The sequence below is a fragment of the Mesorhizobium sp. CA15 genome (genome assembly GCF_020165215.1).
Taxonomy (GTDB): Bacteria; Pseudomonadota; Alphaproteobacteria; order Rhizobiales; family Rhizobiaceae; genus Mesorhizobium.
Genome location: NZ_JAIUHQ010000014.1, coordinates 1 through 111,042, shown reverse-complemented (window position 1 = coordinate 111,042; position 111,042 = coordinate 1). Strand labels below are relative to the sequence as shown.

The 111,042-nt window shown below is 64.7% G+C and carries 115 protein-coding genes and 1 pseudogene; 72 read left to right on the top strand and 44 right to left on the bottom strand.

The annotated features are described in order from the left end of the window. Positions 1 to 160: 160 nt before the first annotated feature. A complete protein-coding gene (locus LB515_RS21195) occupies positions 161 to 964 on the bottom strand; it encodes a DUF1223 domain-containing protein (protein WP_224708858.1) in 804 nt (267 codons plus the stop codon). Between the two features lie 450 nt (positions 965 to 1,414). Continuing rightward, positions 1,415 to 4,105, bottom strand: coding sequence for an aconitate hydratase AcnA (gene acnA / locus LB515_RS21190; protein WP_224708857.1), 2,691 nt, complete (start codon positions 4,103 to 4,105; stop codon positions 1,415 to 1,417). 283 nt (positions 4,106 to 4,388) lie between these two features. Between acnA and ccmA the strand changes: the two genes are divergently transcribed. The 4 genes from ccmA (at position 4,389) to LB515_RS21170 (ending at position 6,704) form a co-directional block, all read left to right on the top strand. Then, the gene (gene ccmA / locus LB515_RS21185; RefSeq protein ID WP_224708856.1) at positions 4,389 to 4,991 is read left to right on the top strand and encodes a heme ABC exporter ATP-binding protein CcmA; all 603 of its coding nucleotides are present in this window, start codon (positions 4,389 to 4,391) and stop codon (positions 4,989 to 4,991) included. Between the two features lie 193 nt (positions 4,992 to 5,184). Next, positions 5,185 to 5,850, top strand: coding sequence for a heme exporter protein CcmB (ccmB, locus tag LB515_RS21180; RefSeq protein WP_224708855.1), 666 nt, complete (start codon positions 5,185 to 5,187; stop codon positions 5,848 to 5,850). A 117-nt stretch (positions 5,851 to 5,967) separates the two neighbouring features. Further along, positions 5,968 to 6,135, top strand: coding sequence for a heme exporter protein CcmD (ccmD, locus tag LB515_RS21175; protein ID WP_140700683.1), 168 nt, complete (start codon positions 5,968 to 5,970; stop codon positions 6,133 to 6,135). Further along, positions 6,132 to 6,704: a DsbE family thiol:disulfide interchange protein gene (locus LB515_RS21170; RefSeq protein ID WP_224638162.1), complete on the top strand. Its 573-nt coding sequence runs from the start codon at positions 6,132 to 6,134 to the stop codon at positions 6,702 to 6,704. The genes ccmD and LB515_RS21170 overlap by 4 nt, the downstream gene beginning before the upstream one ends. 207 nt (positions 6,705 to 6,911) lie before the next feature. Here LB515_RS21170 and LB515_RS21165 read toward each other — a convergent pair whose 3' ends face one another. Beyond that, positions 6,912 to 7,076, bottom strand: a complete 165-nt coding sequence (locus LB515_RS21165) for a hypothetical protein (protein WP_224584863.1) — start codon at positions 7,074 to 7,076, stop codon at positions 6,912 to 6,914. A 294-nt stretch (positions 7,077 to 7,370) separates the two neighbouring features. Between LB515_RS21165 and LB515_RS21160 the strand changes: the two genes are divergently transcribed. Further along, on the top strand, positions 7,371 to 8,291 hold the full coding sequence (locus LB515_RS21160) for an SMP-30/gluconolactonase/LRE family protein (protein WP_095769986.1): 921 nt from the start codon (positions 7,371 to 7,373) through the stop codon (positions 8,289 to 8,291). Between the two features lie 28 nt (positions 8,292 to 8,319). Then, the gene (locus LB515_RS21155; protein ID WP_140634900.1) at positions 8,320 to 8,526 is read left to right on the top strand and encodes a tautomerase family protein; all 207 of its coding nucleotides are present in this window, start codon (positions 8,320 to 8,322) and stop codon (positions 8,524 to 8,526) included. Between the two features lie 197 nt (positions 8,527 to 8,723). On the opposite strand, the gene LB515_RS21150 is transcribed toward LB515_RS21155, so the two are convergent. From LB515_RS21150 to LB515_RS21115, 8 genes are all read right to left on the bottom strand, one after another. After that, complete coding sequence (locus tag LB515_RS21150; protein ID WP_224708854.1) at positions 8,724 to 9,257, bottom strand: NADPH-dependent FMN reductase; 534 nt, start codon at positions 9,255 to 9,257, stop codon at positions 8,724 to 8,726. 37 nt (positions 9,258 to 9,294) lie between these two features. Further along, a complete protein-coding gene (locus LB515_RS21145) occupies positions 9,295 to 9,915 on the bottom strand; it encodes a pyridoxamine 5'-phosphate oxidase family protein (protein ID WP_224708853.1) in 621 nt (206 codons plus the stop codon). An 85-nt stretch (positions 9,916 to 10,000) separates the two neighbouring features. Then, a complete protein-coding gene (locus LB515_RS21140; RefSeq protein ID WP_224708852.1) occupies positions 10,001 to 10,657 on the bottom strand; it encodes a septation protein A in 657 nt (218 codons plus the stop codon). A 62-nt stretch (positions 10,658 to 10,719) separates the two neighbouring features. After that, on the bottom strand, positions 10,720 to 12,486 hold the full coding sequence (ftsY, locus tag LB515_RS21135) for a signal recognition particle-docking protein FtsY (protein WP_224708851.1): 1,767 nt from the start codon (positions 12,484 to 12,486) through the stop codon (positions 10,720 to 10,722). A 14-nt stretch (positions 12,487 to 12,500) separates the two neighbouring features. After that, positions 12,501 to 13,829, bottom strand: coding sequence for a tRNA (N(6)-L-threonylcarbamoyladenosine(37)-C(2))-methylthiotransferase MtaB (mtaB, locus tag LB515_RS21130; RefSeq protein WP_224708850.1), 1,329 nt, complete (start codon positions 13,827 to 13,829; stop codon positions 12,501 to 12,503). After that, entirely contained in the window at positions 13,829 to 14,713 is an 885-nt protein-coding gene (dapF, locus tag LB515_RS21125; protein ID WP_224708849.1) for a diaminopimelate epimerase, read from the bottom strand. The genes mtaB and dapF overlap by 1 nt, the downstream gene beginning before the upstream one ends. Positions 14,714 to 14,885: 172 nt before the next feature. Continuing rightward, positions 14,886 to 15,047, bottom strand: a complete 162-nt coding sequence (locus tag LB515_RS21120; protein WP_031195454.1) for a DUF1328 family protein — start codon at positions 15,045 to 15,047, stop codon at positions 14,886 to 14,888. Positions 15,048 to 15,077: 30 nt separating this feature from the next. Next, positions 15,078 to 16,115, bottom strand: coding sequence for an MBL fold metallo-hydrolase (locus LB515_RS21115; RefSeq protein ID WP_224708848.1), 1,038 nt, complete (start codon positions 16,113 to 16,115; stop codon positions 15,078 to 15,080). Between the two features lie 127 nt (positions 16,116 to 16,242). Here LB515_RS21115 and LB515_RS21110 point away from each other — a divergent pair, with 127 nt between their 5' ends. The 16 genes from LB515_RS21110 (at position 16,243) to lpdA (ending at position 31,649) form a co-directional block, all read left to right on the top strand. Continuing rightward, the gene (locus LB515_RS21110) at positions 16,243 to 16,680 is read left to right on the top strand and encodes a VOC family protein (protein ID WP_224708847.1); all 438 of its coding nucleotides are present in this window, start codon (positions 16,243 to 16,245) and stop codon (positions 16,678 to 16,680) included. 197 nt (positions 16,681 to 16,877) lie between these two features. After that, positions 16,878 to 17,417 (top strand): protease inhibitor Inh/omp19 family protein, encoded by a 540-nt coding sequence (locus tag LB515_RS21105; RefSeq protein WP_140846345.1) that lies wholly within the window; start codon positions 16,878 to 16,880, stop codon positions 17,415 to 17,417. A 73-nt stretch (positions 17,418 to 17,490) separates the two neighbouring features. Next, entirely contained in the window at positions 17,491 to 18,693 is a 1,203-nt protein-coding gene (gene zapE / locus LB515_RS21100; RefSeq protein ID WP_224708846.1) for a cell division protein ZapE, read from the top strand. A gap of 287 nt (positions 18,694 to 18,980) precedes the next feature. Next, positions 18,981 to 19,949 (top strand): malate dehydrogenase, encoded by a 969-nt coding sequence (mdh, locus tag LB515_RS21095; protein WP_095769532.1) that lies wholly within the window; start codon positions 18,981 to 18,983, stop codon positions 19,947 to 19,949. Between the two features lie 27 nt (positions 19,950 to 19,976). Then, positions 19,977 to 21,170: an ADP-forming succinate--CoA ligase subunit beta gene (gene sucC, locus LB515_RS21090; RefSeq protein WP_095769533.1), complete on the top strand. Its 1,194-nt coding sequence runs from the start codon at positions 19,977 to 19,979 to the stop codon at positions 21,168 to 21,170. 4 nt (positions 21,171 to 21,174) lie between these two features. Further along, positions 21,175 to 21,546 (top strand): cupin domain-containing protein, encoded by a 372-nt coding sequence (locus LB515_RS21085; protein ID WP_224532124.1) that lies wholly within the window; start codon positions 21,175 to 21,177, stop codon positions 21,544 to 21,546. A 3-nt stretch (positions 21,547 to 21,549) separates the two neighbouring features. After that, positions 21,550 to 22,047 (top strand): DUF1579 family protein, encoded by a 498-nt coding sequence (locus LB515_RS21080; RefSeq protein ID WP_095769535.1) that lies wholly within the window; start codon positions 21,550 to 21,552, stop codon positions 22,045 to 22,047. Positions 22,048 to 22,124: 77 nt separating this feature from the next. Then, positions 22,125 to 22,421 carry a hypothetical protein gene (locus LB515_RS21075; RefSeq protein WP_224708845.1) on the top strand — a complete coding sequence of 99 codons (297 nt, stop codon included), beginning with the start codon at positions 22,125 to 22,127 and terminating at the stop codon, positions 22,419 to 22,421. Further along, positions 22,348 to 22,764: a PIN domain-containing protein gene (locus LB515_RS21070; protein ID WP_224708844.1), complete on the top strand. Its 417-nt coding sequence runs from the start codon at positions 22,348 to 22,350 to the stop codon at positions 22,762 to 22,764. The genes LB515_RS21075 and LB515_RS21070 overlap by 74 nt, the downstream gene beginning before the upstream one ends. A 27-nt stretch (positions 22,765 to 22,791) precedes the next feature. Beyond that, a complete protein-coding gene (gene sucD, locus LB515_RS21065; protein WP_224708843.1) occupies positions 22,792 to 23,694 on the top strand; it encodes a succinate--CoA ligase subunit alpha in 903 nt (300 codons plus the stop codon). A gap of 143 nt (positions 23,695 to 23,837) precedes the next feature. After that, entirely contained in the window at positions 23,838 to 26,825 is a 2,988-nt protein-coding gene (locus tag LB515_RS21060) for a 2-oxoglutarate dehydrogenase E1 component (protein WP_224708842.1), read from the top strand. 59 nt (positions 26,826 to 26,884) lie between these two features. Further along, positions 26,885 to 28,165: a 2-oxoglutarate dehydrogenase complex dihydrolipoyllysine-residue succinyltransferase gene (odhB, locus tag LB515_RS21055; protein WP_224708841.1), complete on the top strand. Its 1,281-nt coding sequence runs from the start codon at positions 26,885 to 26,887 to the stop codon at positions 28,163 to 28,165. 16 nt (positions 28,166 to 28,181) lie between these two features. Further along, positions 28,182 to 28,955: a DUF4241 domain-containing protein gene (locus LB515_RS21050; RefSeq protein WP_411969162.1), complete on the top strand. Its 774-nt coding sequence runs from the start codon at positions 28,182 to 28,184 to the stop codon at positions 28,953 to 28,955. Continuing rightward, entirely contained in the window at positions 28,955 to 29,467 is a 513-nt protein-coding gene (locus LB515_RS21045) for a hypothetical protein (RefSeq protein WP_224708840.1), read from the top strand. The genes LB515_RS21050 and LB515_RS21045 overlap by 1 nt, the downstream gene beginning before the upstream one ends. Beyond that, the gene (locus LB515_RS21040; RefSeq protein WP_224638149.1) at positions 29,464 to 30,219 is read left to right on the top strand and encodes an SDR family oxidoreductase; all 756 of its coding nucleotides are present in this window, start codon (positions 29,464 to 29,466) and stop codon (positions 30,217 to 30,219) included. The genes LB515_RS21045 and LB515_RS21040 overlap by 4 nt, the downstream gene beginning before the upstream one ends. Positions 30,220 to 30,242: 23 nt before the next feature. After that, positions 30,243 to 31,649 carry a dihydrolipoyl dehydrogenase gene (gene lpdA / locus LB515_RS21035; protein WP_224708839.1) on the top strand — a complete coding sequence of 469 codons (1,407 nt, stop codon included), beginning with the start codon at positions 30,243 to 30,245 and terminating at the stop codon, positions 31,647 to 31,649. Between the two features lie 818 nt (positions 31,650 to 32,467). Here lpdA and LB515_RS21030 read toward each other — a convergent pair. Both LB515_RS21030 and LB515_RS21025 read right to left on the bottom strand, forming a co-directional pair. Beyond that, a complete protein-coding gene (locus tag LB515_RS21030; protein ID WP_224708838.1) occupies positions 32,468 to 33,532 on the bottom strand; it encodes a TraB/GumN family protein in 1,065 nt (354 codons plus the stop codon). A 315-nt stretch (positions 33,533 to 33,847) separates the two neighbouring features. Continuing rightward, on the bottom strand, positions 33,848 to 34,786 hold the full coding sequence (locus LB515_RS21025; protein ID WP_224708837.1) for a tyrosine recombinase XerC: 939 nt from the start codon (positions 34,784 to 34,786) through the stop codon (positions 33,848 to 33,850). Between the two features lie 111 nt (positions 34,787 to 34,897). On the opposite strand from LB515_RS21025, the gene rimM reads away from it, so the two are divergent. Continuing rightward, positions 34,898 to 35,497: a ribosome maturation factor RimM gene (gene rimM / locus LB515_RS21020; protein WP_224708836.1), complete on the top strand. Its 600-nt coding sequence runs from the start codon at positions 34,898 to 34,900 to the stop codon at positions 35,495 to 35,497. Then, on the top strand, positions 35,494 to 36,192 hold the full coding sequence (gene trmD, locus LB515_RS21015; RefSeq protein ID WP_224708835.1) for a tRNA (guanosine(37)-N1)-methyltransferase TrmD: 699 nt from the start codon (positions 35,494 to 35,496) through the stop codon (positions 36,190 to 36,192). Before rimM ends, trmD begins: the two co-directional genes overlap by 4 nt. Here trmD and LB515_RS21010 read toward each other — a convergent pair. After that, on the bottom strand, positions 36,174 to 36,926 hold the full coding sequence (locus LB515_RS21010; RefSeq protein ID WP_224708834.1) for a sulfite exporter TauE/SafE family protein: 753 nt from the start codon (positions 36,924 to 36,926) through the stop codon (positions 36,174 to 36,176). The two genes, trmD and LB515_RS21010, sit on opposite strands and share 19 nt — an antisense overlap. 345 nt (positions 36,927 to 37,271) lie before the next feature. On the opposite strand from LB515_RS21010, the gene rplS reads away from it, so the two are divergent. From rplS to leuC, 6 genes are all read left to right on the top strand, one after another. After that, positions 37,272 to 37,793, top strand: coding sequence for a 50S ribosomal protein L19 (rplS, locus tag LB515_RS21005; protein ID WP_095769549.1), 522 nt, complete (start codon positions 37,272 to 37,274; stop codon positions 37,791 to 37,793). 250 nt (positions 37,794 to 38,043) lie between these two features. Further along, complete coding sequence (locus LB515_RS21000; protein ID WP_224708833.1) at positions 38,044 to 38,841, top strand: transporter substrate-binding domain-containing protein; 798 nt, start codon at positions 38,044 to 38,046, stop codon at positions 38,839 to 38,841. 250 nt (positions 38,842 to 39,091) lie between these two features. After that, positions 39,092 to 39,901: an amino acid ABC transporter permease gene (locus tag LB515_RS20995; RefSeq protein WP_224708832.1), complete on the top strand. Its 810-nt coding sequence runs from the start codon at positions 39,092 to 39,094 to the stop codon at positions 39,899 to 39,901. A gap of 120 nt (positions 39,902 to 40,021) precedes the next feature. Next, positions 40,022 to 40,672 (top strand): class I SAM-dependent DNA methyltransferase, encoded by a 651-nt coding sequence (locus LB515_RS20990; RefSeq protein WP_224708831.1) that lies wholly within the window; start codon positions 40,022 to 40,024, stop codon positions 40,670 to 40,672. 170 nt (positions 40,673 to 40,842) lie between these two features. Beyond that, positions 40,843 to 40,995, top strand: a complete 153-nt coding sequence (locus LB515_RS20985; RefSeq protein ID WP_181174941.1) for a hypothetical protein — start codon at positions 40,843 to 40,845, stop codon at positions 40,993 to 40,995. Between the two features lie 73 nt (positions 40,996 to 41,068). Next, entirely contained in the window at positions 41,069 to 42,478 is a 1,410-nt protein-coding gene (gene leuC, locus LB515_RS20980) for a 3-isopropylmalate dehydratase large subunit (RefSeq protein ID WP_224708830.1), read from the top strand. Positions 42,479 to 42,541: 63 nt separating this feature from the next. On the opposite strand, the gene LB515_RS20975 is transcribed toward leuC, so the two are convergent. Then, on the bottom strand, positions 42,542 to 42,847 hold the full coding sequence (locus LB515_RS20975) for a hypothetical protein (RefSeq protein WP_095769553.1): 306 nt from the start codon (positions 42,845 to 42,847) through the stop codon (positions 42,542 to 42,544). Between the two features lie 160 nt (positions 42,848 to 43,007). Between LB515_RS20975 and LB515_RS20970 the strand changes: the two genes are divergently transcribed. Continuing rightward, a complete protein-coding gene (locus tag LB515_RS20970; protein ID WP_224708829.1) occupies positions 43,008 to 44,204 on the top strand; it encodes a GGDEF domain-containing protein in 1,197 nt (398 codons plus the stop codon). A 312-nt stretch (positions 44,205 to 44,516) separates the two neighbouring features. Here the strand turns inward: LB515_RS20970 and LB515_RS20965 are convergent, their stop codons facing one another. Beyond that, positions 44,517 to 44,864, bottom strand: a complete 348-nt coding sequence (locus LB515_RS20965; protein WP_224708828.1) for a hypothetical protein — start codon at positions 44,862 to 44,864, stop codon at positions 44,517 to 44,519. Positions 44,865 to 45,208: 344 nt separating this feature from the next. On the opposite strand from LB515_RS20965, the gene LB515_RS20960 reads away from it, so the two are divergent. The 8 genes from LB515_RS20960 (at position 45,209) to LB515_RS20925 (ending at position 51,366) form a co-directional block, all read left to right on the top strand. Beyond that, positions 45,209 to 45,760, top strand: coding sequence for a hypothetical protein (locus tag LB515_RS20960; protein ID WP_224708827.1), 552 nt, complete (start codon positions 45,209 to 45,211; stop codon positions 45,758 to 45,760). Positions 45,761 to 46,052: 292 nt separating this feature from the next. Next, positions 46,053 to 46,475, top strand: coding sequence for a succinate dehydrogenase, cytochrome b556 subunit (sdhC, locus tag LB515_RS20955; RefSeq protein ID WP_140846371.1), 423 nt, complete (start codon positions 46,053 to 46,055; stop codon positions 46,473 to 46,475). Further along, complete coding sequence (gene sdhD, locus LB515_RS20950) at positions 46,475 to 46,870, top strand: succinate dehydrogenase, hydrophobic membrane anchor protein (protein WP_224611408.1); 396 nt, start codon at positions 46,475 to 46,477, stop codon at positions 46,868 to 46,870. The genes sdhC and sdhD overlap by 1 nt, the downstream gene beginning before the upstream one ends. Positions 46,871 to 46,874: 4 nt before the next feature. Further along, positions 46,875 to 48,710, top strand: a complete 1,836-nt coding sequence (sdhA, locus tag LB515_RS20945; protein WP_224708826.1) for a succinate dehydrogenase flavoprotein subunit — start codon at positions 46,875 to 46,877, stop codon at positions 48,708 to 48,710. Between the two features lie 2 nt (positions 48,711 to 48,712). Continuing rightward, a complete protein-coding gene (locus tag LB515_RS20940; protein WP_224708825.1) occupies positions 48,713 to 49,147 on the top strand; it encodes a DUF3052 family protein in 435 nt (144 codons plus the stop codon). Next, complete coding sequence (locus LB515_RS20935) at positions 49,147 to 49,926, top strand: succinate dehydrogenase iron-sulfur subunit (protein WP_140634833.1); 780 nt, start codon at positions 49,147 to 49,149, stop codon at positions 49,924 to 49,926. The genes LB515_RS20940 and LB515_RS20935 overlap by 1 nt, the downstream gene beginning before the upstream one ends. A 7-nt stretch (positions 49,927 to 49,933) precedes the next feature. Next, the gene (locus LB515_RS20930; RefSeq protein ID WP_224708824.1) at positions 49,934 to 50,743 is read left to right on the top strand and encodes a DNA polymerase beta superfamily protein; all 810 of its coding nucleotides are present in this window, start codon (positions 49,934 to 49,936) and stop codon (positions 50,741 to 50,743) included. Next, positions 50,740 to 51,366, top strand: a complete 627-nt coding sequence (locus LB515_RS20925) for a YceH family protein (RefSeq protein WP_224708823.1) — start codon at positions 50,740 to 50,742, stop codon at positions 51,364 to 51,366. The genes LB515_RS20930 and LB515_RS20925 overlap by 4 nt, the downstream gene beginning before the upstream one ends. Before the next feature lie 214 nt (positions 51,367 to 51,580). Here the strand turns inward: LB515_RS20925 and LB515_RS20920 are convergent, their stop codons facing one another. Continuing rightward, positions 51,581 to 52,006: an OsmC family protein gene (locus LB515_RS20920; RefSeq protein WP_124998336.1), complete on the bottom strand. Its 426-nt coding sequence runs from the start codon at positions 52,004 to 52,006 to the stop codon at positions 51,581 to 51,583. A 105-nt stretch (positions 52,007 to 52,111) separates the two neighbouring features. On the opposite strand from LB515_RS20920, the gene LB515_RS20915 reads away from it, so the two are divergent. The 3 genes from LB515_RS20915 to LB515_RS20905 all read left to right on the top strand — a co-directional run bounded on the left by LB515_RS20915 (position 52,112) and on the right by LB515_RS20905 (position 53,464). Then, positions 52,112 to 52,438, top strand: coding sequence for a hypothetical protein (locus LB515_RS20915; protein ID WP_224708822.1), 327 nt, complete (start codon positions 52,112 to 52,114; stop codon positions 52,436 to 52,438). Further along, positions 52,435 to 52,791 carry a YciI family protein gene (locus LB515_RS20910; RefSeq protein ID WP_224532150.1) on the top strand — a complete coding sequence of 119 codons (357 nt, stop codon included), beginning with the start codon at positions 52,435 to 52,437 and terminating at the stop codon, positions 52,789 to 52,791. Before LB515_RS20915 ends, LB515_RS20910 begins: the two co-directional genes overlap by 4 nt. Positions 52,792 to 52,933: 142 nt before the next feature. Beyond that, entirely contained in the window at positions 52,934 to 53,464 is a 531-nt protein-coding gene (locus tag LB515_RS20905) for a hypothetical protein (RefSeq protein WP_140700723.1), read from the top strand. 269 nt (positions 53,465 to 53,733) lie between these two features. On the opposite strand, the gene LB515_RS20900 is transcribed toward LB515_RS20905, so the two are convergent. Continuing rightward, positions 53,734 to 55,011, bottom strand: a complete 1,278-nt coding sequence (locus tag LB515_RS20900) for a ubiquinone biosynthesis hydroxylase (RefSeq protein ID WP_224708890.1) — start codon at positions 55,009 to 55,011, stop codon at positions 53,734 to 53,736. Between the two features lie 103 nt (positions 55,012 to 55,114). On the opposite strand from LB515_RS20900, the gene tesB reads away from it, so the two are divergent. The 7 genes from tesB to xth all read left to right on the top strand — a co-directional run bounded on the left by tesB (position 55,115) and on the right by xth (position 63,376). Next, positions 55,115 to 55,978: an acyl-CoA thioesterase II gene (gene tesB / locus LB515_RS20895; RefSeq protein ID WP_095769566.1), complete on the top strand. Its 864-nt coding sequence runs from the start codon at positions 55,115 to 55,117 to the stop codon at positions 55,976 to 55,978. Between the two features lie 247 nt (positions 55,979 to 56,225). Continuing rightward, the gene (locus LB515_RS20890; protein ID WP_006327120.1) at positions 56,226 to 56,564 is read left to right on the top strand and encodes a P-II family nitrogen regulator; all 339 of its coding nucleotides are present in this window, start codon (positions 56,226 to 56,228) and stop codon (positions 56,562 to 56,564) included. A 94-nt stretch (positions 56,565 to 56,658) separates the two neighbouring features. Continuing rightward, the gene (locus LB515_RS20885; protein ID WP_318012067.1) at positions 56,659 to 57,942 is read left to right on the top strand and encodes an ammonium transporter; all 1,284 of its coding nucleotides are present in this window, start codon (positions 56,659 to 56,661) and stop codon (positions 57,940 to 57,942) included. A 264-nt stretch (positions 57,943 to 58,206) separates the two neighbouring features. Continuing rightward, on the top strand, positions 58,207 to 58,485 hold the full coding sequence (locus LB515_RS20880; protein ID WP_140698272.1) for a hypothetical protein: 279 nt from the start codon (positions 58,207 to 58,209) through the stop codon (positions 58,483 to 58,485). A 223-nt stretch (positions 58,486 to 58,708) separates the two neighbouring features. Continuing rightward, complete coding sequence (locus LB515_RS20875) at positions 58,709 to 61,387, top strand: DNA translocase FtsK (protein WP_224708821.1); 2,679 nt, start codon at positions 58,709 to 58,711, stop codon at positions 61,385 to 61,387. 287 nt (positions 61,388 to 61,674) lie between these two features. Continuing rightward, positions 61,675 to 62,343, top strand: coding sequence for an outer-membrane lipoprotein carrier protein LolA (locus tag LB515_RS20870; RefSeq protein WP_140545470.1), 669 nt, complete (start codon positions 61,675 to 61,677; stop codon positions 62,341 to 62,343). 226 nt (positions 62,344 to 62,569) lie between these two features. Then, positions 62,570 to 63,376, top strand: coding sequence for an exodeoxyribonuclease III (gene xth / locus LB515_RS20865; RefSeq protein ID WP_224708820.1), 807 nt, complete (start codon positions 62,570 to 62,572; stop codon positions 63,374 to 63,376). Between the two features lie 275 nt (positions 63,377 to 63,651). Here xth and LB515_RS20860 read toward each other — a convergent pair whose 3' ends face one another. Together LB515_RS20860 and LB515_RS20855 are read right to left on the bottom strand one after the other, a co-directional pair. Further along, positions 63,652 to 64,107, bottom strand: a complete 456-nt coding sequence (locus LB515_RS20860; RefSeq protein ID WP_224601924.1) for a Crp/Fnr family transcriptional regulator — start codon at positions 64,105 to 64,107, stop codon at positions 63,652 to 63,654. A gap of 266 nt (positions 64,108 to 64,373) precedes the next feature. Next, the gene (locus LB515_RS20855) at positions 64,374 to 65,057 is read right to left on the bottom strand and encodes a response regulator transcription factor (RefSeq protein ID WP_095769573.1); all 684 of its coding nucleotides are present in this window, start codon (positions 65,055 to 65,057) and stop codon (positions 64,374 to 64,376) included. A gap of 84 nt (positions 65,058 to 65,141) precedes the next feature. Between LB515_RS20855 and LB515_RS20850 the strand changes: the two genes are divergently transcribed. Beyond that, complete coding sequence (locus LB515_RS20850) at positions 65,142 to 65,738, top strand: L,D-transpeptidase (protein WP_224708819.1); 597 nt, start codon at positions 65,142 to 65,144, stop codon at positions 65,736 to 65,738. A gap of 81 nt (positions 65,739 to 65,819) precedes the next feature. Here LB515_RS20850 and LB515_RS20845 read toward each other — a convergent pair whose 3' ends face one another. Next, positions 65,820 to 66,080: a hypothetical protein gene (locus tag LB515_RS20845; protein ID WP_224708818.1), complete on the bottom strand. Its 261-nt coding sequence runs from the start codon at positions 66,078 to 66,080 to the stop codon at positions 65,820 to 65,822. A 130-nt stretch (positions 66,081 to 66,210) separates the two neighbouring features. Here LB515_RS20845 and gcvA point away from each other — a divergent pair, with 130 nt between their 5' ends. Next, entirely contained in the window at positions 66,211 to 67,131 is a 921-nt protein-coding gene (gcvA, locus tag LB515_RS20840) for a transcriptional regulator GcvA (protein WP_140698256.1), read from the top strand. Positions 67,132 to 67,221: 90 nt separating this feature from the next. Here gcvA and LB515_RS20835 read toward each other — a convergent pair whose 3' ends face one another. The 6 genes and pseudogenes from LB515_RS20835 to tsaD form a co-directional block, all read right to left on the bottom strand. After that, entirely contained in the window at positions 67,222 to 67,647 is a 426-nt protein-coding gene (locus LB515_RS20835; protein ID WP_095769577.1) for a DUF1761 domain-containing protein, read from the bottom strand. Positions 67,648 to 67,698: 51 nt separating this feature from the next. Beyond that, positions 67,699 to 68,396 (bottom strand): annotated as a pseudogene (locus LB515_RS20830) (class I SAM-dependent methyltransferase). Next, positions 68,351 to 68,776, bottom strand: a complete 426-nt coding sequence (locus LB515_RS20825; RefSeq protein ID WP_224634507.1) for an EVE domain-containing protein — start codon at positions 68,774 to 68,776, stop codon at positions 68,351 to 68,353. The pseudogene LB515_RS20830 and the gene LB515_RS20825 overlap by 46 nt, the downstream one beginning before the upstream one ends. A 90-nt stretch (positions 68,777 to 68,866) precedes the next feature. Next, complete coding sequence (locus LB515_RS20820; protein WP_040996441.1) at positions 68,867 to 69,163, bottom strand: YciI-like protein; 297 nt, start codon at positions 69,161 to 69,163, stop codon at positions 68,867 to 68,869. Positions 69,164 to 69,178: 15 nt separating this feature from the next. Beyond that, positions 69,179 to 70,180: an NAD(P)H-dependent glycerol-3-phosphate dehydrogenase gene (locus LB515_RS20815; RefSeq protein WP_224630532.1), complete on the bottom strand. Its 1,002-nt coding sequence runs from the start codon at positions 70,178 to 70,180 to the stop codon at positions 69,179 to 69,181. Further along, positions 70,177 to 71,262 (bottom strand): tRNA (adenosine(37)-N6)-threonylcarbamoyltransferase complex transferase subunit TsaD, encoded by a 1,086-nt coding sequence (tsaD, locus tag LB515_RS20810; protein ID WP_224708889.1) that lies wholly within the window; start codon positions 71,260 to 71,262, stop codon positions 70,177 to 70,179. Before tsaD ends, LB515_RS20815 begins: the two co-directional genes overlap by 4 nt. A gap of 103 nt (positions 71,263 to 71,365) precedes the next feature. Here tsaD and hemC point away from each other — a divergent pair, with 103 nt between their 5' ends. The 6 genes from hemC (at position 71,366) to LB515_RS20780 (ending at position 77,421) form a co-directional block, all read left to right on the top strand. Then, a complete protein-coding gene (gene hemC, locus LB515_RS20805) occupies positions 71,366 to 72,289 on the top strand; it encodes a hydroxymethylbilane synthase (RefSeq protein ID WP_224708817.1) in 924 nt (307 codons plus the stop codon). Position 72,290: 1 nt separating this feature from the next. Next, entirely contained in the window at positions 72,291 to 73,004 is a 714-nt protein-coding gene (locus LB515_RS20800) for a uroporphyrinogen-III synthase (RefSeq protein ID WP_224708816.1), read from the top strand. 100 nt (positions 73,005 to 73,104) lie between these two features. Continuing rightward, complete coding sequence (locus tag LB515_RS20795; protein ID WP_224708815.1) at positions 73,105 to 74,574, top strand: COG4223 family protein; 1,470 nt, start codon at positions 73,105 to 73,107, stop codon at positions 74,572 to 74,574. 9 nt (positions 74,575 to 74,583) lie between these two features. Beyond that, complete coding sequence (locus LB515_RS20790; RefSeq protein ID WP_224708814.1) at positions 74,584 to 76,161, top strand: heme biosynthesis protein HemY; 1,578 nt, start codon at positions 74,584 to 74,586, stop codon at positions 76,159 to 76,161. Positions 76,162 to 76,206: 45 nt separating this feature from the next. Next, positions 76,207 to 76,686, top strand: a complete 480-nt coding sequence (locus tag LB515_RS20785; protein ID WP_224630527.1) for a TerB family tellurite resistance protein — start codon at positions 76,207 to 76,209, stop codon at positions 76,684 to 76,686. A gap of 18 nt (positions 76,687 to 76,704) precedes the next feature. After that, complete coding sequence (locus LB515_RS20780; RefSeq protein ID WP_224708813.1) at positions 76,705 to 77,421, top strand: glutamine amidotransferase; 717 nt, start codon at positions 76,705 to 76,707, stop codon at positions 77,419 to 77,421. A 346-nt stretch (positions 77,422 to 77,767) separates the two neighbouring features. Here the strand turns inward: LB515_RS20780 and LB515_RS20775 are convergent, their stop codons facing one another. Further along, positions 77,768 to 78,190, bottom strand: a complete 423-nt coding sequence (locus LB515_RS20775; protein WP_224708812.1) for a RidA family protein — start codon at positions 78,188 to 78,190, stop codon at positions 77,768 to 77,770. A gap of 137 nt (positions 78,191 to 78,327) precedes the next feature. On the opposite strand from LB515_RS20775, the gene LB515_RS20770 reads away from it, so the two are divergent. Continuing rightward, complete coding sequence (locus tag LB515_RS20770; RefSeq protein ID WP_224708811.1) at positions 78,328 to 79,230, top strand: LysR family transcriptional regulator; 903 nt, start codon at positions 78,328 to 78,330, stop codon at positions 79,228 to 79,230. Between the two features lie 284 nt (positions 79,231 to 79,514). Beyond that, complete coding sequence (locus LB515_RS20765; protein ID WP_224547448.1) at positions 79,515 to 79,745, top strand: hypothetical protein; 231 nt, start codon at positions 79,515 to 79,517, stop codon at positions 79,743 to 79,745. A gap of 86 nt (positions 79,746 to 79,831) precedes the next feature. Here the strand turns inward: LB515_RS20765 and LB515_RS20760 are convergent, their stop codons facing one another. The 7 genes from LB515_RS20760 to LB515_RS20730 all read right to left on the bottom strand — a co-directional run bounded on the left by LB515_RS20760 (position 79,832) and on the right by LB515_RS20730 (position 88,760). Continuing rightward, entirely contained in the window at positions 79,832 to 81,070 is a 1,239-nt protein-coding gene (locus LB515_RS20760; RefSeq protein WP_224708810.1) for an MFS transporter, read from the bottom strand. A gap of 157 nt (positions 81,071 to 81,227) precedes the next feature. Further along, positions 81,228 to 82,328, bottom strand: coding sequence for an aminotransferase class I/II-fold pyridoxal phosphate-dependent enzyme (locus LB515_RS20755; RefSeq protein WP_224708809.1), 1,101 nt, complete (start codon positions 82,326 to 82,328; stop codon positions 81,228 to 81,230). A 178-nt stretch (positions 82,329 to 82,506) separates the two neighbouring features. After that, on the bottom strand, positions 82,507 to 82,968 hold the full coding sequence (locus tag LB515_RS20750) for a MucR family transcriptional regulator (protein ID WP_224630519.1): 462 nt from the start codon (positions 82,966 to 82,968) through the stop codon (positions 82,507 to 82,509). A gap of 205 nt (positions 82,969 to 83,173) precedes the next feature. Beyond that, entirely contained in the window at positions 83,174 to 83,878 is a 705-nt protein-coding gene (locus LB515_RS20745) for an ROK family protein (protein ID WP_224708808.1), read from the bottom strand. Positions 83,879 to 83,894: 16 nt separating this feature from the next. Further along, positions 83,895 to 85,271 carry a glucose-6-phosphate dehydrogenase gene (zwf, locus tag LB515_RS20740; protein ID WP_224708807.1) on the bottom strand — a complete coding sequence of 459 codons (1,377 nt, stop codon included), beginning with the start codon at positions 85,269 to 85,271 and terminating at the stop codon, positions 83,895 to 83,897. A gap of 13 nt (positions 85,272 to 85,284) precedes the next feature. Next, a complete protein-coding gene (gnd, locus tag LB515_RS20735) occupies positions 85,285 to 86,298 on the bottom strand; it encodes a phosphogluconate dehydrogenase (NAD(+)-dependent, decarboxylating) (protein WP_224611056.1) in 1,014 nt (337 codons plus the stop codon). 50 nt (positions 86,299 to 86,348) lie between these two features. Beyond that, the gene (locus tag LB515_RS20730; RefSeq protein ID WP_224708806.1) at positions 86,349 to 88,760 is read right to left on the bottom strand and encodes a glucan 1,4-alpha-glucosidase; all 2,412 of its coding nucleotides are present in this window, start codon (positions 88,758 to 88,760) and stop codon (positions 86,349 to 86,351) included. Positions 88,761 to 88,942: 182 nt separating this feature from the next. On the opposite strand from LB515_RS20730, the gene LB515_RS20725 reads away from it, so the two are divergent. From LB515_RS20725 to LB515_RS20710, 4 genes are read left to right on the top strand one after another with little or no spacing between them, the layout of a single operon-like run. Then, entirely contained in the window at positions 88,943 to 89,959 is a 1,017-nt protein-coding gene (locus LB515_RS20725; RefSeq protein ID WP_095769596.1) for an ABC transporter substrate-binding protein, read from the top strand. A gap of 46 nt (positions 89,960 to 90,005) precedes the next feature. Next, positions 90,006 to 91,469: a sugar ABC transporter ATP-binding protein gene (locus LB515_RS20720; protein WP_224708805.1), complete on the top strand. Its 1,464-nt coding sequence runs from the start codon at positions 90,006 to 90,008 to the stop codon at positions 91,467 to 91,469. A gap of 1 nt (position 91,470) precedes the next feature. Next, positions 91,471 to 92,448 (top strand): ABC transporter permease, encoded by a 978-nt coding sequence (locus tag LB515_RS20715; protein WP_224531917.1) that lies wholly within the window; start codon positions 91,471 to 91,473, stop codon positions 92,446 to 92,448. 3 nt (positions 92,449 to 92,451) lie between these two features. Next, positions 92,452 to 93,399, top strand: a complete 948-nt coding sequence (locus LB515_RS20710) for an ABC transporter permease (RefSeq protein WP_224708804.1) — start codon at positions 92,452 to 92,454, stop codon at positions 93,397 to 93,399. On the opposite strand, the gene ppa is transcribed toward LB515_RS20710, so the two are convergent. From ppa to LB515_RS20685, 5 genes are all read right to left on the bottom strand, one after another. Further along, positions 93,365 to 93,934 carry an inorganic diphosphatase gene (gene ppa / locus LB515_RS20705; RefSeq protein ID WP_224708803.1) on the bottom strand — a complete coding sequence of 190 codons (570 nt, stop codon included), beginning with the start codon at positions 93,932 to 93,934 and terminating at the stop codon, positions 93,365 to 93,367. The two genes, LB515_RS20710 and ppa, sit on opposite strands and share 35 nt — an antisense overlap. A gap of 122 nt (positions 93,935 to 94,056) precedes the next feature. Next, a complete protein-coding gene (locus tag LB515_RS20700) occupies positions 94,057 to 94,566 on the bottom strand; it encodes a GNAT family N-acetyltransferase (RefSeq protein ID WP_040991512.1) in 510 nt (169 codons plus the stop codon). 217 nt (positions 94,567 to 94,783) lie between these two features. Then, positions 94,784 to 95,422 carry a TPM domain-containing protein gene (locus tag LB515_RS20695; protein WP_224708802.1) on the bottom strand — a complete coding sequence of 213 codons (639 nt, stop codon included), beginning with the start codon at positions 95,420 to 95,422 and terminating at the stop codon, positions 94,784 to 94,786. A 6-nt stretch (positions 95,423 to 95,428) separates the two neighbouring features. Further along, a complete protein-coding gene (locus LB515_RS20690) occupies positions 95,429 to 96,289 on the bottom strand; it encodes a TPM domain-containing protein (protein WP_140846448.1) in 861 nt (286 codons plus the stop codon). Between the two features lie 162 nt (positions 96,290 to 96,451). Then, positions 96,452 to 97,096: a LemA family protein gene (locus LB515_RS20685; protein ID WP_140846449.1), complete on the bottom strand. Its 645-nt coding sequence runs from the start codon at positions 97,094 to 97,096 to the stop codon at positions 96,452 to 96,454. 243 nt (positions 97,097 to 97,339) lie between these two features. Between LB515_RS20685 and LB515_RS20680 the strand changes: the two genes are divergently transcribed. From LB515_RS20680 to LB515_RS20655, 6 genes are all read left to right on the top strand, one after another. After that, positions 97,340 to 97,591 carry a hypothetical protein gene (locus LB515_RS20680; RefSeq protein ID WP_224611043.1) on the top strand — a complete coding sequence of 84 codons (252 nt, stop codon included), beginning with the start codon at positions 97,340 to 97,342 and terminating at the stop codon, positions 97,589 to 97,591. 12 nt (positions 97,592 to 97,603) lie between these two features. Next, positions 97,604 to 98,488, top strand: coding sequence for a pyridoxal kinase PdxY (pdxY, locus tag LB515_RS20675; protein ID WP_224611041.1), 885 nt, complete (start codon positions 97,604 to 97,606; stop codon positions 98,486 to 98,488). Then, complete coding sequence (locus tag LB515_RS20670; protein WP_224611039.1) at positions 98,485 to 99,237, top strand: DUF429 domain-containing protein; 753 nt, start codon at positions 98,485 to 98,487, stop codon at positions 99,235 to 99,237. Before pdxY ends, LB515_RS20670 begins: the two co-directional genes overlap by 4 nt. 163 nt (positions 99,238 to 99,400) lie before the next feature. After that, on the top strand, positions 99,401 to 100,042 hold the full coding sequence (locus LB515_RS20665) for a carbonic anhydrase (protein WP_095769607.1): 642 nt from the start codon (positions 99,401 to 99,403) through the stop codon (positions 100,040 to 100,042). 55 nt (positions 100,043 to 100,097) lie between these two features. Then, a complete protein-coding gene (locus tag LB515_RS20660) occupies positions 100,098 to 100,469 on the top strand; it encodes a nuclear transport factor 2 family protein (protein ID WP_224611038.1) in 372 nt (123 codons plus the stop codon). A gap of 434 nt (positions 100,470 to 100,903) precedes the next feature. Continuing rightward, a complete protein-coding gene (locus LB515_RS20655; protein ID WP_411969159.1) occupies positions 100,904 to 102,952 on the top strand; it encodes a M3 family metallopeptidase in 2,049 nt (682 codons plus the stop codon). A gap of 109 nt (positions 102,953 to 103,061) precedes the next feature. Here LB515_RS20655 and LB515_RS20650 read toward each other — a convergent pair whose 3' ends face one another. From LB515_RS20650 to LB515_RS20635, 4 genes are all read right to left on the bottom strand, one after another. Next, on the bottom strand, positions 103,062 to 104,582 hold the full coding sequence (locus tag LB515_RS20650; protein ID WP_224708801.1) for a M81 family metallopeptidase: 1,521 nt from the start codon (positions 104,580 to 104,582) through the stop codon (positions 103,062 to 103,064). Positions 104,583 to 104,663: 81 nt separating this feature from the next. After that, the gene (locus LB515_RS20645; RefSeq protein WP_224708800.1) at positions 104,664 to 105,488 is read right to left on the bottom strand and encodes a carbohydrate ABC transporter permease; all 825 of its coding nucleotides are present in this window, start codon (positions 105,486 to 105,488) and stop codon (positions 104,664 to 104,666) included. Next, positions 105,485 to 106,354, bottom strand: a complete 870-nt coding sequence (locus LB515_RS20640) for a carbohydrate ABC transporter permease (RefSeq protein WP_224708799.1) — start codon at positions 106,352 to 106,354, stop codon at positions 105,485 to 105,487. The genes LB515_RS20645 and LB515_RS20640 overlap by 4 nt, the downstream gene beginning before the upstream one ends. Positions 106,355 to 106,750: 396 nt before the next feature. Then, positions 106,751 to 107,983, bottom strand: a complete 1,233-nt coding sequence (locus tag LB515_RS20635) for an ABC transporter substrate-binding protein (protein WP_224708798.1) — start codon at positions 107,981 to 107,983, stop codon at positions 106,751 to 106,753. A 172-nt stretch (positions 107,984 to 108,155) separates the two neighbouring features. On the opposite strand from LB515_RS20635, the gene LB515_RS20630 reads away from it, so the two are divergent. The 3 genes from LB515_RS20630 to LB515_RS20620 are packed head-to-tail and all read left to right on the top strand — an operon-like array spanning position 108,156 to position 110,887. Continuing rightward, entirely contained in the window at positions 108,156 to 108,926 is a 771-nt protein-coding gene (locus tag LB515_RS20630; protein WP_224708797.1) for an SDR family NAD(P)-dependent oxidoreductase, read from the top strand. A gap of 2 nt (positions 108,927 to 108,928) precedes the next feature. Next, positions 108,929 to 109,996 (top strand): ABC transporter ATP-binding protein, encoded by a 1,068-nt coding sequence (locus tag LB515_RS20625; RefSeq protein ID WP_224708796.1) that lies wholly within the window; start codon positions 108,929 to 108,931, stop codon positions 109,994 to 109,996. Between the two features lie 9 nt (positions 109,997 to 110,005). Then, entirely contained in the window at positions 110,006 to 110,887 is an 882-nt protein-coding gene (locus tag LB515_RS20620; protein WP_224708795.1) for a MurR/RpiR family transcriptional regulator, read from the top strand. The last annotated feature ends 155 nt before the right edge of the window (positions 110,888 to 111,042 follow it).

The following is a 111,042-nucleotide window of genomic DNA, read 5'->3' as shown; positions in this document are numbered from 1 at the left end:
AAGCAGCGACGGATTGGGGGAACCACCTGGCAATCAAGCCTTCAGCCGATCAATCACGCCGATCAAGGCATCCCGGCTATCCGAACTCCCAGAGATTGCCTGCCTTGTGGTGAGAAGCGGTCCGCGCTAGCGGACGAAAAGCCAATTGCTAGAACGGGAGCTAAAGCCGGTCCGGCTTGCGGATGAAGGCGGCGCCGAGAATCGGCCCCGGCATGCCGTCCTTGCCGACCGACTGCAGCAGCACCGCGCAGCCGCCCTTTTTGGCGATCTCGGTCATCGGCAGTTCGTAACGCTGCGCCTTGCCGTGCCACATGCCGGCGGTCTGGATGTCGGAAACGGCGTTCCAGTAGGTCAGGCTGCGGCCGCTGTTCTCGCCCTGGCCGATCTTCACCGTCTGCGGCGGATCGAAATAGACGATCACAACATGGGCGTCGCTCGGGCCGTTGCCGGCGTCGCCCGCGTCGATCATGACGCGGTCGCTGGTTCGGCTCACCTTGATGCCGACCCGCATGCCCTCGCCGGTCCGGTCCATCCGGGCCAAGGCGCCGTCGACATCCTTGCGGCTGGCGCCGTTGACGTGGCTGCGGCCGTTGATGACGGCTTGCGGCGTGTAGACCGAGCGGCTGCCGAAGGCGCGCATATAGTCATATTGGCGCTCGGTGTTTTCCTTGGTGCTCAGCGTGTCCTGCCAGCCGAGATAGTCCCAGTAATTGACGTGGTAGGCGAGCGCTATGATGTCGTCCTTGCCGGCGAGCTCAGCAAAGAACTCGTCGGCCGGCGGACAGGAACTGCAGCCCTGGCTGGTGAACAATTCGATCACGCCCAAGGGCTTGTCGCTTTGGGCGTTGTCGGTCCGCGGCTTATCCATCACGGCCTTGACGGGCTCGGCTGCAAGGGCCGCGCCGCCCAACGCGGTGAGGGCCAGCGCCAGTGCCGCAAGCCGCAATCGTCCTTGAATTGCCATGACTTTCCAATTCCCGCCGGTGACGCCGGCCTTGTTCTGATTGCCAAAATATGTGGCAGAAGCGCCAGTCAACGGGAAGTCACGTTGCGGTGAAATTTTGATGTTGCAGCAGCAGGTAAGGGCGCAATAGGCGGGGTGATTGCATTTCACGGCGCGGTTCGATTCGGGAGCAGCGTCCTCGCCATGGGGCAAACTCTCCTGACCCCAGTCGATCTCTATTGCGAACGGTCGGGGCCTGGACTTTGGGCAGAGCCGGCCAATGCTTCGACCAACCTGACTTTCATTGCCGCGGGACTGCTGGCGGCGACGGCGAGGTTGGGAAGGCGAAGGCAGTAGGCAGTAGGCAGTAGGCAGTAGGCAGTAGGCAGTAGGCAGTAGGCAGTAGGCAGTAGGCAGTAGGTGTCCTGTTTCCCTACTGCCTACTGCCTAAGCCCTACTCCCTTGCTGCTGTTAAGCAGCGAGATCCCGCAGCACGTACTGCAAGATGCCGCCATTCTTGAAGTAGTCGAGCTCGTCCAGCGTATCGATGCGGCAGACGATCGGCACGTTCTTCACCGTGCCGTCGCCGAAGGTCACCTTGGCGACCATCTTCTGGCGCGGCTTGATCGTGTCCAGGCCGTCGATCTCGACCAGCTCGTCGCCCTTCAAATTGAGCGAGGCCCATGAGGTGCCGTCCTCGAAGACAAAGGGGATGACGCCCATGCCGACCAGATTGGAGCGGTGGATGCGCTCGAAGGACTGGGCGATGACGGCGCGGACACCAAGGAGATTCGTTCCCTTGGCCGCCCAGTCGCGCGAGGAGCCGTTGCCGTATTCGACGCCGGCGAAGATCACCAGCGGCACGCCTTCCTGCTTGTATTTCATGGCGGCGTCGTAGATCGACATCTCCTCCTTCGAAGGATAGTGGATCGTGTAGCCGCCTTCGCGGCCGTTCTCGCCCAGCATGTGGTTGCGGATGCGGATGTTGGCGAAGGTGCCGCGCATCATCACCTCATGATTGCCGCGCCGCGTGCCGTACTGGTTGAAGTCGGCGACGCCGACGCCATGCTCGGTGAGATACTTGCCGGCCGGCGAAGCGGCCTTGATCGAACCGGCCGGCGAGATGTGGTCGGTGGTGATCTTGTCACCGAAGAGACCGAGCACCCGCGCGCCCTTGATGTCGCCGATCTTGCCGAAGGCGCGGCCCATGCCGGCGAAATAGGGCGGGTTCTGCACATAGGTCGAGTGGTCGTCCCAGGCGTAAGTCTGGCCTTCCGGCACCTTGACCTTCTGCCAATAGGCGTCGCCCTTGAAGACGTCGGCATATTTGCGGGCGAACAGCTCGCGGGTGACGTTCTTCTCGATGAACTCCTGGATCTCGGCCGAGGTCGGCCAGATGTCCTTGAGATAGACCGGCCTGCCGTCGCTGCCCTCGCCGAGCGGCTCGGTCGTCAGATCCCTGGTCACCGTGCCGGCCAGCGCATGCGCGACCACGAGCGGCGGCGAAGCGAGGTAGTTCGCCTGCACGTCCGGCGAGACGCGGCCTTCGAAGTTGCGGTTGCCGGACAAGACCGCGGCGGCGATCAGGCCCTTGTCGTTGATGGTCTTCGAGATCGGCGCCGGCAGCGGGCCGGAATTGCCGATGCAGGTGGTGCAGCCGAAGCCGACCAGATTGAAGCCGATCTGGTCGAGCTCCTTCTGCAGGCCGGACTTTTCGAGATATTCCGCCACCACCTGGCTGCCCGGCGCGAGCGAGGTTTTCACCCACGGCTTCTGCTTCAGGCCGCGCCGGTTGGCGTTGCGGGCCAGCAGGCCCGCGCCGATCAGCACACTCGGGTTAGAAGTGTTGGTGCAGGAGGTGATGGCGGCGATGACGACGTCGCCATGGCCGAGATCGTGATCGGTGCCCTCGACGGCGTAGCGCTTCGAGATCTCGGCGGCCTTCTTGTATTCGGTCTCCATCGCCTTGGCGAAGCCGGCGGGGATGTCCTGCAGGGCGACGCGGCCCTCGGGACGCTTCGGGCCGGCCATCGACGGCACCACGTCGCCGAGGTCGAGCTCGAGCAGATCGGTGAAGACCGGGTCGGCCGAGCCTGTGTCGCGCCACATGCCTTGCGCTTTCGAATAGGCCTCGACCAGGGCGATGCGGTTCTCCTCGCGGCCGGACATGGTCAGGTAGCGGATGGTTTCGGAGTCGACCGGGAAGAAGCCGCAGGTCGCGCCATATTCCGGCGCCATGTTGCCGATGGTGGCGCGGTCGGCCAGCGTCATGTTGGAGAGGCCGGGGCCGAAGAACTCGACGAACTTGCCGACCACGCCCTTCTTGCGCAGCATCTGGGTGACGGTGAGCACCAGGTCGGTGGCGGTGACGCCTTCCTTGAGCCTGCCGGTGAGGCGAAAGCCGATGACCTCGGGCAAAAGCATGGAGACCGGCTGGCCGAGCATCGCGGCCTCGGCCTCGATGCCGCCGACACCCCAGCCCAACACGCCGAGACCGTTGATCATGGTGGTGTGCGAATCGGTGCCGACGCAGGTGTCGGGATAGGCGACGGTTTCGCCGTCCTCCGAATTGGTCCACACCACCTGTCCGAGATATTCGAGGTTTACCTGGTGGCAGATGCCGGTGCCGGGCGGCACGACTCGGAAGTTGCGGAAGGCCTGCTGGCCCCATTTCAGGAACTTGTAGCGCTCTTCGTTGCGCTCATATTCGAGCTCGACATTGCGCGCGAAGGCCATCGGCGTGCCGAACTCGTCGACGATGACGGAGTGGTCGATAACGAGATCGACCGGCACCAGCGGATTGATCTTTTCCGGGTCGCCGCCGAGCGCCTTGATGCCGTCGCGCATGGCGGCGAGGTCGACGACCGCCGGAACGCCGGTGAAATCCTGCATCAGCACGCGGGCCGGGCGATAGGCGATCTCGACGCCGGCGGTGCCCTTGTCGATCAGCCAGGCGGCGACCGCCTGGATCGATTCGCTGGTAACCGAGCGGCCATCCTCGTTGCGCAGCAGGTTCTCCAGCAGCACCTTCATCGAATAAGGCAGCCGGGCGATGCCGGTGAGGCCGTTCTTCTCGGCCTCAACGAGGTCGAAATAAACATAATCCGCGCCACCTGCGGTCAGGGTGCGGCGGCAATTGAAACTGTCGAGGGATTTCGTCACGGCGATCCGTCCTTGTCTGTTCAGCCTGAAAGGGAACGGACGCCGTTGGCATGCAATCACGCGCAAAGGTGCGGGTACGGCCATTTCCGCTGTCCGCTCCCAAGCAACCCGAGCCGTTCAAGGCGGCGCGTGCGCTGGTTCGGCGCTAATTCTGATCCCGCGCCGACCGCTGGCACGGATGAACCGCATATAGAGAATTTCCCGGAATAGTTCTAGACAGTCGAAAGACGAATTTGCGTGAGGCGGCGAGCGCCGCGCAACGGTGCTTTCGGGACGGGCAAGAATGCGGCTGATCGCCGAAAATCTGGGCGGCGAGCGCGGCGGCGAGACGGTTTTCTCCAACATCAGCTTCGCGCTGGAAAAGGGCGAGGCGCTCATCGTCACCGGGCCGAACGGCGCGGGCAAATCGACGCTGCTGAGAATCGTCGCCGGGCTGCTGCCGGCCGCCGGAGGCAAGGTGCTTGTCGAGGGCGGCGGCGAGGCTTTCCCGACGGTCGCCTCGGCTTCGCATTATCTCGGCCATCTCAACGCAATGAAGACGGCGCTCAGCGTCGAGGAGAATCTCTGCTTCTGGCGCGCCTTCCAGGGCGAGCCGGGGCTGGACGTCGAAGAGGCGCTGGAGACGGTGGCGCTCGGCGGTCTCGGGCATCTGCCCTTCGGCTATCTATCGACGGGGCAGAGGCGACGCGCGTCGATCGCCAAGCTTTTGGTCAGCCGTCGGCCCGTCTGGCTCTTGGACGAGCCGACGGCGGGGTTGGACAAAGCTTCGGAGGAACGGTTCGCGGGGCTGATGCGGGGCCATCTCGACGATGGGGGGATCGTGGTTGCGGCGACGCATCTGCCGCTGGGGCTGGAAGGAGCGAAGGTGTTGAGGATGGGCGATTGATGTCGGCGCGAGGCACCCCCCTCTGCCCTGCCGGGCATCTCCCCCGCAAGGGGGGAGATCGGCAGTTTGGGCGCCTCGCTAGCCTTGCTACGCTGGAGATTGGCGAAAGCCGAGGCGACATCCAATCTCCCCCCTTGAGGGGGAGATGGCCGGCAGGCCAGAGAGGGGGGCCTGGGCGTGGGCATCTCAAATCATGCTAGCCCTCTTCCTCCGCGACATCCGCCTTTCCATCCGTGCCGGCGGCGGGGCGCTGATCGGCGTGATTTTTTTCCTCGCCGTGATCGTCACCATCCCGTTCGGCGTCGGTCCCGATCTCAACCTCCTGTCGCGCATCGGCCCGGCCATCCTGTGGATCGCTGCGCTGCTTGCCTGCCTGCTCGGGCTCGACCGGCTGTTCCAGGCCGACCGCGAGGACGGCTCGCTGGATCTCCTGGTGCTGAACGGCGACCGCCACATGCTGGCGCTGACGGTGCTGACGAAATGCCTGGCGCACTGGACGGGCAGCGTGCTGCCGCTGGTGGTCGCGGCACCTCTGCTCGGCCTGTTCATGAATATGGCGCCGCTGGGCATCGGCGCCACGGCGCTCACGCTTCTCGTCGGTACGCCGGCCATCACCTTCATCGGCGCGGCAGGCGCCGCGGTGGCGGTGGCGCTGCCGCGCGGCGGATTGCTTATTTCGGTGCTGGTGCTGCCTTTGACCATTCCGGTGCTGATCTTCGGCGTTTCGGCAAGCTATGGCGCGGTGGCCGATCCGGCGCCGTTCCTGCAGCCTTTCCTCATTCTTGCCGCGCTGACGCTGTTTCTTGCGGTGCTCGGTCCACTGGCGGCAGCGCTGGCGTTGCGGCACGGGACGGATTGAGGCGACGAAGACGTTGCCTCACTGCGGCACCGCGGCAAATTGCGGACCGGCCGACGCGGGGTTATGGAAAGACATGATCGGAACGGTTGACATGGCTACGAGCAGGGAGCGGTCGCTATGAGCGCGCACGCCCTGTTCGTCACTGCCGCCTATGCCATCACCGCCGTTGTGCTGGCCGGACTGATCGGCTGGATCCTGCTCGACCAGCGGGCGCGCAGGCGTGAGCTTGCGGCGCTGGAAGCGGCCGGGGTGCGGCGGCGTTCCGACAAGGCCGTCAAGCCATGAGCCTCGAAACCGAAGCGCCGCGCCGCCGCCTGTTCGTGCTTCTGCCGCTCTTGGTGTTCCTGGGTTTGGCGGGGTTGTTCCTGTCGCAGCTTCTCTCGGGCCGCGACACCTCGGAAATCCCCTCGGCGCTGATCGGCCTGCCGGCGCCGCAGACCGACTTGCCGCCGCTCGAAGGGACGAGCCTGCCGGGGCTCGCGTCAAAAGACTTTACCGGCAAGGTGACGCTGGTCAACGTGTTCGCGTCCTGGTGCGCGCCGTGCCGCGAGGAGCATCCGGTGCTGCTGGGCCTGTCGCAGGACAAGCGCTTCACGCTCGCCGCGCTGAACTACAAGGACCAGCCGGAAAACGCCCGCCGCTTCCTTGGCGAGCTCGGCAATCCGTATCAGGCGATCGGCGTCGATCCGGCCGGACGCGCGGCGATCGACTGGGGCGTCTACGGCGTGCCGGAAACCTTCGTTATTGGCAAGGACGGCAAAATCGCCTACAAGCATGTCGGGCCGCTGACGCCGGAGTCGGCGCGGGACCTGCTGCTGCCGCAGATCGAGAAAGCGCTGTCGGCGCCGGGCTGAGGCGCCTCCCGTCCGTCGTCATTCTAGGGCGAAGCAAGGAGCGAAGCGACGCAGCGCAGACCCTAGAATCCATTCCGTTACGTTGATCGTAGAACCCCGCGGTCAAGAACTGGCGCTTGTGGGCGCGCGTGCCTGCACCGCTGCGGCGCTCGAAGGTCACGGCATGGATCCTCGGGTCAAGCCCGAGGATGACGAAAGCGTCGAAGCTCAGCCGTAGATCTGCTTGTGGATCTGGTAGAGCATTTCCGAACGGTCGGCGCGCAGATCGGCGAGATCGCGGCTGGACAGGTTCTCGATTTCGGCGACAAGGCGGTTGTAGTGGCGGCGCTTGGCCATGCTGGCGCGGGCGCGGGAGACAAGATTGTCGAACATGACAGGGTTCCTTTCATGCCGCATTGGCGCGGCCGGTTGTTCCTCCCTGACGATTGCGAGCATGACATAGTAATGGTGCGTTGCAAAAGAAAGATGTTGCAATGCACCATTGCAGCCAGCGCATAGCCGGTTAATTGCAAGCTAACGGGCCATGCGTCCGGCGTGGCATACGAGACCGGTCGGCTTCACGCAGTTCTCATCCGTTTTTGTCATACAAATTGCTGGCGTGCCGTCTTGCCAGAACGGCTGCGGGCTGGCTTGATCCGCCCGTCACCTGATGCCGGGAGGAAATTGATGGCGGCCGCAGACTATTACGAAGTTCTCGATCCGCGCTTCGCGCGCCTGTTCAACGGCAGCGCGCAGGTGGAGAAGCTGTTCACCGGATGCCGCTGGGCAGAAGGACCGGCCTGGTTCGCCGCCGGCCGCTATGTCGTCTGGTCGGATATTCCAAACAACCGCATGCTGCGCTATGACGAAACCGACGGGAGCGTCAGCGTGTTCCGCCAGCCGTCCGGCAATTCCAACGGCAACACGGTCGACCGGCAGGGCCGGCTGGTGACCTGCGAGCATTCCGGCCGCCGCGTCAGCCGGACGGAGTTCGACGGCTCGGTCACTACCATCGCCGACAAATGGAAAGGCAAGCGGCTGAACTCGCCCAACGACGTGGTGGTGCGCTCCGACGGCTCGATCTGGTTCACCGATCCAAGCTACGGCATCGACACCGACTATGAGGGCGACAAGGCCGAAAGCGAGATCGGCGCCTGCAACGTCTATCGCGTCGATCCCGAGACCGGCGATGTCGAGGCGGTCATCACCGACATGGTGCGGCCGAACGGGCTCGCCTTCTCGCTCGACGAAAGCCTGCTCTATGTCGTCGACACCGGCCGGACGCATGGCGAGAAGAATCCGGCGCATATGCGCGTCTTCAATGTCGGCAAGCACGGCAAGAAGGTTTCCGGCGGCAAGGTGTTTGCCGACTGCACCGCCGGCCTGTTCGACGGGTTCCGGCTCGATTCGGACGGCCGCATCTGGACAAGTGCGGCCGACGGCATCCATTGCTACGACCCCGACGGCACGCTGATTGGCAAGGTCAAGGTGCCGGAAGTGACCGCCAACTGCGTGTTCGGCGGCAACAAACTCAACTGCCTCTACATCGCCGGCACCACCTCGCTCTACATGGTGCGGCTCATGGTGAACGGGGCCAAGACGTACTGACAGCGAGGCATATCAGCGGGAGAGAAAAATGCCGTTCGTCAACATCCGCATCGTCAAGGAAGTGATCGCCGCCGATCCGGCCGGCAAGAAGGCTGACATCGCCAAGAAGGTGACTGCGGCCATCATGGACGCCACCGGGCTTGGCAACGACGACGTCTGGGTGGTGTTCGAGGAGGTCAACGCCCGCGACTGGTTTGTCGGCAAGACCGATGTCGAGACGCGGAGGAAGGGGTAGGGGCTCTGCCTTCTCCCCTTGTGGGAGAAGGTGGCCTCGCGAAGCGAGGTCGGATGAGGGGTGTTCCAGCTTGGCGACGCCGTTTGTCCAGCGACAAGGTCGCCGTCGTCTCACTCCGCTGGAACACCCCTCATCCGTCTCGGCGCTGCGCGCCGATCCACCTTCTCCCACAAGGGGAGAAGGGGAAGACGCGCCACTCATCGTCCGCCAATAAACCCCACGAAAGCCTCGATCGCTCCACGCATCACCCTTCGGTTCGAAGGGTCTGCCAAAATAACCTCCACCTCCGCCGGCTTCTTGCCCAGCAGCGCGATCTCCAGCGCCGTCTCCTCATGCATCGCGAACGACATCGTCCGCATGATCTCGGCAAGCGCTGCCCGCGCATAGAGTGAGCGGGGCGAGGCGTGGACCAGCATCGCCGGCTTGCCGACCGCCGCGTCGCGCGACACCAGCCAGTCCAGCGCGTTCTTCATGCCGCCCGGCACGCCATGCGCATATTCCGGGCAGGAGACGATGACGCCGTCGGCGCGGGTCACCGCCTCGATCAGCCGAGCCGCTTCCGGTGGCGTGCGCTCGCCCTCGTCGTCGGGATTGAAGATCGGCAAGCGGCCGAGGCCATCATAAACCTGGACGTGGCAGGCCGCGGGCGCGTTCGCAGCCAATGCGGCAACCAGGGCCGAGTTGGTCGAGGCGGCGCGCAGGCTGCCCGATATGGCGATGATCTCGGTCAAGGGAGAGCCGGACGAAGGGTTGAGTCGTCCGGCAAGCCTACCACATGGTCTGGCGGTAATCGTGATCCAGCTCGCGGTCGATCTCGCCGGCGCTTTCGCTGAGCGCCAGCTGGTCGCGGATGATCTGGCCGAGCGTCGGCAGGGTGGCGCGCTCGTACCAGGTCTCCGGCTTCCACAGATCGGAGCGCATGAAGGCCTTGGCGCAGTGCATATAGGCGGCCTTGACGGTCACCACGATCACGCTCTGCGGTTCCTTGCGGTCGACGGCCAGGCGTTCGCGCAAGGTGGGATCGACGGTGATGCGGGCGTCGCCGTTGACGCGCAGCGTCTCGTTCATGCCGGGGATGAGGAAGAGCAGCCCGACCGACGGGTTGCGGATGATGTTTTCCAGCGTGTCCAGCCGGTTGTTGCCTGGACGGTCGGGGATGGCGATGGTGGTGTTGTCGAGGATGGCGGTGAAGCCGGGCTTGTCGCCTTTCGGCGTCACGTCGGCATTGCCGGCGCCGTCGGAGGAGCCGATCAGCACGAAGGGGCTCTTGCCGATGAAGGATCGGCAATGGCCGTCGAGGGCTTTGAGTTCCTTGCGGATCGAGCCGTCGGTCGGCCTCGGCGTCTTGTAGATTGTCCTCAGCTCGTCATGCGTGGTCAGAAATTCCATGCCGCCCCCTTTTTAACCCAATTCCGGACGGAGATTACGGCGAAGTCGCCGAACCCGACCGGCAGCCGCTTTTCCTGGAATTGCTTTAGTTTCCGGCCTTCTCTTGCTTGGACTTTTCCTCCAGCGAGTGGCGCATGATCAGCGGCATCTGGCTGAAGGTGAACAGCAAGGTGATCGGGATGGTGCCCCAGACCTTGAAATAAAGCCAGGTCGCCTCGGAAAAGTTGCGCCACACGATCTCGTTGAGCACGGCGAGGAACAGGAAGAACAGGCCCCAGCGGAAGGTCAGCTTGCGCCAGCCCTCGGCATCGAGCTGGAAGGCGGAATCGAAGACGTAGCCGAGCAGCGACCGGCCGAACAGCAGCCCGCCGAGCAGCGTGACGCCGAACAGCGAATTGATGATCGTAGGCTTCATGAAGGCGAAGGTCTTGTCCTGCAGGTAAAGCGCCAGCGCGCCGAAGACGAACACGACGATCGCCGAGACCAGCGGCATCAGCGGCAGGCTGCGCGTCAGCAGCCAGGAAGCGCTCAGCGAAAGCGCCGTCGCGACCATGAAGAAGGCGGTGGCGATCAGGATCGGCTCGCCGAGATGGGCGAGCACCGGGAATTTCTCGGCCAGCCACTCGCCGCGGATGGTGGTGAAGAAGAACACCAGGCCAGGGCCAAGCTCGAGCATGAACTTCAAGCCGGGGTTGACCGGCTTGCGGCGTGGATCGGACGGGTCGCGTTCGATGATGTTCATAAAAGTCCTTCTTACGCACGATCTGGCCGAAAAGCAGGCGGCCTTGCAGGATCGCGCCTTGTTCAAGCCACGCCGGCGATGGCTCTCGCGAACTCGCTGGCGGAAAACGGTTCAAGGTCGTCGACCTGCTCGCCGACGCCGATGAAATAGACCGGCAGCCGGTGCTTGGCGGCGATCGCCACCAGAATACCGCCGCGCGCCGTGCCGTCCAGCTTGGTCATCACCAGGCCGTTGACGCCGGCGACGTTGCGGAAGATCTCAACCTGGTTCAGCGCGTTCTGGCCGGTGGTGGCATCGACCGTCTGCAGCACCGTGTGCGGCGCTTCGGGATCGAGCTTGCCCAGCACGCGCACGATCTTCTCCAGTTCGGCCATCAGCTCGGTCTTGTTTTGCAGGCGCCCGGCCGTGTCGATGATCAGCACGTCGGAGCCGGCCTCCTTCGCCTTCTCGAAGGCGTCATAGGCGAGACCCGCCGCATCGGCGCCGAGCTTGGAGGCGACGACCGGCGATTTCGTGCGCTCGCCCCAGATCTTGAGCTGCTCGATCGCGGCGGCGCGGAACGTGTCGCCGGCGGCCAGCATCACCTTGAGGCCGCCATCGGTGAGCTTGGCGGCCAGCTTGCCGATGGTGGTGGTCTTGCCGGTGCCGTTGACGCCGACGACCAGGACGACATGCGGCTTGTGGCTGAGGTCGAGCTCGAGCGGCACGGCGACCGGCGCCAGCACCTTCTCCACCTCCGCCGCCATCACGGCGCGGACTTCGACGTCGGAGACGTCGCGGCCGTAGCGGCTGGAGGCAAGCGAATCGGTGACGCGCAGCGCGGTTTCCAGGCCAAGATCGGCGCGGATCAGCACGTCCTCCAGGTCCTGCAGCGTGTCTTCGTCCAACTTGCGCTTGGTGAAGACGCCGGCGATGTTGCCGGTGAGCTCGCGCGATGAGCGGGCAAGCCCTTCGCGCATGCGCTGGAACCAGGAGCGCCGCGGCGCCGGCTCCGGCGCCTTCACCGGCTCCGCCTTCTGCTCGACCTTTTTTGATACCGTTACCTTGCCGGCAGAGGGCGCGGGTGTCGGCGGCGACGGCAAAGCCTCCGGCTCCGGTGCGATCTCGGCATGGATCGGCTGCAGCTCGACGGGCGCGGGCTGTCGAATAGGAGGCGCGATTTCCGCTACGGCTTCGGCGGATGGTTCCACAGAGGGCGGCGCCGCTGGTGGCACCTCAATGGGCGCTGGCGTTTCGACCGGGACTTCGGCAGGCGGCGTCGGCACTTCGACCGGTGGCTGCTCAGGCAGCGGTTCCGGACGCGAAGGCTCGATGTCAGGTTGCGTCGGCGCAGGTGCGGGCACTTCCTGCGGAGCAGGTTCGGGCGTCGGCGCAGGTAAAGGCTCGGGTTGTGCAGGCGGCACTTCCTCGGGGGCCGGCGGCTCCGGCTTCTCGGGCGCCGGCTGCGGCTCTTCTTCCGGCTCAGGCTGCGGCAGCGGTTCCGGCTCGGCGGGAATGGTGGGCTCCGGCACCGGCGGGATGGACGGAGCGGGCTCGGGCTTCGGCTCTTCGGGGACAGGTTGAGGGGTAGGCTCTACCTCCCCCTCGATGGGGGAGGTCCCGAGCGCAGCTCGGGGGTGGGGGTGACTGGCGCCAGCGTCGGCGCCATCACCCCGCTCCGCCACTTCGTGGCGACCCTCCCCATCGAGGGGAGGGTAGGGTGCCTGCTCGGCCTCGGGCTTCAGCGCCTCCAGCGCGTCCCATTTGATCGGCGGCAGCGCTTCGTCGACGCGCTCCTCGACGACCTCTTTCCTGCCGAACGAAAATATCTTCTTGAAGAAACCAGCCATGCGTCTCGCAGTTCTCAGGCGGCTTGCGCGGCAAGCGGGGCCGCAATCAGTCGGGCGCCGTCATGGCCGGCGACCATGGCATCGACGATCTCGCCGGGCGCGCCGGCGTCGATCGCGGCCAGCGTAAAACCTTCGGTGCGGCCGAGCCCGTCGCGCTCGACCAGGATCGATTGCCGTGTGCCGGAGAGCGACGACAAATGATGGCGATAGGCGGCCTCGCCGGCGGCGCGCAGCCTGGCGGCGCGCGCCTTCACCACCTCACGGCGGACCTGCGGCATGCGCGCGGCCGGCGTGCCTTCGCGTGGCGAGAACGGGAAGACGTGGAGATGCGTCAGGCCGCATTCCTCGACTATTCTTTCCGAATTCTTGAACATCGCCTCGGTCTCGGTCGGAAAGCCGGCGATGATGTCGGCGCCGAAGACGACGCCCAGACGCAGCTTGCGCACGTCCTCGCAGAAGCGGATCGACTGGTCGCGCAGATGGCGGCGCTTCATGCGCTTCAGGATCATGTCGTCGCCCGACTGCAGCGACAGATGCAGATGCGGCATCAGCCTCGGCTCAGTGGCGATGGCGTCGAGCAGGTCGTCATCGGCCTCGATGGAATCGATGGAGGACAATCTCAGCCGCTTCACGTCGGGCACCTGGCGCAGGATGGTCTTCACCAGCTTTCCCAGCTTTGGTGTGCCCGGCAGGTCGGCGCCGAAGCTGGTCATGTCGACGCCGGTCAAAACGATCTCGGCATAGCCGTTGCCGGCGAGGCGCTTGACCTGCTCCACCACCGCGCCCATCGGCACGGAGCGCGAGTTGCCGCGGCCGTAAGGGATGATGCAGAAGGTGCAGCGATGGTCGCAGCCATTCTGCACCTGCACGAAGGCGCGCGCGCGGCCCTCGATGGCGTCGACCATGTGGCTTGCCGTCTCGCGCACCGAAAAAATGTCGTTGACGCGCGCCTTCTCGGTGTCGTTGACGCCGAAATCGGGCAGCGCGCGGTAGGAGTTGGCCTTGAGCTTCTCCTCATTGCCGAGCACCAGGTCGACCTCGTCCATTGCGGCGAAATTCTGTGGCTCGGTCTGGGCAGCGCAGCCGGTGACGATGATGCGGGCTGAGGGGTTCTCGCGGCGGGCCTTGCGGATCGCCTGCTTGGCCTGGCGCACCGCTTCGGCGGTGACGGCGCAGGTGTTGAAGATGAAGGCGCCGCCATTGAGCTCGCCCAGGCCGGCACTTTCGGCCTCGCGGCGCATCACTTCCGATTCATAGGTGTTGAGGCGGCAGCCGAAGGTGACGACGTCGATACCTGTCGTGGTGGAGGCTTGGGATACCACGCCTTTTTGAAGGGCGGACATCAGGCGGCGCTTTCGGTGTCGCGGGCCCAGGCGCCGGTCGAGGGATCGAAGCTGCCGGAAAATTCCCATTCGGCGGCACCTGTCAGGATGACGTGATCGTCGTCGCGCCATTCGACATTGAGCTCGCCGCCGCCGGGCGTCAGCAGCGAGACGCTGCGGCCGGTGCGCCTGGTGCGGGCCGCCGCGACCGCGGCGGCGCAAGCCGCCGAGCCGCAAGCCTTGGTGAGGCCGGCGCCACGCTCCCAGGTGCGGATGATCATCGTCTGAGGCGAAGTCACCTGCGCGATGGTGATGTTGGCACGCTCGGGGAAAATCGGATGGTTCTCAAGCAGCGGGCCGAAGCGGTCCAGCTCATAAGACCAGACGTCGTTGTCGACCCAGAAGATCACGTGCGGGTTGCCCATCGACACCGCCGAGGGCGAATGCAGCACGGGGGCGTCGATCGGACCGATCTGCAGCTCGATCATGCGGGTGTCGCGGAATTCTTCCGCCAGCGGGATCTCCTGCCAGCCGAAACGCGGCTTGCCCATGTCGACCGAGATAAGGCCGTCCGCATGCTCCTGCGCATTCAAGATGCCGGCGCGGGTCTCGAAGGTGAAGCTCTTGTTGCCCGTCTCGGCGGCCAAAGCCTGCACCACGCAGCGCATGCCGTTGCCGCAGGCCTGCGCGCTGGTGCCATCGGAGTTCAGGATGTCGACATAATAGGCGGTGCCCGGCGTCTTCGCGTCGTGGATCGCCATGATCTGGTCGAACTTGGTCGCCGCGTCGCCATTGAGGGCGATCGCGGCCGCCGCCGTCACCTTGTCGGCGCGGCCGCGCATATCGGCAACGATGATCTCGTTGCCGATGCCGTTCATCTTGGCGAAGGGGGCGCTGCCTGCCATCTAACCGGTCGTTCCAATCCGTTTGGCCAATCCGTTTGGGCGCTATATGGCGGAAACGGGCGGGAATTACCAGTCCGGTGAGGCTCTGGCGACGACGAAGAAGAGGCCGCGCAGCGACCGGTCGCGTAGCGACGACCAAGTGGTCGCGCCGGCGACGACCTGGCGGTCGCGCTTATGTTACCGCGAAGACGCCGAGCACGATCAGCAGGAAGATGATCAGCACGATGCCGATGAGAATGCGCGCGCCGGTAGCGGCCGCGCCTGCCAAAGCCGGCATGCCGAGCAGGCTCGCGGCGGCGGCAATGATGAGAAGGATGATGATCCACCTGATCATGGGGAAGCTCCAGCGATTTGCGTCGTCCGATCAACGCGTTTGGCCGGTTTGGGTTCCTTTGTAGATGGCCGGCACGTCCCACAGCTCTCCCGGTCGCATGGCACGGAAACGCTCTGGCGGCAGGTCTTCGGCGACCAAAGCCTCGGCCAGTTTCCGGGCCGGCTCATCGACCGGCTCGTCGGTGAGGTGGAAGGTGCCCCAGTGGCAGCCGGCGGCGAAGGCGGCGTTGCACAGCTTCATGCCCTGAACGGCCTCCTGCGGATTCTGGTGCTGCGGCGCCATGAACCAGCGCGGCTCATAGGCTCCGATCGGCAGGATGGCGAGGCGGAAGCCGCCATGCTTTTGCGCCATCAGCCGGTAGTTGATGCCGTCATGGAAGCCGGTGTCGCCGGCGAAATAGATATTGCCGGCCATCGTCTCGATGACGAAGCCCGCCCACAGCGCCATGCGGCGGTCGCGCCCGCCGCGCGCCGACCAGTGATGCGCCGGTTCGACATGGATGGCGGCCGTGCCGGCATCGAGCCTGTCGCCCCAATCATGCACGCTGAGCCGCATGCCGGGCGCCGCGCGGCCGATGATGGCGTCATTGCCGAGCGGCGCGATCACCAGCGGATCGTGTCTCTCCCTCAGCCGCTTCAGCGTGGCGAGGTCGAGATGGTCGTAGTGATTGTGGCTGATCAGGACCAGGTCGATCGGCGGCAGGTCGGCAAAGGCAATCCCCGGCGCATTGACCCTTTTCGGCCCGGCGAAGGCGAAAGGCGAGGCGCGCTCCGACCAAACCGGGTCGGTCAGGATATTCAACCCCGCCGTCTGGATGAGAAGCGAAGCATGGCCGACCATAGTGAGTCTCAGCGCGCTGCCTTCCACCCGTCTATCCGGCTTCGCCGGGGGAAACGGGCTCGGAACCGAAGCCGGCCATTTCGCCCGCCTGCCGCCGAATTGCCATTTGAGAAGATCGGTGAAGCTCCCGGGCGGCTTGCCGCCGGGATTGAAGAACAGGGCGCCGTCGAAATGATCGCTGGGCGGCCCGCTGTAGTAGCGGTTGGCGGTTCCTTTCCTCGCGGCCATTCTGTCTCCCGCCCGCTTGTGTCGTCTCCTGAGATAAGGACGCGCCGGCCTGGCGCAAGCATTTTGCCGCCGAATGCCAATGGCCGAAGCCGGGCTCGTCTAGGATCGGCAGACAGGGGTGATCGTCATGGTAATGAAGCGAACCAAGACACCGTGGATGAAGGCGGAGGATTTCGGCCGCTCGCTGCCGCCTGGGGTCGGCATCAACCTGTTGGTTACCGACCTGACGGCGATGGAGGCTTTCTGCCGCGACGTGCTTGGCGCCCGGATCATCTATGGCGACGAGGATTTCGCGGCGATCGAGCTGTTGGGCTCGATCTTCATGCTGCACGCCGATCATTCCTATCTGGACAATCCGATGATCGGCGTCACCGCAGGCGCCGAGACTCGCGGGGCCGGTATCGAACTGCGCCTTTACGGCGCCGATCCGGACTCGGTCGAGAAAAAGGCGGCCGCGCTCGGCCACATCGTGCTGGCCGGCTCGATCGACAAGCCGCATGGCTTGCGCGAATGCTACATCGTCGGCCCGGATGGTTATGTGTTCGTGCCGAGCGCCAGGATTTAATATTGATATTTCAATAGATTACAAGGTTTTCAGCGGCGGCTTCCCGACTGTGGCTCTCCGCTGCGATAAATTTGCAACAGCCATTTCGAAAACCCTATTTTAACCATATCGGGTTGAAATTCTGCCACCTTCGCCGTCTTGGTGAAGCGGAGATTACGCGGATGGCTCCCCCCGGCCAGATCCGACGGAGGTGGTAAATGCATTTTTCAAGGACCGGCCTTGTGGCCGTATCGCTGGCCGCGCTCGTTGCGAGCGGCTGCTCGACTTCGCGCTTCTCGTCGATGGACGACCAGCAGCCGACACCGCTGACCCCGGCACCCTCCGGCACGGTGACGCAGAATCAGCTGCCGCCGCCGGCTTCCCCCGGCGCCGCCGATCCGTCGCAATTTCCGACCGCTCCGAAGAACACTCAGGTCGCGTCGCTGCCGCCGGACGGCACGGCGCCCGCCGGCGCCACCGATCTCACCGCGGCCAGCGTCGCCGGCGTCTGGAACGTCAATGTCTCCGGGCAGAGCTGCAAGGTGGCGACGCCGCAGACCAAGTTCGGCGCCGGCTACCGCGCCGGTCCGCTGCACTGCCCGGCGCCGATCGACGGCATCAAGTCGTGGAATGTCGCCGGCAAGCAGCTGACGCTCTACGACGAAAACGGCGGCACGCTGGCCAGGCTCTATTCGTCCGGCGGCGAAAAGTTCGACGGCCAGACTTCCAACGGGCAGCCGATCTCGCTTACAAGATAACGCGAAACCGCCCCTGTTTACGCAATTCCGGATGGGAACCGTTTCCCCCGGATTGCTCTGGAATGACTTACCCATGCACCTGCGCGACGGTATCCAGACCCACGCGACCGTCAGGCAGCGCTACGAGCATCTCGTCCAAAGCGGCGCGGCCGAGCGCGACCCGGCGCAGGAGCGGATCGTCGCTGCGCTCGACCGGTTGATAGACGAGATCTCGGCCAAAAGGCTGGCGCATAAATCGAGCGCGCTGGGCTGGCTGTTCGCGGCCAAGCGGCAGCCGCGCGAGCCGGTCAAAGGCCTCTACATCCATGGCGGCGTCGGTCGCGGCAAGACCATGCTGATGGACATGTTCTTCGAGCTGTTGCCGGTCCGGCGCAAGCGCCGCGTGCATTTCAACGACTTCATGGCCGATGTGCAGGATCGTATCCAGAAGCACCGGCAGGCGCGCAAGAATGGCGACGTCAAGGAAGACGACCCGATCCCGCCGGTGGCGCGGGCGCTCGCCGATGAAGCCTGGGTGCTGTGCTTCGACGAATTCTCAGTCACCGATATCGCCGACGCGATGATCCTGTCGCGCCTGTTCTCGGCGCTGTTCGCCAACGGCGTGGTGCTGGTCGCCACCTCCAATGTGGCGCCGGAGAACCTTTATCGCGACGGGTTGAACCGCCAGCTCTTCCTGCCGTTCATCTCGCTGCTTGAGCGCAATGCACATGTGATGACGCTGGATGCCGAGAAGGACTACCGCCAGGAAAAGCTCAACCGCCAGCCGGTTTATGTCACGCCGGACGACGCCGCGGCCGAGCGCGCGCTCGACGAGGCCTGGAAGGCGATGACGCATGGCCAGCCGATCGGCGAGGTGACGCTGACGCTGAAAGGCCGCCAGCTCGTCGTGCCGCGCGCCGCCGGCGACGCGGCGCGCTTTTCCTTTGCCGACCTCTGCGAAAAGCCGCTCGGCGCGCGCGACTATCTGACGATTGCCGGCCGCTTCTCGACCGTTTTCATCGACCATGTGCCGGTGCTGGGCGAAGGCAAGCGCAACGAGGCCAAGCGCTTCATCCTTTTGATCGACACGCTCTACGACCACCGCATGCGGCTGGTGATGAGCGCCGCGGCGCCGCCCGAACGGCTTTATACGGCCAAGCGCGGCACGGAAGTGTTCGAATTCGAGCGTACAGCCTCGCGCCTGGTCGAGATGCAGAGCCGCGACTGGCTGGACGGCTGGGCGGAACGGCGAAAAAAGGAGGTGGCGGCTGCAGAGGTGAGGCAGGCGCAAGCCTGAATTTCGTTCAGCGGTGCCCTGCTTAAGTCACAACCGCGTCATCGCCCGGATGAAGCCTTCTGATTTCAACGTTCATTGTGTAAATTCTCCTCAGTCGGCTCATAAACTTTGACGTTTACGTAATTCCCGATGCATCTAACCGATTGAAAACGTTAGGCTCAAAATAATCGTTTGAATTTCTTTCGCGCTGGAGTTATTCGGTGCGGCCAAATCTCGCGGTTTCCCGCATCCTTTCGGCCCCTCCGGCCCGTCACGACTTCGTCACAGACAAAGGAAAACATCCTCACATGGCACGCAACAAGATAGCGCTCATCGGCTCGGGCATGATCGGCGGCACGCTCGCCCATATGATCGGCCTCAAGGATCTCGGCGACGTGGTGCTGTTCGATATCGCCGAGGGCATTCCGCAGGGCAAGGGTCTCGACATCGCGCAGTCTTCGCCGGTCGACGGCTTCGATTCCCGGCTGACCGGCGTCAACGACTATGCCGGCATCGAGGGCGCGGATGTCTGCATCGTCACCGCCGGCGTGCCGCGCAAGCCCGGCATGAGCCGCGACGACCTTCTTGGCATCAACCTGAAGGTGATGGAACAGGTTGGCGCCGGCCTCAAGAAATATGCGCCGAAGGCCTTCGTCATCTGCATCACCAACCCGCTCGACGCCATGGTGTGGGCGCTGCAGAAGTTCTCCGGCCTGCCGACCAGCCATGTCGTCGGCATGGCCGGTGTGCTCGACAGCGCGCGTTTCCGCTATTTCCTGGCCGAAGAGTTCAAGGTCTCGGTCGAGGACGTCACCGCCTTTGTGCTCGGCGGCCACGGCGATTCCATGGTGCCGATGATCCGCTATTCGACCGTCTCGGGCATCCCGCTGCCCGACCTCGTCAAGATGGGCTGGACCTCAAAGGAGAAGCTCGACCAGATCGTGCAGCGCACCCGTGATGGCGGCGCCGAAATCGTCGGCCTGTTGAAGACCGGCTCGGCCTATTACGCGCCGGCGGCTTCCGCGATCGCGATGGCCGAATCCTATCTCAAGGACAAGAAGCGCGTGCTGCCCTGCGCCGCGCATCTCTCGGGCCAGTATGGCGTGAAGAATACCTATGTCGGCGTCCCGGTGGTGATCGGCGCCGGCGGCGTCGAGCGCGTCATCGAGATCGATCTGTCCAAGGCCGAGCAGAAGATGTTCGACAATTCGGTGGCGGCCGTGCAGGGCCTCACCGAGGCCTGCACCAAGATCGCCCCGCACCTCGCCGGCAAATAAAACGTCCTTCCCCCGGAGACCACGCGCATGAACATCCATGAGTATCAGGCCAAGGCGCTGCTGAAGACGTTTGGCGCGCCGGTCGCAAGCGGCGTTCCGGTGTTCAAAGCCAGCGAGGCGGAAGCCGCGGCAGAAGCGCTGCCCGGCCCGCTCTATGTCGTGAAGAGCCAGATCCACGCCGGCGGCCGCGGCAAGGGCAAGTTCAAGGAGCTCGGCCCCGATGCCAAGGGCGGCGTGCGCCTGGCGAAGTCGGCGGCGGAAGTCGTCGCCAATGCCAACGAGATGCTCGGCCACACGCTGGTCACCAAGCAGACGGGACCTGCCGGCAAGCAGGTCAACCGCCTCTATATCGAGGACGGCGCCGACATCGAGCGCGAGCTCTATCTGTCGATCCTGGTCGACCGCTCGGTCGGCCGCATCGCCTTCGTCGTCTCGACCGAGGGCGGCATGGACATCGAGACGGTCGCGCACGACACGCCGGAAAAGATCGTCACCGTTGCCATCGATCCGGAAAAGGGCGTGAGCGCCGACGACGTGAAGAAGCTCAACGCCGCGCTGAAGCTCGACGGCGATGCGGCGAAGGATGGCGGCACGCTGTTCCCGATCCTCTACAAGGCCTTCGTCGAGAAGGACATGAGCCTGCTCGAGGTCAATCCGCTAATCGTCATGAAGGACGGCCATCTGCGCGTCTTGGACGCCAAAGTGTCGTTCGACAACAATGCGCTGTTCCGCCACCCGGACGTGATGGAGTTGCGCGACACGACCGAGGAGGACGAGAAGGAGATCGAGGCGTCGAAATACGACCTTGCCTACGTCGCGCTCGACGGCAATATCGGCTGCATGGTCAACGGCGCCGGCCTTGCCATGGCGACGATGGATATCATCAAGCTGTATGGTGCTGAGCCGGCTAACTTCCTCGACGTCGGCGGCGGCGCTTCCAAGGAAAAGGTCACGGCGGCGTTCAAGATCATCACCAAGGATCCGGCGGTCGAAGGCATCCTGATCAACATCTTCGGCGGCATCATGAAATGCGATGTCATCGCCGAAGGCGTGATCGCCGCGGTCAAGGAAGTGGGCCTCAAGGTGCCGCTGGTGGTGCGGCTGGAAGGCACCAATGCCGAGCTCGGCAAGAAGATCATCAACGACAGCGGCCTCAATGTCGTGTCGGCCGACGATCTCGACGACGCAGCCAAGAAGATCGTGGCGGCGGTGAAGGGCTAAGCGGATGCCTCCGCGCAAGATAAACCTGGTCGAGGCGGCGGACGCGAAGATCGCCAAGGTGTTCGATCCGCATATCGCCGGCGACGTCAACGATGCCCAGGCCAAGGTCGCCAAGTTCGGCGAGGTTTTCGACTGGCATGCGCATGACAATGAGGACGAGGCCTTCCTGGTGCTGCGCGGCAGGATCGCCATCGATTTCCGCGACGGGCCGGTCGAGCTTGGCGAGGGCGATTTCATCGTCGTGCCGCGCGGCGTCGAGCATCGGCCGCGTTCGCTGACGAAGGAGCCGGTGGTGCTGATGTTCGAGCCGGCGACGACCTTGAACACCGGCAACGCCCGGAGTGACCTCACCGTCACCGACCTGAAGCGGCTCTGAGCCATGAACGCGTCACCCTTCTCTTCCCTCTCTGACGGTCACCAACGCCTGCAGGCGCTGGTCGGCGCGTGGCGCGGCGAGGAAGAGGTCGCGGCCACGCAATGGACCGATGCCGGCACGGCAACGTCAGAACTGCAGGCCGAGGCTGAGTTCGGCGGCTTGTTCGTGGTGCAGCGCTATCGCCAGCGCCGCGACGGCACCGTCTCGTTCGGCGCGCATAATGTGTTCGGTTTCGACCAGCAGAGCGGCCTCGTCACCATGCATCAGTTCGACTCGATGGGGTTCGTGCCGATGTCGCCGGCTACCGGCAGGTGGAACGGCAACGAGCTGATGCTGGAACGGTCGTCGCCGCGCGGCGCCGCGCGCATGGCGTACAGCTTTGACGGCGCTGACGCCTACCGCATGAAACTTCAGTTCAAGCCCGCCGGCAGCGATGCGTGGCAAGACATGGTGAGCGGCCTCTACCGGCGCGTTTCGCCTTCCGAGATGAAGGAAGGCTGAGCGATGGAGATCAGGACGGTTGAAGGGTCACACATAATCACACATATTGTACCTGTGTATTTATGTGGAGACGGACAATGAAGAACGTCACCTTGGCCATTGACGAGGCCCTCCTTGAAAAGGCGCGCGGCCTCGCTGGGCGTCGCCAGACGACGCTCAATGCCCTTATTCGCACGCTGCTCGCGCATGAGGTCGAGCAAGAAGACCGGATCGCCTGGGCGCGGGAAGGCATGCGCAGGTTGATGAAAGAATCGCCGCTCGATCTAGGCCCTGCATACAAATGGAACCGGGACGAGATCTATGCCGAACGAGAGGATAGAATGCTTTCTCGACTCGAACGTCCTCCTGTACGCGGCTTCGGAGGGGACGAGTGATCCTCGCCGCCACGATATCGCGCAAGGCCTTGTCCTCAGGACCGTGTTCGGCGTCTCTGGCCAGACCTTGGCAGAGTTCGCCAACGTGGCAAGGCGGAAGTCGGTCTCGGCCGATGCTGTGGTCGACCAATGGCTGGTCTTTCTCGGCACGCTTCCTTTTGTGCCGGTCGATCAGGCCTATGTCATCGCGGGGCTTCGTCTCGCGCGTCGCTATCAACTCAAATATTACGACGCGGCGTTGCTTGCAGCCGCGGAACGGCTTGGCGCGCCGATTTTCTACACCGAGGATCTCAACCACAACCAAGTCTATGGCTCGGTCCGGGCCGTCAATCCTTTCTTGTAATCGCTGAATTCAGAGGCGTTCCCACCCATGTCCATTCTCGTCGACAAGAACACCAAGGTGCTGGTTCAGGGTCTGACCGGCAAGACCGGCACGTTCCACACCGAGCAGGCGCTGGCCTATCACGGCACCAAGATGGTGGGCGGCATCCACCCGAAGAAGGGCGGCGAAATCTGGACCGGTTCGAAAGGCGAAAGCCTGCCGATCTTTGCCACCGTCGCCGAGGGCAAGGCAAGGACCGGCGCCAACGCGTCCGTCATCTACGTGCCGCCTGCGGGAGCCGGTGAAGCCATCATCGAGGCGATCGAGGCCGAGATCCCGCTGATCGTCTGCATCACCGAAGGCATCCCGGTGATGGACATGGTCAAGGTCAAGGCGCGGCTCGACCGCTCCACCTCGCGGCTGATCGGCCCGAACTGCCCGGGCGTGCTGACGCCCGACGAATGCAAGATCGGCATCATGCCCGGCAACATCTTCCGCAAGGGCTCGGTCGGCGTTGTTTCGCGCTCGGGAACGCTTACCTATGAGGCAGTCTTCCAGACCACCAATGTCGGCCTCGGCCAGACCACGGCGGTGGGCATCGGCGGCGACCCGGTCAAGGGCACCGAATTCATCGACGTGCTGGAGATGTTCCTCGCCGACGACGAGACCAAGTCGATCATCATGATCGGCGAGATCGGCGGCTCGGCCGAGGAAGACGCCGCGCAGTTCCTCAAGGACGAAGCCAAGCGCGGCCGCAAGAAACCGATGGCGGGCTTCATCGCCGGGCGCACGGCGCCGGCCGGCCGCACCATGGGCCATGCGGGCGCGGTGATCTCCGGCGGCAAGGGCGGCGCGGAAGACAAGATCGCGGCGATGGAATCGGCCGGCATCAAGGTGTCACCGTCGCCGGCGCGGCTCGGCACGACGCTGGTCGAGGCGATCAAGGGTTAAGGCAGTAGTGAGTAGGCAGTAGTCAGTAGTGAAAAAGGGACGAACGGGCGAGCAGCAGCTGAGCGGGATTTTTATCTTTCTACTCACGACTGCCTACTCACTACTCCCTAAAAAGGAGACGGAGCCAGGCTCCGCAGACGAAAATGGCAAGACAAGATCAGGCCAACGACCAATTCTCGCTCACCTCATTCCTCTATGGCGGCAATGCCGATTACATCGACGCGCTCTACGCGGCCTATGAGGACAATCCCGCCTCCGTCGATCCGGAGTGGCAGGATTTCTTCGCGGCGCTGAAGGACGACGCGGGCGATGTCCGCAAGAACGCCAAGGGCGCGTCCTGGGCGAAGCCCTCCTGGCCGCTGCAGGCCAATGGCGAGCTGATCTCGGCGCTCGACGGCAATTGGGGTCTGGTCGAAAAGGCGATCGAAAAGAAGGTCAAGGAAAAAGCCGTCGTCAACGGCGCGGTGCTTTCCGACGCCGACGTGCACCAGGCGACGCGCGATTCCGTGCGCGCCATCATGATGATCCGCGCCTACCGCATGCGCGGCCACCTGCACGCCAATCTCGACCCGCTCGGCATCGCCAAGCCGCTCGAGGATTACAACGAGCTGTCGCCGGAGAATTATGGCTTCACCGAAGCCGATTACGATCGGCCGATCTTCCTCGACAATGTGCTGGGCCTCGAATTCGGCACCATCCGGCAGATGCTGGATATCCTGACCCGCACCTATTGCTCGACGCTCGGCGTCGAGTTCATGCACATCTCCGACCCGGAAGAGAAGGCCTGGATCCAGGCGCGCATCGAAGGCGCCGACAAGGAGATCACCTTCACCGCCACCGGCAAGAAGGCGATCCTGTCGAAGCTGGTCGAGGCCGAGGGCTTCGAGCAATATATCGACGTCAAGTACAAGGGCACCAAGCGTTTCGGCCTCGATGGCAGCGAGTCGCTGATCCCGGCGCTGGAACAGATCGTCAAGCGCGGCGGCCAGCTCGGCCTGAAGGAAATCGTGCTCGGCATGGCGCATCGCGGCCGCCTCAACGTGCTCTCCCAGGTAATGGCCAAGCCGCACCGCGCCATCTTCCACGAATTCAAGGGCGGCTCGGCGGCTCCCGACGAAGTCGAAGGCTCGGGCGACGTCAAGTATCATCTCGGCGCCTCGTCGGACCGCGAGTTCGACGGCAACAAGGTGCACCTGTCGCTGACGGCCAACCCCTCGCATCTGGAAATCGTCGACCCTGTCGTGATGGGCAAGGCGCGCGCCAAGCAGGATCAGTTGTCCGGCCGTGAGCGCGGCGAGATCGTGCCGCTGTCTGAGCGCGCCAAGGTCATGCCGCTGCTGCTGCACGGCGACGCAGCCTTCGCCGGCCAGGGCGTGATCGCCGAGATCCTCGGCCTGTCGGGCCTGCGCGGGCATCGCGTCGCCGGCACGTTGCATTTCATCATCAACAACCAGATCGGTTTCACCACCAATCCGCGCTTCTCGCGCTCCTCGCCCTATCCGTCGGATGTGGCCAAGATGATCGAGGCGCCGATCTTCCACGTCAACGGCGACGATCCGGAAGCGGTGGTGCATGCCGCGAAGGTTGCGACCGAATTCCGCATGAAGTTCCACAAGCCGGTGGTGGTGGACATGTTCTGCTACCGCCGCTTCGGCCACAATGAGGGCGACGAACCGTCCTTCACCCAGCCGATCATGTACCGCAACATCCGCAGCCATAAGACGGTGGTGCAGATCTATGCCGACCGGCTGATCGCCGAAGGCCACGTCACCCAGGCCGAGGTCGACAAGATGCGGGCCGACTGGCGCGCGCATCTGGAAGCCGAATGGGAAGTCGGCCAGCACTACAAGCCCAACAAGGCCGACTGGCTGGACGGCGCGTGGTCGGGCCTGCGCACCGCCGACAACCAGGACGAACAGCGGCGCGGCAAGACCGCCGTGCCGGTGCGCACGCTGAAGGAGATCGGCAAGAAGCTGACCGAGGTGCCGAAGGATTTTGAGGCGCACAAGACCATCCTGCGCTTCCTCGAAAACCGCCGCCAGGCGATCGAGTCGGGCGAAGGCATCGATTGGTCGACCGCCGAGGCGCTGGCTTTCGGCGCCATCCTGCTCGACGGCAATCCGATCCGGCTTTCCGGCCAGGATTCGGAACGCGGCACCTTCTCGCAGCGCCATTCGGTGCTTTACGACCAGCGCGACGAGACCCGCTACATTCCGCTCAACAATCTCTCGGCGGCGCAGGCCGGCTACGAGGTCATCAACTCGATGCTTTCGGAAGAGGCGGTGCTCGGCTTCGAATACGGCTACAGCCTGGCCGAGCCCAAGGCGCTGACGCTCTGGGAGGCGCAGTTCGGCGACTTCGCCAACGGCGCTCAGGTCGTGTTCGACCAGTTCATCTCGTCGGGCGAGCGTAAGTGGCTCCGCATGTCGGGTCTCGTATGCCTGCTGCCGCATGGCTATGAGGGCCAGGGGCCGGAGCACTCGTCGGCGCGGCTGGAGCGCTTCCTGCAGCTCTGCGCCGAAGACAACATGCAGGTCGCCAACGTCACCACGCCGGCCAACTATTTCCATATCCTGCGCCGGCAGCTGAAGCGCGACTTCCGCAAGCCGCTGATCCTGATGACGCCTAAATCGCTGCTGCGCCACAAGCGCGCGGTGTCGACGCTGTCGGAGATGGCGGGCGAAAGCTCGTTCCACCGACTGCTTTGGGACGATGCGCAGCTCTTGGCCGACCAGCCGATCAAGCTGGTGAAGGACTCCAAGATACGCCGCGTCGTGCTGTGCTCGGGCAAGGTCTATTACGACCTCTATGAGGAGCGGGAGAAGCGCGGCATCAACGACATCTACCTGCTGCGCGTCGAACAGCTCTATCCGTTCCCGGCCAAGGCGCTGATCACCGAGCTGTCGCGTTTCCGCAATGCCGAGATGGTGTGGTGCCAGGAGGAGCCCAAGAACATGGGCGCCTGGTCGTTCATCGATCCCTATCTCGAATGGGTGCTGGCGCATATCGACGCCAAGCATCAGCGGGTGCGCTACACCGGACGGCCGGCCTCGGCCTCGCCGGCGACAGGGTTGATGTCGAAGCATCTCAGCCAGCTTGCGGCGCTGCTCGACGACGCGCTCGGCGAATAGGGCCGGGCGCGTAAGCAGACCGGACGAAACAGACCTCAAGAAGACAACGGACAGGCACAATGGCTACCGAAATCCGCGTCCCCACTCTCGGCGAATCCGTCACCGAGGCGACTGTCGGCAAGTGGTTCAAGAAGGTCGGCGACGCGATCGCCGCCGACGAGCCCCTGGTCGAGCTCGAAACCGACAAGGTGACGGTGGAAGTGCCCGCCGCGGGCGCCGGAACGCTGGCCGAGATCGCGGTCAAGGAAGGCGAGACGGTCAATGTCGGGGCGCTGCTCGGCTCGATTTCGGCCGGCGGCGCGGCTGCAGCGCCCGCCACCAAGCCGCAGGCGGTGGCGCAGGCTTCCAGCCCGGACGCCGCGTCCACCACCAAGCAGGCGGCGGCCGAAACCGCCAAGATGGCCGGCGACGCTGGTCCGGTCGAGCCGCGCACCATGCCGCCGGCGCCGGCCGCGGCCAAACTGATCGCGGAACACAATCTCTCGGTCGACCAGCTGTCCGGTTCCGGCAAGCGCGGCCAGGTGCTGAAGGGCGATGTGCTCGACGCCATCGCCAAGGGCGCCCCTTCCCAGCCGGCCGAGACGCCGAAGGCCGCTCCGGCGCCCGCCGCGGCCCGCGTGCCGTCCACCGCCGAGGATGCGCCGCGCGAGGAGCGCGTGCGCATGACCAAGCTGCGCCAGACCATCGCGCGCCGCCTGAAGGAGGCGCAGTCGACCGCCGCCATGCTCACCACCTTCAACGAGGTGGATATGAGCGCGGTGATGGCGCTGAGGGCCAAATACAAGGACGTGTTCGAGAAGAAGCATGGCGTGAAGCTCGGCTTCATGGGCTTCTTCACCAAGGCTGTGACGCATGCGCTGAAGGAGATCCCGGCGGTCAATGCCGAGATCGACGGCACCGACATCATCTACAAGAATTTTGCCCATGTCGGCGTCGCCGTCGGCACAGATAAGGGCCTCGTCGTGCCGGTGGTGCGCGACGCCGACCAGATGTCGATCGCCGAGATCGAGAAGGAGATCGGCCGCCTGGGCCTCGCAGCGCGCGACGGCAAGCTGTCGGTGGCGGATATGCAAGGCGGGACGTTTACGATTTCCAACGGTGGTGTTTACGGGTCGCTGATGTCGACGCCGATCCTGAACGCGCCGCAGTCGGGCATTCTCGGCATGCACAAGATCCAGGAGCGGCCGATGGTCGTCGGCGGCCAGATCGTCATCCGGCCGATGATGTATCTGGCGCTCAGCTACGATCACCGCATCGTCGACGGCAAGGAAGCGGTGACCTTCCTGGTGCGGGTCAAGGAAAGCCTGGAGGATCCCGAGCGGCTGGTGCTCGATCTGTGATCGGAGCCGATCCGCAATGAGCGGCTGGCTGGAACGGTTCGGGTTCGGGCTAGGCCGGACGGCACGCGGCTTGCGGCGCGGCATCTTCCTGCTTGGCCTCTCCGCCGCCATCCCGTCGCCCGCAATGGCCGCCGACTGGGATCCGGCGACGGCCAGCAGCAATTTCGGCATCTTTGCGCTCAGCGACGCGCAATTGGCGGAGCGCAAGATCACCGTCACGCAGATCGGCGAGCTCGAACTCCCGACCGGCGAGATCATCGCCTGCGATCCTCTGATCACGACCGACGACTGGCCGGCGCTGGCGCGCAGGGTGAAGCCCGGGCACTATCCGGTCGCGCTGTTCGAGGCGCAGGGTCGCGTGGCCGCGGCGTTCCTTCGCTTCCGACCCGGCGTGCCTGTGCGCTGGGAGCTCGCCACTCTGCCCGGTCAGGACGTCTCGACGCTGAACGGCGACGAGATTTTCGGCTATCCCGTCGACGCCGGCCTCGGCTCGTTCATGGACAAGGCGGCGATGGCCTTGATGACGGCCGCGCAGGACAAGCTGAAGCCCGATCAGAACTATTATGACGATGTGCTGGCGGCCGAGTTCGCGCCCAACCAGGACCGGTTCGTCATGCACCATCCGGCCGCCGGCAATCCGGTCAACATCGCGATGTTCTGGAGCGGCTGGGGCGATGGGTTCTATCCGTCCTTCTGGGGACTGGACGCGGCGGGCGAGCCGGTGGTCCTGATGACCGACTTCGGCGTGCTCGAAAACGCCGACGGCCGCGAGAGCGACCAGGCCAAGTGATGACGAATGCCGCCTCGCCCATGATCGGATTGATGGCCGGATCGCTGGCGCTTACGGCTGCGAATTCCAGCGCCCATGCCGCCTGCCCTATCCAGCTTGCCGTCTATGGCGAGGCCCGGAGTGGCGCCGAGATCGACTTCACGCCGGCCGGCAGCTCGGCGACGATCACCAACGCCTTCCGCATGATCCTCGACAACAATGTCGTGCTCGACGGCATCGCGATGTGGACTGAAGGCAGCGCCGCGCGGCCGCACGGCTCGCTGATGTACAAATGCCCGACGGGCGACGTCACCGGCGAGGAGCTTGCCGCCTGCACGGTCTGGGAAGGCGTCGTCTACAGCGCAGACGACAAGGGCACGATCGGCCTGCTGCCGGCCGAAGGCGCCGACGCACCGAAAAGCCTGATCTTTCCCGATCTCGGAGCGTCGCTGGAGATGTCGGCCGCCTATGGCCCGGCCGGCTTCTCCAAGGTGCCATGGGACATTTTCGTGCTGAAAGGCTGCCAGGAATGAGTGCGCACAGAAAGACGCTGCTGGTCACTGGCGGCAGCCGCGGCATCGGCGCCGCCATCTGCCGACAGGCGAGCCAGGCCGGCTACCGGGTGGCAATCAACTATGTCTCCAACCAGGCGGCGGCGGACACGCTGGTCGCCGAGCTGAAAGCCGGTGGCGGCGATGTTTTCGCGGTCAGAGGCGATGTCGGCAACGAGGCCGATGTCCTGGCGATGTTCGAAGCCGTCGACCGGGCCTTTGGCCAGCTCGACGCCTTCGTCAACAATGCCGGGATCGTCGATGTCAAAGCGCGGGTCGACGAGATGAGCATGGCGCGACTGGAGCGCATGATGCGCATCAATGTCGTCGGCTCCTTTCTCTGCGCCCGCGAGGCGGTGAAGCGCATGTCGACGCGGCATGGCGGCAGGGGCGGCGCTATCGTCAACTTGTCCTCGGCGGCGGCCAGGCTGGGATCGCCCGGCGAATATGTCGACTATGCTGCCTCCAAGGGCGCGATCGACACCATGACCATCGGGCTCGCGCGCGAAGTCGTGCTGGAGGGCATTCGCGTCAACGCGGTCAGCCCCGGCATCACCGAGACCGAAATCCACGCCTCGGGCGGCCAGCCCGACCGTGTGGCGCGGATGCAAGACGCGCTGCCGATGAAACGCGCGGGAACGGCCGACGAAGTCGCCAGCGCGGTTCTCTATCTAATGTCGGATGCAGCCTCCTATATAACGGGCGCGATCCTGAATGTGAGCGGCGGCCGCTAAGGGCCAGACCAGAAGGAACCATCATGGCTTATGACGTCGTAATCATCGGATCGGGACCGGGCGGCTATGTCTGCGCCATCAAGGCGGCGCAGCTCGGGCTGAAGACGGCGGTGGTCGAGAAGAACGCCACCTTCGGCGGCACCTGCCTCAACATCGGCTGCATCCCGTCGAAGGCGCTGCTCTACGCCTCCGAGATGTTCGCGGAAGCCGGCCATGCTTTCGATACGCTCGGCATCGAGCTGCCGGCGCCGAAGCTCAATCTGAAGAAGATGATGGCGCATAAGGACGCGACGGTTGCGTCCAACGTCAACGGTGTTGCCTTCCTGTTCAAGAAGAACAAGATCGATTCCTTTCGCGGCACCGGCAAGGTGATTTCCGCAGGCAAGGTTTCGGTGACCGGCGAGGACGGCAGGGTCGAGGAGATCGAGACCAAGAACATCGTCATCGCCACCGGTTCCGATGTCGCCGGCATCCCGGGCGTCAAGGTCGATTTCGACGAGAAGGTGATCGTCTCCTCCACCGGCGCGCTGTCGCTGGCCAAGGTCCCGGCCAGCTTGGTGGTGGTCGGTGGCGGCGTCATCGGGCTGGAGCTCGGCTCGGTGTGGGCCCGGCTTGGCGCCAAGGTCACGGTGGTCGAGTTCCTCGACAACATCCTCGGCGGCATGGACGGCGAGGTGTCGAAGCAGTTCCAGCGGCTGCTCTCCAAGCAGGGGTTCGAGTTCAAGCTCGGCGCCAAGGTCACCGGCGTCGCAAAGGCCAAGAAGGGCGCCAGCGTCACCTTCGAACCGGTCAAGGGCGGCGCGGCGGAAACCATCGAGGCTGATGTGGTGCTGGTTTCCACCGGGCGGCGGCCCTATGCCGACAGCCTGGGGCTGAAGGAAGCGGGCGTCGAGGTCGACGAGCGCGGCCGCGTCAAGACCGACGGGCATCTCAGGACCAATGTTCCCGGCATCTATGCCATCGGCGACGTCATTGCCGGGCCGATGCTGGCGCACAAGGCCGAGGACGAAGGCGTGGCGGTGGCCGAGACGATCGCCGGCCAAGCCGGCCATGTGAACTACGACGTCATCCCGAGCGTCGTCTACACCAGCCCGGAAATCGCTTCGGTCGGCAAGACCGAGGAAGAGCTGAAGAAGGCCGGCATCGACTACAAGGCCGGGAAATTCCCGTTCAGCGCCAATGGCCGCGCGCGCGCCATGCTGCACACCGACGGCTTCGTGAAGATCCTGACCGACAAGGCGAGCGACCGCGTGCTCGGCGTCCATATCGTCGGCTTCGGCGCCGGCGAGATGATCCACGAGGCGGCGGTGCTGATGGAATTCGGCGGTTCGTCCGAAGACCTGGCGCGGACCTGCCACGCGCATCCGACGATGTCGGAGGCGGTCAAGGAAGCGGCGCTGGCGACATTCTTCAAGCCGATTCATATTTAGCCGCGCGCCAGCGCAGAACCCATCGCTTCGGCATCCTAGTCTAGAGCAATTCCAGGAAAAGTGCGTAGCGATTTTCCGTCCGGAATTGTGTAAAAACAAAGACTTAGAGTGGTTCGGCGATTCCGTGAAACACTGAACCGCTCTAGGGCGAAGAAGAAGCGAAGCGACGCGCGTAGACCCTAGGATCCACGCCGTGACGCTAAGGCGTTGCAACGCTTGCAGAATTTTGCGCTGTTGCGCTCTACGGCAACGGTCGCGGCATGGATGCCCGGTCAAGCCCGGGTATGGCGAAGGCCGCCGTAGTTCTCCCCAACCAAAACGGCCCGCCCATCGGCGGGCCGTTTGTCGTCAAGCTGCAGCCCGGTTACTGAGCCGGCGCAGGTGCCGGAGCCGGCGCAGGGGTCGGCGCGGGCGTAGGCGCCGGAGCTGGCGTGGGAGCCGGGGTGGGCGCCGGAGTTGGCTCAGGCGCCGGAGCGGGCGTTGCAGGCGCCGGGGCAGGCGTGCTGGCCGCCGGCGGCTCAGACGGGGCGGGGGCATGCTCGCCGCCGCTTCTGCCAAAGACATAATACGCAACAATGGCCAGGATAATGACAACAAGGGCGATCAGCCACCCGCTGCCGCCACCACCGCCACGCGTTGGGGGAGGCGTGCTCGAAGGGGTGTAGGGATCGTTAGGGTTCGCCATGAAACGTGTCCTCCTTGGATGAAAGTCATCAAAATAACAGCCATCAACGCGCTGAGCCCGCATCGGGTTTCACGCGAACGGACGGAAAGCGCTGAAAAACCGGCGTTTTCAGGTCCGCCAGCCGCCAGACGACTCAGTTGACGGCGGTAACACTATACCCTGCCTTGCGAAAATCCTCGACCAGTCCTTCCGGACCGGGCAGATGCATGGCGCCGACGGCCATGAAGACGTTGCCCTTGGCCAGAATCGGCCCGGCATGCGCCGCCATCACCTTGTTGCGGCTGGTGATCATGGTCTGCTCGAAGACGGCATAGCCGGCCTTGTCGTCCGCCGTCTCCGGCAGCACGGCGCGGAACAGCGGCCAGAACATGCCGACCTCGCCACGCTGGTAGAGCACGATCATCGTCTCGTTGACGTCGTTCACCTTGTCGCCGAGCTTCATCGTCTCGACCAAGCTCTTCATGTGGAATTCGATCGGCAGCGAAGCCATGGCGCGCAATTGATCGACGGCGGTTTCGAGCCCTTCGACGTCCTTTCCCGAAGCCTTGGCGTCCGAGGCAAGCTTGACGTCCAGCACGGGTTCGCCGGCGCTCTGGCGCGCCACCTCGCAGGCCGGCAACGCCATCATCGCCGACAGGATCCACGGCTTCATCTTGGCGACCGTCGCCGGCGGGATGCCGCGCGCGTCGAGCCCCTTGTCCAGCGCCGCCGCATCGTCCGGCGACAAGAGCGACGACAAGGTGGTGTTGTCGGTGAACATCATCAGGCCGGGTTCGCTGGCCATCGCGGCCATCATCTTCGCCCTGTCCATTGCGTCGGTGGTTTCAATGACGATTGTGCCGGCGCCGTCATAGGCTTTCTGCGCCGCGGCCGGCAGCGTCGTGACGCGCGTATCGGTCATGTGCATGGTGCCGAACAGATAGGACGGTTTTTCGCCGGGCTTCTCCAGCTTCCACAGCAGGCCCTTGCCGTTGGGTACGGCCGCGGCCTCGGTCTCGACCTTCTTGAAGGCGGCGGGATCGTTCTTCTCCAGCGCCGTCAACAGATCGGCGCCGGCGCAATTGGGCGCTGCGGCAAGCGCCCGGCCGGCAAGCAGCAGGACGGCCAGGAAAGACAAGAAGAACAGCAGGTTGAGCGCTGCAAGCAGCTTCAACGAGACCAGGGCCGCGCGGTCGGCGATGGCGATGACGCGTTTCATGAAGAAGCATCTTAGCGCCGAAAAGCGGCAAAACGGTTAATCGCGAGGATGAAATTGTTTCTGGTCGGGTAAGCTGTCGGATGGAATGCCTTAATCGTTGGCGGAGGCGCCATCGTCTCGTCATCCAGGGGCGGAGCAAGGAGCGAAGCGACGCGCGCAGACCCGAGGATCCATTCCGTGACTTTGAAGCGTTGCGACGGGCGCAGAATTCTGCTCCGCTGCGAAGCGTCGAGGTCACGGGATGGATTCTAGGGTCTACGCGCGTCGCTGCGCTCCTTGCTCCGCCCTAGAATGACGACGTCCCGCGGCGCCCGTTCACGCCCTTGGATGCGCCTTCTCGTAGATGTCGAGCAGCCTCGCGGTGTCGACGCCGGTGTAGATCTGGGTGGTCGACAGGCTGGCGTGGCCGAGCAGTTCCTGGATGGTGCGCAGGTCGCCGCCGCGGCCGAGCAGATGAGTGGCGAAGGAATGCCGCAGGGCATGCGGCGTCGCGGTGTCGGGCAGGTTGAGCGCCGAGCGCAGCTTCGCCATCTCGCGCTGGACGATGGCCGGGTTGAGCGGGCCGCCACGGGCGCCACGGAACAGCGGGCCGTCGGGACCAATATGGAAAGGGCAGAGCCGGCGGTATTCGGCAACCGCCTTGCGGGCCACCGGCAGCACCGGCACCAGCCGCGTCTTGCCGCCCTTGCCGGTGACGCGCAGCACACTGTCGGCTTCCGTTGCGAGGTCGGCGCCGGTCAGGCCCAGCGCCTCGGAGATACGCAGGCCGGAGCCGTAGAGCAGCGTCAGCACGGCGGCGTTGCGTGCGGCGATCCACGGCTCTTCCGCCAGTTGGCCCTCCATCGCCACGACCTGCCTGGCGTCGCTTGCCGTCAGCGGCTTGGGCAGCGATTTCGGCTGGCGCGGCGCGCGCAGGGCTGCGGCGCCTGCCGCGTTGACCAGGCCGCGTTTTTCGAGAAAGCGCAGCAGCGAGCGGATGCCGGCAAGGCCGCGCCCCAGCGTGCGGGCGCCGGCGCCTTCATTGCGACGCGCAGCGAGGAAGCCGCGCAGATCGGCCGGCCGCAGGTCCGCGATGTCGGAGATACCCGGCGCGCCGCCGCAATGGCCGGTCAAGAAATGCAGGAACTGGCGGGTGTCGCGCTCATAGGCCTCGACCGTCTCCGGCGACAGGCGGCGCTCATGCGCCAGCGCTTTCAGCCAGGTCTCGCGCGCTGCCTGGAGGTCGGGTTTTGCCGGGATGAGGAATTCCTGCATGGGCTTTTTCCGTTTTTGGCAGTTTCGGACGTGCGGGTTAGGAAGCGGTGAAGAGGCGTCATTGAAATGACGGCTTGAGGGGATTAGAGCAGGGCAAAGGAAGCGCCGCCGATGCCGAAGCTCGAAAACCCCGTACAGATGGCCGTGATCGGTGCCGCGCACGGCATCAAGGGCGAATTGCGGGTGAAAACCTTCACCGGAGACCCGCTGGCGCTGGCCGATTACGGCCCGCTTTATGCCAGGGACGGCCGCGCCTTCCAGATCACCGATATCAGGCCGGCCGGGACTGTGGTGGTTGTGCGCTTCAAGGGCGTCGGTGACCGCAACGCCGCCGAGGCGCTGGCCGGCACCGAGCTTTTCGTCGACCGCTCGGTGCTGCCCGACGACGGCGAGGAGGACGAGTTCTATCACGCCGATCTCATCGGCCTCGAGGTCAGGGACGATACGGGCGTCATCGGCAGGGTCGTCGCCGTGCATAATTTTGGTGGCGGCGACATACTCGACGTCACGCTTGCCGGTCGCAAGGGCGTGCTGATTCCGTTCACGCAGGCCGCGGTGCCGCATGTCTCGATCGCCGACGGTTTCGTCGAGGTCAACTCTCAGGCGGCGGGGCTGGTCGAAGACGAAGAAGGCGACGAAGCGCCCAGGGATGTCGGATTCGACCCGAAGGGTCGGCCGCGCGGACCGAAGGATGCCGGGGGCAATCGGTGAGCTTTGCCGCCTCGGTGCTGACGCTCTATCCGGAGATGTTTCCGGGCGCACTCGGCCTGTCGCTGGCCGGCCGCGCGCTGGAAGTCGGAACTTGGTCGCTCGAAGCGATCCAGATCCGCGATTTCGCCACCGACAAGCACCGCACCGTCGACGACACGCCGGCCGGCGGCGGCGCCGGCATGGTGATGCGCGCCGACGTGCTGGCCAAAGCCATCGACCACGCCTCGCCGCCGGGCGACGAGCGCCCAAGGCTGCTGATGAGCCCGCGCGGCAAACCGCTGACGCAGGCGCGTGTGCGCGAGCTCGCCGCCGGGCCGGGCGCGGTCATCCTGTGCGGCCGCTTCGAAGGCGTCGACCAGCGGCTGATCGAGGCGCGAGAACTGGAAGAGGTCTCGATCGGCGATTTCATCCTGTCGGGCGGCGAGCCGGCAGCACTTGTGCTGCTCGATGCCGTCGTGCGGCTGTTGCCGGGCGTCATGGGCAATGCCGTGTCGGGCGAGGAAGAAAGTTTCGAGAACGGCCTGCTCGAGCATCCGCACTACACGCGTCCGCAGGAGTTCGAAGGCAGGCCGATTCCGGACGTGCTGATTTCCGGCAACCACAAGAAGATTGCAGAATGGCGGCGCGCGGAGGCCGAGAAGCTGACGCGAGAGCGGCGGCCGGATCTGCTGCGCGCTCAGCCCTTGGTGAAATAATAAAAGGCCAGGAACAGGCCAACGGCGACGACGAAGCCGCGCACGATGCCTTGCGGCACGCGCTTGGCGATCCAGACGCCGGCATAGCCGCCCAGCGCGCCGCCCGGGATCATGACGATCGCCTGCGGCCAGGCGACGACGCCGCCCGAAACGAAGACCAGGATGGCGATGGCTGCGATCACCACGGCCAGCATGTTCTTCAGCGCGTTGAGCCGGTGGTAGTCGCCGGCCTGCGTCAGGCCGAGCGTCGCCAGCATCATCACGCCCATGCCGGCGCCGAAAAAGCCGCCATAGACGGAGGTCGCGAACTGGGCGAGCGATCCGGCGAATGAGCCGACCTTGGCTTCGGCCCCAGGCTTGGGCGCCGGTTTCAGCCACGGCCCGGCGGCGAACAGCGCGGTGGCGGCGATCAGCAGCCAGGGCACCAGCGCGCGGAAAGATGGATTGGAGAGCGCAAGCAGGATGAGCGAGCCGGCCAGTGCGCCCAAGGCGGAGATGACGCAGAGCAACAGCGCCTGGCGCCAGAAATGCCTGATGTCGTCGAGATAGGCTAGCGTCGAGGTGATATAGCCGGGAAACTGCGTCACCGAGGAGGTGGCATTGGCGACAATCGGCGGCAGGCCGACCAGCGTCATGGCACCGAAGGTGACGAAGGTGCCGCCGCCGGCGACGGCATTGACCGCGCCGGAGACAAAACCTGAGAGAAAGAGCAAGGCGGCATCGAAGAAAGTCATTTTCCCCGCTTAGGAAGCTTGCGAGCCGCGCGCAACCCGGCACGGCCGCAGTAAGTGTGGGCCATGGGCGCAAAAATATGCCTCAAAGCCCTTGTCTTGGTGCATGTCGTGGTGCCGGAACCGCGCACACTTCCGGGCGACATGCATTAGGGCGTGACAAAGCGGCAAAATGGCTGTATGTGCCCGCCCGAACCGGAAGAACGATCTTTCGGGCCCGTCAACAAGTGCGGTGTAGCCGTCCCTGCCCGATGTCGAAGACAAAGGGCATAGCCGAGCGGTCATTGGAACTGCAAGGCGAGCGCAGGACGCTCTGACTGTCGGAAGAACAAGAAGTGGATATTTGAGATGGATCTCATCCGTCAGCTCGAGGCCGAACAGGCCGCCAAGATCGAAGCCAAGCGCAAGCTGCCCGAATTCCAGCCGGGCGACACCGTACGCGTCCAGGTGCGCGTCACCGAAGGCACTCGCACCCGCGTCCAGGCCTATGAGGGCGTCGTCATCGCCCGCGCCGGCTCGGGCTTCCAGGAGAATTTCACCGTACGCAAGATCTCCTATGGCGAAGGCGTGGAGCGCGTTTTCCCGGTCTACTCGCCGATGGTCGAGGGCGTCGAGATCGTGCGTCGCGGCAAGGTTCGCCGCGCCAAGCTCTATTACCTGCGCGACCGTCGCGGCAAGTCGGCCCGCATTTCGGAAAACACCGGCGTACGCGCCCGCAAGCTGAACGATGAGGAGCGCGATGCGCTGAACGCCGAACGCGCCCGCATCGAAGCCGAGAAGGTCGCCGCGGCCCAGGCGCTGGCCGCCGAGACGGCCGCCAAGGAAGCCGCCGAGAAAAAGGCTGCCGCCGAGGCCGCTTCGGCCGAATAAGGTTTTTGCGAGACAGGTTTCGGAAAGGCGGCTTCGGCCGCCTTTTTTCGTTGTGCAGCTGTCGCAAGCGTGCGGAATTTGATCGAAGCCTTCGCGTTTCGAAACCATCCTTGAAGAGCACTGGATTGCGCATTCACGCGCCGCGGCAGTGCGGAGCGGCTTGCAAGGCGCATGCGGCAAGCTAAAGTCGGCGCCGGATTTCTTTTGGCGCGTGAACATCGCGCGGCCAATCATCTTCGGGGAGTTTGTCATGACCAAGTCGAAACTGCTGCTGGCCGCCATGGTGGCCTGGCTTCTCGCGCCTGTCGCGGCGCTCGCCGATACGCTACCCGATCTCGGCGGCAAAAAGGTCGTGGTGGTGACGGAAAACGCCTATCCGCCGCTGCAGTTCATCGACAAGAAGACCGGCAAGCAGATCGGCTGGGAATATGACGCGATGGACGAGATCGCCAAGCGGCTGAACTTCAAGGTCGAATACCAGAACACCTCCTGGGACGCGATGATCCAGGCGGTCTCCGACAACCAGTACAACATCGGCATGACCGGCATCACCATCAAGGACGACCGCAAGGAGAAGGTCGACTTTTCCGATCCCTATATGCGCTCGGAGCAGTTCATGCTGGTGCGCGGCGACGAAAGCCGCTTCACCGACGCGAAGAGCTTCGCCGCCTTCAAGGACGGGCTGATCGGCGCCCAGCCCGGTACCACGCCCTTCTACACCGCCGTCTACAGCGTGCTCGACGGCAATGAGCAGAACCCGCGGATAAAGCTGTTCGAGACCTTTGGGGCAACCGTGCAGGCGCTGAAATCGGGCGACGTCGACATGGTGCTCACCGACGGCACCGCCGGCAAGGGCTATGTCGATGCCTCCGAAGGCAAGCTCAAGCTGATTGGCGGACCGCTCGGCACCGAGGACTTTGGGTTCATCTTCCCGAAGGGCTCGGACCTGGTGAAGCCGGTCAATGCCGCCATCGCTTCGCTGAAGGCCGACGGCACGTTCGACAAGCTCAACAAGAAGTGGTTTCTCGATTACAAGATGGGGCAGTGAACTCGTCTCGTTGCGCGCAGGAAATTGCGCTGACCTTGCGCCAAGTCCCCCCTCTCTGGCCTGCCGGCCATCTCCCCCTCAAGGGGGGAGATCGGATGTCGCGCCGGCTTTCGCTAATCTCCAACGCTGCAGGATGGGCGGTGAGGCCGAAGCTGCCAATCTCCCCCCTTGAGGGGGAGATGTCCGGCAGGACAGAGGGGGGTCTCGTAGAGCGCTGCCATCGCAAAAATAGCTGCGATGGCATCACCTGATGCCACCCGCATCCACATCCAACCCCGAATTCCCCTGGTGGCTGGCGGCTGCGGCCATCCTTGCCTTGGCCGCCGCCGTCGCCATCGCCTCCAGCGATCTCTATGCGCAAGTCTTCGCCACAGTCGCCAAGGGCATCGGCATCACCATCTTCGTCACCGCGGTCGCTTTCGCCTTAGCCTCCGCCTTCGGGCTCGGCATCGCGCTGATGGCGCTGTCGGGATCGCAGTGGCTGCGCCAGACCGCGCGCTTCTATGTCGAGATCATCCGCGGCGTGCCAATCCTGGTGCTGTTGTTCTGGATCGCCTTTGCTGGCGCGCCGGCCTTCGTCGCCGCCTGGAATGCGCTGACCGCGCCGCTGCAGGGCGCCGGCCTGATCGGCGAGCTGCTGGTGCGCGACGTCTCGCTGCTCTGGCGCGCCATCATGGCTTTGACCATCGGCTACTCGGCCTTCATCTCGGAAGTGTTCCGCGCCGGCATCCAATCGGTCGAGAAGGGCCAGATCGAGGCGGCCAAGGCGCTCGGGCTGAGCCGAGTCCAGCGCTTCCGGCTGATCGTCTTCCCGCAGGCGATCCGCACCATCCTGCCGCCGCTCGGCAACGACTTCGTCGCCATGGTCAAGGATTCCTCGCTGGTCTCGGTGCTCGGCGTCGCCGACATCACCCAGATGGGCAAGGTCTATGCCGCGGGCTCCTTCCGCTTCTTCGAGACCTATTCGATCGTCGCCTATATCTACCTGATCCTCACCGTCGGCCTGTCGCTGGCGCTGCGGGCGCTGGAACAGCGGCTACGTCGCCAGTATCAGGAATAGCCGGCAGCAAAAGTCCGCGCTGCCTCTTTGTTTTTGACGCAATTCCGGACGAAATCCGGTTCCCACTTTTCCTGGAATTGCTCTAGCTTGGGTCATGTGCATCCGGCGGAGGAGACGCCCATGAATTTCGACAAAGCCAATGCGGCGCTGGATTCCGTCTATTCGGCCGATTCGCCGGAAGGGCTCGCAAAGGCCTATGCCGACTGGGCGGCGACTTACGACAGCGAGACCGCCTCGCTGGGCTACCTTCTGCCTTTCCTCATCGCCGCCTGGGTGGCGCGGCACGTGCCGGCGGGCGAAGGTCCGCTGCTCGACGCGGGCTGCGGCACGGGCCTGTCGGGGCCGTCGCTGAAGGCTCTGGGCTATGGCGACATCGCCGGGCTCGACCTTTCCGACGACATGCTGAAGATCGCCGGCAGCCGCCAGGCCAATGGCAAGCCGGCCTATAGCGAGCTGAAGAAAGCGATGCTCGGCGGCCCCCTGCCCTGGCCCGACCGGCATTTCCGCGCCTTCTTCTCGACCGGCGTCTTCACCATCGGCCACGCGCCGGCTTCGGGCCTGCATGAGCTGGTGCGTATCACCAAAAGCGGCGGCCACGCCATCTTCACCGTGCGCGACCAGGTTTTCGAGAGCGGCGGCTTCCAGGCAGTGTTCGACGAGCTGGCAGAGGCGGGGAAATGGCGGCTGGTCGAGGAAAGTCCATGGTTCCGCTGCTATGCCATCGGCGATGCGGAGGCGCTGGTGAAGACGTTTGTGTTCGAGGTGGTGTGAGCGCAGCCTTCCCCTTCTCCCCTTGCGGGAGAAGGTGGCCGCGAAGCGGCCGGATGAGGGGTGCTCCAGGGAAAACCAGCGTCTCACTCCGCTGGAACACCCCTCATCCGTCTCGGCGCTACGCGCCGATCCACCTTCTCCCGCAAGGGGAGAAGGGGAAGTCGCGCTGATTGCCGAAAAGCCAAAACATTGCTATCTACCGCGCCATGGAAAAGCTTTTCAGCGATCCGGCCTATAAGGGTTTCGTGCTGCAGGACAGAAAGCGCCTGCCGTCGCGTTTCTCCGCGCGCGTCTGCGGCGCGCTCACCAGCCGACTTCGCTGAACCGACCGATCGCAGTCGTCGCGCCGGATTGCCGGCGTCCTTTTCCCATTCTCATATCGACGGATTTACGCACATGAGCGCACCGCGCACCCTCTACGACAAGATCTTCGACGACCACACGGTCGACCGCCAGGACGACGGCACCTGCCTGCTCTATATCGACCGCCACCTTGTGCACGAGGTCACCAGTCCGCAGGCTTTCGAGGGCCTGCGTATGAGCAACCGCAAGGTCCGGCATCCGGAAAAGACGCTGGCCGTGGTCGACCATAACGTGCCGACCTCGCCCGAGCGCAAGTTCGGCATCAAGAACGAGGAAAGCCGCATCCAGGTCGAGGCGCTGGCCAAGAACGCCAAGGATTTCGGCATCGATTATTATTCCGAGAACGATATCCGCCAGGGCATCGTCCACATCATCGGGCCCGAGCAAGGCTTCACGCTGCCCGGCATGACCATCGTCTGCGGCGACAGCCATACCTCCACGCATGGGGCGTTCGGCGCGCTTGCGCATGGCATCGGCACGTCCGAGGTCGAGCATGTGCTGGCGACGCAAACGCTGATCCAGCGCAAGGCCAAGAACATGCTGGTGCGCGTCGACGGCCAACTGCCGGAAGGCGTCACCGCCAAGGACATCATCCTCGCCATCATCGGCGAGATCGGCACCGCCGGCGGCACCGGCTACGTCATCGAATATGCCGGCGAAGCGATCCGCTCGCTGTCGATGGAAGGCCGCATGACGATCTGCAACATGTCGATCGAGGGCGGCGCCCGCGCCGGCCTGATCGCGCCGGACGAGACGACCTTTGCCTATGTCAAGGACAAGCCGCGCGCCCCGAAGGGCGCCGCCTGGGATGCGGCGCTCGCCTATTGGAAGACCCTGCAGTCCGACGAAGGCGCGCATTTCGACAAGGTCGTGGTGCTCGACGCGCAAAAACTCCCGCCGATCGTCTCCTGGGGCTCCTCGCCTGAGGACGTCGTCTCGGTGCAGGGCACTGTGCCCGATCCGCAAGAGATTGCGGACGAGAACAAGCGCACGTCGAAGATCCGCGCGCTCGACTATATGGGGCTGACGCCTGGAACCAAGATCACCGACATCGCGCTCGACCGCGTCTTCATCGGCTCCTGCACCAATGGCCGCATCGAGGACTTGCGCGCCGCAGCCAAAGTGGTCGAGGGCAAGAAGGTCAACCCGCGCGTCAACGCCATGATCGTGCCCGGCTCCGGCCTGGTCAAGGAACAGGCGGAGGCCGAGGGCCTCGACAAGATCTTCGTCGCCGCCGGCTTCGACTGGCGCGAGCCGGGCTGCTCGATGTGCCTGGCCATGAACGACGACCGGCTGAAGCCGCATGAACGCTGCGCCTCGACCTCGAACCGTAATTTCGAGGGCCGGCAGGGCTTCAAGGGCCGCACCCATCTGGTGTCGCCGGCCATGGCGGCGGCCGCGGCGATCGCCGGCCACTTCGTCGACATCCGCGACTGGAAGTAACAGCCGGCCGCGTCTCTCAACAAGGGCCCGGACAGGACGTCCGGGCCTTTTGCTTTCAGCGATCTATCTGCGAATGATCTCGTGAAACTCCTCGCGCCGGCCGGGCTCGTCGGCGGCGACGACCAAGGCCAGCTGCCGCTCGTCGAAAATCCTGAACCACTCGTCCCACTCCACGAGTTCGTAGCCGCCGCTGTTGATCGGACGCTCCGGGCGGTCGGTATCTTCATAGGCCTGCTGCCCAAAAACCAGCCGCAGCATGGGCTGCGTTCCAGCTTCGGGCGAGACGTCGACGATGGCCGGGAAGCCGGCGCGCGCCGCCGCCCAGGAGCGGATTTCATCGTGGTTCGTCAAAGTGATCGTGCCCGCCATCTCGATCGTCTCCCGTCTGGCGTCTCCTGTCTGGCCGGACAACGCCGCTCCGGCAGGCCGGTTCCGCGTGGCATGCGATGTATCTATCGAGACTTAACCGCTTGTTTGGGCTTGCGTCCTAGTATCTCCCGTTGGGTAAGTTGGGAAAAGTCGCAGTCTTTTGGACACCGGTCTGCTCATAGCGCTGCTCAATCCGACGATAGCGCTGGCGCTCGGCGCTGCGTTCCTCGTGCTGTGGTCCTATCAGCGCCATCGACCGTATCTGGCTGTGCTCGGCGCGAGCTACTGTCTGTCGGCGCCGGGTTTCCTGCTGCAATATTTCACGCTTCCGATCGGCGTGGCGCTGACCAAGCTCGTTTCCAACATCTGCTTCACGATCGCGGCCTGCTGCCTCTCCAGCGCGATCATCGCGCGCTACGGGCGACGCGTGCCTTATGTCGGTATCGCAATCGTGACCGGCGGCGGGCTCGCCGCCTTCGTCTGGTTCATGTTCGTCCAGCCGGACCTCACCTGGCGCGTGCTTGTCATGAATTTCGGCTTCGGCGCGCTCAGCCTGCTGGTCGGCGCCGAACTGAGAACGGTGCGCCACAACGGCCCAACCGAGAAAATCCTGCTCGTGCTGTCGCTGTTTTCGGGGCTGAACTTCATCGCCCGCACGCTGGTCGTCGTCATCGCGCACGGGCCGTTCCCCAGCTATGACGGGTTCTACGGATCGTCCTACTGGACGACCGCGCTGCTTTCGCACGCGCTGTTGTCGCTGCTGATCGCGCTTTGCCTGTTCACGGCGGCGGCGCTCGATGTGATGAGAGCGCTGAAGGACGAGACCCATACCGACCCGCTCTCGGGCATCCTCAATCGTCGCGGCTTCGAGGAGCGGGCGAACCTGTTGCTCGACCAGTGCGGCAAGGCCGGATTTCCCGTCGCGCTGGTGCTTGCCGATCTCGATCACTTCAAGGCGCTGAACGACCGGCACGGCCATGAGGCAGGCGACCGGGTGATCGCCGACTTCGCCGCCAAGCTGCGTTCCGCCACCGGCGCGCGCGGGGCCGCCGGCCGCATCGGCGGCGAAGAGTTCGCCGTGCTTCTGCCGCTCAGCGACCTGGGGGCGGCAAGGCTCTTTGCCGAAGCGATCCGCGCCTTCTATTCGGCCGGCGCGATCGAGGGCCTGCCGCCCGGCGTCAGGGTGACCGCCAGCTTCGGCGTCGCCGCCCGCTCCGGCAGGGAAGGGCTGATGCCGTTGATGCGGCGCGCCGACGAGGCGCTCTACAAAGCCAAGAAGAATGGCCGCGACAGCGTGCGGCTTTCCTATGAGAGACCTGAAACCGCCTTCGCTGCCGAGCCGCTCGCCGTCGGCTGATACATACAGGCCCGGCGCAAACCCCTGCTAGTCCAGAAGGCGATCGCAACGTTCGCGATTGCCCGAAGCTCCTGCAATTTCGTCATCCTCGGGCTTGACCCGAGGATCCATGCCGTTACCTCCGTCGTAGAATGCTGCGGCGCAAATTCCGTGACCGCCGCAACGCCTTAATGGAACGGCATGGATTCTAGGGTCTGCGCGCGTCGCTCCGCTCCTTTGCTTCGCCCTAGAATGACGACGGGCCGGGCCTTGCCGGCCGCTATTGCGTGCGCGTGTCAGGCGCGCTACGGCGGCGCCAAACGCCGACGATCTTCAACGGCAAGGATTGAGATTGGGCATCTCGCCGTCGGAAAGCCCGTACATATAGGAACGGCCCTTGACCAGCACCGGCGGCTGGTAGCAGCCGGGCGCACCGGCCTCGTCCGCATCGTCGTAGATCACATCCGGCTGGCCGCCGGTGTATTGGGAAAGTTCTTTCGCGAGCTTGCCTTCGCCGACGATGATGCGCTTGTAGCCGGCGGCGCTGTCGATGACGAGATTGCCGAAGGAATCGGCATAGACGCGGTCGTGATGGCGCAAGCCGGCCTCGGCCGGCGCGGCGATCGCCAGCGCCGCCAGCGTTGCGGCCGCGAGGCTTATCCGCACTGAATTCGAACGCATGTCGCTCTCCCTGGTCGGCGCGCAGATCGCGCGCCTGGAATCCGGTTCGAATCGGAAATTAACTCTTTCTTAACCTTTGTTAAGAGGCGGGAGGCTTTCGGCGCCGGTTCTTAAGGAACATGGTTAATTTTCGAGGATCGAGCTCCATCAGGCGACGGGCGCGGTTCTGGATAGCCGGCTGACCCAGGGTCAACTTGATCTTGCGGCGCCGCATGGCTACAGCGGTCCACCGTCTTACGGAAAGGGCAACCGCCTATCTCGTTGTTTCGATGCAATTCCGGACGGAAGGCCACGGCCAAGGCGCCGAACCCAACCGTTCACTTTTTTCCTGGAATTGCTGTAGCGTGCCGCGCACGAAAGGGCAGCGCATGAGTTTTGGCCGCACGGTTCGGGTGTCGATCGCCATCCCGCTGCTTCTGGCGGCCGCGGCCTGCGTGCCGCAGGACGGCGCGCCGAAGGTGGCGAATGCCGCGGCGCCCGCCGCCTCGCCTGCTCTTCCCCCGCAATCGGCCGCACCCGCGACGACGCCGGCAGCTGCAACGCCCGCCATACCTGCAACGGCCCCGGCAGCCACAACGGCGCCAGTACCTGCGAGGGCGAAGGCGCCTGCAGCGCCTGCGCCCGCGACCAGGATCGTCACCGACCTTACCGTGCCGCGTTCCGGCGTCGGCACGGCCACCTACAGATGCGGCAATGGCGGCATGATCACCATCCAGAATCTGGGCAACGCATTGCGCGTCATGCGGCCCGATGGCACGGCCGAAGAGTTCGCCGCCTCGCCCGCCAACCAGAGCAGCCGCTACCAGGAAGCAGCGACCCATGACGCAATCGTGATCGACGGACGCGAGGCGCTGGTGATGAAGAGGGGATCCACCCCGCAGACTTGCAGGCGCTGAGGTGCGACGATATTCGGGAGAGGCCGGCCCGCCCGGATCCCGACGCGCCCGGCCGCCGCGTCGGTCATCTGATTGCTGCGCTGCAGCGAACGCTGCGCCGGCTTCGAAACAGCCGCTAATCGATTGAAGCGCGCGGCCCTCAATTTGTCAGACTAAATGATGTTTCCAAAACGATTTTCCGGCTTTGACGCGGTGCAAAAAGAGCATTAGAAACCGGCTGTCCGATGCCATAAATGGGGCGGCAAACGCCGCATTCCCATCTCGGCATTCAGGATGCCGAACTGGGGGAGCCATGAGCAAATCACCAGCCACCCGCGCAGTTGCCAGACGTGAACGGCCGCTCTCGCCGCATCTGACGATCTACCGGCCGCCGATCACGATGACGATGTCGATCATCCATCGCATCACCGGCGGCGCGCTTTATTTCGGAACGCTGCTGGTGGCGGCGTGGCTGATCGCCGCTGCGAGCTCGCAGGCCGCCTTCGACTGGGTCAACTGGGCCTTCGGCTCCTGGCTCGGCCGACTTGTTCTCTTCGGCTACACCTGGGCGCTGATGCACCACATGCTGGGCGGGCTGCGCCATCTTATCTGGGACACCGGCGCGGGACTGGAAAAACACACCGCGTCCAGGATCGCCTGGGCCACGCTCGCCGGTTCGATCGTGCTGACGCTGCTGATCTGGATCGCCGGCTATATGGCGCGGGGAGCTTTCTGATGGCCGCCAACAATTCGGACATGCGCACGCCGCTGGCGAAGGTCCGCGGCCTCGGTTCGGCCCGCGAGGGCACCGGTCATTTCTGGCGGCAGCGGCTGACCGCCATCGCCAACATTCCTTTGATCCTGTTCTTCGTCGGCTTCCTCATCGCGGTCAACGGCCATGACTACACGGATGTGCGGGCGGCGCTTGCGAACCCGTTCGTGGTGGTCATGCTCGGGCTGGTGCTGATCTCGCCGCTTTACCACATGCGCATCGGCATGCAGGTGATCATCGAGGATTACGTGCATGGCGAGGGCATGAAGCTGGCGCTGATCGCGCTCAACACCTTCTTCTGCGTGGCAGTCGGTGTCGCTTCGCTGTTCGCCCTGCTCAAACTCGCATTCGGAGGCTGACGTCTTGGCCAACGCAAATACACCCAGCACGGCTGCCGCCTATACCTTTGTCGACCACAAATTCGACGTCGTCATCGTCGGTGCCGGCGGCGCCGGCCTGCGCGCCACGCTCGGCATGGCCGAGCAGGGGCTGCGCACCGCCTGCATCACCAAGGTGTTCCCGACGCGCTCCCACACCGTCGCCGCGCAGGGCGGCATCGCCGCCTCGCTGTCGAACATGGGGCCGGACTCCTGGCAGTGGCACATGTACGACACCGTCAAGGGCTCGGACTGGCTGGGCGATGTCGACGCCATGGAATACATGGTGCGCGAGGCGCCGGCCGCCGTCTACGAGCTCGAGCATTACGGCGTGCCGTTCTCACGCACCGAGGAAGGCAAGATCTACCAGCGGCCGTTCGGCGGCCATATGATGAACTATGGCGACGGTCCGCCGGTGCAGCGCACCTGCGCGGCCGCCGACCGCACCGGCCACGCCATCCTGCACACGCTCTACGGCCAGTCGCTGAAGAACAACGCGCAGTTCTTCATCGAATATTTCGCGCTCGACCTGATCATGGAGCCGGACGGCACCTGCACCGGCGTGGTGGCCTGGAACCTCGACGACGGCACAATCCATCGCTTCTCGGCCAAGATGGTGGTGCTGGCGACCGGCGGCTATGGGCGGACCTATTTCTCCGCCACCTCGGCGCATACCTGCACCGGCGACGGCGGCGGCATGGCGGCCAGAGCCGGGCTGCCGCTGCAGGACATGGAGTTCGTGCAGTTCCATCCGACCGGCATCTACGGCGCCGGCTGCCTGATCACCGAGGGCGCGCGCGGCGAAGGCGGCTATCTCGTCAATTCCGAGGGCGAGCGCTTCATGGAGCGCTACGCGCCGTCGGCCAAGGACCTCGCCTCGCGCGACGTCGTCTCGCGCTGCATGACGCTGGAGATCCGCGAGGGCCGCGGCGTCGGCAAGAACAAGGACCACATCTTCCTGCATCTCGACCATCTTGACCCGGCCGTGCTGCACGAGCGGCTGCCGGGTATTTCCGAGTCGGCCAAGATCTTCGCCGGCGTCGACCTCACCAAGGAGCCGATCCCGGTGCTGCCGACGGTGCACTATAATATGGGCGGCGTGCCGACCAATTACTGGGGCGAGGCGCTCAATCCGACCTTCGACAATCCAGATCGCGTGTCGCCCGGCCTGATGGCGGTCGGCGAGGCCGGCTGCGCCTCGGTGCACGGCGCCAACCGGCTCGGCTCCAACTCGCTGATCGACCTCGTCGTGTTCGGCCGCGCGGCGGCGATCCGCGCCGGCCATGTGATCGACCGCAAGTCGGCGATCCCGTCGCCCAACGCGGCCTCGGTCGAGAAGATCATGGAGCGCTTCGACAGGCTGCGCCACGCCAACGGCTCGACGCCAACGGCCGTGCTGCGCGAGAAGATGCAGCGCGCCATGCAGGAAGACGCCGCCGTATTCCGCACGCAGGAATCACTGGAGAACGGCTGCAGGCGCATTTCGGAACTCTGGGGCGAGCTCAAGGACATCAAGGTCACCGACCGCTCGATGATCTGGAATTCCGACCTCGTCGAGACGCTGGAGCTGGAAAACCTGATGGCCAACGCCATCACCACGGTCTACGGCGCCGAGGCGCGCAAGGAGAGCCGCGGCGCGCATGCGCGCGAGGATTTCTCGGCGCGCGACGACGCCAACTGGCGCAAGCATACGCTGGCCCATCTGAGCGAGGACGGCAAGGTGACGCTGACCTACAGGCCGGTGCATACCGAGCCGCTGCTGGCGGAGAAGGACGGCGGCATCAGCCTGGCCAAGATCGCGCCGAAGGCGCGGGTGTATTGACCATGGCGCAGGCGACCACGGGATATTCCGGCACGCCGCTCCCGGCCAAGCTTGGCCTCAGGGACGGCATGGTCGCCGCTTTCATTGCGCTGCCGCCGGAACTCGATGAACTGACCAAGGCAGTGTCCTTTGCCGGCGCCGACCGGCTCGCCGAGTGGTCGGCGATCTCGGGCAGCCGGAAATATGATGCCGTGCACGCCTTCACCCGGCAGCGTGCCGAGGTCGAGGACGGCCTGGCCGGCATCGAGACGGCGATCAAGCGCGACGGCATGGTCTGGGTCTCCTGGCCGAAGAAGGCGTCGAAAGTGCCGACCGACGTCACCGAGGCCGTGATCCGCGCCGAGGCGCTGAAGCGCGACCTAGTCGACGTCAAGGTCGCCGCCGTGAACGAAATCTGGTCCGGGCTGAAGCTCGTCATCCGAAAGGACCGCAGGTAATGGTCGAACTCACGCTTCCCAGGAACTCGAAGGTCCAGCAAGGCAAGACCTGGCCGAAGCCGGAAGGCGCGACCAACCTGCGCGAATACCGCATCTACCGCTGGTCGCCGGACGATGACGCGAATCCGCGCATGGACACCTATTTCGTCGACATGGACGATTGCGGGCCGATGGTTCTCGACGCGCTGTTGTGGATCAAGAACAAGATCGATCCGACGCTGACGCTGCGCCGTTCCTGCCGCGAAGGCATTTGCGGCTCCTGCGCCATGAACATCGACGGCTCCAACACGCTGGCCTGCACCAAGGGCGTCGAGGACATTTCCGGCGCGGTGAAGATCTATCCGCTGCCGCATATGCCGGTGATCAAGGACCTGGTGCCCGATCTCACCAATTTCTATGCCCAGCATGCCTCGATCGAGCCGTGGCTGAAGACGGTCTCGCCGACGCCCGCCAAGGAATGGCTGCAGAGCCACGAGGACCGCGAGAAGCTCGACGGGCTCTACGAATGCATCCTGTGCGCCTGCTGCTCGACCTCCTGCCCGAGCTATTGGTGGAACGGCGACCGTTACCTCGGCCCGGCCACGCTGCTGCAGGCCTATCGCTGGCTGATCGACAGCCGCGACGAGGCGACGGGCGAGCGGCTCGACAATCTCGAAGACCCGTTCCGGCTCTATCGCTGCCACACCATCATGAACTGCGCGCAGGCCTGCCCGAAGGGGCTTAACCCCGCCAAGGCGATCGCCGAGATCAAGAAGATGATGGTGGAGAGGCGCGTTTAGGCTGGGAATGTCGCTGCCTGCCGATTTCGCACCGGATACGGTCGCGGCGATCCGCGCGCGGCTGGACACGGCCCGTGCGCAGGGTGCGCGAATTCTTTTCGCCATCGAAAGCGGCAGCCGGGCCTGGGGTTTTCCGTCGCCGGACAGCGATTATGATTGCCGTTTTGTCTATATACGTTCCGTGGCCGAACACCTCGCGCTGGAGCAGCCGCGCGACGTGATCGAGTTTCCGCTTGAAGGAGAAATCGACGCTGGCGGTTGGGATCTTCGCAAGGCCTTACTTCTGGCTCTTGGCGGCAATGCGGTGATCGTGGAATGGGCCAAGTCGCCGATTGTATATGAGGAAGCGAAGGGTTTTCGGGACCGCCTTCTCGACCTACTTGCCGAGATCGTCGATCCAGCTAGGGTCTCGCGCCACTTTCTGGGCCTCGCGCGATCACATGTGGCAAAGATCGGCAGCTTTGCCGGAGAGGTGAAGCTCAAGAAGCTCTTCTACCTGATCCGCCCGATCGTAGCCCTGGACTGGATGGAGCAGCGCGACTTTGTCAGGCTGCCGCCGATGAATATGGTCGACTGCCTAGCCGAGACCGAGATTCCAGCAAAGGCAACCAGCGAAATCCGGCGGCTTATCGAGAAAAAACGCGTGACGCGCGAGCTGGGTACTGGCTCTATTCCGACCGAGATCGCGCGTTATCTCGAAGCGCGTTATGGTCACCACGAGATGAACTTGGCCGGTTCAGTCCGCGACGAGGCGCGGCAGGCGCGCAACCGCGCCCTGGCGACGGATTTCTATCGCAGGGAGGCAGAAAGCCCATGACCGATCTCCCCATCCTGTCCGCCGTCGAAGCGCGTGTGCTGGGCTCGCTGATCGAGAAGAAGGAGCTAACGCCGGACGTCTATCCACTGACGCTCAACGGCGCGCACGCCGCCGCCAACCAGAAGACGGCGCGCGAGCCTGTCATGGCGCTGGAGCTGACCGAGATCCGGCGGGCGCTGAGCACGCTCGAGCAGAAAGGCCTCGTGCGCCAGGCCTTCGCCTCGCGGGTTGAGCGCTACGAGCATCTGATGGCGCAGCGCTTTTCGCTGACCACGCCGCAGATCGCGGTGATCGGCCTCTTGCTGCTGCGCGGGGCGCAGACGGCGCATGAACTGCTGGCCCGTTCGGAGCGGATGGCGCGCTTTGCTTCGATTGAGGAGTTGCGCGGCAATCTCGACCTGATGATCGGCCGCCGGCCGCCGCTGATCCAGCTGCTCGAACGCGCGCCCGGCCAGCGCGAGGAGCGCTATGTGCATCTGCTGAGTGGTCCAGTGGAAGCGGCAGCGGCGGCGTCCTGGCAGCCGGCGACGACATCTTCGGACACCGACCTCGAGGCGCGGGTCAAGGCGCTGGAGGAAGAGGTCGCTGGGTTGCGCGCCAAGATCGAGGCGCTGGGCGGTTAGCTCACTGGAAAGGCTGGCGCGAGCCGCCCCCCTCTGTCCTGCCGGACATCTCCCCCTCAAGGGGGGAGATTAGCAGTTCCGGCGCCGGCGCCCTTCTTTCACCGTCGGCGATTGGCAAAAGCCGACGCGACATCTGATCTCCCCCCTTGAGGGGGAGATGCCCGGCAGGGCAGAGAGGGGGGCGAAGGATCGCCAGCCTTTGCGGAGAAGTTTCTCACCCCAGCCTGGCATCCAACGACACCTTGATCGCCCCCAGCGCCTTCGACACCGGGCATTCGGCCTTGGCCTTCTCGGCCAGCTCCTTGAACTTCGCCGCGTCGATGCCCGGCACCTTGCCGACCAGGGTGATGGCGCTGCCGGTGATGCCGGTGCCGGGCACCAGCGTCACCACTGCCTTGGCGTCGAGCTCGGCGGCCGGCGTGCCGTTTTCGGCCAGGAAGTGCGACAGCTGCATGGCGTAGCAGCCGGCATGCGCGGCGGCGATCAGCTCTTCCGGATTGGTGCCGGATTTGCCGCTTTCGTCCTCGAAACGCGCCTTGAATGAATAGGGCGTGCCCTTCAAGGTGCCGCTCTGGGTATCCAGCGTGCCGTTGCCTTCCTTCAGATTGCCTTTCCAGACGGCGTTTGCGGTGCGGTCCATGGAATCCTCCTGCCTTGTCGGGGTTTGCGCCGGCGGGCGCCGACGTTCCCAGGAACTATAGCGCGGGCGCGGCGGAAGACCATCCATGGCCCGGCACGATTGTGCTTGCGCGAGGCGCTTCGAAAATTCTCAAAAAAAGAGCATGCAAAAATGTCGACTTCCCGTCTGCCCGACCGTCCTGCGGGCGGCCACTCCCGGCCGATGGAGGTTAAGATGGACAATCTGTTTCTTGCGGTCTGGGGAAAGCCCGAGCGAAAAGGGAGGCGACTTGAAGAGTTCTGGCTCGATCCGCCGGCGCTTGGCTTCGGCCGGCTGGCGGCGGCCATCGCCATCATCGGCGTCGCGACATGCCTGCTCGACCATGCGGCGACGGCAGGCAAAACCGACGCCGTTGCCTTCTATAATTTATCGACGAAAGGGAACTCGAAATGAAATATGTGCTGCTGGTCTATGGCGAGGAAAAGGACCTTTACGCGCTGACCCCCGAGCGCATGGCCAAGCTCGATGCCGATTCGCTCGGCTATGATCGGGAGCTCGACCGGCAAGGCAAGCTGGTCATTGCGCAGGCGCTGCAGTCGGTGAAGACGTCGAAATCGCTCCGGCGGCGCAAGGGCAAGGTGCTGGTGACCGACGGCCCCTTCGCCGAGACCAAGGAGCAATTGCTGGGCTTCGTCATGGTCGAGGCGGCGGACCTTGCCGAGGCGCTCGACATCGCGGCCAAGATCCCGTTGGCGGAGCTCGGCACGGTCGAGATCAGGGCGATCTACGACGTGCCGGGGTCATAGCCGCCGGTCAGCATGGGCGCGACGCCGGTTGAAGTTATCTCTTAGGATACATCTTCAGGGTTTCTTCACGGACGCAACCGTTGCGTGTTGAAGCGATGCCGCGCTTCTTTTATCGTCGCCGCGATTTCGGGGGAAATTCGGCATGCCTTTCCTGATCGCCATCCTCGGCCTGCTCGGAGCGGCCGCCATCTGGTGGTACCGGCTGAAATATATGAGCGACGCCGCGCGCGAGGTCGCCGATGTCGTCGGGCGCGTCCAAGGCAACATCCGTCGCAAGAAATTGCGCAATCAGGCCGCGCTCTCACCGCTGACGGCGATCGACGATCCGGTGGTGGCGGCGGCGACGCTGATCACCGCGATCGTCGCGGAGCACGGTCCGGTCCTGCCGCAGCGCGAGGCGGTCATTCGCGAGGTGATCGCGCAGATCGCGGACAGCCAGAAGAAGACCGATGAGGCGGTCGTTTACGCCAAATGGGCCGCCGCGCAGATCGACGACACGACGATCGTCATCGACAAGCTGGCGCCGTTCCTGCGCGAGCGCCTCGATCCGCATGAGCGGGACGACCTGCTCAGGATGCTGAACCGCGTCGCGCAAGGCGGCGGGCAGAGCCTCAGGATCGCCGACCAGCGGATGCTGAGGTTGCGGCAGAAGCTGGGCTTCGAGGTGAACTAGAATTCAGGTGAGGCCGGCCTGCAAATGGTGGCTTCCTGCGCTTCCGGTGCTCACGTACTTCAAGTACGCTCCGCTCCGGTTCTCGGAAGCCGCCATTTTCGACTCGGCCTGACCTGAATTTGCCACGGCGCCACAAGGCGATCAGATCGCCTGCCTTCGTGATTGGCCGAAACGCCTCTCGTCTCGTCATTCTATGGTCTGCGCGTCCGCTGCGCTCCCGCTCCGCCCGTGGATGACGACCGTCGTATAGGCTTCGGCCAGTAAGGCGTTCAGATCGCCTCGCCCTTCAGCAGCCTCGGCGTGTCGCCGGAGAGGCCCGAGGCCTGGCGGATGAAGAACTCCTTCAGCCTCGGCATGCGTTCCACCAGCCCCAGCCCGATGTCGCGGACCTGACGCAGCGGGCCGATGTCGTTGGAGAAGAGGCGGTTCAAGACGTCGGTGGTGATGCCCATCTGCAGCGTGTCGAAGCGGCGCCACTGCTGGTAGCGCTCGAGCACGTCGAGGGCGCCGATATCCTGGCCGAGCCGGTCGGCCTCGACCACCACTTCGGCGAGCGCCGCCACGTCCTTGAAGCCGAGATTGAGGCCTTGGCCGGCGATCGGGTGGATGCCATGCGCGGCATCGCCGGCGAGCGCGAAGCGCGGTGCGACGAAGGCGCGGGCGAGCGTCAGGCCGAGCGGCCAGGCGCGCGGCTTGTCGGCAACTCTTATTTCGCCGAGCTTCAGGCCGAAGCGCTGCTCCAGATCGTGCTCGAAGACGAACTCGTCGCCCTCGACCAGCGCCTTGGCATCTTGCGTGCGCTCCACCCAGACGATCGACGAGCGGTTGGTGCCGTCCTTGTCCGGCTTCAGCGGCAGCGTTGCGAAGGGGCCGGCGGGGAGGAAATGCTCCTCGGCGCGGCCGTTGTGCGGGCGCTCATGCGCAACCGTGCAGACGATGCCGGACTGGCCGTATTCCCATTTGACCGTCTTGATGCCGGCCATGTCGCGCAGCTTCGAATTGACGCCGTCGGCGGCGACCAGCAGCCGCGCCTTGAGCGTCGCGCCGTCGGCCAGATGCACGGTGATGCCGGCGCCGTTGGTGTCGAAGGCGCTGACCGCCATGCCTTCGATGATGTCGATGCCGAGCTTTTCGGCGCGGCGGCGCAGCGCGCCGTTCAGGTCGCGGTTGGCCACCATGTGGGCGAATGGCTCGCCAGGCGCCACCTCGCCGTCGAAGGTCAAAAACACCGGACGCACCGGGTCGGCGGCGCGCGAATCGGTGATGATCATCTCGGTGATCGCTTGCGCTTCCGGGGCGATCTCTTCCCAGACGCCGAGCTGTTCCAGCATGCGGCTGGCGGCCGCGGCAATGGCCGAGGCGCGGCCGTCTTTCTGCCAGACGCCGGCGGGAGCGGCATCGACGATGGCTATGGCGAGGCTAGGGCGCGCCTGCTTCAGCGACACGGCGGCGGTGAGGCCGACATAGCCGGCGCCGGCGATGAGCACGTCGAGCGGCGCCTCGCGGCTCCCGTTCGCTTCCGCTTCCTTCGGCTTGCGGTCGACCATGGCGTCATCCTTTCGCGGCTTCGGTCGGCTGCGGTCTGCGGCCTTGACTGCCTGCGCGTCCTGTCCGAAACCGGCCATGGCACATCCTTGAAGGATTTCAAACATGACCGCGGCCATGGACGAGCTTCTCGACATTCTCGACCTCGAGCAGCTCGAACACAATCTGTATCGTGGTCGCAGCCCCAAGGTCGACTGGCAGCGCGTCTTCGGCGGCCAGACCATCGCGCAGGCGCTGGTGGCCGCGCAGCGCACGGTGGAGCCCGAACGCCACGTGCATTCGCTGCACGGCTATTTCATGCGACCGGGCGACACTAAGCTGCCGATCGTCTACGAGGTCGACCGCATCCGCGACGGCGGCTCCTTCACCACGCGCCGGGTGGTGGCGATCCAGCATGGCCAGGCGATCTTCTCGCTGGAGGCGTCCTTCCAGCAGGACGAGGTCGGGCTCGAGCATCAGCTGCCGATGCCGCGCGACGTGCCGGCGCCCGACACGCTGCTCACACAACGCGAGCTGCTCGGCAAGTTCGGCGAGGCGGTGCCGGAAGGCATCAGGCGCTACTGGGAGCGCGACCGGCCGATCGAGATGAAGCCGGTGATGCTGAAGCACTACACGAGCCGCGAGAAACTGGAGCCGCAGCAGAACATCTGGATCCGCACCACCGGCCCGGTGCCGGAAGACCGCGCCATTCAGGCGGCCGTGCTTGCCTATCTTTCAGACATGACGCTGCTCGACACCTCGACCTTCGCGCATGGCCGCGCCATCTTCGACCGCGACATCCAGGCCGCCAGCCTCGACCATGCCATGTGGTTCCACCGCAGCCATTCGCTGGACGACTGGATCCTCTACAATCAGGACAGCCCGTCGACGCAAGGGTCGCGCGGCTTCACCCGCGGCTCGCTGTTCGCGCGGGATGGGACGCTGATCGCCTCGGTCGCCCAGGAAGGCCTGATCCGGCTGAAACGCTGAGCCGGCTTCAGGCTACTGCCTGGAATACGTGCATTTTTGATTTTTTGCCTATTTTATAAGCAGGCATGCTGCCATGCCCGTGCGCGAATGATGTGCACCGATCGCCCATTCTCTTTGTTTACAACAGGTTAACGCCCTGCTCCGGCAATTGGCACGGAGCTTGAATCCTGTCGAGCACTCTCCGGCTCCTCGGGATCGGTGAAGGTGTGCAAACGCGGGGGACCGCAACAGCAAAGGGTGAAACCTTATGAAAATCGTGATGGCAATCATCAAGCCGTTCAAGCTCGACGAGGTGCGCGAAGCGCTAACCGCCGTCGGCATCCAGGGCCTGACCGTCACCGAGGTCAAAGGCTACGGGCGTCAGAAGGGGCATACCGAAATCTATCGCGGCGCGGAATACGCGGTCAGCTTCCTGCCCAAGATCAAGATCGAGGTCGCGGTCGGCGCCGACATGGTCGACAAGGCCGTCGAAGCCATCACCGCGGCCGCCAAGACCGGCCAGATCGGCGACGGCAAGATCTTCGTCTTCGGCATCGACCAGGCGGTACGCATCCGCACCGGCGAAACAGACACCGACGCGCTCTAAGCGGCGACCATCCATTCCAACGGAGAGTTCAATGAATATTCCTTCCACCTTGAAGACGACGGGACGCGCGGCCGCTTCGCTGGCACTCGTGGCCATGAGCACCGTCGCCGCCATCGCGCAGGAGGCCGCCCCGGCAGCTACTGCCGCGGCGCCCGCCGCGCCGGCGCCGGCGCTCGACACCGGCAACACCGCCTGGATGCTGACTTCGACGGCGCTGGTGCTGATGATGACGATTCCCGGCCTGGCGCTGTTCTACGGCGGCATGGTGCGCAAGAAGAACGTGCTCGCCACCATCATGCAGAGCTTCGCCATCACCTGCCTGGTGACGGTGCTGTGGTTCATGTTCGGCTATTCGCTCGCCTTCTCCGACGGCGGCGCCACGAACGCCTATCTCGGCGGCTTCTCGAAATTCTTCCATCACGGCATCACCGTCTCGACGCTTTGGGCGCCGGGCGTGGCGAACATTCCTGAATTCGTCTTCTCGATGTTCCAGATGACCTTCGCCATCATCACGCCGGCGCTGATCGCCGGCGCCTTCGCCGAGCGCATGAAGTTCTCGGCGCTGCTGATCTTCATGGGCCTGTGGCTGGTCTTCGTCTACGCGCCGATCGCGCATTGGGTGTGGGGCGGCGGCTTCCTCGGTTCGGCCGGCGTGCTCGACTTCGCCGGCGGCACGGTCGTCCATATCAACGCTGGTGTCGCGGGCCTGGTCTGCGCGCTGGTGCTGGGCAAGCGCGAGGGCTACGGCACCACCAACATGGCGCCGCACAACCTCGTTTATTCGGTGATCGGCGCGTCGCTGCTGTGGGTCGGCTGGTTTGGCTTCAACGCCGGTTCGGAACTGGCTGCCGACGGCCTTGCGGGCGCGGCGATGATGAACACGCAGGTCGCCACCGCCGCCGCGGCGCTGGCCTGGATGTTCGCCGAATGGATCGTCGCCAAGAAGCCTTCGGTGCTCGGCATCATCTCGGGCGCCGTCGCCGGCCTCGTCGCGGTGACGCCTGCTTCCGGCTTCGTCAACCCGACCGGCGGCTTCATCATCGGCATCATCGCCGGCGTGGTTTGCTACCTCTCGGCGGTCAAGCTCAAGCATGCGTTCGGCTATGACGACTCGCTCGATGCCTTCGGCGTCCACGGCGTCGGCGGCATCGTCGGCGCGCTGCTCACCGGCGCGCTGGCAGATCCGGCGATCAATGCCCTCGGCAAGGACGCCTCGGTCGGCAAGCAGCTCTACGGCATCGCCTTCACCATCCTGTGGACGGCGATCGCCACCTTCGTGATCCTCTACATCGTCAAGGCTCTGGTCGGGCTGCGTCCGTCGACCCAGGAAGAGGTCGAAGGCCTCGACGTCACCCAGCACGGCGAAGTTGTGCCGTAAGGCAGACTTCGCCAAGGGCCGGCGGATCCTCCTCCCGCCGGCCCGGAATTCCTCCCAAGATCCCGTCGTGACGCTCTCGAAAGGGGCTCACGCCTTGAGGCCCGGAACACCCTTCCGGGCCTCCTTTTGTCGGGCGATGATCCAAGCCGTTTCGATCACATTCACTTGATCCGCCGGCATGAAACATCAGCCCGTCAGATTCCGTACTGGGATAGCGGGCGTCATCAAGGCGTCCCCCAGAACAAGAGGGAAGGAAACCACCTGATGAACATCAAGAACATCGTCCTGGGAGCAATGGCTCTTTCGATGATCAGCGGCGTTGCACTCGCCGGTGCTCTCGATGAGCCGTCCAACATGGCCCCGTTCTTCACCGACTCCAGCATGAAGACCATGAAGCCGGAAGCCGACTTCAAGGCGGCCTGGGCTTCGATGCCGAAGGACAAGCAGGACATGATGATGAAGGAATGCCAGGACGCGGCGATGAGCAAGCCTCACGCCGAATTCTGCGCCAATCTCATGGCCTATGGCGGCGCCAACAAGTGATCGTGGAAGGTCAGGTCCCGGAAGGGCCTGATCCTATCGGCGTTTGAAGACAGGGAGGTGGCGGGCCGCGAGGCCTGCCATCTTTGTTTCCGCGCCATGGTCTCCGCGCCATGCGGTAAAGGCCCATGGTTAATGCGGCCTTAACCTTCCCCCCGATAGTCTGGCGTTCGAATCTGCCGGAATGCGCCATGCGCCCGGCCAGGCAACGATCACGGGGAAGAGCATGCGTTCAGGCGCTTCAGCACCGCTCGCGCTGACCGATACGGGGCACGGCATCCAGGCATTCGCGCGGCGTCAGGTCGGGCGGCTGGTCGGCGCGGGGCTGTTCCTGTTCACCGCCTTCGGCATTGCCGCTCTAGCCACATGGAATGTCGCCGATCCGAGCTTCTCGCACGCCACCAGCAACGTCGTCACCAACGCCATGGGCTATGCAGGCGCGGTGTTCTCCGACCTCGCCATGCAGTTCTTCGGCCTTGCCGCCGTCGCGGGGCTGGTGCCGGCGGTAATCTGGGGCTTCCTTCTGTTTTCCGCGCGCGGCGTCGACAAATTGCCGAAGCGCGGCTTCGCATGGTTCGGCTTTGCGCTCACCGCCGCGGCCATCGCCGGCTGCGTGACGCCGCCAAACACCTGGCCGCTGCCCACCGGCCTCGGCGGCGTGTTCGGCGACATGGTGCTGAAAATCCCTGGCATCGCGGTCGGCGGTTATCCGAAAGGGCTGTTCGCCAGCATCATAGCGGTCATCCTCGCCGCGCCGATGTTGTGGCTGTTCGCCTATGGCTCGGCGCTGATCGCGCGCAAGAACGGCTTTGCCGTCACGGAGCGCGCTGCCCGGCCCGATCCGCGCGAGCAGGACGAGATGCTGTTCGATGAGGATGAGGACGAGGGCGACGAGGGGATACTCGCGCTCGGCGCCATCACCCATTGGTGGCTGTCGTTCCGCGCCTTCCTGCACCGCCGCGCCCAGCGGCGCAGGCGGGAGCGCGACGAGTTCGAACCGCCGATGGAACCGAAGGCAAGCGCCTGGCGGCGCGCGGCCGAGCGGGTCGAATCGGCCGAGTTCGCCGAGGCCCGCATGAGCCCCGGCGGCCGCGCCCGCGTCGAGCCGGAATTCTTCGCCGCCATGGTCAATGACCGCAGCGTTTCGGTCGATCCGGTCGATCAAGACATTTTCGGCGACGAGGCGGACGAAGACGCCGACGTTGACGATTTCGACGACGAGGCGCCCACCCCGCGCCGCGCCGCGCCAGGCGCCAGAGTACAAAATTTCCGCTCCGATGCCGCGACCCGCGTCGCGGCGCCGGCGGCGCGACCCGTGCCGGGCGCCCGCGTCCAGCGCGAGGCGCAGACCTCGCTGATCGGCTCCGACACGTTCGAGATGCCGTCGCTGCACTTCCTGTCCGAGCCGAAGAACATCGCCAAGGATCCAAGCCTGTCGAAGGACGCGCTGGAGCAGAACGCGCGCCTGCTCGAAGGCGTGCTGGAAGATTTCGGTGTTAAGGGCGAGATCATCCATGTGCGACCCGGTCCGGTCGTCACACTCTACGAGTTGGAGCCGGCGCCCGGCATCAAGTCCTCGCGCGTCATCGGCCTTTCCGACGATATCGCCCGCTCGATGAGCGCGATCGCCTGCCGCGTCGCCGTCGTTCCGGGACGCAACGCCATCGGCATCGAGCTGCCCAATGCCAAGCGCGAGACGGTCTATCTCAGAGAGATCATGGCCAGCCGGGATTTCGAGACGACCAAGGCCAAGCTGGCGCTGGCGCTCGGCAAGACGATCAACGGCGAGGCCGTCATCGTCGACATAGCCAAGATGCCGCACGTGCTGGTCGCCGGCACCACCGGCTCGGGCAAATCGGTCGCCATCAACACCATGATCCTGTCGCTGCTGTACCGGCTGACGCCGCAGGAATGCCGGCTGATCATGATCGACCCCAAGATGCTGGAATTGTCGGTCTATGACGGCATCCCGCATTTGCTCACGCCGGTCGTCACCGATCCGAAGAAGGCGGTCGTCGCGCTGAAATGGACGGTGCGCGAGATGGAGGACCGCTATCGCAAGATGTCCAAGGTCGGCGTGCGCAACATCGACGGCTTCAATGCGCGCGTCCAGCAGGCCGAGAAGAAGGGCGAAAAGATCTCTCGCACCGTGCAGACCGGCTTCGACCGCCAGACGGGCGAGGCGATCTACGAGACCGAGGATCTCGATCTCGAGCCGATGCCCTATATCGTGGTCATCATCGACGAGATGGCCGACCTGATGATGGTGGCCGGCAAGGACATCGAAGGCGCGGTGCAGCGCCTGGCGCAGATGGCGCGCGCCGCCGGCATCCATGTGATCATGGCGACGCAGCGCCCGTCGGTCGACGTCATCACCGGCACCATCAAGGCCAATTTCCCGACCCGCATCTCCTTCCAGGTGACGTCGAAGATCGACAGCCGCACCATTCTTGGCGAGCAGGGCGCCGAGCAGCTGCTCGGCATGGGCGACATGCTCTACATGGCCGGCGGCGGTCGCATCCAGCGCGTCCACGGCCCGTTCGTCTCGGACGACGAGGTCGAGAAGGTCGTCGGACATCTGAAGCTGCAGGGCGTGCCGGAATATCTCGACGCCATTACCGAGGACGACGAGGAAGACGACGAGGACGGTCCGTCGGGCAAGGGCGGCTCCGGCGGCGGTGGCGGCGGCAATTTCGAGGATTCCGACGACCCCTACGACCAGGCGGTGGCGGTGGTGCTGCGCGACGGCAAGGCCTCGACCAGCTATATCCAGCGCCGGCTCGGCATCGGCTACAACCGCGCCGCCTCTATCATCGAGAAGATGGAGAAGGAAGGCATTGTCGGCCCGGCCAATCACGCCGGCAAACGTGAGATCCTGGTGCCGACAGAAGAGGACAAATTCTAGGGCTTATCGATATTCAGGTGAGGCCGGCCTGCAAATGGCGGCTTCCTGCGCTTCCGGTGCTCACGTACTTTAAGTGCGCTCCGCTCCGGTTGTCGGAAGCCACCATTTTCGACTCGGCCTGACCTGAATCTCGACAAACCCTGGCCCGGTGAGACGCCGAAACGGTTCGGCTAGCAACTCGAAATCATCTTGTGCGTTCATGCGCTGGGGCTGTCTCGCACCGCCAAACTTAGGCCCTAGTGGGAGTCCAGATACTGCCACCACACGAATCACAGAAAGTGACCGGCATGAAGACCCAGACCGAATTCGCCCTCACCCGCCGCCAAGTCCTTGGCCTCGGCTTGATGCTTGGCGGAGCCGCCGCTCTCAATCTCGTGCCGGGCTATCAGCTCGTGGCCGCCGCGCAGGCCGCGGTACCGCCGGCGGCGCAGAAGATCGCCGACCATTTCTCCTCGGTGAAGTCGATGAGCGGCGAGTTCGTCCAGTTCGGGCCGAAAGGCGAGCAGACCGGCGGCAAGTTCTTCCTCGAACGTCCGGGCAAGATCCGCTTCAACTATGACGGATCCTCGAACTTCCGCGTCATCTCCGACGGCAAGTCGGTGGTGATCCTCAATAAGAAGCTCAACACCTCCGACCTCTACCCGCTGTCGAAGACGCCGCTGAAATTGCTGCTCGACGACCGGATCGACCTCTCCGGCGGGCGCGTCAAGGCGGTCAAGGAAGAGGACGACCTCACCACCATCAAGCTTTCCGACAAATCGGTGTTCGGCAATGCGACGATCACCATGATGTTCGATCCGAAGACCTACGAGCTGCGCCAGTGGACGATCACCGACGCTCAAGGGAAAGACACGACGGTGATGATCTTCAACGTCAAGGAAGGCGGCAACTTCCCGGCCGACACGTTCGCGATCGACTATACGGCGAACAGAGAGCTCAATACCAAGACCAGGTAGGTCCGCCGATATTCAGGTGAGGCCGGCCTGCGAATGGCGGCTTCCTGCGCTTCCGGTGCTCACGTACTTCAAGTACGCTCCGCTCCGGTTCTCGGAAGCCACCATTCTCGGCTCATCCTGACCTGAATCTCAGCGAACCTACAACCTGGCGAAGGGCATAGTCCGGCTTGTCTTTACTGCGCGCGGCTGGCACTAGATCGGCGATCTCTTGCCGGACCCCGCCTGAATGCCCTTCACCATCGCCACCTGGAACATCAACTCCGTGCGCCTGCGCATGCCGATCGTCGAGCGGCTCCTGAAAGAGCACGCGCCCGATGTGCTCTGCCTGCAGGAAACCAAGGTTCCCGACGAGCTGTTCCCGGAAAAAGCCTTCCGCAAGGCGGGCTACGAGCACATGCTGTTCCACGGCCAGAAGGGCTATCATGGCGTCGCCACGGTCGCTCGCCGCCCGATCGAGCTGGTCGAAAAGCGACGGTTCTGCGAGATCGACGACAGCCGGCATCTGTCGGTCAGGGTGCAGGCGGGCGGCAAGTCGGTGCTGGTTCATAATTTCTACGTGCCGGCCGGCGGCGACGAGCCGGATCCGGAGATCAACCGCAAATTCAGGCACAAGCTCGATTTTGTCTACGAGATGAACTCCGTACCGGCGAGCGGGGACGAAACGTCCGCCTCGATCCTGGTCGGAGACCTGAACATCGCACCGCAGGAGCACGACGTCTGGTCGCACAAGCAATTGCTCAACGTCGTCAGCCACACGCCGGTCGAGACGACAAATTTCGAGGCGATGCGCAAGACCGGCGGCTGGATCGACCTGATGCGGCTCAATGTGCCGGCCGAGCAGAAACTCTACACCTGGTGGAGCTACCGCGCGAAAGACTGGCAGGCCTCGAACCGCGGCCGCCGCCTCGATCATGTCTGGTCATCCGCCAACCTGGTGCCGGCTTTCGCCGGCTACGAGATCCTGCAGGCGGCGCGCGGCTGGGAGAAGCCGTCCGACCATGTGCCGGTGATTGCGAAGTTTGAATTGGATTGAGGTTCGACGTCGGCGGCTAAGAGACGCAAACCTTCGCGTTCGTCATCCTAGGGCGGAGCGCCGCGTAGCGGCGCGCAGACCCTAGGATCCATTCCGTTACCGGTGCCGAAGGATGCAACGATGCAAAGAAGCCTTGGGCAGGCCGCTTCGCCCAGAAACCTCATTCTGCAACGCGGCGAAGCGTCAACGTCACGGAATGGATTCCAGGGTCTGCGCGCGTCGCTTCGCTTCTTGCTCCGCCCTAGAATGACGAAGGCGCTTTCTGGCCGGCGCTTCTATTCCGTAAACCTGGGCGCCAGCTCCTCGATACGGGCGATCATCTGCTGGAATTCCTCCAGGATGCGGTCATGCAACAGCACCGCGATCTCCGGATATTCTTCCAGGATTCGGTGGAACATCTTGCGGCTCAATCGGATCACTTCCGAGTCGACCGCGGCCGAGGCGCTGGTCAGCCGGTTGGTATCGGCGATCAGCGCCAGTTCGCTCAGCATGGTGCCTGGGCCTGCCGTACCGATCGGGACGCGTTCGCCGCCCAGCTCCCGATAGAGCGCGATCAAACCGCTGACCACGATATAAGCAGAATCAGCGACATCGTCCTCGCGGTACAGCTTATGGTCGGCCTGCAGCACGGTGGTCTCGGCGCCGAAGGCAAGCAGGCGCAGCTGTTCCTGCGTGAAGCCCTGGAAAAGCTTCACGCTTGACAGAATGCGGATGTCGTCATCCAGCGCCATCCTAGCTGTGTCCCCGAGCGGTCAGTCCAGTCCCTCCTTTGGAGCGGCGCGCCCTCCTGGGCTCGCGAAACGCTCCACCGTGCATCATGCGATGCGTGCAACGAGCCGACCCCATCACCCTCCAGCACCAGGATCGTACCCGAAGCGGTCCCGCCCGACCGCCCTAAATGTTTGTTTCGACGCAATTCCGGACGGTCGTCCTCGGCGAAGCCGCCGAGCCCAACCGTTTCACACTTTTCCTGGAATTGCTCTTGATCATGAAATGTTTAAGGAACCAGCTTGTAGCCGCCGCTTTCTGTCACAAGAATTTCGGCATTGGAAGGATCGCGCTCGATCTTCTGGCGCAACCGGTAGACATGGGTCTCCAGCGTGTGCGTGGTGACGCCGGAATTGTAGCCCCAGACCTCTTCCAAAAGAACGTCGCGCGTCACCACCTTCTGGTCGGCGCGGTAGAGATATTTGATGATCGAGGCTTCCTTCTCGGTCAGCCGCACCTTGGCGCCGCGCGGATCGATCAGCAGCTTCTGGCTGGGCTTGAACGTATAGGGGCCGACCGAGAAGGTCGCGTCCTCGCTCTGCTCGTGCTGGCGAAGCTGGGCACGGATGCGCGCGAGCAGCACGGCGAAGCGGAAGGGCTTGGTCACATAATCGTTGGCGCCGGCCTCGAGACCCAGGATCGTGTCGGAATCGGTGTCGTGGCCGGTCAGCATGATGATCGGCGCCTTGTAGCCGCCCTTGCGCAGGATCTTCACCGCCTCGCGGCCATCCATGTCGGGCAGGCCGACATCCATGATGAGCAGGTCGACGACGCCGCTGCGCGCCGCGGCAACGCCTTTTGCGGCGGTCGCTTCTTGCTGGACGTCGAATTCTTCGTAGAGCGCCAGCTGCTCAACCAGGGTGGCTCGCAAGTCGTCGTCGTCATCAACGATCAGAATGGTACGTGATGTCATGGATCAATCCGTTGTTTTAAAAAGAATATTCAGTTGACCTCCCCCCATTTATGCGGAAGCTCACCGGCGCAACAGCCGATCACAGTGATTTGTTCCGTGACCCAATCATACAAGAAAAAACGTGCGCGCAATGCGTCGGGCGCATTTTTGCCGAAGGGCTTGAGCGTTTTGGTGGTGCGCGCGCGCCCCGGCAACCCCGCGCAAGGCTTCCTGCAAGCCGGCAAAACGGTGTTTCCCTGCGCTTTGGGGCGCGGCGGCATCTCCGCCAACAAGCATGAAGGGGACGGCGCGACGCCGTTGGCGTCGATGCGCATCCTGTCAGGCTATTTCCGGGGCGATCATTTCGCGGGCGGACGCAGGACGAGGCTGCCGATGGCGCCGATCGGCCCGGACCTCGGCTGGTGCGAGGTTCCGGACGACCGCAACTACAACCGTCCGGTGAAGATCCCCTATGGCGCCAGCCATGAGCGGATGAAGCGCGACGACCGGCTTTACGATGCCTGCCTGGTGCTCGACTGGAACATCGCACCGCGCCGGCGCGGGCGCGGCAGCGCGATCTTCTTCCATCTGGCCCGGCCGGGCTTCACGCCGACGCAAGGCTGCGTGGCGGTGACGGCGCGGACCATGGCGAGGCTGCTTCCGTTGCTGTCGGACAGGACGGTGGTGAAGGTGGTGAGGTAGGCAGTAGGCAGTAGGCAGTAGGCAGTAGGCAGTAGGCAGTAGGCAGTAGGTGTCTCGTCGCTATTGCCTACTGCCTAATCTTTACTGCCTCTTTCCCGGTTTCTGCCAGCCCGTGCCGAGCAGCCCGATCTCACGAAGCTCTCTGTCCATCGTTTTCGCGACGTCCCGACGTCCGGCGCCGATGTCGCGCAACTGGCTGTCGGAGAGGTCTTCGATCGGATCATGGGACAGCCGGGCGGCGACGCGGGCCTGGCGCAGCCAATCGCGTGCCGAACGCAGCCAAAGGGCGAAGCCGGAAGGGGATTCCAGGGTGGTGCAGGGCTTCAGGGCGATCTCAGACATGGCTCTATCCGTGTTCTCCGGATATCAAATCCGGTTTTATGGTGTTTCGATGAAGCCATGATGCCGGATTGAAAAACAAACTGGAAACGAGTAGTTCTTTTCCGATCATCAAGTTTTATTTGGAGATCGCATGTCCAAGCTGCTGCCGGGAACGCGTGCGCTGCGGACGTTCGAAGCGGCGGCCAGGCACCTCAACTTCACCCGCGCGGCCGACGAGCTCGGCCTGACGCCGGCAGCGGTCAGCCACCAGATCAAGGAAATAGAGGATCAGCTCGGGCTGGTGCTGTTCACGCGCACCAGCCGCACCATCCGGCTGACGGAGGCAGGCAATGTGCTGCTGGAGGCCTCGGTCGATGCGCTCGACCTGCTGAACCGCGCCGTCAGCCGCGCCCGCAAGATGACCCGCGGCACGGCGCTGCTGAAGGTGACGCTCGACGCGCAGTTCGCGACGAAATGGCTCATGCGCCGCGTCGACGACTTCCGCAAGCAAAAGCCGGGCATCGAGCTGCGCTTCGACATCACCTACGATGTCCGGGATTTCGACCTTGACGATGTCGATGTCGGCATCCGCTTCGGCGCCGGCAAATATCCGGGGCTCTGCGCGCATCGGCTGTTCGAGAACATCATCATCCCGGTGTGCAGCCCGGCGCTGCTGGCGTCAGGTCCGCCGCTGAAGGAGCCGCGCGACCTGTTCAACCACACGCTCGCGCATATCGAATGGTCACGGCAGGGCGTGACCTGGCCGAACTGGAGCATGTGGATGCACGCGGCCGGCGTCGACGATTTCGACGACAGCCGCACGCTGGTCTTCGGGTCGTCGACCGATGCCACCCAGGCGGCGCTCGACGGCAACGCGGTGGCGCTCGCCGACTTCGCCATGGTCGCCAACGATCTTTCGCAGGGACGTCTGGTGCGGCCTTTCGAGCTCGGCATCAAGGTCGCGCCGGAATTCGCCTATTTCCTGGTCTATCCGGAGGCGGCGAAGGACGACGCGCGCGTCGTCGCCTTTCGCGAATGGCTTACCGAGGAGGCGGCGAAGACGCCGACGTGACGGCCTAAATACTTGTTTCCGCGCAATTCCGGACGGAAGGCTACGGCGAAGTCGCCGAGCCTAAACACTTACACTTTTCCTGGAATTGCTTTAGCCAGCTGCGGCGGCCGGCGCGCCGAACCAGCCGATGATGGCGCCGATGATCAGCATCACGCCCAGCCAGTGGCCGGCATCGATCAGCGTCAAGGCCCAGCCGAAGCCTTCATAGCGGTGGTTGACGGTGAGCGTGGTGGCGATGAAGCCGAGCCAGAGCACGAAGCCGAACAGTAACCCGGCGATCGGGTTCGGCTCGCCGCCGGTTATGGCGCCCACCACCAGCGTCAGCACGAGCGCCATGATCAGCTCGGCGATGAAGCTGACGACGAAGGGAGCGACCGAGCGCTGCATGGTGGCCGGGTCGAGCTTGGCGGCCTTCAGCCAAGGCTTGCTCAAGCCCATGTACCAGGCGGCGCCGAACAGCCACGCGACGATTGCGGCGGCGATCACCGCCAGCCAGTTCACAACCGAAAAATCCATGCTTTTCCCCTCCAAGTTGAAGGGCGATGGAACGCTTGTTCGGTCGCTCCGTCAAGCAAGGCGCCAGACGGTCGTGCGCTTGACCTCGGCATCCTCCAGCACGCGCGTCACCGGAACCTGGTAGACGGCAAGCGATTGCAGCCCGGTCCTGGGGAGATAGGCGCGGCCGGGATCGCCGACGAGGATTTCGGCGCCGCGCGCCTTCAGAGATCCGAACCAGGGCAGCACCCGTTCGGCGAAGGCCTTGTCGTAGAAGACGTCACCGGCGAGCACGACGTCCCGGCCATCGTCGGTGCCGACGCAATCCGTGCCGCGGAATTGCGCTTCAACGCCGTTGGCTTCGAGGTTGAGCGCGATCGCCGTTTCGCAGAACGGATCGATGTCGGCGGCGATCACTTGGCTAGCGCCTGCTTTCATCGCTGCGATCGCGACGAGGCCGGAACCGGAGGCGAAATCGAGCACCCGTTTGCCGCGTACGGTCCCCGGATTATCGAGCACATGGCGGGCGAGGCTTGGCCGCCGGCCCAGGCGAAGGCCCAGAAGGGCGGCGGCAGGCCGATCTCGGCCAGCTCCTCCTCGGTGCGCAGCCACAAATCATGTGCCTCGTCGGCGAGGTGCAGAAGCACTTCCGGCACATGCGGCGGCGCCATCAGCGCCGTGTTGTCGAGGATGAACTTTCTCGCGCTTCTCGGCGTGAGCTTGGTCACGGCGCCGGATTGAGCTCGGCCATGCGGCAGACCTCTTTCCATTCGGCCGGCGTCACCGGCTGCACGGAAAGCCGGCCGAGCCGGACCAGCGCCATCTCGGCGAGCTTCGGGTTGGCCTTGACCTCTTCCAGCGTCACCGGCCGCGGCACGTCCTTATAGGCGCGGATGTCGACGCATTCCCAGCGCGGATCGTCGGTCGTGGTGTCGGGATGGGCCAGCGCGCAGACCTCGGCGATGCCGACGATGTCGAGGCCCTCATTGGAGTGATAGAAGAAGCCGAGATCGCCAATCTGCATCGCCTTCATGTTGTTGCGGGCGGCGTAGTTGCGCACGCCGTCCCATTGCGTGCCGGCCTTGCCTTTGGCCTTCAACGCCTCGAAGGAAAAGACCGAGGGTTCGGACTTGAACAGCCAGTAGTTCATATCTTTTGTCCCATCGCTTTGTCGCACTGCCACGCGTGGCGTGCCCGTCTATGCTTACGCCCTCGCCGTCAGTGCGGCGAGAGCAGCCAATCATGCGCCGGCGGGCTTCTGGAAGACCCAGTTCCACGGACGGATCTGGACGCTTTCGAACAGGCCGGCCTTGGCGTAGGGATCGGCCGCGGCCAAAGCTTGGGCAGCAGCCATGTCCGGCGCTTCGATCATCACCAGGCTCCCGTCCGGCTTGCCGTCAGCGTCGAGGAAGGGACCTGCAAAGGCAAGCTTGCCCTCGGCGATCAGACCTTCCAGGAACGCAGCATGCGCCGGCCGCGTGTCGACGCGCAGCTGCAGGCTGCCGGGCTTGTCCTTGCAAATCAACGCAAACAGCATTTTCAACTCCGATGGTCAAATGTCGGTTTCGGTTTTGAGCGGCCTCGTCATCAGCGCGGTCACGGCCTGGCCGATCGTCACCTTGCCGTCGAGGATGGCGGCGACGGCCGAGATGATAGGCGCCTCGATGCCGCGCTCGGCGGCGATGCGGGCGGCAATCCCCGCCGTCGGCACGCCTTCGGCCAGCGGCAGGCCGTCAAGCGGCTTGCCCTGGCCGAGCGCCAAGCCATAGGCGAAATTGCGCGACTGGGCCGAGGAACAGGTGAGCAAGAGGTCGCCGAGGCCGGAAAGCCCCATCAGCGTTTCCGGCCGGGCGTCGAAGGCGGCGCCGATGCGGCGCAATTCGACGAAGCCGCGCGTCACCATGGCGGCCTGGGCGCTGGCGCCAAGCCCTGCGCCGGTGACGGCGCCGGCGGCAATGGCAAAGACGTTCTTCAGCGCGCCGCCGATCTCGACGCCAATCAGGTCGTCGCTCGAATAGCAGCGCAGGTTCTCCGCTGAGAAGCGCGCGGCAAGCTCGGCCGCCAATTCCGCATCGCGGGCGGCAACCACCACGGCGGTCGGCAGGCCGCGCGCGACGTCGCTGGCGAAGCTCGGGCCGGAAAGCGCCGCGACCGGATTGCCCGGCAGGCTTTCCTCGACGATCGCCGAGAGCAGCGCGCCGGTATCGCGCTCGATGCCCTTGGCGCAGAGCACCAGCGGCGCTCCCTGGGGCACATGGTTGCGGGCGTTGGCCAGGATGGCGCGCAGCGACTGCGCCGGCGTCACGGCGAGCACGCAGTCGGCGCCGTCAAGCGACGCGGCAATGTCGCTGGAGGCCATGATGCCGGGCTCGATCCTGATGCCGGGCAGGTAGCGCGGGTTCTCGCCGCGGGCGATGGCGGCGACGGTTTCGGCGTCGCGGGCATAGAGCCGGACATCATGGCCGGCGCGCAACATGGCCAGCGCCAGCGCCGTGCCCCAGGCGCCGCCTCCCAGCACCGCAACGCGCCAGCCGCTGGTGCTTTTCTTGGTCATGCCTTGGCACCACGCCGGCCCGAGCCGACCAGGGGCGCGGAAACACTGTCGAGCGGCCAGCGCGAGCGCGGCACGAAATCGGCGGCATTTTCGTCGGCGATGCCGGCGCGCAGCCGCTCTATGCCGGCCCAGGCGATCATCGCCGCATTGTCGGTGCAAAGCTTCTGCGGCGGCGCGACGAATGCGAAGCCGGCCTCGAAACACAGCGCTTCGAGCGTCGCCTTGATGGTGCGGTTGGCGGCGACGCCGCCGGCAACGACCAGCGCCGGCTTTGCATGGTCCGGGAATTCCTGGCGGAACCGGGCAAGGGTGCGGCCGACACGATCGCCCAGCGCGTCGGCCACCGCGGCCTGGAAAGAGGCGCAGATGTCGGCGACGTCCTGGTCGCTCAGCGGCGCGATCGCCGTCGCCGCCTGGCGCACCGCCGTCTTCAGGCCGGAGAAGGAGAAATCGGGCTGCGCCGAGCCCTTCATCGGGCGCGGGAAGGCAAAGCGGTCTGCATCACCGCTGGCGGCCGCCTTCTCGACATTCGGGCCGCCGGGATAGGGCAGGCCAAGCATCTTGGCGGTCTTGTCGAAGGCCTCGCCCAGCGCATCGTCTATGGTGGTCGCCCAGCGCTGGTAATCGCCGACGCCGCGCACCGCGACGATCTGGGTGTGGCCGCCGGAGACGAGCAGGAGAAGGTAAGGAAAATCGAGGCCGTCGGTCAGCCGTGCCGTCAGCGCGTGGCCTTCGAGGTGGTTGATGGCGATCAGCGGCTTGTTGGCGGCGGCGGCGATTGCCTTGGCGGTCATCAAGCCGACGATCAATCCGCCGACCAGGCCCGGCCCTGCTGTCGCGGCGATCGCGTCGATCTCATCGAGCGACACCGCCGAATCGGCGAGCGCCGCCTCGACGATGCCGTCCAGCGCCTCGACATGGGCGCGCGCGGCGATCTCGGGCACGACGCCGCCGAAGGCCGCATGCTCCTCGATCTGGCTGAGCACGATGTTGGACAGGATTTCGGGCGCGGCGACGCCGTCCAGCGCCACAACGCTGGCCGCCGTCTCGTCGCAGCTCGTCTCAATGCCCAGAACGCGGATCAATTGGTCGCTGGCCTCTATGATTGTATCACCGGCCAATCCCAATTAGGAAAAGGCCCGGCAGACCTCAAGCTGCCCCGGGGGTTATCACGGACCGCGCGCCATGCAAACTTTGAAAATCGGAACACGCGGCAGCCCGCTGGCATTGGCCCAGGCGCATGAGACGCGGGCGCGGCTGATGCAGGCGCATGGCCTGCCCGAAGAGGCGTTCGAAGTGGTGCCGATCTCGACCAGTGGTGACCGCATCCAGGACCGGCCGCTGTCGGAGGCCGGCGGCAAGGGGCTGTTCACCAAGGAGATCGAGGAAGCGCTGCTCGAGCGCCGCATCGACATCGCCGTGCATTCGTCGAAGGACATGCCGACGGTGCTGCCCGTCGGCCTGGAGCTTGTCACCTTCCTGCCGCGCGAGGACGCGCGCGACGCCTTCATCGGCAAGAACGTGAAGCGGATCGCCGACCTGCCGCATGGCGCCACGGTCGGATCGTCATCGCTGCGCCGTCAAGCGCTGATCCGCCGCATGCGGCCGGACCTCGATGTGGTGATCTTCCGCGGCAATGTGCAGACCAGGCTGCGCAAGCTGGACGAAGGCGTCGCCGAGGGCACCATCCTCGCCTATGCCGGATTGAAGCGCCTCGGACTTGAGCATGTCGTCACCGACCTGATGCCGCTGGAAGCTTTTCCGCCGGCGCCGGGGCAAGGCGCGATCGGCATCGAAACCCGCATCGGCGACCGCGACGTCGAAAAGATGCTGGCGGCGATCCATCACGTGCCGACCGGCCAGGCGCTCACCTGCGAGCGCGCCTTCCTCGCCGCGCTCGACGGCTCCTGCCGCACGCCGATCGCCGGCCATGCGATGGTGGCGGGCGAAAAACTGTCCTTTGACGGACTGATCATCTCGCCCGACGGCACGGAATCGCACGAGGTCCGGTTGGAAGGCGAGGCTGCCGACGCGGCGGAGATCGGCCTGGACGCGGCGCGCACGGTCCGAGCCCGGGCTGGTGCGACATTCTTCGACGGCTGGGCCTGACATGGCCCGCATCCTGGTGACGAGGCCGGAGCCTGGCGCGTCGCGCACGGCACGGCGCCTCGAAGCCCTGGGATTTCAGCTTGTCCTGCTGCCGCTGACCGAGACGAGCGCATTGCCGGTCGAGGCGAGCATCGGCCGCGATGCCGTCGCGGTCGTCGTCACCAGCGCCAATGCGGTGCGGCATGCGCCGAAGGCACTGATCGCGGCACTTGCGCGCCTACCTTGCCACGCAGTTGGCAAACGGACGGCGGAAGCCTGCCGCGCGGCGGGATTCCTCTCCGTCACGGAAGGTCCGGGCGACGCCGAGGCGCTGGCCGATGCCATCGCCGGCGGCCTTGCCGGCAGGGCAATCGTCTATCTGTGCGGCCGCGTCCGCTTGCCTGCGTTAGAGCAGCGGTTGGCGGCGGCTGGCGTGCACGTCCAGGCGATCGAGACCTACGACACGACAGGTTTCGACTATGGCGATGCCGATGTGGTCGCCCGCCTGTCGGGCCGGCCGACCGACGCGGCGCTGCTTTATTCGGCCAAGGCCAGCGCCGCGCTGGCCAGCCTGATTGCGCGGCCGGCCTTGCGGCATCTCTTTGAAAGAACGGAATTCCTGGCGCTCTCGGCGCGTGTCGCCGAGCCGCTGGACGGGGTTGCCGGTGACAGGGTCCGCATCGCGTCCAAGCCCGAGGAAGAGCAGCTGCTGGCGCTTTTGTCGCTGCCCGGCTGAGCCGCGTCATCACACCGCCCCTTTTCACCGCTTGGTGATGTGCTAGAGCATCCCCTGGACCCTTTGAACCATCCTCAAGCCAGTTCGCGGAGCCCAAAGCATGGTCAAGACGCCGAAGATGCGACATTCGAAGACCCGGCGCGAGCCGGTGACCATCGAACTCGAGCCCGGCGCCGTCTCGCGAATCACCGACGAGGAGGCCGCGAAGGCCGAGGCCAAGGCAGGGCAAACCGACGAGGCGAAGGCGGAAGAGGCCGCCGCCGCTTCGCAGCCGGAGCCGCCGGAAGAGCCGATCCATGCCGAGCAGGCCGATATCGAGCCGTGGGAGCATAGCGACGCCGCGCAGGCAACTGCCGATAAATCAGAGGCCGGCAAGGACGAGCCGGAGGCGCCGTATCCCGGCGCGTCCGATGCGCCGAAGAGCCAGCCCAAGGGCTTCGATTACAATTTCGAGGACGCATCCGCGCCTGGCGCCGGCGCCTCGGCATCGAAGGCAAGCGAGACACGAAGTGAGACATGGGGCGAGGATGGCGTGCCGCAGCCGCCGCGCAGAACCGGCGTCAACGCCATCGCTGCGGGCGTCGTCGGCGGCGTGATCGCGCTTGCCGGCGCCGGCCTGCTGCAAGCGGTCGGCCTGCTCGGCTCGTCGGGACCGGGCGGCGGGTCGCTCGAGAGCGTCAACGGCGAGATCGCTTCGCTGAAAAGCGAAATCGCGGCGCTGAAGGAAAGCGGCGGCACCTCGGCCAAGATCGACGGCCTGTCCTCGGCGCTCGATCAGGTCAAGGCCGATGTGGCGGCGCTGAAATCGTCGGCCGGCCAGGGCGGCGACGGCGCCGCGCTCAAGGCGCTCGGCGACAAGGTCGGCCAGATCGAGACAACCGTCGCCGAGCTGCAGAAGAACGGCAATGCGGCACCCGCCGATCTCGGTCCGCTCAACGAGAAGATCGCCGGGCTCGACGCGCTGGTGAAATCGGCCGGCGACGCGGCCAAGGCCGAGGACGGCAGGGTGGCGGCACTGGAGCAGTCCGTATCGCAGCTTTCCGGCAAGGTCGAGGCGCAAGCCTCGCAACCCAAGATCGCGCTGGCGATCGCCGCCTCGGCGCTGAAGTCGGCGCTCGATCGCGGCGCGCCGTTCGCGACCGAGCTCGACACCTTCGCGGCGATCGCGCCGGACGCGCCCGAGCTCGCGGCGCTGCGCTCCTATGCCGAAAAGGGCGTGCCGACCCGCGCCACCATCGCTGCGGAGGCCGATGCCGCCGCCAACGCCATGGTCGATGCGGCAAAGCCGGTCGACCAGAATGCCGGCTTCTTCCAGAGCTTGGTGTCGAGCGCTGAATCGCTGGTCAAGGTGCGGCCGGTCGGCGCGGTCGAGGGCAAGGGCGTGCCGGAAACCGTCGCGCGCATGGAAGTGGCGGTCAACCAGGGCGATTACGCCAAGGCGCTCAGCGAATATGACGCGCTGCCGGACGCGGCAAAGGCGGCCGGCGCCGATTTTGCCGGCAAACTGAAGGCACGGCTGGAGGTCGAAAAGCAGCTCGAAGCGCTGATTGCCGGCGCGACGAAGACTTAAGGAGACAAGATGATCCGCATCCTCGTCTTCCTCGCCGTCGTCTTCGCGCTCGGGCTGGGTTTTGCCTGGCTGGCAGACCGCCCGGGCGAGATGCTCGTCACCTTCAACGGCTACCAGTACCAGGTCACGCTGATGGTGGCGGCGGTGGCGATCGTCGCTGTTGTGGCGGCGGTGATGATCGTCTGGTGGCTGATCAAGTCGCTGTGGAATAGCCCCTACACGATCTCGCGCTATTTTAGGGTGCGCCGCCGCGACCGCGGATACCAGGCATTGTCGACGGGCATGATCGCCGCCGGCGCCGGCGACGGCGCGCTGGCGCGCAAGAAGACCAAGGAGGCGGCCAAGCTGATCAGCTCCGATCAGGAGCCGCTGATCAACCTGCTCGACGCCCAGGCCTCGCTGCTCGAAGGCGACCATAAAGGCGCGCGGGAGAAATTCGAGCGCATGCTCGACGATCCCGAGATGCGGCTGCTCGGCCTGCGCGGGCTCTATCTAGAGGCCGAGCGCCTCGGCGACCGCAATGCCGCGCGTCACTATGCCGGCCGCGCGGCGGCGGTGGCGCCGCAGCTTGCCTGGGCGGCGGAATCGACGCTGGAAGAACTCACCGAACGCGGCGATTGGGACGGCGCGCTGAAGCTGGTCGAGGCGCAGAAATCGACCAGGCAGATCGAGCGTGACGCCGCCAACCGCCGCCGCGCCGTGCTGCTGACGGCCAAGGCGCAGGCGCTGGTCGACAGCGACCCGAACGCGGCCCGCACCGCGGCGCTCGAAGCCAACAAGCTGGCGCCGGATTTCGCGCCGGCCGCGGTGATCGCCGCCGATCTGGTTATCCGGCAAAACGACGTGCGCAAGGGCTCCAAGATCCTGGAGGCCGCCTGGAAGTCCGAGCCGCACCCCGACATCGCCGAGCTCTACACCCATGCCAGGCCGGGCGACGCCGTGCTCGATCGTCTGAACCGCGCGAAGAAGCTGCAGGAATTGAAGAGGAATCATCCCGAGTCGTCGATGGCCGTGGCGCGCGCAGCGCTCAATGCCCAGGATTTCGCCACGGCGCGGCGCGAGGCGGAGGCCGCGATCCGCATGGATCGTCGCGAGGGCGCCTATCTTCTGCTCGCCGATATCGAGGAGGCCGAGACCGGCGACCAGGGTAAGGTGCGGCAGCTCTTGTCGAAGGCGGTGCGCGCGCCGCGCGATCCGGCGTGGGTGGCAGACGGCGTCATCTCCGAGCGCTGGGCGCCGGTGTCGCCGGTCACCGGCAAGCTCGACGCCTTCACCTGGCGCGCGCCGATGGAGCGGCTTGGCCAGCTGATCGACAGCGACGCGGATGTCGCCGTACCGGCGATCACCGCCGCGCCGCCTGTCCAGCCTGTCGCCGAGAAGGCGATCGACATCGTCGCCGATGCTCCGGCCGAGAAGCCGGCGCCGGTGCCTTCAAACGGCGGCGAGAAGCAAGCGTCCGTTGCGGAAGCCGTCAGCGAGGCTGAAATCGGCGAGCCCGGTCCGGAGCTGCCGCCTCTGCCGGACGACCCTGGTGTCGCGCCGGAAGAAGAAGCGGAAAAATCGCCGCGCCGCTTTCGTTTGTTCTGAGGCTGTGTTCTGGGACCGGGTTTGTTGGGCAGGGAAAAAACATCGATGTTCGAGCGCGTATTGTCCTTCCTGAGGGATCTGCCGGCTGCTGGCGAGGCCAAGCCGAGCGCCGACGATCCGCGCGTCGCGGCTTCGGCGCTGCTCTATCATGTGATGAACGCCGACGGCGTGCGCCAGGACGTCGAGTGGGAACGGTTCAAGCAGATCCTGGCCGAGACCTATTCGGTGAGCGGCAAGGAACTCGATGCGCTGGCGGCGGCCGGCGAGCGCGCCGACAACGAGGCGATCGACCTCTACGCCTTCACCAGCGTCTTGAAGCGCCACCTCGACCCCGAGGCGCGCAAGGCCTTCATCGGCCTGATGTGGGAAATCGTCTATGCCGATGGCGAGCTTGACGAACTCGAGGACAACACAGTCTGGCGGGTCGCCGAGCTGATCGGCGTCGAGCGTCGCGACCGCATCGAGGCGCGCCGCAAGGCGGCGGCCGAGGTGCCCGGCGCGCGGGGCGAATCGAGCGACGAATAGCAGGATCCTTCGCCTTCCATGCCACCCAGATCGAGGCCGAGACCAAAAATCCTGATCGTGCTGCATCAGGAGACTTCGAGCCCCGGCCGCGTCGGCCACATGCTCCTGGAAGAAGGCTTCGACCTCGACATCCGCCGCCCGCCCTTGGGTGACGAATTGCCCTGCACGCTGGACGGTCACGCCGGCGCGGTTATCTTCGGCGGGCCGATGAGCGCCAATGACGAGGACGAGTTCGTCCGCCGCGAAACCGACTGGCTGGAAATCCCGCTCAAGGAGAACCGACCGTTCCTCGGCATCTGCCTCGGGGCGCAGATGCTCGCCAACCATCTCGGCGGCAAGGTCGGGGGCCACTGCGAAGGCCTGGTCGAGATCGGCTGGTATCCGCTGAAGGCGACCGAGGCCGGCAAGAAACTGCTGCACTGGCCGGAGATGGTCTACCAGTTCCACCGCGAAGGCTTTTCGCTGCCGAAGGAAGCGACGCTGCTGGCAACCGCGGAAACCTATCCCAACCAGGCGTTCCGCTACGGCGACAATGCCTGGGGCATCCAGTTCCATGGCGAGCTGACAAGGATGATGATGCAGCGCTGGGTGGTGCGCGGCGCGCATCGCTTCGAATTGCCCGGCGCCCAGCCCGGCCGCGACCATCTCGGCGGCCGGCTGATCTGGGACATGCACCTGAGGCGCTGGCTGGGCGAGTTTCTGGGGTTGATTTTCGGCAAGCCGGCTGTGGGGTAGGGCGAAAGGCCATTGCTCTGAATGCTCGGTTTTGACCGAGAATGGCTTACGCCTGCCGGGGCATGGAAAGGCCGCTTTGCGCCCAATGTCGGCAGTAGGGGTGCCCTTGCCGCTGCCCAAATAGTAGACTGTGTCGAATGCAAAGCTATTGGTCGCAGGACGGCTAAGCCGACTTCGCTGGCGCCTTCCGGTCGTTCACGCCCTAGCCGAAGTCGACCCATTCGCGAACTTCAAGTCGCGAGCGGGTCGCCTTCCAGATGCAAAACTTTGAGCGCCGTTTGCGTTGGATCCTGAAAGCTCCCCAGCTAGCGTCATTGCCAGCAAATCACCAGTGCAGGGCAAGCGATCAGCGCTTGTCCGCCGGCCGGCTGCTAGCCGTCGAAGGGATGCGGGCGACGACCTTGATTTCGAAATCAAAACCGGCAAGCCAGTTGACACCTACCGCCGTCCAGTTCGGATAGGGAGGTCCGCCGATCTCTTCCGCTCGGACGGCCAGCACTGTTGCGATCTGGTCATCCGGTTTGGTGTGGAAGGTTGTGACGTCGACAACGTCATCGAATCTACACCCGGCGGCGGCCAAGACCTCGCGTAGATTGGCAAAGGCGCGCCGAACCTGATCCTCAAATACGGGCTCGGGCGAGCCGTCCTCACGGCTCCCGACCTGACCCGACACGAAAAGAAGATCGTCGGAGCGAATGGCCGCGGAATATCGATGAATATCATATAACGCGTGGCGTTTGGCCGGATAGATGGCGTCACGTGCAGGCATTTCGTGTTCCTTTCTGCGTTGTTAATGGGAGCGGACCGGCAACGGCCGGGAGCCGGGTCTTCGAGTTGGAGATAGCGCAATCGCATTGTGCGCATTAGCCATTGAAATCGGCATAGGGTGATGCAAAAACACCACCAATGTCCCGCCCGTCCCTCAATGATCTGACCGCCTTCTTGGCCGTTGCCACGCATCGCAGCTTCCGCCGCGCAGCGGACGAGATCGGCACTGCGCCTTCCACGTTGAGCCATGCTATGCGAGCGCTCGAGGAACGCATGGGCGTGCGCCTTCTGAACCGCACCACACGCAGCGTCTCGCCGACGGAAGCCGGTTTCCAACTGCTCGGCCGCCTTCAGCCGGCGCTCGCCTCACTGGACGAGGCGCTCGACAGTATCGCAGGGTTCCGGGGCAATGTTGCGGGGACGGTCCGCATCAACGCACCGCGACTGATGGCTGGGCTTCTCGTTCGCGGGGTTCTTCCGCAGATGGCGAAGCTCCATCCTGATGTAACGGTGGACATCGTCGTCGAGGGGCGACTCATCGACATCGTGTCCGGCGGGTTCGATGCCGGCGTGCGCCTCCTCGGATCGGTTCCCAAGGACATGATCGCCGTGCCGCTTGCACGCCGGCTGACGTTCATCTGCGTCGCCTCGCCCGCCTATCTCGACCGCTCAGGGGAGCCGGGAACCCCGGAGGAATTGCAGCGCCACCATTGCATCGGTCACCGCATGCCCAGCGGGAAGCTCTATCGATGGGAATTCGAACGCGCCGGCCAGGAACTCGTGATTGACGCTAACGGCCCCATTGTTCTTGATGACGAGGAGCTAATGGTCGAAGCCGCAGTAAAGGGTCTGGGCATCGCCTATGTGGCGGATTCGGCTGCAGAAGCGGCCATGTCCGATGGCCGGCTGCGCAAGGTCCTGACCAGGTGGATGCCCGCTCCGGAAGAGGTTGCAATCTACTATCCTGGACATCGAGCCGTGCCGCCGGCGCTGCGTGCTTTTCTCGATGTCGTCAATGACTTGCGGAAGAAGGGAGCTTAACGAGAGCGACGAGCAGCCGCGCCATGACCGGCCGTTGGGCCAGAGGATCGGAGTGCTCAGTTCATCCTATTGCGCTGGCGAACCAGTGTTCTGCCGCTGATCGCCGCTTATGACCGCCTGATCACTGCCGCTATTCAGGGCCACCTGGCCGCAGCGCCGGGACCATAGCCCCGCGATGCCGCCGATCACCGCAGCGTGGTACCAATCAGCGGGGCAGTCTCGGCGGTATCGACGAGCCGCGAATCTGTGCTAAGGCGCCGCCCAATCAATCAAAGGAAGACACCGTGAACGAACTGACATTGGCCGAGGCGACCGAAAATATCTATGCCTCACTCCGCGCCGACAATGCCGACCTCGATGCGCATATCGCGGCACTCAAGGCGGCGCTGGCACGAGAGGGGAAGAAGCAGGCGGTGTTCGATCCGGCCAAGCTGGTGCAGAACAACCGCGCCGGCCGCAAGTTGATGCAGGCCTATTTTCGCCAGCGCGGCGTCAGCGTGAGCTTTTCGGAGTAGATTTGCTCGCGCCCCTGCCTCGCTGGGCGACGGCGCGGTGAGATTGGCCTGAACGTCGGATCCAGCGGCTTGGATTCAGAACTCAGTCAGTTGCGGCTGTTGAGATGCCGCACCTGCCGCAGTGCGGGAAACAGATAGGCCCATAGGCCGGCGACGGCGATGGCGCCGATGCCGCCGATCACCACTGCGGGAACCGTGCCGATCAGCGCCGCCATAGTGCCGGCGCGGAATTCGCCGAGCTCGTTCGAGGCGCCGACGAAGACCTGGTTGACGGCGTTGACGCGGCCGCGCACCTCGTCCGGCGTCCAGAGCTGGATCAGCGTCTCGCGGATGTAGACGCTGAACATGTCGGTCGCTCCAAGCAAGGCGAGTGCGACGATGGACAGCCAGGTGATGGTCGATAGGCCGAACAGCACTATCGAGGCGCCGTACAAGGCGACGAAGCCGAGCATGATCTTGCCGGCATGGTCGCGGATCGGATGGCCGGCCAGCCAGACAGCGACGCAGATGGCGCCGATGCCGGGCGCCGAGCGCAGCAGTCCGAGCCCCCAGGGACCAAGCTGCAAAATGTCGCGCGCATAGACCGGCAGCAACGCAAAGGCGCCCGACAGGAGCACGGCGAACAGGTCGAGCGAGATCGCGCCGAGCACGATCTTCTCGCCCCAGATGTAGCTGAAGCCGGCAAACAGCGTCTGCATCGTCGGCTTGTCGGTGGCCGTCTGCTGGGCAGGCTTGGGAATGGTGAACACAAGCATGCCCGCAACCAGCATCAGCACAGCGGCGGTGGCGTAGGCGACTTCCGCCGACACGCCGTAGAGCAGGCCGCCGGCGACCGGGCCGACGATGGTCGCCGTCTGCCAGGCCGACGAATTCCAGGCTATCGCGTTGGCGAAATCCTCCTGCGGCACGAGATTGGCGAACAACGAGGACGAGGCCGGGCCGTAGAAAGCGCGGGCAATGCCGAACATGACCAGCACGAGGAAGATCGGCAGCGGGCTGGTCAGGCCGCGCAGCGTCAGAAGCAGCAGGGCCAAGGCGCAGCCGGCCTCGACCAGGGTCGCCAGCGTCATGATCAGCCGGCGGCCGAAGCGGTCGGCGACGACGCCGGTGACCAGGACCAGGAGCAGCGAAGGCAGGAACTGGACGATGCCGACAATGCCGAGGTCGAACGGATTGCGGGTCAGGTCATAGACCTGCCAGCCGACGGCGACCGAGACGATCATGGTGGCGAAGGTCGTGAGGAAACGCGCCGTCCAGTAGCTGAGGAACGGGCGGTGCCGGAACGCGGCGTAGCGCTGTTCTGGTGACGTTGCTTCGACAGTCATGATTCGAGGGCCCCGTTGCGACAATGGCCGGCGGGGCACTTCCACGGTGGGCGCTGGTCCGGCCGCAACCCTTTAGCCCAGTTCGTCTTGCCATGCGCGTAAAAAATCGGCGCTGGATCTAAGAAAATCGAAATTCCCTGCTCTGGTGAGGGGGCGTTCAGCCTCTCAAAGCAGCCGAGATGGCTTCCAGCCCGCCGCGCAACTCCGCCTCTTTCGGCCAGCCGAAGCCGAGACGGAAGAAATGCTTCGGCATCTCGAACCAGTGGCCGGGGCCGACATAGGTGCCGTATTCCGCCAGCAGCCTGGTGTAGAAGCGGTCAAGGTCGAAGCCGGCATCGACGTTGAGCCGCGGAAAGCCGACGACGCCGCCTTGCGGCCGCACCCAGTCGACCAGTGGCTCGCCGTCGATCCAGTCCTGCACGACGTCGCGGCGCCTGGCCATTTCGGGGAGCAGCGAGGCGAGGAAGGTATCACGGCGTTCGAGCGTGGCGCGGGCGATCGCCTCGTCGATGACGCTGCCGCAGATGCCGATCTGCTCCTTGGCGGCGAGGAAGGTCTCCTGCAATTGCGGATCGCGGGTCATCAGCCAGCCGATGCGGATGCCCGGAATGCCGAAGGCCTTCGACAACGAGCAGACGCTGATGGCGGCGGAGCTGAGCGAGGCCGCCGACGGCAGCCGGGCGCCATAGGAGAGGTCGCGATAGGTCTCGTCGACCAGCAGGCGGCATTTGCCGCTCTCTGCAAGCGTAATCAGCGCGTCGAGATCGGCGCGTGTCATCATCGTGCCGGTCGGGTTGTGCGGGCAGGTGACGCTGATCAGCCTGGTGTTCGGCCGCAGCTCTGCCTTCACACGGTCGATGTCGATGGCAAAGCCCTCGTCGAAATCGAGATCGATGTAAGAGATGGCGCAGCCGATCGCCTTCGGTGTCTCGATGTTGGTGGCGTAGTTCGGCCGCACGACCACGAGATGGTCGCCGGCCGACAGAAGCGACGTGGCGATGATGAACAGCGCGCCGGCCGCGCCAGCGGTCACCAGTACATCATCGGGGGAAAGACCGCTGTCTTGCCCGGCGATAAGCGCCCGCAGTTCCCTGTCGCCGCGGTGCTCGCCATAAAACAGCGTGAGGTCCGGCAGCGCGAGACCTATGTCGGAGAGTTTCTGGTCTGCGATCGAGCTTTCGGAAAGGTTGTAGCGGATGCGCTCGTAGCCGTATTCCTCCGGCGCTTCTTTCTCGATCACCATCCTGGTGTAGTTCATGGCCATGTCCCCAAGCGGTTCATCCTTTTAAACAGACCGCGCGTCCTGTTTTGACGCAATTCCGTACGGCTTTCCTGGAATTGCCTGGTGGAACGGTATCCAAGCCATAAAAGCAGGAAGCCTGCCAAGGCTGATTCCTCGGCAGGCTTCCCTAAACCATTGGTGCAGGCGCGTTATTTCAGGCCGGGGCTTTGGCCTTCCTGCCCCTGGCAGGCTTCGCCGGCTCCGGTTCCGCCTTGCGGCCGAGGCCGATCGACTTGGCGAGCTGCGAGCGCGACGCCGCATAGTTGGGCGCGACCATCGGGTAATCCACCGGCAGGCCCCATTTGGTGCGGTAGGCTTCCGGTGTCAGTCCGAAATGCACGCCGATATGCCGCTTCAGCGATTTGAACTTCTTCCCGTCCTCGAGGCAGATGATGTAGTCCGGCGTCACCGAGCGCCTGGGATTGACGGCGGGAACCGGCGGGGGCGCCGCGGGCTCCGCCGGCTGGCTGATCCCGCCGATCGAAGAGGCGACGCTGGCGATCAGTCCGCCCAGGTCGGAAGCAGGCAGGCGGTTTTTGGCGACATAGGCCGATACGATATGAGCGGTGAGCTCGAGCAGGTCGATTTCCCTGGCTGTGCTGGTGTCCTCGTCCACGTAGTCCCTCCATTTCTGCCGCAAGGTCGCGAAAACGATCCGGTTTTCGCGGTGTAATGTCGAAGCGCTGCGAGCGTTGTTTGCGAATTCGGGAAGCCGCAGGGGCCGCAGGCCGGCGAATTCCTAGTCGGCAAATCTGCGCGGCGCAACGTTTTGTGGCGTCAATACACGCTGTTTTGAACAATTATACTGAAATGTAACTATATCAGACGACCAGCGCCTTGTCGCGCCACAGACGAAATCCACCCTCGAAAGCGCGAGTGTTGTCGCCGCGCCGGGATTTTTCCGGCAATTGATCGAGCTTGTCGACATTGCCGCCGCCGATCACGACATAATCCGGCTGCAAGGCGGCGCGGAGCCTATCGACAACGTCGAAAACGTATTTGCGCCACTTCTTCTTCCCGTGCTTCACCAAGCCGCGTTCGCCGACATAATCCTCGAAAGTCGCTCCCTTCTTGTAGGGCAGATGGGCGAGCTCCATGGGCTGGCCGACATTCTTGATGATCATGGCGGCGCCCAGGCCCGTGCCGAGGCCGAGGAACAGCATGCGGCCGCCGTCATAGCTGCCGATGGCCTGCATCAGCGCGTCGTTGACGAGCTTCACCGGCTTGCCGAAAGCGGCGGTGAAATCATAGCCGTTCCAGCCCTGGCCGAGGTTGAAGGGATCGAGCGAGGGCTTGTTGTCGCGCACGGGGCCGGGATAACCCATCGAGATGACGTCGTAGTCCAGACCCTCGGCCAGTTTCTTGACCGACGAGACGACCTGGTCCGGGGTCAGGCTCGGTCCGGACGCGGCGCGGCGCATCTCGCCGCCTGCGCTGGTGAGGATCTTCACATGCGAGCCGCCGACATCGACGGCGAGCACGATCGGATCGCCGGGCGCCGCGACTTTCTTTGCTGCCTTCGCCATCCCGTCCTCCCCGATATTATTTGCTCGGATTGATCCAGCCATCGGGTGGGCCGAAGCCGTTCATGGCATCGACCGGCCCCCAGGTCTTGGGCGCATAGATTGCCGGCGCCGCGGTGTCGCCGAGCACCGGGCCGACGATGCGCCAGGCAAGCTCGGCCGCGTCCTGCCGGGTGAAGAGCTGGCCATTGCCGTTCATGGCGTCGCCGATCAGCCGCTCATAGGGCGGCATGTCGCCCTTGGTGTCGTCGAGCGCGGTCAGCTCCACCTGCTCGCCGATCATGTCGTCGCCGGCGACCTTGCGCTGGGCGCCGATCGAGATCGCCACCTGCGGGTCGATGCGGAAGCGCACATAATTGGCGTCGCCCGGCTTGATCGGATCGAAGACGTCGAGCGGCGGCCGCTTCATACGCACGATCACCTCGGTGGCGTGCACCGGCATGTTCTTGCCGGCGCGAATGAAGAAAGGCACGTCCCGCCAGCGCCAGGTGTCGACGAAGAAGCGTACTGCGGCGAAGGTCTCGACCGGCGAGTTGGGCCTGACGCCCGGCTCGGCCAGATAGCCGTCGAATTGGCCGCGCACGACATCGTCCTTGGTCAGCGTGCGGATGGCGCGCAGCACCTGCACCTTCTCGTCGATCAGGTCGTCGGCCGAGCGGCCGACAGGCGGCTCCATGGCCAAAAGCAACAGGATGTTGAGCAGGTGGTTTTCGATCACGTCGCGGATGCAGCCGACATCGTCGTAGAATTTGCCGCGGCCCTCGACGCCGAAATCCTCGGCCATGGTGATCTGCACGCTCTCGACGAAGTTGCGGTTCCAGATCGGCTCGAGGAAGGAGTTGGCGAAGCGGAAATAGAGCAGGTTCTGGATCGCTTCCTTGCCAAGATAATGGTCAATGCGGAAGATCGACTGCTCGTCGAACACCAGATGCAGCACCCGGTTCAGCCAGCGCGCCGACTGCAGATCATGGCCGAAGGGCTTTTCGACCATCAGCCGCGCGCCGCGCGCGGTGCCGGACTGCTCTAGGCCTTGCACGACCGTTTCGAACATCGTCGGGGGGACGGCCATGTAATGCAGCGGCCGCTGCGCGGAGCCCAGCGCCGTCTTCAGCTTCTCGAAGGTCGCGCCGTCGCGGTAGTCGCCGCTGACATAGCGCAGCAGCGAGGCGAGCTTGGAAAAGACCTTGTCGTCGACACGGCCAAGCGCGGTGACAATGCCGTCGCGCGCACGTTCCACCAGTTTCGGGAGCTCCCAAGGCTCGAAGGCGACGCCGATCACCGGCTCGCTCAGCGTGCCCTTGGCGACCATCTGGTAGAGCGCCGGGAAAATCTTCTTGTGCGCAAGATCACCGGTCGCTCCGAAAAGCACCAGCGTGTCGGACCTCTCCTGGCTCATGCAGTCTCTCCCTTCACGCGCCGGTCTTCGGCTTCTCGACATGGCCGCCGAAGGCATAGCGCATGGCGGACAGAAGCTTGTCGGCGAATTGCGATTCGCCCTGGGAAGAGAAGCGGTCGAACAGCGCCGAGGACAGCACCGGCGCCGGAACGCCGGTGTCGATCGCCGCCTTCAGCGTCCAGCGGCCTTCGCCGGAATCGGAGACACGGCCGCCGAACTGGGCGAGCGCCGGGTCGTTCTTCAGCGCGCCGGCGGTGAGATCGAGCAGCCAGGAGCCGATGACGCTGCCGTGCCGCCAGACCTCGGCGACCTGCGGCAGGTCGATGTCGAACTGATAGTATTGCGGGTTTTCCAGCGGGCTGGTCTCGGCGTCGGCTGTGCGCTGCCTTTTGCCGGCATTTGCCGACTTCAGGATGTTCATGCCCTCGGCATAGGCGGCCATCACGCCATATTCGATGCCGTTATGCACCATCTTGACGAAGTGACCGGCGCCGCTCGGTCCGCAATGGAGATAGCCGAAGGGCGCCGTGCCGGCATCCTTGGGCGGATTGGCCCCCGCATCGGCGCCCGGCGCCAGCGTGGCAAAGACCGAATCGAGATGCTTCACAGCGTCATCGGGGCCGCCGATCATCAGGCAGTAGCCGCGCTCCAGGCCCCAGACGCCGCCGCTGGTGCCGACATCGACGAAGTTGATGCCCTTAACCGCCAGCTTGGCCGCCTGGTCGACGGCATCATGGTAGTAGGAATTGCCGCCGTCGATGATGATGTCGCCCGGCTCCATCAGCGCTGCAACCTGGTCGACGATCCTGCCGGTGATCGCGGCCGGCAGCATCAGCCAGGCGCAGCGCGGCTTGGCGAGCTTGGCGACGAACTCCTCCAGCGAGGCGGCACCGACCGCGCCGTCCTTGACCATGCCGGCGACGCTTGCCGAATTGATGTCATAGACGACGCATTCATGGCCGTCGCGCATCAGGCGCCGCACCATATTGGCGCCCATCCTGCCCAGTCCCATCATTCCGATCTGCATGGTTTCATCCCGATTGCTTGAGGAAGGAGAAGTCCAATGGCCCTGCCGGATCACGATTGGGCGTCAATGCCGACGCTGAAGTCGACATTCTCCCAACGCATCGCCCCGGGCCAGAAAAAAGTGAAGAGGATGGTGGTTCCCGGCTGCAGGCGGTTAACGGGCAAATCCACCAGGTGAATGCCGAACGCATTCTCGGTTGTCTTGCTGTCCTGCACGGTCAGCCATTTGTCGCTGCTCCAATGGACGACGCCAGGCGCCGACAATTCGACGCGCAGCGCCTTGCCGGCCGGAATGGAGCGGATCTTGTGGTTGAAGCGCCAGATCCTAAGCGGCGAGACCGTCTGGCCCTTGATATAACGTTCGACGCCTTGCGGCGGCAGGTCGAAGACGGCGCCGTCGCGCAGCGAGCGCAACAGCTTGATGTGCTCTGCATGCGCCCAGACCAGCGGCATGGCGCTGCCGGACGGTTTGCCCAGCCGCAATTCGCGGTCCGGCATGTCAGGGCGATCCCAGACCTGCTCCGGCAGTAGGCCGCCGACTCCGGCCGAACGTTCGAAAGTCTCAAGCAGTTGCGCAGCCCTATCCCCGCGGCCGGCGGCCAGCTCGTAATGGGCGCGCTCGCCGGCGAGCAGCGGCCACGGCCGCCCCTGGCCGGTGCCGTCGAAAGGCGAGCCGTCCTCGTGCTCGCCATAGCCGTCGCCGGTATAGCGGTACCAGAGCGGGCCTTGCGGCAGGTCGCAGCGCAGCTCGGCGTCAATCGCCTTGATCGTGTTGAGGATGCCCGGGTCGTCCGCGGCCCTCAGGCCAAAGCGGACCAGCGCCAGGGCGTCCGGGCTGATGATCGCCTCGGCCGGCTTGTCAGTGTCGCCCGGCGGCCGGTTCTTGATCGGCACGAAGCCGTCCTTCGGAGACGCGGCGCCGCCATTGTCGGGCGGCGCGATGCGGACATAATATCCGTCGATTCCCGCCTTGGTGCTTGCCTGCGTACCGGTCACATAGGTCCAGCGCTCGACTTGGTCGTTCCAGCAATCGGCGGTCTCGCGCAGATAGTTTGCCGGCTCTTTCTTGCCGCAGGCTTCCAGCATGTCGGCGGCGGCGAGCAGGCCCGCTATTTCCACGGCCAGCGTGAACGGGCTGTAGCCGGCGTCCTCTTCCCAGCGGTCCTCGCCGGTGACCGGGCCATTGCGCGCGACATAGGCGGCCGCGTTCTCGATCATGCCCAGGAAGTCGGTGAGCTTCGACTTGGGCAGATGGCCGGCGCGGCGCAAGGCATCGGCGAGCAGTAGCGGAAAGGCGCATTCATCCATCTGGATGCCCGGCCAATAGGCGGTGCCGTCGGACCAGCAATTTTGCGGCCAGTGGCCGTCCGGTTGCTGGATCGAGCGCAGATAGGCGAGGATCTGTAGCGCCTGCCTCCCGTCGCCGGCCGCCAGGAAGCCGCCAGCCGTCTCGACCAGGTCGCGCGGCCAGACGAGATGATAGCCGCCGAGATCGTCGTCGCCCTTGTTGAAACCCCAGGGGATCGACAGGCTGGCGACGGCAGCGCCCGGTCTCGCGATCGACAGATGCGTTGCCAGCACCGCGGTGCTGGCGCGGTAGGTGTTCAGGCCGGAGGCGCCGCGGCGATCGAGTTTTTCCAACCCTGCCTGAAATGTCCGCCAGTTCTCGACATAAGTCTTCGCGGCCGGCTCGAAACCCTGTTGCAGGCTTGCAAGCGCAAGGTCGGCGGCTTCCTCCGGCGAAGCGCCGAAGCCGAGCGCCAGCAAGGCAACCGTCCTGCCGGCCGAAAAGCCGATCTCGCCGGTCAGCGCGACATTGCCGTTTTCCGCCGCCAAGCAGGATGGATCGAGCGCGCCGCTGTCGCGCAGCTGCTGCCAGCCGTCGGAAAAGCCGACATAACCGGCCGAGCAGGCGCCCCAGGGCAAAGAGGAGGTGAGCGCGAGCGACACGCCGCGCCCGGTGGCGAAGAGAAGACGCTGCCCCTTATGCTCGCCGATCCAGGCCGTATTGCCCATGCCGGCGTTGACCAGGTGCGGCGCAAGCAGCGCGTAGACGCGATAATCAGCCAGCGAGCCCTTGATCGCGCTGAAACGCACTTCCTGCAGCAACACAGGTCGTTTCGAGTCCGTAACGATGCGCTTGTCGATCCGGTAAGCGCCGTCGGAGGCGATGTTGGTCAGCCGGTAGCCAGGCACCCCATCCTCGAAAGGGTGGACGGTGTGGGCCGCATCGCGCTTCTCTTCGGAAAAATAACCGCCGGGGCCGGTGACGATCAGCCCCAGGTCGCGCGTGCAGGCGCTGTCGAGGTGCGGATAATAGATTTCATTCAGGATGCCGTGGCTGGTGGTGAACCAGAGCGGGCTTTTTGCCGAAAGCGCGGTTCCGACGCCACTCTTGGCACTTGACGTCCAGCGCGCCGGAATTCCGGGCGCGCCTTTAGCAACGGTCGGCGTCACTGCCATGCACTGGCCTCCTGCCGCGTTCCTAGACCAGGAGTCGCCGTCTTTTCAATCGTCGCACCGCAAGTTGATCGAGCAGTGCCAATGCTTTGGAGTTGACAGCTTGCGGTTCCTCTGAATTTGTCTGACAATAGATAAAAAACAGAGATTTCGTGTTAACAGCAGCAACCTCGGGAGGAACCGACATGAAGAAACTGCTCGTATTGAGTGCATTTGCGGCGATGCTCGCCTCGGGCACCGCGCTTGCCGACACCAGCGGCAAGAAGATCGCCTTCTCCAACAATTATGCCGGCAATTCGTGGCGCCAGGCGATGCTCGACAGCTATGCGATCGTCACCAAGAAGGCAGTCGAGGACAAGGTGGTCGCGGCAGCGGATGTCTTCACCACCGCCGACAAGGAAGTGCCGACTCAGGCCGCCCAGGTGCAGAACCTGATCCTGCAGGGCTATGACGCCATCGTCATCAACGCCGCGTCGCCCGATGCGCTCAATGGCGCCATCAAGCAGGCCTGCGATGCCGGTATCGTCGTCGTCTCCTTCGACGGCATCGTGACCGAGCCTTGCGCCTACCGCGTCGTCGTTGACTTCAAGGACATGGGCAAGCAGGAAGTCGAGCAGATGGCCAAATTCCAGCCCAAGGGCGGCAATCTGTTGGAAATCCGCGGTCTCGCCGGTACCTCGATCGACGATGCCATCCATGCCGGCATCCTCGAAGGCGTCGCCGCCCATCCCGAGTTCAAGATCGTCGGTTCGGTGACGGGCGACTGGGACCAGACGACGGCGCAGAAGGCGGTGGCGACCATCCTGCCGTCGTTGCCGGATGTCGTCGGCATCGTCGACCAGGGCGGCGACGGCTATGGCGCCGCGCAGGCCTTCGCCGCGGCCGGCAAGCCACGCCCGACCATCATCATGGGCAACCGGCAGGACGAGCTGAAGTGGTGGAAGGAGCAGAAGGAGAAGGACGGCTACAAGACCTGGTCGGCCTCGATCGCGCCCGGCGTGTCGACGCTGGCCTTCTGGGTGGCGCAGCAGGTGCTCGACGGCCGCAAGGACATCCCGCATGACCTCCTGGTGCCCTATCTCGCCTTCACCCAGGACGATTTCGAGGCCGCGCTGCCGAAGATCAAGGAAGGCGGCGTCGCCACGCACGAATACACGCAGGAAGAAGCTATCGCGGCGATCAAGGCCAACATCAAGCAATAGCGGTGGGCACATTGCGGTCCGCATCGCCAACCGGATAAAGTTGAGGATGCTTCAGGCTATTGCGGATATCGTCAGGCTCAACGGCGCCGAAAAGCATTTCGGCGCCGTTCGGGCGCTTAACGGCGTCGACTTCCATGTCGGCGCCGGCGAATGCGTCGGGCTGGTCGGGCATAACGGTGCCGGCAAGTCGACGCTCATGCACATGGTGGCCGGCACGCTGCGGCCGGATGGCGGGCAGATCGCCGTGCGCGGCAATCAGGAAGCGAGCTATTCGGTGGCGCGCGCGCTCGAGCTTGGCATACGCTGCGTCTTCCAGGAGCTGTCGCTCTGCCCCAATCTCAGCGTCGCCGAGAATACCCGCATCAATCACCCCGCGCTTACCGGTTTCGGCTGGCGGCGCCGGGCCGCCGACCTCATCCGCGCCAAGCTGGACGAGATCTTCCCGGACCACGGCATTTCGGCGGACGACATTGCCGGCGACCTTTCGATCGGGCGGCGCCAGATGGTCGAGGTGGCGCGCGCCTTCACGCTGACCCGCGAGCCGCTGCATCTGGTCATCCTCGACGAGCCGACCTCCTCGCTCGACGCGCATACGGCGGGCCAATTGCTTTCATTCGTGCGCCGCTTCGTGGCGGCCGGAGGCAGCTGCATCCTGATCTCGCATGTGCTGGGCGAGGTGCTGCAGAACGCCGACCGCATCGTGGTGATGCGCGACGGCAAGGTGGTCGCGGCCGACGCCGCGAGCGCGTTCGACCGCGACAGGTTGGTCGCGGCCATGGGCGGCGCCGAGGGACATCACAAAGCCGCCGCCGAGGCCCGCAAGACCGAGCCAGGAGCGCTCAGGGTGCGGGCACGCCCGGCCAGGCAGCAGGACGGCAAGGAGCTTGTCGCGCGCGCAGGCGAGATCATCGGTCTTGCGGGACTTGCCGGCCACGGCCAGACGGATCTTTTGCTGGCGATCTTCTCGGCCGCCGCCCGCGCCAGGACCGGCATCGAGGTGACGGCGCCAGTGGCATTGGTCGCAGGCGACCGCCAGTCGGACGGCATCTTTTCGCAATGGTCGATCGCGCAGAATATCGGCATCCGCTCGCTGGCGCGGCTGCGCAACGGGCTGCTGATCTCGCCGCAGCGCGAGGCCGAGCTTGCCGAATTCTGGAAAAAGAAGATCGGCATCCGAACGCCGGACATGAACAACAACATCTATTCGCTGTCGGGCGGCAACCAGCAGAAGGCGCTGTTTGCCCGCGCGCTCGGCTCCGACGCAGAGATCGTGCTGATGGACGACCCGATGCGCGGGGTCGATATCGGCACCAAGCTCGAAGTCTATGACCTCGTGCGCGAGGAGGCCGCCAAGGGCCGCACCTTCCTCTGGTACACGACCGAGACCGAGGAGCTCGACAATTGCGACCATGTCTACGTCTTCAAGAATGGCCGGATCGTCGCCAATCTTGGGCGCGACGAGCTGACGGAGGAAAAGATCATCCAGTCCTCGTTCGGCGATGCGGCTTGAGATGACGGCGATCGCTCCCGGCACCGTTCCGAAAGCCTCGCCGCGCGGCAGCGCCGCCCGGGCGCGCATGCTGCGCGGCCTTTTGCCGGCTTTGTCGCTGGCGCTGGTGCTGATTGCGATTGCCTGGCTCAACCCGCGCGCCATCAGCTATTTCGGCTTCAACCTGATGCTCAACCTGGCGATCCCGATCGCGCTGGCGACGATCGCACAGATGTTCGTCATCGCCGGCAACGAGCTCGACCTGTCGATAGGGACGTTCGTCGGCTTCGTCGGCTGCGTCACCGCGACATGGCTGCGGGACGCGCCGCTCCTCGGCATTCTCGTGCTCATGGGTTCGATCGGCGTCTATGCATTGCTCGGCGCGCTGATCCACCTGCGCAATTTGCCTTCGATCGTGGTGACGCTCGGCATGAGCTTCGTCTGGCAGGGGCTTGCGATCCTGATCCTGCCCAAGCCCGGCGGTAAGGCGCCGGACTGGCTGCTGTCGATCCTGTCGTTCAAGCCGCCCTACATTCCGTTCCCGATCCTTGCCGCGCTGCTGATCGCCGCGGTCGTGCATTTCGGCCTGATGCGCACGTCCTACGGCGTCATCCTGCGCGGCTCAGGCGGCAATGCCGCGGCGCTGAGGCGCGCCGGCTGGTCGCTGCTCAAGACCAAGGTCGTGCTGTTCGCGCTGACCGGCCTGTTCGGCGTGCTCTCTGGCATGGCGTTGATCGGCATCACCACGTCGGCCGACGCCAATATCGGCAATGGCTATACGCTGCTCTCGATCGCCGGCGTCATCCTCGGCGGCGGCGAGTTCGTCGGCGGCCGGGTGTCGCCGATCGGCGCCGTCCTCGGCGCGCTGACATTGGCGCTGGCCGCCTCGCCGCTCTTGACCTTCATGCACATCCCGCCCGACTGGCAGGTGGCCGCCAATGGCGCGATCCTGATCATCGTGCTGGCGGCGCGGGTGCTGATCAGCCGCAGGGAGAGGTAGGCGATGACCTCAGTGCGGACACTGCTTGAAAAACCCTGGATCTGGTCCTTCGTCGGCGCGGTCGTCGTCTGGCTGGCAACGATTGCCTTCACCGGCGGGTACGGCGCCGGCGGCATGGTCACGGCGGCGCTGTCGCTTGCCGTCTTCACCGTCATCGTCGGCGTCGGCCAGATGTTCGTCATCACGCTGGGACCCGGCAATGTCGACCTGTCGCTGCCGGCCAATATCGGGCTGGCAAGCGCGGTCGCCATGAAGGTGATGGGCGGCAGCGATTCCATGATCCTCGTCGGGCTGCTTGCCGCACTCGCCTGCGGCGCGGCGATCGGCGCCATCAACTATCTATTGATCTGGGCACTGCGCATCCCGCCGATCATCGCGACGCTGTCGGCGAGCTTCATCATCCAGTCGGTCGACATCAGCTATGGCCGCGGCCTGCAGATCAAGCCGCCGCCGGGCTTCGCCGACTTCACCAACTGGCAGGTGCTGGGTATTCCGGTTCTGGCGATGCTGACGGTGATCTTCACCATCGGCGCCGCGCTGGCGCTGCAGCGCATGATCTACGGCCGCTCGGTGCTGGCGATCGGCCAGAACATCCGCGCCGCATGGCTTGCCGGCGTCCATGTCGGCCGCATCCGCTTCCTCACCTACACGCTGTGCGGCGCGCTGGGCGGCATCGATGGAGCGCTGCTTGCCGGCTATTTCCGCGGCGCCAATGTCGATATCGGCAACGAATACCTGCTCGCCTCGATTGCGGTCGTGGTCATCGGCGGCACCTCGGTAGCCGGAGGCAAGGCCAACGTGCCCGGGGTCTGGGGCGCTGGCCTGTTCCTGGTGCTCCTGCTCACCATGCTCAACACGTTCGGCGTCAGCGCCGGCGTGCGGCTGGTGCTGACCGGGCTGATCATCGTCGGGGTGATCACGGCAGCGGGCGGCGAGAAGGCCGTTCGGTAGCCTTATTTGGCGTCTTGGCCCGCGTGATCGCGTCGACGATCATCTTCTTGGCATATTTGGAATCGTGCCAGCCCTCGATCTTGACCCATTTGCCGGGCTCGAGATCCTTGTAGTGCTCGAAGAAGTGCTGCACCTGCTGGCGCGTGATCTCGGGCAGATGCGTGTATTCGGTGACATTCTCGTAGCGCAGCGTCAGCTTGGGCGAGGGAACGGCGATCACCTTCTCGTCCTGGCCGGCATTGTCTTCCATGATCAAGACGCCGATCGGCCGTACATTGATGACGCAGCCCGGCACCAGCGCCCGGGTGTTGCAGACCAGAACGTCGATCGGGTCGCCGTCGCCCGACAGCGTGTGCGGCACGAAGCCGTAATTGCCGGGATAGCGCATCGAGGTGTGCAGGAAGCGGTCGACGAACAGGGTGCCGGCCTCCTTGTCCATTTCGTATTTGATCGGCTCGCCGCCGATCGGCACCTCGATGATGACGTTGACGTCCTCAGGCGGGTTCTTTCCTGTGGGCACGGCTTCGATACGCATGGCTAAATCCCTCTCTCGATTGCAAGACCGATAGCGGGCGAAACGTCATGGTGCAATGCGGCGAATGGCACTGAACGCCAATGGAAGCGCACAGTTTGTGATGAATTGTAACCTAGGCGACGTCAGTCATTCCAGACGAAAGCCACTTTCTTGAGCGCCTTCTGCTCGAAGACTTCAACGCCTTCGGCAATATCGCGGCCGCCATTGCCAGCGTAGAAGGCCAAGGCGTTGTGATTGTCCTCCAGCGCCCAGACCACCAGGCCGCGCAGGCCGTGGTCGGCGAGCCGGGCCTTGGCCGCCTTGAACAGCCGGCTGCCGAGCCCGATGCCCTGATATTCCGGACGAAGATAGAGCTCGTAGATCTCGCCCTGCTGGCGGAGTTCGCGGGCGCGGTTCTTGCCGATCGTGGCATAGCCGGCGACGGTTCCGCCGATCTCGACGACCAGCACGGTGGCGGCGCGGCGAATCGCGTTGGCCCACCAGTCGACGCCGCGACGGTTGATCATCGAGGTCAGCGTTCGATGCGGGATGATGCCGGAATAGGCGCCGCGCCAGGCCTGCTGGTGCACCTCGGCGATGGCGCTCGCGTCGCGCGGCTCTGCCTTCCGGATGTCGATCGTCAGCGTGTTCATGATTGGTTAACCATAAACCTGCATCGGGCGATTGCAAAGAGTCCGCCAACACGCCTCCGCGCTTTCGCACAGGCGAAAGGTGCGTTCGCCGACGAGGCGTCAAGAGCCGGATGATTTCAGGTCGAATCGACCTGAAATCTGAATCCGTCTCTAATCCAAGAGATAGAGCATGATGTCGCCCGAAAACCGCCTCACACTTTTCGGCATCATGCACTAGTCAGATTTCGACGAGATGATCGTCAAGCTCGTTGGTGTCGCCTTCGGTGACCGGGAAATGCTCGGCGAGCACCGCGCCGACCGTACCGATAGCCTTGACGAAGCCGTCGGCCAGCCGGTCGTCACCGGCTTGTTTGGTCAGATCGCCCACCACGCCGTCCCAGACATGCTGGCCGACCTTGGCGTCGATGCCGGAATCGGCCACGACCTCGGCATAGCGCTCGGCAACGGAGACGAAGATGAGCACGCCGGTGCGCGCGCTCGTGCGGTGGACGTTGCGGGCCAGGAACTGCTTCATCGCATTGGCGTGCGCCGCCTGATAGCGCAGCCTTCTCGGCACGAAATGAATGCGCAAGGTAGGCAGGAACCAGAGCAGGGCGAGCACCGAGGCCAGCGCCAGCGCTTGCGCCAGCACGAAATGCGGCAGCCGGATGGACAGCCACCATGCCTCCAGCCCATAGGCGACGGCGAGGCTGGCGACGAACACGCCGATCGTCGTGGTGAACGCGGCCGGAAAGAAGTAGCCGTCGCTGCCCCGCGCGACGACGCAGTAGATCTCGCCGTCGGTCTTCGACTCGGCGGCGCGGATCGCCTCGGCGATGCGGTCATGGTCCTCGGCGCTGATCGGTCGCGTTGCCATGGTACCTCACCAGCTTCCCGAAGAGCCGCCGCCGCCGGACGAGCCGCCGCCGCCGGAAAACCCGCCACCGCCGCTGCCCGAGGACCAGCCACCGCCGCCCGACGACCAGCCTCCGCCCCCGGACGACCAGCCGCCGGAGGAAGAGCGCCGGTTCTGATCGAAAGTCATGCCCAGCCAGCGATAGCGGCCCGGTCCGATCTTCTGGCCGAAGATCGGCGGTAGCACCGTCATCGCGATGCCGCCAAAGAAGATAAGCGCCCAGATGGTGATGAAGATGGCGAAGAACAGGTCGTCTGAATTGAACGGCGCCTGTTCGTTGCGCTTGCCGCGCGCTTCCAGCTCCTCCGGATTGCCCTCCAGGACCATGATCATGTCGTCGACGGCCTTGGTGATGCCGCCAGAGAAATCGCCGGCGCGGAAGGCCGGCACCATGTCGTTCTCGATGATCAGCTTGGTGTGCAGGTCGGTCAGCGTGCCTTCCAGCCCGTAGCCGACCTCGATGCGCATCTTGCGGTCGTTGGGCGCGACCAAGAGCAGCACGCCGTTATTTTCCTTGGCCTGGCCGAGCTTCCAGAAGCGGAACAGCCGGTTGGCGTAAGGCTCGATCTCCTCGCCGCCGAGGCTGGGTATGGTGGCGACGACGATCTGGTCCGAGCCCTTGGTTTCGAAGTCGGCGAGTTTTTGCGTGAGGGACGCGCGCGTGCCAGCATCGATGATGCCGGCATTGTCGACGACGCGGCCGGTGAGGGCGGGAAGGTCGGCGGCGAGGGCGGCGAGGGGGAGGAGGAGACAAAAAAGCAAGCCAAGAAAGGCGATGCCGGCGTTCTGTCGCGCCCCCCTCTGTCCTGCCGGACATCTCCCCCTCAAGGGGGGAGATTGGCAGTTTCGACAACCTCGCCCTTTCTTCGACGCTGAAGATTGGCGAAGGCCGGCGTGACGTCCAATCTCCCCCCAAGAGGGGGAGATGTCCGGCAGGACAGAGGGGGGCGCGAAGGAACGCAAAGCTGACAAGCTCGATTAAATCGCCGCTCACCCGCCCTGCTTCGTGCTCGTGCCGAAATCGACCTTCGGCACCTGCATCTTGTCTTCCTCGACGGTGAAGTTCGCGAACGGCTCGTTGCCGCGGAACCAGAAGGTCGCCCACAGCACGGACGGGAAGGTCTTCAGCGTCAGATTGTAATCCCTGACCGCCTGGATGTAGTCGCGCCGCGCCACGGCGATGCGGTTCTCGGTGCCTTCGAGCTGCGCCTGCAGGGCGAGGAAATTCTGGTTGGCCTTGAGATCGGGATAGGCTTCCGACACCGCGATCAGCCGCGACAGCGCGCTGGTCAGGCCGGCCTGGGCATCCTGGAACTTCTTCAGCGCCTCGGGATCCTTCAGCGTATCCGGCGTCACCGTGATCTGCGTTGCCTTGGCGCGCGCCTGGACGACCGCGTCGAGCGTATCTTTTTCATGCGAGGCATAGCCCTTCACCGTCTCGACCAGGTTCGGGATCAGGTCGGAACGGCGCTGATACTGGTTGAGCACCTCGCTCCAGGCCGCACGCGCGTTCTCTTCCGCGGTCGGGATGGTGTTGTAGCCGCAGCCGGCAAGCAGCGGCAGCACGAAAGCCATCATCAGGAAGGCGGCAAGGCTGCGGAAGGGGGAGGCTAGTGAGAGGCGCTCGGCAATCATGACTGGTCCCTCGACAGAAGTTGCGCGCGAAGCATTACCACAATCCACGCGTAAGAAAATGTCCGGCCGATGACGCCTGCTCCGGCTCGGGCGAGAGCCCCTGTGAATAGTCGAGCGAACAGGATTTCATCTTCTTGTCTGACGCAATTCCGGTCGGAAGGCTGCGGCGAAGTAAGCCGAGCCTAAACGCTTCGCACTTTTCCTGGAATTGCTCTAAGGTCCGGGCAGGAAAGGGCAATTGCCATGGCCGAGCGCCAGGATGACGAGACCGAATCGCGCCGCATCCTCGAACGCGTGGCGCGCGAGACAGCGCCGGGCGGCGCGTCGTTCATCGTCCGCACGGCGAAGGACGCGCGCGACCGCGTGACCGCCGGCGACACCGACCGCACCGATCCCATCGAATATTGGGGTACCCGCATTGGCCGAACGCTCGGCTTCCTCATTGCCATTGGGCTATTGGCCTGGCTGGTGTATGCCGCAACGGGTGGCGGCTAGGAACAGATTTCCATGAGTGCAGAAAAAATCGACGCGCCGCGCGCGGTCATCGTCATCTCCAGCCATGTCGCCCGCGGCTCGGTCGGCAACCGCGCCGCCGTCTTCGCGCTGGAGACGCTGGGCTTCCCGGTCTGGGCGGTGCCGACCGTCATCCTGCCCTGGCATCCGGGCCACAGCCGGGCCACGCGCATCGTTCCGCCGCTCGATCAGTTCAAGGCGCTGATGGCCGATCTCGAGCGCGCGCCCTGGTTGGGCGAGGTGCGGGCCGTGCTGTCGGGCTATCTCGGCGAGGCCGGCCAGGCTGACGCGGTCGCCTCGCTGGTCGCCGCCGTCAAGGAAAAGACGCCGAACGCGCTTTACATCTGCGACCCGGTGATGGGCGATTCGGGCGGGCTCTACGTGCCCGAGCCGACGGCCGTCGCCATGCGCGACAAATTGATGCCGATCGCGGATATCGCCACGCCGAACCGCTATGAGCTAGAATGGATGGCGGGCGCGCCGCTGCCCGACATCAAGGCGGTGACGGCGGCGGCACTTCATGCCGGGCCTTCGACCATGCTGGTGACCTCGGCGCCCGCGATGATGGCGGGCGGCACCGGCAATTTCCTGCTCGACGGCAGCCAGGCGCTGCTTGCCGAGCACCGCGTGATCGAGAAGCCGCCGAACGGGCTTGGCGACCTGACTGCGGCCGTCTATCTGGCGCGCGTTCTGTCCGGCCAGCCGCCGGTCAAGGCGCTGCAATCGACCACCGCCGCCGTCTACGAGATCCTCGCTCGCACCGCGAAGCGCGGCGGCGACGAGCTGCAGCTCGAAACCGACGCGCAGAGCCTGTCGCACCCCATGGCGATGGTGCAGTTGCGCCATCTCCTGCATCCCGGGCGGGACAAGCGGGCGTGAAGCTCGCAGGCGTCGACGGCTGCAAGGCCGGCTGGATCGCTGTCCACCGCCAAGCGGACGCCGTGCCATCGGTCTCGGTCTTCCCAAGCTTCCAGGCGCTGCTCGACGCGCTGCCCGATGCCACGATCGCAGTCGACATGCCGATCGGCCTGCCGGATTTTTCGCGCAAGGGAGGCCGCGGGCCGGAAGCGCTGGTGCGGCCGCTGCTCGGGGCGCGGCAATCGAGCGTGTTCGCCATCCCCTCGCGGGCGGCGCTCTATGCCGATACCAGCGACTTCACCACGATCGAAGCCTGGTATGCGGCGCATCGAAAGGCAAGCGCGACGGCATTGGCAACGTCGGATCCGCCGCGCGGCGTTTCCATCCAGGCCTTCGGCATCTTTGCCAAGATCCGCGAGATCGATCAGCTGTTGATCTCGCGCCCGGAGTTGTGCCGCCGCATCTTCGAATCGCATCCGGAAGTGGCGTTCTGCCGGCTGAATGGCGGCACGGCGATGGCGCTGCCGAAGAAGATCAAGGGAGCGGTCAACCCGGCCGGCATGGAGGAGCGCAAGGCGCTGCTTTGTCGGCATGGCTACAGCAAAACCTTTCTCGACCAGGCGCCGCCACGTGGCGCGGCGAGCGACGACTTCCTCGATGCCGCGGCCATGATGCTGATTGCCGGGCGCATCGCCAACGGCGAGGCAAAACCTTCTCCAGATCCGCCATTGACCGATCGTTTCGGCATTCCCGTTGCTATCTGGGCCTGACGAAGCCATGAATGCCGCATCGCGATTGCGACGGGCTCATCCGCAATTCGGCATTGCTCGCGACCGACTTTTGCCGCTAGAGGCTTTGCCAGACTTCAGGCAGACATAGCTCGAACACCGACATTCGTGCCGCATCCAACCCGGAAAGGGCCAGACGCCGCCCATGCCTCACCTCCCTGAGCACCTCCTCGCCGGCTATCGCAACTTCATGGCCGGCCGCTATCCCTCGGAAAGCGACCGCTATCGCTCGCTGGCGCGCGAAGGCCAGGCGCCGGAAACGATGATCGTCGCGTGCTGCGATTCGCGCTCGGCGCCGGAAGCGATCTTCGACGCCGGGCCGGGCGAGCTCTTCGTGCTGCGCAATGTCGCCAATCTGGTGCCGCCCTATGAGCCGGACGGCGAATATCACTCGACATCGGCCGCGCTCGAATTCGCCGTGCAGAGCCTGAAGGTGAGGAACATCGTGGTGATGGGCCACGGCCGCTGCGGCGGCATCCGTGCCGCGCTCGACACCAATTCCTCGCCCCTGTCGCCCGGCGACTTCATCGGCAAATGGATGAGCCTGATCGCGCCGGCCGCCGAGACCGTGGCCTCCAGTACCATGATGACGGCGACCGAGCGTCAGACGGCGCTGGAGCGTATTTCAGTCCGCTATTCGATCGCCAATCTCAGGACCTTTCCCTGCGTCTCGATCCTCGAAGGCAAGGGCAAGCTCTCGCTCTACGGCGCATGGTTCGACATCTCGACCGGGGAGCTGTGGGTGATGAACAAGGAAACCGGCGATTTCGAGCGGCCTGAGTTGTGACGGAGGGATAATGCACCGGAGCCGGTGGAGGTTCTTTCTCGCGGCGGCGCTGTTCATGTCCACGGTCGCCCGCGCCAGCGCCGATGACGGCGCCATCATCGATCGCTGGTATTCGGCGCTGCTGGCCGCCGACAGGACCGAATTGTCCGGATTGCTTGCCGACGACGTGCGCATGAAGCTGGACGACATCGGCGTCGTGCAGACCAAGCAGGATTTCATCGCCTCGATCGACGAATGGCAGGGCGCGGTGACGGGCGCCGCGATCCGTCATCGCATTGAAAAGAGCGAGAATGGCGAGACCACGGTGCTCGCCTGCTACGACTTTCCCAGCAACGACATGCTGATGCGCGAGACTTTTACCATCGCTGGCGGGCGCATCGTCGTCAGCACGCAGACGGCGGTGGCGCAGGATTGCAGCGGCTATTAGTGTTTGCGTTGGTAGGCGGCATGCTTGAAGATTGGCTGACGCGCTTGTCAGGTCGTCATTCTAGGGCGGAGCAAGGAGCGAAGCGACGCGCGCAGACCCTAGAATCCATTCCGTGACTTCCGAGCGTTGCCACAGTGCAGAATTCTGCTCCGCTGCGTTCCTCGGCCAAGGTCACGGAATGGATCCTCGGGTCTGCGCTCCGCTTCGCGTCGCTCCGCCCGTGGATGACGAGGTTGAGAGGCTTCAGCCAATCTCCAGCGTTTGCGATGGACCAGCGCATTTCACCGTTTCAGGGAAAACGGCGAACCGCCTTGTCCCTTGAATGGTCTAAGGCGAAGCCTGGAGCGACCCTTGTTGCGCGCTGCGTAGCATCGTCCTACATCCGGGGCAGCCTGCCGCTCCCAATTCACCGAACTCCCCAGTTGGATTTGCCCATGTCAAAAACCCTCGATCTCGCCGCCCATCCGCTGACCGTCTGGCAAGGGCCGCTAGGCCTGCCGGATTTCTCGCGAATCGGCGACAATGATTTCGGGCCGGTCTTCGACGCGGCGCTGGCGGCGCATCAGGCCGAGATCGACGCGATCGCCGGCAACAGCGAGATGCCGACCGTCGAGAACACGCTTGCCGCGCTCGAGCTTGCCGGCGAGGCGCTCGACCGTGTCTCGTCGATCTTCTGGTGCCGCTCCGGCGCTCATACCAACGACACGATCCAGGCGATGGAGCGCGAGGTTTCGCCAAAGATGTCGCGGCATTTCTCGGCGATCTCGATGAACGAAAAACTATTTGCCCGTATCGACGATCTCTACCAACGGCGCGACAGTCTCAAGCTTGATGCCGAGACGCTGCGTGTCCTGGAAAAGACCTGGAAGGGCTTTGTCCGCTCGGGCGCCAAGCTTGATGCCGACGGCAAGAAGCGGCTCGCGGCAATCAACGAGGAACTCTCCTCGCTCGGCACCAAATTCGGCCAGAACGTGCTCGCCGACGAGCGTGACTGGTCGCTGTTCCTCGATGAGGCCGACCTTGCCGGCCTGCCGGACTTTTTGAAGAGCGCCATGGCGGAAGCGGCCGAGATGCGCGGCCAGAAGGGCCGCTATGCGGTGACGCTGTCGCGATCGATCTACGAGCCGTTCTCGACCTTCTCGGAGCGCCGCGACCTGCGCGAGATCGCGTTCAAAGCCTTCATCATGCGCGGCCAGAATGGCGGCGCCTCCGACAACACCGATGTTGTGCGCGACATGCTGAAGCTGCGCGCCGAGAAGGCGAAGCTGCTGGGCTACGGCTCCTTCGCGGCGCTGAAGCTTGACGACACGATGGCGAAGACGCCGGAGGCCGTGCACGAGCTGCTCGATCCTGTGTGGGAGAAAGCCCTGGAAAAAGCGGCCGCCGACCAGAAGGAGCTGGAGCGGCTGGCCGCGGAAGCGGGCAGCAACGAGAAGTTCGCGGCCTGGGACTGGCGCTTCTACCAGGAGAAGCTGCGCGCCGAGAAATTCGCCTTCGACGAAGCGGAGCTGAAGCCTTACCTGCAGCTCGAACGCGTCATCGAAGCCTGCTTCGATGTGGCGACACGCCTGTTCGGTATCATTTTCGAGGAAAAGAAGGGCATAACAGCCTGGCATCCCGACGCGCGCGTCTTCGTGGTGAAGAATGCCGACGGCAGCGAGCGCGGCCTGTTTCTCGCCGATTATTTCGCGCGGCCCTCAAAACGCTCCGGCGCCTGGATGAGTGCGCTTCGGTCCGGCTACAAGCTCGGCGACGGCGCCAAGCCGGTGATCTACAACATCATGAATTTCGCCAAGCCGCCGGCCGGCGAGGCGGCGCTGCTGTCGGTCGATGAGGCCAAGACGCTGTTCCACGAGTTCGGCCATGCGCTGCACGGCATGCTGACCGACGTCACTTGGCCGTCGGTCTCGGGCACGTCGGTCAGCCGCGACTTCGTCGAACTGCCCTCGCAACTTTACGAGCATTGGCTGACGGTGCCGGCGGTGCTGGAAAAGCATGCGCTGCACGTCAAGACCGGCAAGCCGATGCCGAAGGCATTGCTCGACAAGATGCTCGCCGCTCGCACCTTCGGCGCCGGTTTCGCCACGGTCGAGTTCACCGCTTCGGCGCTGATCGACATGGCCTATCATGCGCGACCTGACGCGCCCGCCGAGCCGCTTCGATACGAGGCTGAAACGCTGGAAAAGCTGCATATGCCCGACACGATCGCGATGCGACACCGCACCCCGCATTTCGGCCATGTCTTCGCCGGCGACGGATATTCAGCCGGCTATTATTCCTATATGTGGTCGGAAGTGCTCGACGCCGACGCCTTCTCGGCTTTCGAGGAGACGGGCGATGCCTTCAATCCGGAACTCGCCGAGCGGCTGCGGAAGAACATCTATGCCGCGGGTGGGTCGAAGGATCCGGAGGAGCTTTACACGGCGTTTCGAGGGAAAATGCCGTCGCCCGAGGCGATGATGGTGAAGCGGGGGCTGGTGTGACGCATCTTTCCCTTCTCCCCCTGTGGGAGAAGGTGGATCAGCGCGCAGCGCCGAGACGGATGAGGGATGCTCCAGGGAACGCCAGCGCCTCACTCCGCTGGAACACCCCTCATCCGGCCGCTTCGCGGCCACCTTCTCCCCCAAGGGGAGAAGGGGAAGCGCGCCACGGATCAGCCACTCTCGGCCAGATCGGCCGCGTCAGTTTCTTGTAATCCGTCACCGCCGGACTGCTCGGATAAGAACTCGGCGCAGCCACATAGATGATCTCGGCAGCGATCGGCGCGAAGCCGGCGTAGAAATGGTTCGTCGACTTGATCAGGAGGACATCCTTCGACAGCGGATCGATGCCGATGTTGGAAAAGATATCCGGCTCGAAGGTCTGGGTGCGGTTGGTGTTCAAGATGACGTCGACCTCGGTGCCTTCGATGCGCACCACCGCCGACGGCCCCAGCGTCACCCGGCTTGGTCCGAAACTCTGCCAACCTTCGTTGGTTGTCTTCAGCACCCTGACGCGGGCATCGATCGGCTCGCCGGCCTGAGGGCCGGCCTTGCCGCCGAAGCGCAGGTCGATGACCGCGCCCTCGCCGGCCGCGTGGCAGAAGGTGACCGCGACCGGATCCCAGATCGTTGCCACGCCGACCTTGGCCACGCCGCGCGAAAGCAGCTCGCGCAGCACAATGGTGCCGTCGCCCGGCACGCCGCCGCCCGGATTATCCCAGATGTCGGCGATCACGACCGGCTTGTCCTGGCGCTCGGTGCGCACGGCTAATGCCCGCTCGATGCCGGCCGAAGCGGAAAGCATCGCCATGGCGGTCTTCTCACGCAAGGCGTAGAGCTCGCGCCCGAGCGTCTCGGCGAGCCTGTCGCCCTTTGCCTTGTCATTGTCGGTCACGACCAGGATGCGCGTGCCCATTTCGGGCACGTCGGCCGCCATGAAGCCGTGGATGACCGAGACCGACAGCACGCCGTCCTTGCCATGCAGCGCCTTGATCTTGTCAACGAATGAACGCATCGGCTCGCGGCTGGTCGGCAGCACCTGGATCATGCGGCAGTCGAAGGTCGAGATCACCGGCTTGATCTCGCCGCGCGCCGCGGCAAGGCCGAGCTCGACCACATGCTCGCCGCGCTCGTAGAAATCGGTGTGCGGGAATTCGAGGAAGTAGGCCATGATGTCGCAAGCTGCGACGCGTTTCGGCGTCAAATGGCTGTGCGGATCGAACTCCGAGGCAATCACCACTTTCGGGCCGACGATGGCGCGCACGCGCTCCAACAGATCGCCTTCGCAATCGTCATAGCCTTGCGCCACCATGGCGCCATGCAATCCCAGGATCACCGCATCGACCGGCAAGGCGGCCTTGAGCTGATCGAGGATCTCGTCGCGCAGCGCTTCATGGGTCTGCCGCTGCACCAGACCGCCGGGCTCCGCCCAGGTGGCGGTGCCTTCGATGACGGTCAGCCCTTCCTTCGCGGCGCGCTTGCGCAGCGCCACGATCGGCGAGGAGCAGAGCGTCGGCGTCTCCGGATGTTTTCCGGGGCCGGCATAGAAGGCCATCTCGAAGGAAGCCCGGTCGGTCGGCACCGGCGAGAAGGTGTTGGTTTCCGTCGCCAGCGAGGCGGTGAAGATGCGCATGAATGCTCCGTGAGGACCTTTTGTTTTTCGCAATTCTGGACGGAAAACCGCTGCGCACTTTTCCTGGAATTGCGGGGATAGTTATTTGACCGCGCCGAGCGCCAATCCGCGGACGAGGTAGCGCTGCAGCCAGATGAAGAGGATCGCCACCGGCAGTGTCGCCAGCAGGGTGGCGGCCATGACATGGTGCCATTCGATCGTATAGCGGCCGGCGACCAGCGAGAAAACCTGGATCGGCAGCGTGTAGCTTTCCTGGCTGCGCAGCATGGTGAGCGCCACGACGAACTCGTTCCAGGCATTGATGAAGGTGAAGATCGCCGTCACCGCGATCGCCGGCAGGCAAAGCGGCAGGAACACTTTGCGCAGGGTGAGCCAGCGCCCGGCGCCTTCCATCCAGGCGGCCTCCTCCAGGTCGCGCGGGATGGTGTCGAAATAGCTCTGCAGCATCCAGACGGTGAAGGCGACGTTGAAGGCCATGTAGATGAAGCCGAGCGCGGTGGTGCTCTCCACCAGCCCCCAGGCCGCCATCAGCCGGAACAGGCCGAGCACCAGCACGATCGGCGATATCATCTGCGAGATCAAAAGGAACTGGCGGAAGGCGCCATAGCCGGCAAAGCGGAAGCGCGACATGGCGTAGGCGGCCGGCACCGAGATCAGGATCGCGCCGATTGTCGCCAGCGCCGAGACATAGAGCGAGTTGAGCAGCGCCTGGCCGAAGCCGGTCGCCACCCACATGTCGGCGAAATTCGACCAGCGGAACTCGCTCGGCCACCAGGTGGGCGTCAGCACCTCCGTGCGCGGCTTGACGGCGGTGAGAAACATGACGGCGAAGGGGAAGATCGTCACCACGATCAATGGGGCCAGCAGAACCCAGGCGATGATGGTGCGTTTCATCTTAGGGGTCATGCGCGCTGCTCCCGCATGGCGAGGCGGACATAAATCATGGTGAAGACGAGCAGGATCGCGAACATCACCAGCGACACGGCTGATGCCTCGCCCAGCTTGCCGATGCGGAAGGCGAGCTTGTAGAGATGGGTCACCAATATGTCGGTCGAGTTTGCCGGCCCCCCTTGTGTCATCACCCAGATGATCGGGAAGGAGTTGAAGACATAGATGGTGTTGAGCACGATCGCGATGTTGATGAACGGCTTCAGGAGCGGAAAGGTGATCTCGCGGAACTGCTGCAAGGGCGTGGCGCCCTCGAGTGCCGCCGCCTCGTAGAGATCGTCGGGGATCGAGGACAGGCCGCCGAGGAAGATCGTTGTGGTGAACGGCACCGTCACCAATATGCCGATCAGCACCTGCATCGGGAAGGCGGTCTCGGCGCTGGCCAGCCACTGGATGTTCTGGCTGATCAGGCCGAGCTTCATCAGCGCCGAATTCAGCATGCCGCTCTCGCCGTTGAGCGCCCAGCGCCAGACCACCGCCGTCATGGTCAGCGACACCGCCCAGGGCAGCATGATGACGACGCGGGCGAGGCCGCGGCCGTAGAAGTCGGTGTTGAGGATGATTGCCACCGGGATCGACAAAAGCAGCGCGCCGCCGACGACCAGCACCGTCCACAGCGCGGTGCGCCAGAGCGCGGCGATAAAATCGGGATCGGCGGCGAGCGCCGCGAAATTGGCGAGACCGCTGAACTCGCGCAACTGACCGAAGCGGTTGACGTCATGCGTCGAGATCTGGATCAGGTCCCAGACCGGCCAGAAGATCACCACCGCCGCCAGGAATAGGCTGGGCAGCGTCAGCAGATAGGGCAGGAAACGATTTTGCATCGGCTGGTTTGTATCGCGTTGCGCGGCTTCGAGGGGGTGCCAATTCTCATCTGTCTGCCAGGCGCTCAGTTTCGAATTCCTTCCAGGCGCCGCCCCTCACCTGTCTGCCTGTCCTCCGCGGCAGTTGCGGAAGAGCCCCTTCCTCTCCCCCGTCGATCGGGGGAGAGGTGTCGAGCGCAGCTCGACGGAGTGGGGGTCGACCCTTGGCGCAAGGCAGGCGATGCTTGCGCCGAGTGCCCTTCGTATGTCCGTTCGCGGCGGTTGCCAGGTGGTTCCCCCACTCCGTCTCGGCTTCGCCGAGCCACCTCTCCCCCCTCCGGAGGGAGAGGAAGGAGGCAGGGAAAGTGTGGCGCGCTCCGACGGGTGGAGCGCGCCACGGGCGCAGGGAGATACGCCCTATTTCTTCGTCAGGACGGCGTTGGCCTTGTCGGCGGCCTCCTTCAAGGCCGCTTCCGGCGTGGCGCTGCCGAGATAGATCTTCTGCATGGCGTCCGACGTGATCTGGGCGATCTCTTCCCATCCGGGGATGACCGGCGCGAAGCGGGCGTCGGGCAGAAGCGCGGTGAAGGCGGCGAGGTCGGCATTGTTGACGTAATAGTCCATCTTCGCCTCTTCCTTGTTCACCGGCAGGAAGCCTTCGCCTTGCGTGAACTTGGCGCGCTGCTCCTTGGTGAACAGGAAGTCGAGCAGCTTCCAGGCCTCGTCCTTGTTCTTGGAGTTCTTGAACATGATGATGGAGTCTGTGACGCCATAGGTGCCGCGCGCACCGGTCGGGCCGGCGGGGATGGCGGCGACGCCGTATTTCAGCTTCGGCGCCTCTTCCTTGATCTGGTTGGACAGGAACGGCGCGGTGATCATCATGCCGACCTTGCCCTGCTTGAACAGGTTCTGCACATCCTCGCGGTTGTTGGAAGTCACGCCAGGCTCGGTCAGGCCCTCGTCGATCATCGACTTGTAGAGCTTGGCGGCCTCGAGCGCGCCCGGCGTGCTCAAGCCGGATGTACCGTCCTTGTTGAGGATTTCGGTGCCGAAGGACCACATCGCGTAGTAGTAATAGACGTCGGTCTCGATCTCCTTGCCCTGCAGGCCGTAGCCGAAGGCGCCTTGCGCCTTGATCTTGCGCGCGTCCTCCTGCAACTCGCTCCAGGTGGCCGGTGGCTTGGCGATGCCTGCCTTCTCGAACAGCTCCTTGTTGTAATACATGGCGCGGGCCGAAGCCGCGATCGGCAGGCCGTAGGTGTGGCCGTCCATGATCGAGGGCTGCAGGAAGGTGTCGATGAAGCGGTCCTTGAACTCCGGCTTGATGTAGCTGTCGAGCGGCTCGGCGACATCCTGCTGCACGAAGTCGATCAGCCAGCGGGTGCCGATGATCGAAAGGTCGGCATTGGTGCCGGCGGTGATGTCGGTAGTGAGCTTCTGCAGGAGCACGTCCCACGGCACCACTTCATACTTGATGGTGATGCCGGGATTGGCCGCCTCGAACTCCTTCTTCACCGCTTCGAAATAGGGGCCGGTCTTGGCGCTGTATTCGGCGACGGTGACGCGCACCTCGCCGGCATCGGCGGGTGCTGCAAAAGCCAGCATGCTCATTCCGGCCAACAGGCCGATAGTCCATTTCGCAAGGCTCATCTGATCTCTCCCATTGATGCGCATTCGCGCCTGGCCTTAGAGGCACAGGATTTATGTTACTTTCCTACATTATCGAGGGTTATGCCCAATGCAAGCAGTTTATCATGTTGCTAAATTACATTTTGTTGGATAGCGTTCCGTCGCTGTCTGGCACGGCGGAGGAGCGCGCATCGTGGTATCAAAGGCCGATTTCGAGGGCAGAACCGTTGTCGTCACCGGCGCCGGCGGCGGCCTCGGCTCGGCGATCGTCGAGCTCATGACCGAGCGCGGTGCGCGGATCGTCGGCTGCGACCAGTCGGTGGAAGCTCTGGCCAGCCCGCATATCGCGTCGCGCCATGTCTTCAACCTGCTCGACCGGGCCTCGATCGAAGCGGCGATACCCGCGCTGCTCGACAAGGATGGCGTTCCCGACATCCTGATCAACAATGCCGGCTGGACGCGCGCCGAAACGTTGAAGGCGCTGACGGCGGACAAGATCGAAGAGGAGCTCGGCCTCAATCTGACCGGCGTGATGACCTTCGCCGATCCGCTCATCAAGGCGATGTCCAAGCGCGGGTCGGGCAGCGTCGTCTTCATCTCCTCCGTCAACGCGATTTCGCATTTCGGCAATCCGGCCTATGCGGCGGCCAAGGCCGGCATCAACGCCTACGCCAAATCCATCGCCGTCGAGCTCGGCCGCAGCGGGTTGCGTGCCAATGTCGTCTGTCCGGGCTCGATCCGCACCGCCGCCTGGGACCATCGCCTGGCCAAGGACCCCGAGATCTTAGGCCGGCTGAAGCGGCTCTATCCGCTCGGCCGCATCGTCAACGCGTCGGAAGTGGCGGAGGCCGTTGCCTTCCTTGCCTCCGAGCGCGCTTCCGGCATAACAGGTGCCGTGGTGCCCGTGGACGCTGGACTGACTGCCGGCTACCTGCCTTTCATCGACGACATTTTGGGAGCGTGAGCATGACCGACGTCCAGTTCCGCAACCTGTCGAAATCCTATGGCCAGCACAAAATCCTCGAGGACATCGACCTCGACATCCGGACCGGCGAGTTCGTCGTGCTGGTCGGCCCGTCCGGCTGCGGCAAGTCCACTTTGCTGCGCATGCTGGCAGGGCTGGAGACGATCACCTCCGGCGACCTCGTCATCGGCGGCACGCGCGCCAACGAGCTGCCGCCGCAGAAACGCAACATCGCCATGGTGTTCCAGTCCTACGCGCTGTTCCCGCATCTGAAGGCTTCGGAGAATATCGGCTTCGGCCCGAAAATCCGCGGCGAGACGCGCGCCGCGATCGAGGACAAGGTCAAGAAGGCGTCGGGCGTGCTCAACCTCTTTTCCTATCTCGACCGCTATCCGAGGCAATTGTCGGGCGGCCAGCGCCAGCGCGTCGCCATGGGCCGCGCCATCGTGCGCGAGCCTTCGGTGTTCCTGTTCGACGAGCCGCTTTCAAATCTCGACGCGCAGCTGCGCGTGCAGATGCGCACCGAGATCAAGGCGCTGCACCAGCGGCTGAAATCGACCATCGTCTATGTCACCCACGACCAGATCGAGGCGATGACCATGGCCGACCGCATCGTGGTGATGGATCGCGGCCGCATCCAGCAGGTTGGGCAGCCGCTGGAGCTCTACGATCGGCCGGCCAACAAATTCGTCGCCGCCTTCATCGGCTCGCCCTCGATGAGCTTCGTCTCCGGCGCGCTGAAGACCGCCGGAGCCAAGTCCTGGTTCGAGACGACGGGCGGCGGCCGTCTGGCGCTCCCGGACAAGGCTACGTCCGGCAGCGACACGGTCGAGGCCGGCATCAGGCCCGAGCATTTCGTGGTCGGCGCCGGCGGCGATGCCCTCGCCATTAAGGTCGATGTCGTCGAGCCGACCGGCTCGGAAACGCATGTCTATGGCTCCGTCGGCGGCGACACGGTGCGCGCAGTGTTCCGCGACCGGCTGCAGGTGAAGCCGGGCGACCGGCTGCCGGTGAGCGTCGATCCGCGCAACATCCACCTCTTCGATAAGGCGACGGGCCTGCCGCTGTGAGATGATGAGATGAAGACCCCGGCCGACATCATCACCCGCCTGCAATTGATGTCGCAGGACGGCACCAAGTCGGACCGCCGGCTGGCCGGGCTGGTGCTTTCTGACCTCGACTTCGCCTCCAAGGCAGCCATCTCGGAGATCGCGGCGCGCGTCGGTGTCAGCGAGCCGACCGTCACCCGCTTCTGCCGCAATCTCGGCTGCGAGGGCCTGCGCGATTTCAAGTTCTACCTGGCGCAGGCGATCGCCATCGGCGGCCAGTATCTGTCGCCGGAGCCGCTCAGCCGCGACGCGCGCGAGCAGCGCATCGCCTCGGCAATCACCGAGGCGGCGATCGCCGCCATCCAGCGCGCCAGCGAAAACCTCGACATGACGGCACTGATGGATGTTGCCGCCCGCATCGCCGGTTCGGGCAATGTGCTGTGCATCGGCTCAGGCGGCATCTCCTCGATGATGGCGACCGAGATGCAGAACCGGCTGTTCCGGCTCGGCCTGTCGGCGCTCGCCCAGACCGACGGTCAGCTGCAGCGCATGTATGCCGCGGTGGCGACGCCCGAGACGACGCTGCTTGCCTTCTCCGTCTCGGGCTACGCGCGCTCGGTGATCGAAGCCGTCGAGGTCGCTCAGCAATATGGCGCCGCCACCGTAGCCATCACCGCGCCGGATTCGGCCTTGGCCAAGGTCGCCGACACGGTCATCCTTTTGCAGTCCGTCGAGGACGGCAACATCTACAAGCCGACCTCGTCGCGCTACGCGCTTTTGGCCATCCTCGACATGATCGCCACCACGGTGGCGGAAGCGCGCGGGCCGAAAGTGCTGGAGAATCTGCGCCGCATCAAGCAGAGCGTGAACACGCTGAAGGTCGACGATCCGAGACTGCCGCTGGGCGATTGAGCGGTTGCCGAAGTTGGCGATCCTTCGCGCCCCCCTCTGCCCTGCCGGGCATCTTCCCGATTGGCAGCTTCCGCGCCCCTCATGTAGCGCTGGTCGACCCCCACTCCGTCTCGGCTTCGCCGAGCCACCTCTCCCCCGATCGACGGGGTAGAGGA

Excerpts from the sequence above, each read along its gene's own strand:
- LB515_RS21080 (WP_095769535.1), top strand. The coding sequence starts at position 21,550 with ATGAACGCGTCACCCTTCTCTTCCCTCTCTGACGGTCACCAACGCCTG.
- LB515_RS20655 (WP_411969159.1), top strand. The coding sequence starts at position 100,904 with ATGTCAAAAACCCTCGATCTCGCCGCCCATCCGCTGACCGTCTGGCAA.
- LB515_RS20815 (WP_224630532.1), bottom strand. The coding sequence starts at position 70,180 with ATGACCAAGAAAAGCACCAGCGGCTGGCGCGTTGCGGTGCTGGGAGGC.
- LB515_RS20855 (WP_095769573.1), bottom strand. The coding sequence starts at position 65,057 with ATGACATCACGTACCATTCTGATCGTTGATGACGACGACGACTTGCGA.
- LB515_RS21040 (WP_224638149.1), top strand. The coding sequence starts at position 29,464 with ATGAGTGCGCACAGAAAGACGCTGCTGGTCACTGGCGGCAGCCGCGGC.
- ftsY (WP_224708851.1), bottom strand. The coding sequence starts at position 12,486 with ATGGCTGGTTTCTTCAAGAAGATATTTTCGTTCGGCAGGAAAGAGGTC.
- LB515_RS20755 (WP_224708809.1), bottom strand. The coding sequence starts at position 82,328 with ATGAACTACACCAGGATGGTGATCGAGAAAGAAGCGCCGGAGGAATAC.
- LB515_RS20710 (WP_224708804.1), top strand. The coding sequence starts at position 92,452 with ATGACCTCAGTGCGGACACTGCTTGAAAAACCCTGGATCTGGTCCTTC.
- sdhD (WP_224611408.1), top strand. The coding sequence starts at position 46,475 with ATGGCCGCCAACAATTCGGACATGCGCACGCCGCTGGCGAAGGTCCGC.
- LB515_RS21170 (WP_224638162.1), top strand. The coding sequence starts at position 6,132 with ATGAGCCTCGAAACCGAAGCGCCGCGCCGCCGCCTGTTCGTGCTTCTG.
- LB515_RS20870 (WP_140545470.1), top strand. The coding sequence starts at position 61,675 with ATGAAGACCCAGACCGAATTCGCCCTCACCCGCCGCCAAGTCCTTGGC.
- LB515_RS21160 (WP_095769986.1), top strand. The coding sequence starts at position 7,371 with ATGGCGGCCGCAGACTATTACGAAGTTCTCGATCCGCGCTTCGCGCGC.
- sucD (WP_224708843.1), top strand. The coding sequence starts at position 22,792 with ATGTCCATTCTCGTCGACAAGAACACCAAGGTGCTGGTTCAGGGTCTG.
- LB515_RS20640 (WP_224708799.1), bottom strand. The coding sequence starts at position 106,354 with ATGCAAAATCGTTTCCTGCCCTATCTGCTGACGCTGCCCAGCCTATTC.
- LB515_RS20835 (WP_095769577.1), bottom strand. The coding sequence starts at position 67,647 with ATGGATTTTTCGGTTGTGAACTGGCTGGCGGTGATCGCCGCCGCAATC.
- LB515_RS21145 (WP_224708853.1), bottom strand. The coding sequence starts at position 9,915 with ATGGAATTTCTGACCACGCATGACGAGCTGAGGACAATCTACAAGACG.
- LB515_RS20820 (WP_040996441.1), bottom strand. The coding sequence starts at position 69,163 with ATGCTGTTTGCGTTGATTTGCAAGGACAAGCCCGGCAGCCTGCAGCTG.
- LB515_RS20665 (WP_095769607.1), top strand. The coding sequence starts at position 99,401 with ATGCCTCACCTCCCTGAGCACCTCCTCGCCGGCTATCGCAACTTCATG.
- LB515_RS20930 (WP_224708824.1), top strand. The coding sequence starts at position 49,934 with ATGTCGCTGCCTGCCGATTTCGCACCGGATACGGTCGCGGCGATCCGC.
- zwf (WP_224708807.1), bottom strand. The coding sequence starts at position 85,271 with ATGAGCCAGGAGAGGTCCGACACGCTGGTGCTTTTCGGAGCGACCGGT.
- LB515_RS21140 (WP_224708852.1), bottom strand. The coding sequence starts at position 10,657 with ATGAACATCATCGAACGCGACCCGTCCGATCCACGCCGCAAGCCGGTC.
- odhB (WP_224708841.1), top strand. The coding sequence starts at position 26,885 with ATGGCTACCGAAATCCGCGTCCCCACTCTCGGCGAATCCGTCACCGAG.
- LB515_RS21060 (WP_224708842.1), top strand. The coding sequence starts at position 23,838 with ATGGCAAGACAAGATCAGGCCAACGACCAATTCTCGCTCACCTCATTC.
- LB515_RS20845 (WP_224708818.1), bottom strand. The coding sequence starts at position 66,080 with ATGTCTGAGATCGCCCTGAAGCCCTGCACCACCCTGGAATCCCCTTCC.
- gcvA (WP_140698256.1), top strand. The coding sequence starts at position 66,211 with ATGTCCAAGCTGCTGCCGGGAACGCGTGCGCTGCGGACGTTCGAAGCG.
- LB515_RS20700 (WP_040991512.1), bottom strand. The coding sequence starts at position 94,566 with ATGAACACGCTGACGATCGACATCCGGAAGGCAGAGCCGCGCGACGCG.
- LB515_RS20990 (WP_224708831.1), top strand. The coding sequence starts at position 40,022 with ATGAATTTCGACAAAGCCAATGCGGCGCTGGATTCCGTCTATTCGGCC.
- sdhC (WP_140846371.1), top strand. The coding sequence starts at position 46,053 with ATGAGCAAATCACCAGCCACCCGCGCAGTTGCCAGACGTGAACGGCCG.
- LB515_RS21085 (WP_224532124.1), top strand. The coding sequence starts at position 21,175 with ATGCCTCCGCGCAAGATAAACCTGGTCGAGGCGGCGGACGCGAAGATC.
- LB515_RS20775 (WP_224708812.1), bottom strand. The coding sequence starts at position 78,190 with ATGCCTGCACGTGACGCCATCTATCCGGCCAAACGCCACGCGTTATAT.
- LB515_RS20900 (WP_224708890.1), bottom strand. The coding sequence starts at position 55,011 with ATGGTCGACCGCAAGCCGAAGGAAGCGGAAGCGAACGGGAGCCGCGAG.
- sucC (WP_095769533.1), top strand. The coding sequence starts at position 19,977 with ATGAACATCCATGAGTATCAGGCCAAGGCGCTGCTGAAGACGTTTGGC.
- xth (WP_224708820.1), top strand. The coding sequence starts at position 62,570 with ATGCCCTTCACCATCGCCACCTGGAACATCAACTCCGTGCGCCTGCGC.
- LB515_RS20745 (WP_224708808.1), bottom strand. The coding sequence starts at position 83,878 with ATGGCGAAGGCAGCAAAGAAAGTCGCGGCGCCCGGCGATCCGATCGTG.
- LB515_RS21195 (WP_224708858.1), bottom strand. The coding sequence starts at position 964 with ATGGCAATTCAAGGACGATTGCGGCTTGCGGCACTGGCGCTGGCCCTC.
- LB515_RS20760 (WP_224708810.1), bottom strand. The coding sequence starts at position 81,070 with ATGACTGTCGAAGCAACGTCACCAGAACAGCGCTACGCCGCGTTCCGG.
- LB515_RS21155 (WP_140634900.1), top strand. The coding sequence starts at position 8,320 with ATGCCGTTCGTCAACATCCGCATCGTCAAGGAAGTGATCGCCGCCGAT.
- LB515_RS21010 (WP_224708834.1), bottom strand. The coding sequence starts at position 36,926 with ATGACTTTCTTCGATGCCGCCTTGCTCTTTCTCTCAGGTTTTGTCTCC.
- mdh (WP_095769532.1), top strand. The coding sequence starts at position 18,981 with ATGGCACGCAACAAGATAGCGCTCATCGGCTCGGGCATGATCGGCGGC.
- LB515_RS21110 (WP_224708847.1), top strand. The coding sequence starts at position 16,243 with ATGGTAATGAAGCGAACCAAGACACCGTGGATGAAGGCGGAGGATTTC.
- LB515_RS20875 (WP_224708821.1), top strand. The coding sequence starts at position 58,709 with ATGCGTTCAGGCGCTTCAGCACCGCTCGCGCTGACCGATACGGGGCAC.
- LB515_RS21115 (WP_224708848.1), bottom strand. The coding sequence starts at position 16,115 with ATGGCCGCGAGGAAAGGAACCGCCAACCGCTACTACAGCGGGCCGCCC.
- LB515_RS21045 (WP_224708840.1), top strand. The coding sequence starts at position 28,955 with ATGACGAATGCCGCCTCGCCCATGATCGGATTGATGGCCGGATCGCTG.
- LB515_RS21050 (WP_411969162.1), top strand. The coding sequence starts at position 28,182 with ATGAGCGGCTGGCTGGAACGGTTCGGGTTCGGGCTAGGCCGGACGGCA.
- tesB (WP_095769566.1), top strand. The coding sequence starts at position 55,115 with ATGACCGCGGCCATGGACGAGCTTCTCGACATTCTCGACCTCGAGCAG.
- LB515_RS20860 (WP_224601924.1), bottom strand. The coding sequence starts at position 64,107 with ATGGCGCTGGATGACGACATCCGCATTCTGTCAAGCGTGAAGCTTTTC.
- LB515_RS20825 (WP_224634507.1), bottom strand. The coding sequence starts at position 68,776 with ATGAACTACTGGCTGTTCAAGTCCGAACCCTCGGTCTTTTCCTTCGAG.
- LB515_RS20720 (WP_224708805.1), top strand. The coding sequence starts at position 90,006 with ATGCTTCAGGCTATTGCGGATATCGTCAGGCTCAACGGCGCCGAAAAG.
- LB515_RS20725 (WP_095769596.1), top strand. The coding sequence starts at position 88,943 with ATGAAGAAACTGCTCGTATTGAGTGCATTTGCGGCGATGCTCGCCTCG.
- LB515_RS20695 (WP_224708802.1), bottom strand. The coding sequence starts at position 95,422 with ATGGCAACGCGACCGATCAGCGCCGAGGACCATGACCGCATCGCCGAG.
- LB515_RS20645 (WP_224708800.1), bottom strand. The coding sequence starts at position 105,488 with ATGACCCCTAAGATGAAACGCACCATCATCGCCTGGGTTCTGCTGGCC.
- LB515_RS20660 (WP_224611038.1), top strand. The coding sequence starts at position 100,098 with ATGTCCACGGTCGCCCGCGCCAGCGCCGATGACGGCGCCATCATCGAT.
- LB515_RS20625 (WP_224708796.1), top strand. The coding sequence starts at position 108,929 with ATGACCGACGTCCAGTTCCGCAACCTGTCGAAATCCTATGGCCAGCAC.
- LB515_RS21165 (WP_224584863.1), bottom strand. The coding sequence starts at position 7,076 with ATGTTCGACAATCTTGTCTCCCGCGCCCGCGCCAGCATGGCCAAGCGC.
- LB515_RS21070 (WP_224708844.1), top strand. The coding sequence starts at position 22,348 with ATGCCGAACGAGAGGATAGAATGCTTTCTCGACTCGAACGTCCTCCTG.
- LB515_RS21075 (WP_224708845.1), top strand. The coding sequence starts at position 22,125 with ATGAAGAACGTCACCTTGGCCATTGACGAGGCCCTCCTTGAAAAGGCG.
- LB515_RS20730 (WP_224708806.1), bottom strand. The coding sequence starts at position 88,760 with ATGGCAGTGACGCCGACCGTTGCTAAAGGCGCGCCCGGAATTCCGGCG.
- LB515_RS20770 (WP_224708811.1), top strand. The coding sequence starts at position 78,328 with ATGTCCCGCCCGTCCCTCAATGATCTGACCGCCTTCTTGGCCGTTGCC.
- LB515_RS20975 (WP_095769553.1), bottom strand. The coding sequence starts at position 42,847 with ATGGCGGGCACGATCACTTTGACGAACCACGATGAAATCCGCTCCTGG.
- LB515_RS20965 (WP_224708828.1), bottom strand. The coding sequence starts at position 44,864 with ATGCGTTCGAATTCAGTGCGGATAAGCCTCGCGGCCGCAACGCTGGCG.
- LB515_RS20940 (WP_224708825.1), top strand. The coding sequence starts at position 48,713 with ATGGCGCAGGCGACCACGGGATATTCCGGCACGCCGCTCCCGGCCAAG.
- LB515_RS20620 (WP_224708795.1), top strand. The coding sequence starts at position 110,006 with ATGAAGACCCCGGCCGACATCATCACCCGCCTGCAATTGATGTCGCAG.
- lpdA (WP_224708839.1), top strand. The coding sequence starts at position 30,243 with ATGGCTTATGACGTCGTAATCATCGGATCGGGACCGGGCGGCTATGTC.
- LB515_RS20910 (WP_224532150.1), top strand. The coding sequence starts at position 52,435 with ATGAAATATGTGCTGCTGGTCTATGGCGAGGAAAAGGACCTTTACGCG.
- LB515_RS20680 (WP_224611043.1), top strand. The coding sequence starts at position 97,340 with ATGGCCGAGCGCCAGGATGACGAGACCGAATCGCGCCGCATCCTCGAA.
- LB515_RS20905 (WP_140700723.1), top strand. The coding sequence starts at position 52,934 with ATGCCTTTCCTGATCGCCATCCTCGGCCTGCTCGGAGCGGCCGCCATC.
- LB515_RS20995 (WP_224708832.1), top strand. The coding sequence starts at position 39,092 with ATGCCACCCGCATCCACATCCAACCCCGAATTCCCCTGGTGGCTGGCG.
- ppa (WP_224708803.1), bottom strand. The coding sequence starts at position 93,934 with ATGCGTATCGAAGCCGTGCCCACAGGAAAGAACCCGCCTGAGGACGTC.
- LB515_RS20715 (WP_224531917.1), top strand. The coding sequence starts at position 91,471 with ATGACGGCGATCGCTCCCGGCACCGTTCCGAAAGCCTCGCCGCGCGGC.
- mtaB (WP_224708850.1), bottom strand. The coding sequence starts at position 13,829 with ATGTCCGCCCTTCAAAAAGGCGTGGTATCCCAAGCCTCCACCACGACA.
- LB515_RS20785 (WP_224630527.1), top strand. The coding sequence starts at position 76,207 with ATGTTCGAGCGCGTATTGTCCTTCCTGAGGGATCTGCCGGCTGCTGGC.
- zapE (WP_224708846.1), top strand. The coding sequence starts at position 17,491 with ATGCACCTGCGCGACGGTATCCAGACCCACGCGACCGTCAGGCAGCGC.
- LB515_RS20935 (WP_140634833.1), top strand. The coding sequence starts at position 49,147 with ATGGTCGAACTCACGCTTCCCAGGAACTCGAAGGTCCAGCAAGGCAAG.
- hemC (WP_224708817.1), top strand. The coding sequence starts at position 71,366 with ATGCAAACTTTGAAAATCGGAACACGCGGCAGCCCGCTGGCATTGGCC.
- leuC (WP_224708830.1), top strand. The coding sequence starts at position 41,069 with ATGAGCGCACCGCGCACCCTCTACGACAAGATCTTCGACGACCACACG.
- LB515_RS20790 (WP_224708814.1), top strand. The coding sequence starts at position 74,584 with ATGATCCGCATCCTCGTCTTCCTCGCCGTCGTCTTCGCGCTCGGGCTG.
- LB515_RS20920 (WP_124998336.1), bottom strand. The coding sequence starts at position 52,006 with ATGGACCGCACCGCAAACGCCGTCTGGAAAGGCAATCTGAAGGAAGGC.
- ccmA (WP_224708856.1), top strand. The coding sequence starts at position 4,389 with ATGCGGCTGATCGCCGAAAATCTGGGCGGCGAGCGCGGCGGCGAGACG.
- LB515_RS21000 (WP_224708833.1), top strand. The coding sequence starts at position 38,044 with ATGACCAAGTCGAAACTGCTGCTGGCCGCCATGGTGGCCTGGCTTCTC.
- dapF (WP_224708849.1), bottom strand. The coding sequence starts at position 14,713 with ATGGCAGGCAGCGCCCCCTTCGCCAAGATGAACGGCATCGGCAACGAG.
- LB515_RS20635 (WP_224708798.1), bottom strand. The coding sequence starts at position 107,983 with ATGAGCCTTGCGAAATGGACTATCGGCCTGTTGGCCGGAATGAGCATG.
- ccmB (WP_224708855.1), top strand. The coding sequence starts at position 5,185 with ATGCTAGCCCTCTTCCTCCGCGACATCCGCCTTTCCATCCGTGCCGGC.
- LB515_RS21120 (WP_031195454.1), bottom strand. The coding sequence starts at position 15,047 with ATGATCAGGTGGATCATCATCCTTCTCATCATTGCCGCCGCCGCGAGC.
- gnd (WP_224611056.1), bottom strand. The coding sequence starts at position 86,298 with ATGCAGATCGGAATGATGGGACTGGGCAGGATGGGCGCCAATATGGTG.
- LB515_RS21030 (WP_224708838.1), bottom strand. The coding sequence starts at position 33,532 with ATGAAACGCGTCATCGCCATCGCCGACCGCGCGGCCCTGGTCTCGTTG.
- LB515_RS20890 (WP_006327120.1), top strand. The coding sequence starts at position 56,226 with ATGAAAATCGTGATGGCAATCATCAAGCCGTTCAAGCTCGACGAGGTG.
- LB515_RS20685 (WP_140846449.1), bottom strand. The coding sequence starts at position 97,096 with ATGATTGCCGAGCGCCTCTCACTAGCCTCCCCCTTCCGCAGCCTTGCC.
- ccmD (WP_140700683.1), top strand. The coding sequence starts at position 5,968 with ATGAGCGCGCACGCCCTGTTCGTCACTGCCGCCTATGCCATCACCGCC.
- pdxY (WP_224611041.1), top strand. The coding sequence starts at position 97,604 with ATGAGTGCAGAAAAAATCGACGCGCCGCGCGCGGTCATCGTCATCTCC.
- rplS (WP_095769549.1), top strand. The coding sequence starts at position 37,272 with ATGGATCTCATCCGTCAGCTCGAGGCCGAACAGGCCGCCAAGATCGAA.
- rimM (WP_224708836.1), top strand. The coding sequence starts at position 34,898 with ATGCCGAAGCTCGAAAACCCCGTACAGATGGCCGTGATCGGTGCCGCG.
- LB515_RS20885 (WP_318012067.1), top strand. The coding sequence starts at position 56,659 with ATGAGCACCGTCGCCGCCATCGCGCAGGAGGCCGCCCCGGCAGCTACT.
- LB515_RS20650 (WP_224708801.1), bottom strand. The coding sequence starts at position 104,582 with ATGCGCATCTTCACCGCCTCGCTGGCGACGGAAACCAACACCTTCTCG.
- LB515_RS21025 (WP_224708837.1), bottom strand. The coding sequence starts at position 34,786 with ATGCAGGAATTCCTCATCCCGGCAAAACCCGACCTCCAGGCAGCGCGC.
- LB515_RS20780 (WP_224708813.1), top strand. The coding sequence starts at position 76,705 with ATGCCACCCAGATCGAGGCCGAGACCAAAAATCCTGATCGTGCTGCAT.
- LB515_RS20880 (WP_140698272.1), top strand. The coding sequence starts at position 58,207 with ATGAACATCAAGAACATCGTCCTGGGAGCAATGGCTCTTTCGATGATC.
- LB515_RS20800 (WP_224708816.1), top strand. The coding sequence starts at position 72,291 with ATGGCCCGCATCCTGGTGACGAGGCCGGAGCCTGGCGCGTCGCGCACG.
- LB515_RS21105 (WP_140846345.1), top strand. The coding sequence starts at position 16,878 with ATGCATTTTTCAAGGACCGGCCTTGTGGCCGTATCGCTGGCCGCGCTC.
- LB515_RS20795 (WP_224708815.1), top strand. The coding sequence starts at position 73,105 with ATGGTCAAGACGCCGAAGATGCGACATTCGAAGACCCGGCGCGAGCCG.
- LB515_RS20925 (WP_224708823.1), top strand. The coding sequence starts at position 50,740 with ATGACCGATCTCCCCATCCTGTCCGCCGTCGAAGCGCGTGTGCTGGGC.